Genomic DNA, 115,343 nt, shown 5'->3' on the forward strand with positions numbered 1-115,343 from the left:
CATAAACAAAAAACACCGGCCCTGCGGCAAGCCTGTCACACCCGCGATTACAAGCCCGTGCCGGATAGGCTCGGGCTTGTGCCCAATCAGCAATTGTCCGCGACGCAACGTTGATTCACCTTGGTCTCGGGCCAGGTAGCCACGAAGGCGCAGACCTTCCACCGCTGCCCGGTCGTTTTCACCCATAACAATGACTGCCATCGTGTCCACCAACTGCCTGTGCCCGGTGGACGGATCGATAATCGTGAAACGAACCCGGAAACCACCCATGAGTACAGCCTCGACCACTCTGCACGCGACCCCGGCCACTACCCGGCGCGGGCCATGGAAAGAGATCATTGCCGCCAGCTTCGGCAACGCCCTGGAATTCTATGACCTGCTGATCTACGGCTACTTCGCCGTGGTGATCGGCAAACTGTTCTTCCCGTCCGACAACGAGACCACCTCCCTGCTGCTCGCGGTGGGCTCGTTCGGCATCTCGTTCCTGATGCGTCCACTGGGCGCCATCGTGCTGGGGTCCTACGCCGACCGCGCGGGGCGCAAAGCATCGTTGACGATGTCGATCCTGATCATGCTGATTGGCACCGCCATGATCACCTTTACCCCCTCCTACCAACAGATCGGTATCGCCGCGCCGTTGTTGATCATCGTCGCGCGCATGCTCCAGGGCTTTTCCACCGGCGGAGAGTTCGGCGCCGCCACCGCTTTCATGGTCGAGCATGCCGACCCCAGCCGCCGAGGCTTCTTCGCCAGTTGGCAACTGGCGACCCAAGGCCTTGCCACCGTGCTGGCGGCAGGCGTCAGTGCCCTGCTCAGCTACCTGCTCAGCGATGTGCAACTCAACGATTGGGGCTGGCGCGTGGCATTCGGCGTCGGCTTGTTGATCGGCCCGGTCGGCTTTTACATTCGGAGCCAGATCGACGAAACCCCTGATTTTCAGAAAGTCGCCGCCAAGGGCGAAGCCAAGACCCCGCTGCGCGACGTACTGGTCAAGGGCCGTACCAGCCTCCTGCTGTCCATTGGCGTGGTGGCTGGCGCGACGGCGTTCAACTACGTACACAAGCTGTACATGCCCACCTACGCCCTGAAACAACTGCAGATTACTGCCACCTCCTCCTATCTGGGCGCGTTGGTCACTGGTGTGATGTTGATGTTCATGGCGCCGGTGTTCGGCAGCCTGTCGGACCGCTTTGGTCGCTTCCGCGTGCTCACTCTGGCGCTGTTGATCACCGGACTGTCGTCCTATCCGATGTTCGTCTGGCTGAATCTGTACCCCAGCGTCACGACCCTGCTGATGGTGCAAGCAGTGGTGGGGATCTTGATCGCCGCCTGCCTGGGGCCGATCCCGGCGATGCTCGCCGACATTTTCCCCACCAGCATCCGCGGCACCGGACTCGCGCTGAGCTACAACTTTTCCGTGACCCTGTTCGGTGGTTTCGCTCCGCTGATCGTGACGTGGATGATCGACGCTACCGGCAGCAAACTCGCGCCCAGCTTCTATGTGGTGGCCACCTCGCTGGTCAGCGTGATTGCGGTGATCGTTCTGGGTAGACGCATGCGTAATCATCGCCCCACCTGAGCCGTGTGCTTGCAAAAACTCAATACGCTGACATCCACGCTGCCCTTTATTGCCAAAACACCTTTTGTCCGCAGGAGACCTGCATGAAGACCTTGGAACAAGTACGCGCTACCCTGACCCCCTACCCCATCGAGGTGGAATTTCCCGACATTCGCCCATGGCAGGAAGGGAATTGCGGCGTCGATTACGTGCATTCTTTCGACAGCGGCCTGGCCGGCCCTCACGTCATGGTGATGGCGTTGACCCACGGCAACGAGGTCAGCGGCGCGATTGCCTTGGATAGGTTGCTCAAGGATGAAGTGCGCCCGGTGCGCGGTCGCCTGACATTGGCGTTTGGCAACGTCGCCGCCTATCACGCCTTCGACCCGGATGACATCGACGCCACTCGCTATCTCGATGAGGACATGAACCGGGTTTGGTTGCCGAGCAAACTCGATGGGTCAGAGGACTCCATCGAACTGCGCCGGGCACGGGAACTGCGCCCCATCGTCGATACGGTGGACCTGCTGCTGGATATCCATTCCATGCACGAGGAAGCGCCGCCGATCATGATGTGTGGCGCCCAGACCAAAGGGATGGATTTCGCCGCCACACTGGGTGTTCCGCGAACCGTGGCCGCCGATGCCGGCCACCTAAATGGCCGCCGCCTGCGCGACTACCAGGATTTCGCAGACCCGTTGAGCCAGAAAAATGCCTTGCTGATCGAGACCGGGCAGCACTTCTCCCAACGTAGCTGTGAGGTAGCCATGGACGTAACAGCACGCTTTCTAGTGACGACGGGGGTGGTGGAACCAGCAGACATGGTCAACTACATCAGCACGAGTGCGCCGCAAGCCCAGCGCTTCTTGCAGGTTACCGAGCCGGTGGTTGCCCGAAGCATGGAGTTCGCGTTCGTCGAGGACTTTCGTGGGTTGGAGTTGATTGGCGAGGCTGGGAGTGTGCTGGCTTGGGATGGCGACCAAGCAGTGGTCACGCCATACGATGATTGTGTGCTGGTGCAACCGTCGCTACGGCATTTGGGCAATGGCGTGACGGTGGTGAGATTGGCGCGCGTGGTCGAGCGGTAGTGGGATCACGCGCTCCCTTCCCGCGCCGACCCAAGGACCCTGTTGATCGCGGAAACCACCTGCATCGTCGCCTGTTCGAGGCTGCCGTCATTACGGCAGCAAACCCAGCCGTGATCTGCAATCGCCCGTTCGAACGCCTGGGTACAAGCGACATGTTCTTGCAGGGTATGGATCACCGTACTGCTGAGTCCGCGCCTTCGTGCTGCTGCCCTCGCCCATGAAATATCCGGGTCTGTAACAACCCCGACATGCAGGTCCGGCACTCGCACGTTTCGATCGATGTTCAGCTGCAGAATGTCTGCGAATGGGATCATCCGGCGAAACGCGGCCTCCGACGGGTACCAACGATCGATCAGGATGATGCTGTCGCGTGGCTGCCGGGTCAGTACTTGCTGGGAGATCCAGGCCCGGCTCTGGGCAAAACGCTCACAGATCTCCCACTCCAGGTCCTGACGGGGACTTCTCGCCAGTTGGTTTACCAGGATCATCGTTTCAGCCCTGAAGGGATCGCTCTTGCGCTCGCATAACCGGATCACTTTTTTGTCGTCGGCCCTCAATAATTTAGTTACGGCCTCCAACAGCGTGGTTTTTCCGGTGCCCTTGGGCCCGTCGAGAGAAACGAATAATGGAAGATTCATTGTTCACGTAACGATGGAGATACGGTTTAAATGCGGTGGCATGGGTAAAGCGCTGCCAGTAATGATACAGCAGCGCACCATGGCTAGCAGACGGCCAGAGGTGGCTGGAGTTCATCTGCGTGGAGTGGGCGTGGACGGCCGTCGCCTAACGCCCGCGCCGGTAATACCCCACCGCAACCATATAGCTCCCCACCTTGCGCACCAGTGCATGCTTTTCTTCTATATTTCCCGTCACCGGATTCTTCCAGCGGTAGTCATAACCGGCCTCGTCGTTGTTGCGCATCAGCGCGAGGATCGGGGTGCCGACAGGTTTGCCGGCAGGATCACGGACAGTGGTGAAGTCAACGCCCAGCAGGCGCAGGTTGTAGCCGTGTGCCACGTAACGATGGGTGTTCAGATCGACCACGAATACGTAGAGGTCATCTTCGCGAAACTCGGCAGACAAGTCGTTGATCGCCTGCAAGCTGCGCTGGGGGTCTTGCTCGATGGCCTGCACCGACTTGTCCAACAGTTGCCGCGCCTGCTTGGCCGTCGCCCGGGGAAGGTATTGACCGGCAGCAATGACCCGGTCGCCGACCGTTTGAAAGTACACGCGTTTGCGCTCTGCCCGGCCGTCCACCGGGTTCTTCCAGCGGTACTCTGCGCTTTGAATACCCGGGTTGCTTGGCGCATTCAAAGCGGTTTGAAAAGCACTGGTCAGTTCCGGCGCCAGTACGCTGGAGACGTCACGACCGATCAACACTGCCGAAGGACCGCCGCTGGCGAGCAGCGTGCCGCTTTTGTCGACCACGAACACATAACGGTCGGCGTCGATGAACTCGCCCTGACGGCTGAATGCGGGTAGCGCTGCGTCGCCCTGTAGCCAGTAGTAATCGACTGCCCGTTCCAGTAGCGTGCGGGCGTGCTGGTCCGGCGCCGCATCGCTGGCCAGCACTGCGGCGGGGGCCAACACCAGGCCAAGGGTCAATACGCCGTAGCGAATCATGTCGATGTCTCTTCGTTGAAGATCGCCACGGCGCGGACGAAGCCTGCCGACGCATGCCTGATCTTGTAGGGAAAGCACGACACCGTGAACCCGTTGGGCGGCAGTTGCTCAAGGTTGGCGAGCTTCTCCATCTGACCATAGCCGGTGTCACGCCCGGCCTTATGGCCCTCCCAGATAATCGAGGCATCGCCGCTGGCGGCGAAGCGCTCGCGGGTGTACTTGAACGGCGCGTCCCAGCTCCAGGCATCGGTGCCTACCACACGCACGCCGCGATCCAGCAGGTACAGCGTAGCCTCGCGGCCCATGCCGACACCGGCGTCCAGGTAGCCAGGTTGGCCGAACAGGGCTCCGGCGCGCGTGTTCACCAGGACGATGTCCAACGGTTGCAGTGTGTGACCGATGCGCACAAGTTCTGCCTCGACTTCTGCCGCAGTGACCACATGGCCGTCGGGCAGGTGGCGCAGATCCAGCTTCACGCCGGGTTGCAGGCACCATTCCAGGGGCATTTCGTCGATACCCCAAGCCGGCTTGCCGCCGTCGGTGGTGGACGCGTAATGCCAGGGTGCATCCATGTGGGTGCCGCTGTGAGTGGTGATGTGCAGTCGCTCAGCGGCCCAGGACTCATTGCCCGGCATTTGCTCGAGCGTCAGTCCCGGGAACATCGCGGCCATTTCTGGCCACCCTTGTTGGTGGTCCATATAGTCGATTTTCGGCAGTAAGGGCGGTGGGTCGGTGTAAGGGTTGTTGTCCAGAGTCACCGATAGATCCACAAGGCGGTGTTTGGCAGTTATCACAGATGTTTCCTCGCGGCAGGTAGATTGAGTGCCTTGCGTACCAAGCTTGCCGCGCTGCCGTCATGGCAGAAGCCGGCGGCCTTGGAACGAGGGGTTTTCATTGCAGGCAGTGCGCCGAACAACGCCTGCAGGTGCGGGTCCGGGGCAAAGCTGATCAATTCACGGCAAGACTCGCCAAATCGGCCGGCCAGCGCATCGAGCACCTGCGCCATTGACAGTTGCAACACCGGCAACTGCCACACTCGCTTGGTATTCCATGGCAAGTCCGACAGCTGCGCCGCGTGCAGCAAGTTGGCCACGGCGCACGGCGCCGACATCCACCAGGCCTTGGCCTGCGGGCTGACCGGGCAGATGTAGTTCTGCCCTGCTGCACAGGCGTGCAGCACGTCGCTCATGAAGGCCGTACGCAAGCCGTTGGAGCCTTGCGGGCGGGCAACGATGCCGGGCAATCGCAGCGCGCGGCCATCCACCTCGCCACGCCGGGCGAGGTCGCACAGAGCTGTTTCCATCATCAAATTGTGCGCGGCATACGATGACTGTGGGCACGCAACGGCGTCCTCATTCATGCGCGACGGCAGGTTGGCGCCATACACGGCGACGCTGCTGGCGTACACCACGACCGGCGGGCGTACCGGATTGCGCAGCTGGTCGAGCAATTCCAGGCCAGCCAACAGGTTGACGTGCAAGCCCAGGGCGTAATTCTGCTCGGCGGCGCCACCCGGTACGCTGACCAGGTGGAATACCACCTCGACACCGTCCGCCAGTACGCGCCGAAGCAAGGCAGCGTCGGTGATGCTACCGGGGTGCGCGCGTACGCGTGGGTCGTGCGGCAGCTCGTCGAAGCGAGTATCCAGCAGCAACAGGCGCTCCACTGCCCGGCCGCGGAGCGTGCCTGTGTTCAACACCTCGCGCGCCAGCTGGCGCCCCAGGAAACCGTTGGCTCCGGTGATCAACACCCGCATAGGCACCTCCTACACACTGGCCTGCACCACACGCTGGTCGATCGCACCGAACAGTGACTTCCCGTCTGCGCCGAAGACCTCCATGCGCACCCTGTCGCCGAACTGCATGAAACCGGTACGTGCCGCGCCATGCTCGATCATCTCGATGGCACGGCGCTCGGCAATGCAGGCCGAACCCGCGCTGCGGTCGGCATTGGACACGGTGCCCGAGCCCAGCAACGTGCCCGCGCCAAGCCGCCGGGTGAAGGCCGCGTGAGCGATCAGCTGAGCGAAACTGAAGTTCATTTGCCCACCGTGGGGCTGGCCGAACCACTCACCGTTCCACTGTATGTTGAGCGCCAGGTGCATACGCCCTTCCCGCCAGGCGTCGCCCAATTCGTCCGGGGTAACAGCCACCGGAGCGAACGCCGACGACGGCTTGGCCTGTAGAAACCCGAAGCCGGTTTTCATTTCGCGGGGTGCCAGTGCGCGTAGGCTGACATCGTTGACTTGCAGCAGCAGCTTGATGTGCCCCAGCGCCTGGTCGGCAGGGCATCCCAGGGGCACGTCATCCACCAACACCGCGAACTCGCCTTCGAAGTCGATGCCCTGGCTGACGCTTGGCAGGCAGATATCGGTCTGGGCGCCAAGGAAATCATCGCCGGCGCCCTGGTACATCAGGGGCGTTTGCTCAGCGCCATCGATAGGGTCCAGATTGAAAGCTTTCTGCATCAGAGTTGCGTGGTTGAGAAACGCCGAGGCGTCACACCACTGGTAAGCGCGCGGCAGCGGAGCCATGGCTTGGGCCGGATCGAAGTGAAAGGCATCGGCGTATGTGCCGGCGTTCAGCAGCCCGTACAGCGCCTGCAATTGCGGTTCGGTTTGCGGCCAGTCCTCGATCGCCAACTGCAACGTAGCGATGGGGGCCAGCGCCGCCCATTGCAGATCCCGCGATACCACCACCAGTTGACCGTCGCGGCAGGCGTTGCGCAAAGTCGCCAGCTTCATGGCCGCAGCTCCTTGGCACGTTTCCCTGCGCAGGCGGCGGCACAATGGCTCAGCGTAGCGTGGCCATCGGCAGTGAGGCCGGTGACGACGTGTTTGAAACCAGCTAATGGGTGCATGGGCAGTCCTTCATCAAATGTTGTCGCCGAGGGTGGGACCCACGTCGGCAGTCCGGTTTTGTGCAACGTTGGTGTTGATACGCAGACAGCCCAGCGCGACCAGCCACTGGAGCCCGCCAATCACAGCGAGCGCAGTTGGCAGTGCGTTGGCCACACCGGCTGTGAGCGCCAGCACCGCCAGGGGGCTGATGAATTCGCCGGCGAAAATGGCGGCAGTGAAAAACCCACTGGCACGGCCGCGCTGGCTGAAGGTGACCAACCCCATGATGTGAGTGATCAGCGTCGGTAACATAAGGCCAATGCCCAGGCCGTTGATGAACACCGCCGCCCAGACCGTGGTATGGCTGGCGGCACTCGCCATCAGCAGCCCGCCACCGCCGGCCAGGGCGAAGGCCAGCAGCAGGAGCGTTGAAGGCCGAATGCGCCCGATCAGCCGGAAACTCAGGGCACCCAGCACCACGCCGAGTTGATTGCCGCCCATGGTCATACCGATTTGCTGGGGTTTCTCGACACCCAGCAGATTGAGCAGATAGCCGGCCTGCACTGGCACGATGAACAAGCTCGAACCGGCCAGCAGAGCCAACCCCAGCAACGGCAGGAGCTTGCGCCACGGCATCGGCATGGTGCTGTGCAACGGGGAAGCAACGACCCCATTTTTCGGTTCCCACAGCCATAGCGCCATCAACGGCAGCAAAACCAGGCCTACCGCGTAGAGGCTGAAGGGCGTGCGCCAGCCGCCTTCCCCCAACAGCCCGCCCACGCCTATGAACACTGCTGCCGCCAGCGACGTGACGACCATCTGCAAGGCAAACAGCCGCTCGCGACGAGCGCCGTTGTAATAGTCGCCCATCAGTGTGGTGCAACAGGTCATGATCGCGGCCTCGGTCAGGCCGATCCCGGCGCGACTGAGCACAATGGCCAGCAGCGATTCAAGCCACAGCGGCAGGGTCCCGAACACCGAATACAGCAGCATCGAGACCAACAGCAGAGGTTTGCGCCCGATGCGATCGGCCAGTATTCCGGCAAAGGGTGCGACGAGGGCGATGACAAGCGCCGGCAAGGTCAGCGCTACCGGCACCAGCACTGCCACGCCCGGCGTGTCGGCAAAGTGCGTCTGCATCCGCGGCAGCACCGGCGCCAGCAGCACGGCACCCAGTACCGGCAGGCAGCTGCCGAGCAACAGCAGCAGCGACTGCGGCAGGCCGGCCTGGCGGTCAACCTTCATGGCGCACCTCCAGCACGGCCGAGCGATGCGCAGCCTTGAGCTTGCTGTGCGATTTGCCTGCAGCCTGCGGCTGTACCGCGTCGTCTTCGGCAGCGACAGGTTTGGCCTGGGGTGGCAACAGGAAGTACGCCAGTGCCGGCAACAGGACCAGCGCGCCGACCATGTTCCAGACGAACATGAACGCCAGCAGCACGCCCATGTCGGCCTGAAACTTGATGGGGGAAAATATCCAGGTACCCACACCGATGGCCAAGGTGACGCCGGTGAGCATCACCACTTTGCCGGTAAACTGCAGGGCTTGGTAATACGCCTGTGACAGGCTGGCGCCGCGACGCATCTCCGCCAGCACGATGCTCATGACGTACAGCGCGTAGTCCACGCCGATGCCGACGCCCAAAGCGATCACCGGCAGGGTCGCTACCTTCACCCCGATGCCAAGCCAGACCATCAGCGCCTCGCACAATATCGAGGTCAGCATCAGGGGCAGCACCGCGCAGAGCACGGCGCGCCAACTGCGGAAGGTCACCAGGCACAGCAGGCACACCGCGCCGTACACCCACCAGAGCATTTCATGACTCGCTTGCTTGACAACAATGTTGGTCGCCGCTTCGATGCCCGAGCTGCCAGCGGCCAGCAGGAACTGCGCCTGCTCGCTGTCATTCTCCCGGGCAAATCCCTGCACGCTGTCCACGACACGGTTGAGGGTGTCAGCCTTGTGGTCGGTGACAAAGGCATACAACGTCAACAGGCTGCAGTCTTCGTTGTACAGGCCGCGCGGTGCGCCGGCGGTGATCATGTTCAGCGTCGCCTGGTTGTCCAGAAGCTCGTACCACTTGGGGTTGCCTTCGGACAGCCCCACAAGTACACGCCGATTGAGCAAGGCCAGGGAATTGGTCGAGTCCACCCCCGGCAGGCTGCGCAGTTGCCAGTCCAGATTGTCCACGCGTTTGAGCGTGTCATAGCTGGAACAGCCACCGGCCGGGGTCTTGACCATGACCGCAAATACATCGCTACTGGCGCCGTAGTGACGAGTCAGGTACGCGTTGTCCTGGTTATAGCGCGAGTCGGCACGCAGCTCCGGTGCGCCGGCGTCCAGGTCGCCCACCTTGAGGTCGAGACTGACAATGTAGCCGCCTGCGGCCATCAGTGCTGCGACTGTCACACAGGCTGTCGCCCAGCGCTTGCGAGTGAACAGGTCGAGAAAGCGCCAGGCTGGGTGACGTAGGCCACCGTTGGCCTCAGCCGCTTCACTGCGCAAACTGCGCCGGGCGGCCCGCTCGCTCACGCCCAGGTAGGACAACAGCACAGGCAACAGAATCAGGTTGGTGAAAATCAGCACCGCAACGCCGATGCTGGCGATCAACGCCAGATCCTGGATCACCTGGATCTTGATGATCATCAGTACCGCGAAGCCTACGGCATCGCACAGCAAGGCTGTCAGGCCGGCGAGAAACAACCGGCGAAAGGTGAACCGGGCCGCCACTAGCCGGTGCATGCCGCGACCGATGTCCTGCATGATGCCGTTCATCTTCTGCGCACCGTGGCTCATGCCGATGGCGAACACCAGAAACGGCACCAGCACCGAATACGGATCCAGTTCAAACCCAAGCAGCGGTAACAACCCCAGCTGCCACACCACGGCCACCAGCGAACAGCTCATCACCAGTACCGTGCTGCGCAGGCAGCGGGTGTACCAATAGAGCACAGCGGCTGTGATGAAGATGGCCGCAGCAAAGAACAGCAGGATCTGCCGCAGCCCTTGGATAAGGTCACCGACTACTTTGGCGAAGCCGGTAATGCGCACCTCGATCCCGTCCTGTTGGTACTGGCCACGCAAGGTTTCAAGCTGCTGGGATAACGCGTTGTAGTCCAGTGGCTGACCATCGGGGGTGCTGGCCAGCAGTGGCACGTAGAGGATGCTCGACTGCTGGTCGAACGCCACCAGTTGCCCGATTTCGTTGGAGCGCTCGACGTTGCGCTTCAAGGCCTCCAGGCTGGCGCGCGAGCCGTCATAGCCGTCGGGAATCACCGGCCCGCCTTCCAGGCCTTCTTCGGTGACGCCCACCCAGCGCGTGCCGGGCGTCCAGAGTGACTTCATGAATGCGCGGTCGACGCCTGGCAGCAGGTACACCGCATCATTGAGTTTCTGCAGGGCCTTGAGGTAATCGGGCTCGTAGATGCTGCCCTGGGTATTGATGACGGCAATCCGCACGGCGTTGCCCAAGCCCGAAAGCTCGTGGCGGTGTTCGAGGTAATTGGCGATGAACGGGTGGCCCGTGGGGATCATCTTTTCAAAGCTGGCATTGAGCTGCAGCCGAGTGGCCTGCCAGCCCAGCAACACTGTCACCAGCAGGCACAGCAGCAACACAATGCGCCGATGATTGAACAATGCCCGTTCAAGCAGCGAGCCGGAGCTCTGGTCGAAGTCGGCCAAGCGGCCGCTGGTGGCGGTTGCACCAGGTGGAAGGGTGACATGCATGGCCTTACTCCGCAGCGTTCAAAGAGGTGGCGAGGCGCACTGGACCGGCAAAGCCGACGCCTACCAGCGCGCCATCGGCGGCCTCGGCGACCGCGGTCAAGGGTGGTCCGGGCGGCAATGCCAGCGGGGTCAGACGAGCGCGATCAGCCGACGATCGCAGCACCCCGCCCGCCTGGTTGACCAGGAACAAGCGATTGCCCAGCAGCTGCATGTCGTTGATCGAGATCGGTACGGGGTTTTGGACTGACTCGAAGCTGCTGCCCTGATCCGTCGATCGAAACACCCTGCCCCGCAAGCCACCCAGGTGCAGGGCGCCATCGGGTTGCACGGCAAGGCTGAAGTAGCTGCCCTGGTAAGGGGTACTCATGGCGTTGAAGTGCTCGCCAGCATCCTGCGAGCGCAGAAACAGCCCCTGCTCGCCGGCGATGTACACACCGTCAGGCGATTGCGCTACGGCGTACAGGTGCAGACCTTGTGGATTGGGCAGGCGTGCGGCCCAAGAGACCCAACTGGCGCCACCGTCCGAGGTGTGCAAAGCCAGGCCGTAGGCGCCGACGACCAGCCCATGGTTGGCGTCGCTGAAAGCCAACGCCAACAAAGGCTTGTCGGCGCCATCGGCCACACCTTGGCGGGCGGCCGCCAGATGCTGCTCGTCGCCACTTGCCTGAGCGGCATCGAGTTCAAGCTGCGCCAGACGCCGGCCGTCCAGCTGCAGCGTCCAGCGTTCACCACCGTCGCTGCTGTGCAGCACCACGCCAGCATGCCCGACGGCCCAGCCGTTGCGCGCATCGACAAACTGCACCGCGGTCAGCGAGCTACTGATCGGTACCGGCACCTGGCGCCAGCTGGTACCGTTGTCATCGGACAGCAGGACGGTGCCACGCTCGCCCACTGCCACCAATCGATCCCCCGCACGGGTGATATCTTGAAGGGCCGCGTGCAGAGCCAGCTGCGACTGCAGCGCCGGGCTGCTGAGCACGTCCACCGACGGCGCGGCCGCTGCCCACTGCGGCACCAGGGTCATCAGGCACAGGCCAAGCCAGGCGTTAGGCTTCATCTCAGCGCACGCCTTCGCCGGCCAGCGCGTCAGGGGTGAATACCGAGTCCTTGTAGGCTGGCATGAGTCGGTATTGCTCGTTTTTACCGGCGAAAATGTCGCCGGTAAACCAGGTGCCGGACAGCAGGTCGTAAAAGCCGTTGGTCAAGGTCACCACACCCGGCAGATCGGGCATCACCACGGGCGTGGTCCACAGCACTTTCGCCAATTGATTCTGGGCGTCGTACCGGTCACCCAGTACCGCGGCCCAGGTGTCTTCGTCCAAGTAGTAAGTGCTGCGAGGCATCACGTGGCGTTTGCCGCTTTTGAGGGTTGCCTCCACCACCCAGACCCGGTGCAGTTCCCAGCGCAGCAGGTCCGGGTTGAGGTGGTGATCGGCCAACAGATCCGTGGCGTTGGCAGCGGTCAAGACCTTGTTGGCGTTGTAGGGAATGTACATGTCTTTCTTGCCCACCAGCTTCCAATCGAAGCGGTCGACCCGGCCGTTGAACACGTACAGCTCGTCGAAGCTCATGACACCGGCGGTGGCAGGTGTCGGGGTGTCGCAACAGGCATTGGGCAGACGCCGCACCCGTCGCTGACCCGGCAGGTAGGTCCAGGCGCCGGTGTTTTCGGCGTTGACGTTCTCCCGCCCGGTAATGGCTTCACCTGCGCGCAGCGGCGGCCCGTCGTTGATCATGCGGATGGTCCAGAAGGTGCCGTCCTTCTTGCCGCCGTCTGGCAGGTACCAGGGCATCTGGTAATCACCCCGCGAATTGTTGGTCAGTACATGCTTGCCATCGGAGGTGGTCAGGTATTGCGTGAAGTCGGTGTGCCAGGACGTCCCGCGCCAGCGCATCAGGTGGTTCCAGATGGCCTCGACACCGTCCTTGGCCAGTGGAAACGGGATGCCGCCCTCACCGTCCTGAGGTATGAGCCCGGCCGCGCTGTCGACAAGCCTGGTCTTGCCGGCATTGGCGTAGGTGGCGTCGTACACCGACTGCGGCGCCGCGGCGGTGCGGTGGGTCGGGTACACGTCCAGACGATAGCTGTCAGGGTACTTTTTCAACATCGCCTGAATGCCTGGGGTGACCTTGTCGGCGTACTGGCCGATATTTTTCGAAGTAATGCTGAACAGCGGTTTTTCCGCCGCAAACGGGTCACCACGCTTGCCGCCGTCCTTGTAAGCCGGGTCTGGTTTTGTCAGCCCGCCGGTCCAGGCCGGGATACTGCCGTCCTGATTGCCTGCGCGCTCGGCGCCCAGAGGCGTGAGGGTGGTCTTCAGGTCGGCAGCATCGGCTGCCATAGCACCCTGGGCCAGCAGCATGGCAGCGGCCAGGGAGGTCATCAGAATACTGACGCGCTTGCGGAGGGTCGCGGTTTCACGTGGGTTCATGGCAGTAGGCCCCTGGCTCAAAAGGTTCGGCTGACGCTGAAGGCTACGAAATCTCGATCCTTGAGCGATTGTTCGAAGGTGTAGTTGTTGTTTGCATCCAGATAGGTGTTTGCCGGGCCGTAGTAATGCGTATAGGTCAGGCCCAGGTTCCAGGTGTTGAGGTAGTTGCCCTTGATACCGATGTTGATATCGCCGCCGCGATCGCTGCCGAAGGCTGTGCTCAGCGCCTTCGAGGCGCCCTGGGTGTAGCTCACGCCCAGCGGGACGCTGATGTCCATGCCGGCGAAGGCCTGGCGATACATGGGTTCGTACACGGTGCGCAAGCTCCACGCGTCACGGTCGGCGTTGGGGTCCACGGCAGCGGGGTTATGAGTGGTGCTGAGTACCCGGTTCCAAGCGAACTCGCCCAGAAAACTGGTCTCTTGGGCCAGGAAGTTCGGACCCAGGGTTGCCAACCAGGAAAGGTTGGCGTGCAGGGTCCGGCCCGTGGCATACAACGCATCGTCGGCCCGGTTGGACGAGCCCTCGCCTGGAAGCAGCGGGCGCTGGTTGGTCGAGGCGAGCGGCTGGTCCCAGCGTGTGGACACTTCACCAGCGATGTTGAAGGCGTCCACCGTAGTCGAGAAGCTGGCGCCCAAGGCTTTGATGCTTTCGGGGTAGACCCAGTTGTACTCGCCGGCATTACCGGTGAAGGGGTTGAGGTTGGCAAACTCCGGACGCACGTTGAGCTGCGGGCTTTTGTCGTGGAAACGGATCGCATAGAGGCCGAAATCATAGTTTTCGGTGCGCCATTTGAGCTGTACACCACCCTGCCCCGAGTCTTTGGCCTGTTTGTCTTTGCCGTGGTAGAACGCCAGGGGCTGAGCGCCGGGGAACAATGGCGCACCGACAAACAACCGCTCGTTGCCGTCGCCGAACGTGTCGGAGGTGGAGAAGTAGCTGCCGGCGCCCGGCAACCGGTTGGCCTCCCACTCAAACTGATAATAGGCCCCGATGGATACGTCAGGGGTGATCTGCAACTGCCCGGACATCTGCTGCACCGGGCGAATCAATTCCTTGAATTGTGTGTTGGGTACCGACAGCCCCTTGACCACATCGATCGGCGCCATGCCGCCGGCGATGCCGTTCATGCCATAGAAAAGACTTTCGCCCCACTGCATGGCGTACTGACCGACTCGGCCCGACACCGGCATCTCGCCCAGTTCGCCTTTGCCGTAGACGAAGGCGTCCAGCAATTCGCCCTGGCGGCCGTGCAGCTTGCGGGTGTCACGGGTGAAGTGGTCGTAGTCCACCGAGAAGCTGTTGACGGTGCCAGGCGAGTCGTTGTCGTTCTTCTTGTTGTAGACATCGTCATACCAGGCTGTGCCGCTGAGCCGGGCCCCGACGTTCTGATAGCTGATGTCGAACTCGGAGAGCAGATCGAGCCGGCTGGAGATCAGACCCTTGTCGAAGTTGCGGTCGCCGTCATCGTCGTTCAACGCCGCGCGGCCTTTGGTCAGCCGAGCCGACGGGCTTTGGGTGCGCCACGCCGAGCTGTACTTGAGGGTGTTGTCCCAGCGGGCGCGGAGGTCTGGGTTACCGGTTTCGACATCGAACGCCTGTGCTTGCGGCACACCTCCACATAACGCGGCGATAGCCAGGACCAACGGTCTGCGCGCAAATTGGGAGCGCAGGCATTCCTTCGCACGTGTGCTAGTTACCATCGAGTAATCCTCTTTCTTATTTTTATCCGCAGGATTTATGCATGTCTTATTGTTGTAACCGTCTGCCCTGGGGCAGCGGGTTTATGGCTACAGCTTCAGGCCAATGGCGTGCTTTGACTAATCGACTCTTCTGATGCGATGTATTTCATGGCGCGATACCTATGCAGCGGTGGATACAGCTACGACGATGGTTGCCATCATTGGCCTGCCAACCACACACCGCCCCGTTCATCCACTGACAGAACCTGACTGCGCAACGATTGGCCCAGGCACGGACCCAATACACAGAGCCCGCTGTCAGGCATGAACAGCGCGCCGTGGGCATGGCAGACGATGCGCTGGCGGTCCGCCGACATGAATCGATCCTTGCGGTAATGCAGCGGCACCTGCAGATGCGGGCAGCTATTGAGCCAGGCTTTCAATTCACCTTGCCAACGCAGCACGAAGACGGTGTCACGACCCTTCCTCCAGGGATCGAAGCCCCGTGCGCAGCCCTCGGCCAGTACGGCCTGCGGGCATAGATAAATGGCAGTCATGGAAATTCCGGGTCAGATCGGCTCAGCGGTCAGCTTGAGCATTTGTTTGGTCAAACCGATGCGATCGAACGTTTGGTCCCGGGCCATTTCCCGATCGCCGGCCAGCACGGACTTTTCGCTGATGAACTTGCAGCGCTCGAAACGTCGGGCCATGAAGCGTTCGAGCTTGTCCTGCAGGCTGCCTTCGCCGGCCAGCTCCATGCTCAGCACCAGCGCGTCCTCGATCGCCATACCGGCACCCTGGCCCAGGTGTGGCGTGGTGGCATGTGCCGCATCGCCAATCAGCAGTACGCGGCCCTTGAACCAAGGTTCGTCCACGAACACCACTTCCATGGGCTTGTAGACGACCTTCGTGCTGTCTGTGATCTGCTCGCGCAACCTGCCTACCAAACCGCCCATACTGGCGAGACGGTCACGCATGACATCGGCCAGTTGACTGGGTTCGTACCAAGGGTTTTCCGGTTCGTGTGAAGTCGAGAACATGTACATCAAGGTGTCGGAGAGCGGGACCAGGCCGGCATTGCCGGCAGGCCCCATGTAGCTGGCGAGGTGATCGATGGAAGGGTCGCGGGGAAAGTTGTAGCGCCACACGGCTTGGCCAGTGAAGCGTGGCGTGTAGATATCGCCGAACAGCATGCCGCGAATCTTCGAATAGACGCCGTCTGCACCCACCAGCAGTGCATAGCGCCCAGTGCTGGCGTCGGTGAAGGTGACGTCCACGCCGTCTGCATCCTGCGCGAAGCTGGCTACGCTGAGCCCCAGGCGAACCCCTGCCCCCAACTCGATGGCGGCGCTGCTCAATACCTGATGGAGTGCCAGTCGCGAGATGCCGACGTTGGCTGGGTACTGCGGCCCGGCCAGGCGCTGCCCGGGAATGCGCGCCAGTGGGTGACCTTGCAGGTCGTGGATACCGACATCCTCGAAGGCATAGCCGGCCGCCAGATAGCGGTCCAGCACACCGAGCCGGGCCATTTCACGTACCACATTGCTCTGCTGGATGATGCCCACGCCGTACACCGTCCAGTCGGACTTGATCTCCACCAGGTCTACGGCCACCCCCTGGCGCCGCAAGGCGATGGCGGCGCACAGGCCACCGATGCCACCACCCACCACCAGCACTTTGTTGACGTCGCTCATCATGCTTTCCCTTGTTCTTGTAGTTGTTCTTGTAGTTGTCCAGGTAGCCGGCATCGACATGCTCGGCTCCAGCCTTGTGCTTGACGATAGGGAGGAAAGGAGGCGTTGACTAATCGTGAGTTGGCATGGAAAGTATTTTGAAAATAACTACAAGAAGAGCCTGCCCTCATGCGATTCAACCATCTGGACCTCAACCTGCTCGTCGCGCTCGATGTCCTGCTCGAAGAACAGAACATCACCCGGGCGGCCGTGCGGCTGCACATGACCCAGTCGGCGCTGAGCGGCATCCTGCGCAGGCTGCGGGCGTATTTCGAGGACGAACTGCTGGTGCAGGTCGGGCGCAGCATGGCGCCCACATTGCTGGGCAAGGACTTGCAGATCCCGATTCGCGAAGTGTTGCTCAAGATCCAGACGTCGATTGCAGCCAAGCCAGTGTTCGACGTTGCCTTGAGCAAGCGTCATTTTCGGATCATGGCGTCCGACTACCTGATCAACGTACTGCTGGCCGATGTAATCCACCGCATCAACGGCGAGGCGCCGCATGTCACCTTCGAGTTGATGAGCCCGGGCGAAACCGCTCTGGAGATGCTGATGCGCGGCGAGATCGATTTGATGATTGCGCCCGAGCAACACATCAACGCCGCGCACCCCTCCCAGTTACTGTTCGAAGAGCAACACGTCTGCGTGGTCTGGACCGGCAATACCAGTTTGAAAGAGCCGTTCACACTGGAAAACTACCTTGAACTGGGCCACGTCGCCGCCGCGTTCGGACGCAGCCGCACACCGGCCATCGAGCAGTGGTTCATGAACCAGTATGGCTGCAAGCGCCGCCTGGAAGTCATCACACACGACTTCAACACCATCCCGCATCTGCTCATTGGCTCGCAACGCATCGCTACCATGCACAGTCGGCTCGCCTTGCTGTATGCACAGTTGCTGCCGCTGCGCCTGCTGCCTCCGCCGGTAAAGCTGCCCGTGATGCGAGAGTACATGGCATGGCACCGCAGCCTTGACGGCGATGCCATGCTCGGCTGGCTGCGCAGGCAGTTGCTGGACGCGGTGCAGAGGTCCGAGGCCGTCCCGCAGACCTGACCCCTCGCCACCCCGGCGCTGCCAGCGGTCGAACTATCACGAAGTACGATGGTTGGCATCCGCACTCGCAATTTGTCCCATGCATCAATGCATGCGAGTTTCGGCCTGCTGGCAACGCCTGCTCAGGCGTTTCCGGCTGCGGCATGGGCAGACCTGGCCGCGCCCTGGAACCGTTAAAAGGACAATAAAAATATGTTTCGCTACTTCCCCACCAATTATGTCTGGAACCTGTCGGTAGACCTGGCGATAGAGATGGGAGCCCGCATCGGTGAAATCGAGGAAATGTGCGCGCCGCTTCAGGAAAGCGCCAAGCACCCCGACGCCGAAGGCACTCAGGCTTTCCGTGAAACCTGGGCCAGAATGGCCGACAAGTTGTGCGACCTCGCCAGCGAAGACGAAAGTCGGGGCCGGCTGTTGTCCGCGGGTGAAAAATACAATCGCGCAGCCACCTACTACATCACCTGTGAACGCCTGCAGAGTCACGGTGCCCCAGCGCGCGAAGCCCTTTACCAACGTTTCCTGGAGACCTTCGCGCGAGGCATCGAACTGTCGTCCGAGAACTGCGAACGGGTGGAAATACCGTATGAGGGCACCCACCTCAGCGGCTTGTATACCCGCGCCGAAGGTGTGCAAGGCCCTGCACCGATCCTGGTGCAGGTCAACGGCCTGGACTCGACCAAGGAAATGAAATACCGCGTGGGGCTGCCAGCCTGGCTGGCGAAGCGCGGTGTGTCTTCGTTGGTGATCGACCAGCCGGGCACGGGCGAAGCGCTGCGCCTGCAAGGACTGACCGCCCGCTACGACAGTGAACACTGGGCCAGCCGCGTAGTGGACTGGCTGGAAACCCGCAGCGAGATCGACCCAGGTCGTATCGGCCTGGAAGGCGTCTCGCTGGGGGGCTACTACTGTCCGCGAGCAGTAGCCTTCGAGCCGCGATTCGCCTGTGGCGTGGTGTGGGGCGCCAACCATGATTGGCGCGATGTGCAGAAGCGCCGCCTGGCCAATGAAGGCAATCTTCCGGTGCCACATTACTGGGCGCATGTGTGCTGGGTTTGGGGCGCCAAAGACATCGACCAGTTCATGAGCATTGCCGAAAACGTGCACCTGGACGGCGTACTCGATCGCATCACGGTGCCCTTTTTGGTGACCCACGGTGAGAAAGACAGCCAGATCCCGCTCAAATGGGCGCAGCGAACCTACGAGCAGTTGGTGAACAGCCCGCAACGCGAGCTGAAAATCTTCACCACCCGTGAAGGCGGAGTGCAGCACTCCAGCTTCGACAACAGCATCAACGCCGGCCAGTACATCGCTGACTGGGTCGCCGAAACCTTGGGCGGCCGCACGGCCTGAGTCAGAACACGAGAGACACACCATGAATATTATCGGACCTGAATACCTGACGTTCGGCGTGGATGACGTCGCTGCCTGCGTGCAATACCTGATTGACTATGGGCTCAAACCCTTGGATGTCGATGAACAAGGAGGCTTTCTGGAAGCGCTGGACGGTACCGGCGTGCTGATCCGCCACCGTGATGCTGCCGGCCTGCCGGCGCCGATGGGTACCGCCAGCACGCTGCGCGAAACGGTCTATGGCGTAGCCGACGAGACAACCTTGCAAGCCATAGAAACCGAGTTGCGCAAGGACCGCGAAGTCCATCGCACCGATGACGGCGTACTGCATGCATTCGACGATATGGGTTTCGCCCTGGGTTTCTGCATCACCCGGCGCAGGACGCTGGCGATGCCTGGAGAAATCAGTAACGCACCAGGCTCGGCCACGCTGCGCGAAGTCAACAGTCTGGGCGCCAGCAACGAGATGCCAGCCCTCCCCCGCAGTCTGTCCCATGTGGTGTACTTCGTTCCGGACGCCGACCGGGCCGAAGCCTTCTACACCCGGCTGGGGTTCATCTGCACCGATCGCTTCATCGGCACAGGACCCTTCCTGCGACCTGCGGGGACCCTGGACCACCACACCTTGTTTTTCATCAACACGCCACCGTTCATGAAGGGTATCGAACACTTCACCTTCCACATGGCCGGGCCCACCGAGGTCATGCTGGCCGGCACTCGTTTCGTCGAAAAAGGCTATCAGTCGTTCTGGGGGCCCGGTCGCCATCAGTTGGGTTCCAACTGGTTCTGGTATTTCAACAGCCCGCTGGGCTGCCACGTCGAATACGACGCAGACATGGACCTGCATGACGAGAGTTGGGCGCCGCGCGTGGAACCGTCGACAGCCGATACATCCCAGTACTTCCTGTTCGAACGCCGGGAAAAATGGATGCCCGGTGGCAAGCCGGAATAGCGCCAATACGCCACAGACAGAGGCCGCTGGTGACAGCGGCCTCATCGGTTTGACGCTATCCGTTACCTGCAGCGCACGCGTGTATCACCACAGTTTCCAGGTGTAATCGACGTTGATGCGGGTTTCGTTGTCACTACGAAAGGTTGCTGCGGCGCTCAGATCGTTTCGATAGACGTTTTGCCTCAGGCGCACGCTCAGCCCTTTTACCGGGCCTGACTGCACCACATAGGACAGCTCGACGTCTTTGGACGACTCCGACAAATGGCTGCCGCCCAGGCGCGGCAGATTTATATGGCTGCCGTGCAGATAGCGCAGCATGCCCGTCAAACCAGGTAGTCCCACGGCTGCAAAATCATAGTCATATCGCAAGGCCCACGTGCGTTCATCGGGGTTGACGAAATCCGCGCTCATGGTGCCATCGCTGAGCACCACCGGCTCGCCGCCCGCCAGATAAACCATCGCGGTATCGCCGCTCTGCTGCATATAGCCGATACCCAGGCTATGGGCGCCCACCTGGTAGGTAAACATCCCGCCTGCGCTCAGGTTATCCACCCTGCCCGCTTCTGCCCGGCCATCTTCGCGACTGTTGAACAGGCGGATATCGGTCTTGAGCTTGCCCGGCCCCAGTGGCAACGTATGCAGCAAGCCGGCAAAATCCTGTTGGTAGATATTGCCCAACTCGGCGTGAAAGTAGCGCAAGGTCAAGCTTGGCGACCATCGATAGTCACCACCCACCAAGTCGAACCGGGTCGAGGTGGCACCCGGCGTGAACCGACCATTGGGCGAGGCGATGTAAATCGGCTGGTCGTCCGTGGAGTCGCGTTGATTGACCCTGTCCATGCGCCCCAGGTGCAGTGTCGTATCCGGCACATCCTCGGAAATCAGGTGCGCGCCCCTGAAGGATTGCGGCAGCAATCGCGCCGGACTGGCCGCTATGACCGGCAGGCTGGGAAATTGCGTACCTATCGACACGCGAGTTTTGGAGACCTTGGCTTTCAGGGCAGCCCCCAGCTCTGAATACTCGTCACGAGTCTTGCGCGTGACCGGGTTGAATTGGAGCAATTGCGTCCCGGTGCGATCAGGTGACGAATCCAGTTTCAGCCCGACGATCCCGGTCAGATCCAAGCCAAAACCCATCCAACCTTCGGTGTAACCGGAATGGGCACGGAGAATGAAACCTTGAGCCCACTCTCGCGCTGCCGCGTAAGGCGTCTCGCCTTTGTAGTCTCTGTCCAGATAGAAGTTACGGCTGGTCAACGCAACCGTTGCATCGGAAATCAGCGCGGCCTGGCTGATTCCAGACAACAACATCCCCACACTGCCCAGGCTCAACAGCCGTGGGCAATTGATCAACGCCTTCATAGCGATGTCCTTGTTATTGTTGTTTTTTGATCGAGTTATTGCGCAGTCAGACCGGTAGTGGTGGGCTGCGATTCGGGAGTCGAGCGCGCCTTCAGGCCCCAGATGGCACATGCCGCCAGCACGAAGGCCCCGGCAAAGAGCACATACAACTGCGCGGGCGCCCATTGCGCATCGATCAATTGCCCCGCTACCAGGGGCGATAGAATCGCGCCAGAGCGGCCGATGCCTATGCCCCAGCCCAGGCCGGTCACGCGTTGCGAGGCGGAGTAAAGCGTAGGCGTCAACGCGTAGAGCCCCGCCACGCAGCCATTGACGAACACGCCGATGGCCAAAGCCAGAGTGAACGCAAGGTTCAGGTTGGAAGTGAACTGAACGAACATAGCCAGCAGCATGCCGGTCAGGAGCAGGTAGCCAATCAAGACACGGGACAATCTGTACCGTGCGGCCAGCAGGCCCACGACAGCCGTACCGACGATTCCACCTACATTCAAAAGGACCCCGCCGGTGATCCCTTGCTGGTTGGACAGGCCTGCCGCCACCAGGAGCCTGGGCGTCCAGCTCATCACAAAATAGAAGCCGAACATCACCAGAAAGAATGCCAGCCAGATCAACAGCGTGGAACGCAGCAACGGCGGCGAGAACAGCTGGGCGAACGCCACACGAAGTGGCTGACGCGCCGACGCCGAGACTGGCGGTAGTTGCTCGATGGGTTCGAGCTGCACCCGGGCCAATAGCCGGTTGACCTTGTGCAGGGCGCCTTGTGGCTGGCGCGAGGCCAGAAATACTAGGGATTCAGGCAACCACACCAATAGCAGCGGCAGCGTCATCAGCGTGACGATCCCACCGTAGAGAAATACAGCGCGCCAACCCATGGACGGGATGATCTGCGCGGCGATCAAGCCGCCAATGGTGGCGCCCAGCGCGTAGGCGGTCGACTGCAGGCTGATCGCAAGTCCCCGCCATTTCTGGTTGGCGTACTCGCCGGCAATGACATAACTGCTGGCCAGCACGCCACCAATGCCAAGGCCTGTGAGCAGCCGCAGAGCGGCCAGCATTTCCGGCGACGACGCTTGAGATGAACACACCATCCCCACCCCCGCTACCGTCACACACACCAGGATCAAGGGACGCCTGCCAAAGCGGTCGGCCCACGGTGCGATGAACAACGACCCGACGGCCATGCCCACCAGCCCGGCACTGAGCAAGTAGCCGAGCCGAGTGCCGGTCAGCGCCCACTCACTGGACACCGATGCGGCGGTAAAGGCCATCACCAGCACATCGAAGCCATCCAGCATGTTGATCAGAAAACACAGGCCGATGACTCCCCACTGAAACCCCGACATGGGTTTTTGATCCATGAGTTGGCCGATCGACTTATCCATGTCCAATGACTCCCGTACTGGAGCAAGCGTGAGCGGTCAAACGCTGGGCAGCCGAAGTCGGCCCGGATTCACGGGTTGGTAAGACGTGCATAGGGGTACCCTCTTGTTTTTGTTGTTGAACGGACACTCGATGCGCCTTGGCCAGGCCAAGGCCTGAGGGTGAAATCAAAGGCTGATCTCACCACTGCCTTTCAGGCTGATGCGAGCGGTCGGGCTCGCATCCTGAGGTACAGGCTCAACGGTTGGCGTGACGCAACCGCTCGATGATCTTGCGCGCTCTGTTCGCCCCGACATCCACATGAATATCGATCATCGGGCCCGTGCCGAAGCGGCACATGTTCCGGTACTGGGCCTCTATCACCACTTTGTCTTCATCGAAGGTCAAGGCGGTTTGCTCGATGACCTTGGCCTTGATCGCCTCATGGTCGCTCTTGGGATTGGTGGCCATGGTCCAGAAGTAGTGGCTGGTGGTCTCGGTTTCCGGGGTGACGCCATGGAACCCGCGCATATGAAAGCCGCCGCGCTGCGGATCGTTCAAATCGTCGGTATTGGCGTCCACCGCGCCTGTCCAGATTCGCAGGTGGCTGACGTGAAACTCGATCTGCTGCCAACGGTCGATCCGATCCTTGAAAGGGTACGCAGCGATGTAGGTGGGCGGCGCAACGGAGCCCGGCATATGGCGAGTGACGGTGACCGACAGGTCATCGCTCTCGACCTTCATTTCGGCATTCATGTGGATGCTGGCGTTACCGCCGATGGTGCGCAGATGCACATAGCCCAGGTGGCTGAGGTCCATCAGGTTGTCATGGATCAGTTGGTAGGGCGCATCGTAGTGGTAGACATCGCCGTCGAAGAGATACGCGCCGCTGCTGTGCACGGCGTACGCTGGCGGTTCGCAGGTTGGCTCGGGGTGGTCGCTGCTGCCGAACCAGATCCATACGATCTGGTCCCGCTCCTGTACGTGATAGGCCGGGACCTTGGCCTTGCTGGGGATCTTGTCCTGGCCAGGAATTTCAATGCACTTGCCTGCGCCATCGAATAGCAGCCCGTGATAGCCGCAACGAAGCCCCTGGGCTTCCAGGGTGCCATTGGACAACGGCAGTGCACGGTGGCAGCAACGGTCTTCGAGCGCCGCGACCTTGCCATCCGACGTGCGAAACAGCACCACGGGTTTGTTCAACAGCGTGCGCGCTACGGGTTTGTCGGTGAGCTGCCAGCCCAAGCCGGCCACGTACCACTGATCAAGGGGAAAGCTGGGCAAAGACGGCGTGGCCGGTACTTCATAGGCGAGGGTTTGGCTACCAGGGGCGTTCATGGTGTTCTCCCATAAGTCGATAGGTGTCGGGCGTGGGTTCAAAGATCCAGGACCAGGCACGGTGTTTTCGCTCTCGAGCAACACGGCGTGAACTGGTCGTTGCTGGCATGCTCTGCGTCGGTCATGAACTGATCGCGGTGATCAGGGATGCCCTGGACCACCCGGGTGATGCAAGACCCGCAAATGCCTTGCTCACAGGAGGTCTCGATCTGGATGCCGGCTTCGTCGAGCACCTCGAACACAGAGCGATCAGCAGGGATTTGAAAGACTTTGCCCGAGCGTGCCAGCTGTACTTCGAAGGCCCGATCAGCGGCGTGGTCTACCGGCGGCGCCGCAAAGAACTCTCGATGCACCTGTGCTTGCGGCCAATCTGCCGCGGCGGCGCAACCCAGGATGTAATCCATGAAGCCGCCCGGACCACAGACGTAGACATGTCGGTCCGCCTCAGGGGTCCGGAGCAAGGCGCGGGCATCCAGATTGGAAGGGACCGCGCTACTGTCGTCATGCAGCACCACCCGATCGGTAAACGCCGCGTGGGCCAGCTCATCGAGAAACGCCGCGCGATCCGGTGAGCGGAAGCAGTAATGAAGTTCGAAATCCTCACCTTGGCGCTGCAGCTCGTGGGCCATGGCCAGCATGGGCGTGATGCCGATTCCGCCGGCAATGAGCAGATGCGTCGCCCCTGGACCCGCCAGTGGGAAAAGATTGCGCGGCTCGCTGATGTGCAACGTCTGACCCTCTTCTACCAACTCATGCATCGCTTGAGAGCCACCGCGCGACGACGGGTCCTTGAGCACACCGATCAGATAGCGATGACGCTCCTGCGGTGCATTGCACAGAGAGTATTGGCGAACGACACCGCTGGGCAGATGCACATCGACATGGGCGCCTGCGGTGAACGCAGGCAACTGGCTGCCGTTGGCAAGGCACAACTCGAAACTGCAAATACCCTCGGCGACGATGGATTTGCGATTGACTAAAACCTGGAGCATGAGACGGCCCTCCACCTCAAAAGTGGCTGCAAAAAGCGAACGGAGATTGAGTTAGCGAGCGGGGGTTATGGCGGACTTGTGGCTGCTGGAAGAAGGCGCAGACCAAGGGGGTTGACGGTACTGTTCATTGCAGGCTACCTGATAATTATTTTTGTTGGGGCGGCTGTCGCCTATGATGCGAGCAGCCCACGCAAGGTGCGTGGCTGGAGGTAGAATCCGGCTATTTAGTTGCGGTGTCAACCTTTCTTCTCGAACCGTTCATCCCTTTACGGCGGCTACCTATGGCGAAAACCAACAAGCTGAATCTGGATCGCTACGTTCCAGCCATGCTCACATTCCTTGCAAACAAATTGGCGACTGGCGCCTCTCTGAGTTACCGCAAGCATTTCGGTATCGGCGTTGTGGAGTGGCGATTGATCGCCCTGCTGGCGGTAGAAGACCAGATCACGGCCAATCGCATCTGTCAGGTGATCGGCCTGGATAAAAGCGCGGTCAGCCGCTCGCTGCAGGCGTTGGAGGCCGCTGGGCGAATCACCGGCAAGGTGGACAGCCAGGACGCGCGCCGCTACACCGTCAGCCTCACCCCCGAGGGCAAAGCGCTGCACGACCGAGTGCTGAAGGTCGCGCTTGAGCGGGAGCGGCGTCTGCTGGGCGGTTTATCGCCAGCAGAGGTCGACACCTTGGTTGACCTTCTGGGCCGGCTACAAACGAAAGTAGCCTATGTCAACGAATACGATCCGCCTGCGGAGGCGTAATCAGACCGCACTGCATTGGCGTGGCGATCAACACGTCCGGGTTCGGCGATGCAGCGCAGGTCGAGGGAGTGGGGACAAGCTAGAGGAAAGGACTGATTTCTTGATACCACCAAGGTAGTTTTTATAACCCGAAGTGTTGAATCGCTGTTGCCCGGTAAACAGTCACTAAATATATAGCCAAATCAAATCGCGTTATTCCACTCTGGAAGTTGCTGCAGATTTTATATTTCTATTAAATCTAAGCAGGCTTGGTTATCAGTAAGTGCCCCCTGAAGGGGCGGCACGCTTTTCATCAAAGCCCTCAGGTTATCTGTGTTGCCGATATTCAATTGGGCAGCCTGACCGATCTAGTCATCATCCGGATATTGGGTAACGACAATGGCAAAACACATTCAAATCCTCGACGGCGGCATGGGCCGAGAGCTGTCGCGAAACGGCGCGCCGTTTCGTCAACCGGAGTGGTCTGCACTGGCGCTGATCGAAGCCCCGGAATATGTGCGCCAGGCACATGATGCGTTCATCGCTGCCGGTGCGCAGGTCATTTCCACCAACAGCTATGCCGTGGTGCCTTTTCATATCGGCGAGGCGCGGTTCGAGATCGACGGCACTGCTTTGGCGCAACTCGCGGGCACCCTTGCCCGTGCTGCTGCCGATGCCAGTCCTCACGCCGTTCGCGTTGCCGGGTCGCTGCCTCCCCCGCTTGGCTCGTACCGCCCGGATCTGTTCGAGCCGGTGCAGGCTGGCAAGGTCCTGCGGGTGCTGATCGATGCGCTGAACGAGCATGTCGATCTATGGCTGGCAGAGACGCAGAGCTCCATTGCCGAAGTCAGGCTGGTGGCCGAGTTATTGAAAGATGACCCGCGACCACGCTGGTTTTCCTTCACGCTGGACGATGCGCTGGATGCTGAGGGCAAGGCTCGACTGCGATCCGGGGAAAGCATCACCGACGCCGTGTTGGCGGCGGTCGAACTGGGCGCGGCTTCCGTGCTGTTCAACTGCAGCCCGCCGGAAGTCATGAGCGCTGCGTTGCTCGAGGCTGGCCAACACAGCAGTTTACCGCTCGGCATCTACGCCAATGCCTTCGAACCGTCGGACCATAAACGCGGTGCCAACGTGGGCATCAGCGCACTGCGCCGCGACACCCAGCCGGACAACTATCTGCGCTGGGCGCGGGAGTGGGTCGATCAGGGCGCCAGTATCGTCGGCGGTTGCTGTGGCATCGGCCCGGAACACATTCGCGCACTGTCGACCGCCCTCGCCGGCTCTGAGTCCGTACCCGTTGCACAGGATGCCCTGCATGTTTGATCGTCGCTCGTTCATCAAAGGTACCGGGGCGGCCGCGATGACCGCCGCCATGACTTCCGCCTGGCCGTTGGCCAATGCCTTCGCACAGCAGCCGCTGGGCCCCAGAAAAGGTGGCCACCTGACGATCGGCCTGGACAACGCGTCGACCACAGACCGCCTGGATCCGGCCTTCTGGTTCGAAAGCTGGATGTATTTCACCGGCAGTCAGCTGTTCAATGCCTTGGTGGAAGTCGACGATAGCGGAGCAATCGTGCCTTCACTCGCCGAATCCTGGTCCAGCGATGACGGTGGCCGCAAGTGGGTCCTGAACATCCGCAAGGGCGTGCAATTTCATGATGGCCGCGGTTTGAGCGCGAAAGACGTGGTCTGGTCGCTCAATCACCACCGCAGCGAGAAATCTTCCTCCCCGGTCAAGGTCTATCTGGACCCGGTCACGGACTTGAGAGCCACTACGGATCACGAAGTCACTGTCACCCTGGCGGAGCCGAACGTCGAGTTCATCGCCTTGCTGTCAGCGGTGCATTTCGTGATCACAGCCGAAAACGAGGCCTTCGAGAAAGCCATCGGCACCGGCGCCTTCATTCTGGAAAGTTTCCAGCCGGGCGTGCGCATGCTGGTCAAGCGCAACCCCAACCATTGGAACCCTTCACGGGGCCATGTCGACTCCGTCGAAACCCTGGCCATGAACGACTCGACCGCCAGGGTCGCGGCGCTGGTCAGTGGTTCCGTGCAGATCATCAATCGGGTCAATCCGCGCATAGTCGGGCGCATCGAAAAGCTGCCCTCGATTCAGCTGGTGCGGGACAAGGACAGCCAGATATTCACCCTGCCCGGCCTGGCCCACGTGGCACCGTTCGATTCCCTCGACGGGCGCCTGGCACTCAAATACGCGATAGACCGGCAACAGTTGATCGACACGGTCCTGGGCGGGTATGGCTCGCTGGGCAACGACAATCCAGTCTTCCCATCGAACCGGTACTTCGCGCGGGATATTCCTCAGCGACCTTACGACCCTGATCTGGCGCGCTTCCACTGGCAAAAAGCAGGGTTCGCAGGCCCGCTCACGCTCTTCGCGGCAGACGCGGGCTTTCCAGGGGCGGTGGATGCGGCTCAGCTGTATCAACAGTCGGCGCAAAAGGCTGGCATTCCGCTGGGCATCGAACGGGTGCCAAACGACGCATTCTGGACCGATACCTGGTTGAAGAAACCGTTCTGTACCTCCAATTGGGGGGCACGCCCCACTGCCGATGCATTGCTGTCCATGGTATTCACCAGCCAGGCGCCCTGGAATGAATCCGCTTGGCGAGTCCCGGCTTTCGACCAGTTGGTGAAAGCGGCGCGTGGCGAAACCGATGAAGACAAACGCCGGCAGATCTACCACGACATCCAGGTGATGCTGGTCGAGCAGAGCAGTGAAATCATCCCGCTGTACGCCGACGCGCTGGCGGCCACGCGCAAGAACGTCAAGGGTTTCACGTCGGTGCCTGGGGTGCCGCTCAGTGGCAACCGAGCCGCCGAGAAAGTCTGGCTGGAAGGATAAGGTCGATGTCCGTGACACTTCCGGTTATCGCTCGCGCAGGGGGGCAAGGCGCGCTGGCAAGCATGATTGCGCGGCGCCTGGCGGTCGGCATGGTCATGCTGCTGGCGACCTCGCTGTTGATTTTCATCGGGCTGAACCTGCTGCCGGGCGATACGGCGACCGCAATTCTGGGGCAGTCCGCAACCCCTGCGGCCGTCCATGCCTTGAAGCTGCAACTGGGCCTGGATCAACCGGCAGGCTGGCGTTATTTGCACTGGCTGGGCGGAGTGTTGCAGGGTGAATTCGGCAGCAGCCTGACTTCCGGGGAAAACATTTCCGTGGCGCTTTCGCAGCGGCTGAACAACACCCTGTCCCTGGCGGGCATTACCGCGTTGGTAGCGGTACCGCTGGCGCTGCTCAATGCCCAGCGCAGCAGCTATGTCGATACCGCTGTGCTCAAGGGGCTTTCGCCCATGCGGGTACTGTGGCGCCACGTGTTGCCCAATGCCTGGGGGCCGATCATCAACGTCATCGTGTTGAACATGGCCTACCTGATGGTGGGCGTGGTGATCGTGGAAAACGTTTTCGTCTATCCCGGCCTGGGCCAGTACCTGGTCGACAGCATCGGCAAACGGGACGTGCCCGTGGTCCAGGGTTGTGCGCTGGTGCTGGCGGCCATCTACATCCTGCTGAATCTGTTCGCTGACGTGATCGCTTTGTTGACCAACCCCCGTCTACGCCACGGAAAATAATCCATGCCCGCACCGAAAATCGTTCACCTGCCCGGCATCGTCGGTCTGATTCTGTTCGTGGCTGTCGCCCTCTTCGCGCCATGGCTGGCTCCCCATGCTCCCGACCAGGTGATTGGCGCAGCCTGGGATGTCCCGTCGGCGCTGGCGCCGCTGGGCACCGACAATCTGGGCCGCGATCTGCTGTCGCGGCTGATCTGGGGCACACGCACATCGTTGTCGGTGACCGCCGCCGCAGCCTTGGTGGCGTTCGTCGGGGGGACGACGCTGGGCTTCATCGCCGGGGCTGCCGGGGGCTGGATCGACCAACTGATCTCGCGCGTCAACGACGTGCTGATGGCGATACCGACCATGATACTGGCGCTGGTCATTCTGGCCACGCTGCCCAAGACCGTGAGTGTGATCATCCTGGTGCTTGGGCTGCTGGAGGCCACTCGGATTCTGCGCGTGGCGCGTGCGTTGGCGGCGGATATTGCCGCCATGGAGTTCATCGACGTGGCGCGCATGCGCGGAGAAAGCATGGCCTGGATTCTGCTGCGGGAAATTCTCCCCAATGCCCTGCCCATCCTGATCGCTGAATTCGCCCTGCGCTTCGTTTTCATCCTGCTGTTTCTGTCCGCGTTGTCTTTTCTCGGGCTGGGCATTCAGCCCCCTACGGCAGACTGGGGCGGGTTGGCCCGGGATAACAAGGACGGCGTGTTGTTCGGCGTGTGGGCCGCTTTGATACCGGGCGCCGCGATTGCCGTGTTGGCGCTGTGCATCAATGCGCTGGCCGATTGGCTGCTGAACGGCAACACACGCCGGTGGGGAGCGCGCAACCATGACTGACTCGACCCACGCCTCTGCACCTCCACTGTTGTGCGTCGATCAGTTACGAATTGCCGCCAGAGGCGAGCCGCGGCGGATGTTGGTCGATAACGTGTCGTTCACGCTCAATGCCGGCGAGGTGCTGGGTCTGATCGGCGAGTCCGGAGCGGGAAAATCCACTGTCGGCCAGGCGATCCTGGGTCATCTGCGTGAAGGCATGACGCTGGCAGGCGGAGGTGTCCTGTTCCATGGGCAGGACCTGCTACGCCTTCCGGAACCTGGCCTGCGACGGATTCGCGGCCGGCGCATTGCATACGTTGCACAATCGGCCGGATCGGCCTTCAACCCGGCCCTGACCATCGGTGCGCAGGTGATCGAAGCTGCGCAATGGCACGGGCTCATGGATGCGGCCACGGCCAAGGCGCGGGCGCTGCAGCTGTTCGCCGAATTCAGTCTGCCGGAGCCCGAAACCTTCTATACACGCTACCCGCACCAGGTGTCGGGTGGGCAGTTGCAGCGGGCGATGATTGCCATGGCGCTGTGCAGCTCGCCCGAGCTGATCGTCTTCGACGAGCCGACGACCGCACTGGACGTCGTCACCCAACTGGGCATTCTTCAGGCCATCGCGCAGGTCATCCGCCGGGCGGGTGTAGCCGCCATCTACATCAGCCACGATCTGGCCGTGGTTGCACAACTGGCCGACCGCATCATGGTGTTGCGTCATGGCCAATGCGTGGAGCACGGCGCGACCCAGCAGATTCTGCAAAGGCCGACGCAGCGCTACACCCGGGATCTGCTCGATGCCGGATGCACTTCTCGCGGTCCAGGCGTTGTTCCATCGGTGCAGAAAGAAGTGCTGACCATCCGCTCCCTGAGCGCCAGGTATCACCATCGGCCGGTATTGGACGACGTTTCACTGCGTCTGTGGCAAGGCTGCACGCTGGCGCTCATCGGCGAATCGGGATCAGGTAAGTCGACCTTGGGTAGAGCCATTTGCGGATTGCTCACGGACGTTGGCGGTTCCATGACGCTGGGAGGCAAGGCGCTGCCGTTGACGCTCGGGAAGCGGGCCCACCATCACCTGCAGCAGGTCCAACTGGTGCATCAGATTCCCGATAGCGCGCTCAACCCCAGACTGTCGATCGGCGATCAGCTCGCTCGCGCCGTGCAGAAATTTACCGGGTCAAGCCGACAGCAGCGGCAACAGCGGGTGATCGCATTACTGGGCCAGGTGGGCCTGCCTGCAGACATCGCCAAGCGACTTCCGCACACGCTTTCCGGGGGGCAGAAACAGCGCGTGTGCATTGCACGCGCACTGGCTGCCGAGCCTGCACTGATCATTTGTGATGAGCCCACTTCGGCACTGGATCCGCTGGTTGCTCAGGAGGTACTGGCGTTGCTGCGGCAACTGCAGGCCGAAACGGGCGTATCGTACTTGTTCATTACCCACGATCTGCACGTCGCCAGGCAGATCGCCCATGAGGTTGCCGTGTTGCGCAACGGGCGTATCGTTCATCGGGGGGCCACTGCTGAAGCACTCAGCGCACCGTTCGATGACTACACGCAGAGCCTTGTCCAATCCGTACCGCAAATGAGGCAGGACTGGTTGGCGCAGATGACTGGCTGATAGCGCAACGTTGCTTCCAGAGTTCGCCAGGTGTTCAGTTGCGCCTGGCTTTGAACGTCAATGCGAAGCCCAGCAGAACCACCCCGGCAAACCCCGCCGGGAACAGCCAGATACTTTTCCAGTCATGTTGCATGCCCGTTGCATAGTGATCGGTCACCTGCCCCGCTACCCAGAAACCGATCAGCATGCCCAACCCATAGGTGGCCAGGGTGATCAGCCCCTGCGCCGAGCTGCGGAAGCGTTCGGGGGTCTTGGCGTCGGTGTAGATCTGCCCGCAGACGAAAAAGAAGTCGTAGCACACGCCATGCAAGGCAATGCCGATCATCAACAGGGCGATTTCTTCACCGCCGCTGCCATAGGCGAACAGCACGTAGCGCAACACCCAGGCGAACATGCCGACCAGCAGTGCGATCTTGATGCCGAAGCGGGCGATGAACAGCGGCAGCAACAGCATGAACAGCACTTCGGATACTTGCCCGATGGCCATCTTGGCGGTGGGGTTGGCAATGCCGATCTCGGCAAGGAACGGGTTGGCGTTCTGGTAGTAGAAAGCCAGTGGTATGCAGATCAGGATCGACGCAAGGAAGAATATCAAATAGCTGCGATCCTTCAGCAGCCCCAGCGCGTCCAGGCCCAGCACCTGCCGCAACCCCTGGCGCTCGCCGGTGGCCTGCAAAGGTGCCGTGCTGGGCAGGGTGAAGCTGTACAACCCCAAGAGCAGCGATGCAATGGCCGACATCAGGAAGGTGTTGCGCAGCGCGCCGCTGGCGATGCCTTCGGCGGAATCCCAGGCGAAGAGCATGCTGATCACCACGCCGGCAACGATCCAGCCGATGGTGCCCCATACCCGAATGCGCGAGAACTCACGGGCCGGATCTTGCATCTGGCGGAAGGCAACCGAGTTGACCAGGGCCAGGGTCGGCATGTACACCACCATGTAGGCCAGGACATAGGGATAGAAAGTGGCGAAGTCCGGCGCTTTGTACAGCTGGTACAACAGCACCGCGCCCAGCAGGTGCAGAGTGGCGAGGATGCGTTCGGCATTGAACCAGCGATCGGCGATCAGGCCGATGACGAAAGGAGCGATGATTGCTCCCCAGGACTGCGTCGAAAATGCCTGGCCGATCTGGCTGCCGCTGGCGCCCAGGCCCGTCGCCAGGAATGTTCCCAGGGTGACGAACCAGCCACCCCAGATGAAGAACTGCAGGAACATCATCACGCTCAGTCGGGCGTTCATCGTTTTCATTGCGCTCACCGTTTTATTGTTATGGCAGGTGTCGGTCGAAAGCTTGCGGTTCAGTCTTCGGGCAAACCCAATAATCTTCGGTTGGATTGCACGTCGGCGGACACGCCGGCGAAATCATCGAAAGCGCGTTGCGTGCGCTTGATCATGTGTCGCTCGATGAAGGCAGCACCCTCACCTGCGCCTTGCGCCGAGTCCTTCAGGCAGCACTCCCATTCGAGCACGGCCCAGCCGTTGAAGCCGTACTGGGTCAACTTGCTGAAGATCGATTTGAAGTCCACCTGGCCGTCGCCCAGCGAGCGGAAGCGGCCCGGCCGATCGACCCAGTCCTGGTAGCCGCCATACACGCCGGAACGGGCATCGGGACGGAACTCGGCGTCCTTGACGTGGAACATGCGGATGCGCGCGTGGTAACGGTCGATGAAACCCAGGTAGTCCATCTGCTGCAGCAGCAGGTGGCTGGGGTCATACAGGATGGCGGCGCGCGGATGGTGGTCGACTGCCTGCAGGAAGCGCTCGAACGAGGCGCCGTCGTGCAGATCCTCACCGGGGTGAATCTCGTAGCACAGATCGACACCGGCCTCTTCGAAACAGTCGAGAATCGGCAACCAGCGCCGGGCCAGCTCGGCAAAACCCTGCTCGACCAGACCACTGGGCCGCTGCGGCCACGGGTAGACATAGGGCCAGAGCAAGGCGCCGGAGAACGTGGCATGCGCCGTCAGGCCCAGGCGTTGGCTGGCCCGTGCGGCAAGCTTGAGTTGGTCGACGGCCCACTCGGTGCGGGCTTGTGGAGCATTGCGTAGGTGGGCTGGCGCGAACTCGTCGAACACCGCGTCGAAAGCAGGATGCACGGCGACCAGTTGACCTTGCAGGTGGGTCGACAGCTCGCTGATCTGCACGCCGGCTTTGGCGCACACCGCGTTCAGCTCATCGCAGTACGCCTGGCTTTGCGCTGCGCGCTCCAGGTCGATATATCGGGTGCCGAGCGTGGGCAGCTGGATCGATGTGTAACCTTGGGACGCAGCCCAGCCAGCGATGTTGGCCAGGTTGTCGAACGGCGCTTCGGACGACATGAACTGCGCCAGGAATATGCCCGGGCCACGCAGCCCCGTATCGGCGGGAAGATTCATTGCGAGGTGCTCCGTGAGGAAGAGGGACAGACCAGCTCGGTCCACTTGGCGTCGCCGCGGTGGTTGATGAGTGCGGCTTCGATGAAGGCCATCCCGCGCAAACCGATGTCCATACCGGGTACGCCCGGCACCTGGTTGCCGGCCACGCCCGCCTGGATGGCGTCGGCAAAATCCACGTACAGATTGGCCATCGCCTCCAGGTAGCCTTCGGGATGCCCTGCGGGCAAACGCATCCGGCGCGTGGCGGCGGCACTGAGCCAAGGTTGCCCAAGACCTGAGCGCAGGATGCGCATGGGTTGGTCCAGCGAACGGTGGATCAGGCTGGACGGCTCTTCCTGCCGCCATTCCAGCCCACCCAACTCGCCATAGACGCGAATCTTCAACGGATTTTCTTCGCCGGCGCAGACCTGGCTGGCGATCAGAACCCCGCTGGCCCCGCCGCTCATTTTGAACAGCACACTGGCGTCGTCGTCCAGTCGGCGACCGTCGACGTGCGACCCCAACTGGGCGCTGAGCGCGCATACCTGCTGGTCGGCGATGAATTCCGCCAGGCAAAACGCATGGGTGCCAATGTCGCCGATGCAGCCGCCAATGCCGGATTGTTCCGGGTTGTCGCGCCAGTCGGCCTGCTTGTTGCCCTGGCTGGCGATGTCCTGGCTGAGCCAGCCTTGCGGGTATTCGACGATGACCTTGCGCACGGCACCGATGAGGCCATTGCGTACCAGCTCGCGGGCTTCCCAGACCATGGGGTAGCCCAGGTACACGTGAGCCAAGCCATACAACTGGTCACTGCCGGCCAGGGTTTGGTCCAGCGCCTGCAGCTCGGCCAGATTCAAAGCGGCGGGCTTTTCGCTGAACACATGGAAGCCTGCCTGGATCGCGCGCTGTGCGACGGGCGCATGCAGATGATTGGGTGTGACGTTGACCAGCAACTGCATGCGCTGGTCCTCGGGGAGGCGCGATTCGGCGTCGATCATCTCCCGCCAGTCGCCATAGACACGCTGTGACGCGAGCCCCAAAGCGTTGCCAGTGCGCTGATTGTTCAGCGAATCGCGGCTGAAAGCACCGCACACCAGATCGAATCGCCCATCCAGCGCCGCCGCCTGCCGATGTGCCCGGGCAATGAACGACCCTTCCCCGCCACCGACGAAACCCATTCTGGTTTTTTGCATGACATCCAGCCTCTAGATGCTTGTCGGCTCAGCGCGGGTCAGATCAGCAATCAATGACCTAGCGATGTAACCGGTTACATTTGTTCAAGCAATCTAGGCGTCAACGCGTCCCCTGTCAAACACCATCGGGCGGATCATCGCGGTACGGGAAGCAGCGGCAAACTGAGGTAAGCTCTGCGTCGGGATTACCGGGAACGAGGTAGGCGTGTCGAATATTCGTGAAGTGGCGCGGCTGGCCGGCGTTTCCGTGGCGACGGTGTCGCGTGCATTGAAATCACCCGAACGGGTGCTGCCCGAGACGCGCGACCGGGTCAATGCTGCGGTGGAACAGGCCGGTTACCGGCCAAACCTGATGGCTGTGCAGTTCCGTTCGCGACGCACGTTCAACCTGGTCATCCTCGTGCCGCATATTGCCAACAGTTTTTTTGCCCGTGTGATCAGCGGCGCGCAGAAAGCCGCCCAGGCGGCGGGCTATCGCGTATTGCTGTGCGACACGTTGGGCTGCGAAGCGACCGAGCGCGAATATGCCGACCTGGTGCACGCCCATCAAGCCGACGGCGTCCTGCAGTTGCGCGCCTATGATCCATTCGCGTCGACTACCGACGCAGCCGACCTGCCCCCTATCGTCAACGCCTGCGAAATCCTCGCGAGCAGCCGTCACCCCACTGTCAGTCTGGATAACCATGGCGCCGCACAAACGGTAACAGAGCACCTGCTTGCCTTGGGCCACCGACGCATCGGTTTGATCAACGGGCCCGCTACCAGCCCATTGACCCATGATCGGCGTGCGGGCTATGAGGCAGCCTTGCGTGCAGCAGGCATCACACCCGACGCCAAGTTGATCTGCCCAGGGGATTTCAGCCTGAAAGCAGGCTATGACGGAGCACTGCAGTTGCTCGGCATGCCCGAACGCCCTACTGCATTGTTCTGTGAAAGCGATGAGATGGCCATTGGCGCCTTGAAGCGCATCAAGGAAATGGGCCTGCGAGTTCCCCAAGACGTTTCGCTGGCCGGCTTCGACGATATTGAACTGGCTGCCTATTGCGACCCACCGCTGACGACCATTGCCCAGCCAGCCGAGTGCTTCGGCCAGCACGCGGTGGACATGCTGATCGGTTTGATCGAGAAGCGCACCCTTGAAGTGCGCCACGTGACGCTGCCCTACAGCCTGATTGTTCGGCAGAGCACCGCTGGCGTGCCTGATGGTGATATCGCTGGCGGATGACAGCCACACGCTTTGGAATATTCAACCACCGGAAACCGGCTTCTTCTGCCGCCTGCAACGTTCCGAGCAGTAGCGGACCTCGTCCCAACAGCGCGCCCATTTCTTGCGCCAGGTGAAGGGAAGACCGCAGGTGACGCAATGTTTTATCGGTAGCTCACTTTTCTTCAAGACCCTCTCCACGGCAACGTTCACGGATTATCTGTGTAGCCAACCAGCGAAGAGCTGTATAAAGATACAGTACCCAGCTAGAATAGCCCACCTGCCCATCATCCGGACACACGCATGGATCTTCATCTCAGCCAAACCAGCGCTGCCATCGCCATGGTCAACAGGCTCCAGGCCGAATTGACCGATTTGGGCGAGGTATTGCGCGCTGCAGTTGACTACGTACGTGTCGATGCCATGTTTGGTCTGGATTTTCGGCCTGAGGACGCTGTGCGCAACGAACCAATAGAGGTGCGTGTATTACAGGGTGACGAGGCGGTACAGGCGGCGTTCGAGGCCTTGACCAGTATCTGGGTCAAGGTGGGTCAGCATCCGCGGGAAACATTGCGTGTGCCAGGTGCCATCGCCCTGCCCCGCACTGCCATCGACAAGATCCTCCAGACCAATGCGACGCGCGTCGAACTGGGCAAATTGATCGGCGCCATCGACAAAACCAACGACCGCCGCAACGTATGGAACCGATTCAAGGGCAGCGGCAACGGTATCGTTCCCAAGCAAGCGCTGCGGCTGACGAATGTACTTACTGCGCCGTCGAACATCAATTTCTACTGGGATGACACCGGCTCGTCCGGCGCCCGCAAGATGGCCGGTGATCTGCTGAAAGAGTGGCACGAACAGCTCGAGCAATACCATGACAAACAGGCGACGGTGCACCACTCCTCGGAAGCGGCTGCCGAGAACGCTCTGCTCTACGGCATCGACATGCTGGGCAAGCTGGACCCGCAGGAACAGGTCGCCATTCGCCGCCTGGTTCAGCCTCATATCCGCGCACGGGTCAGGAACGGCGACTCGAAGGTCAAACCGATCATCGCGCCAGTACCCTTCGTGTATGAAACGGATATTGCCGCACCGAAGATCAAGCCGCTTTCGAGTTACGAGCCCAAAGTTGTAATCCGCAAGAACACCCGCCTGGCGTTACTCGAGGATGAGCCCTATGTGGAGGCAATGAATCTCTATCGTTATAAAGAGAAGCATCGCGTTTATGGGGCCCTGCAAAAAAAATCGGTTGAAGATGCCTAGGTATTTTATGCGTATTGCCGATGGGCGAAGCAGTTGGATAGGGCATTGCAGGTAAATAACATCATGATACAGCCAATGCTGTGATGTATCCCCCTTCCAAATTTCCAAAATTAGGCTGAATTTTGTGCATAGCACCCTGCCCTGCTTGGTGATTACCAAGTTGGTAATACAGTAGTGGGAACATTTCAAGGTGCGCCTGTCATGATGTTACTTTTATGGTCAGCACGTCATGATGTTATTAATAGGTTAGGGACTGTTTCAGCGCGATTGCCGGCCCCTTCTGCTTCGCTTATAAAGCTGCTCTTCACTTTGATCAGGCTCTTCAATTGTCCGCCGCCCTCTCCGCTCGAGAAACCTGCCAGCTTCTTCGTGACGTCGCTCTAGGTATTCGCACCTTGCATCGTCTCGACGAAACGGATTGGGCCGTTGCCTACGGCGCAGCGATGACTGTCGGCACCGACGGCTGGATCATCACCTTCCACAACCAAGAAAACCGACGCTTTCATTGCGAACGTTGTGAAAGCCCGGACGGCCGCACCTACCTCTTCGATTCATCCCAGCGCTACGGTACCGACCCTATCGAGCTTCTAAGTACCTGGGAGCACAACAAGCTGGCGGAAATACTCGCGGGTGTCTGAAGCAAGGTTTCAATCTGCGCAACTGTCAATGCGAATCGTTTGCGGATAGAATCCGCTGCCATTTCGTTAGCCTCCCCTGCCTGGAACGATGAACCCATGCGTCGCACGTTACTTTCGCTGTGCCTGCTGCAAGCTGCCCCGGTGTCTGCCTGGTCCTCCGAACCCGTTGAAGCCAGCGGAAACCTTCAGCTCGAAGCGGTGAACATCGAGGCCGACAGTGACTACGAGCGCGCAGACGGTCCGGTCACGGGTTACAAAGCCACCCGCTCGATGAGTGCGACGCGCACCGACACAGCCCTGCACGAGACGCCTCAGTCGATCAGCGTCGTGCCCCGTGACGTATTGGAAGACACCGCCTCCACTCGCTTGCAGGACGCGCTGGATTACGCAGGGGGTGTCGGCCGCGCCAACAACTTCGGTGGTCAGGGCCTGACCACTTTCACCGTGCGCGGCTTCACCACGGGCGAGTTCTACCGCAACGGCTTTCCGATCAACCGCGGCTACCCTAATGCCCCGGACGCCAATACCGTGGAACGCCTGGAAGTGATCCGCGGTCCGGCGACGAGCCTGTATGGCCGTGGTGATCCGGGCGGCACTTTCAACGTCGTCAGCAAGCAGCCGCTGGCCGAGCGCAAGGTGACGATTGGCGGCCAGCTGAACGATCAGGGCATGCGCCGCGCCACGCTGGATGCCGGCGGGCCGCTCAGCGAGGATGGACGCCTGGCCTATCGGCTGAACGTGTTGGGCGAAGGCGGCAAGAGCTTTCGTGACCATGTGGAAAGCGAACGCTACGACATCGCGCCCGTGCTCAGCTGGCAAGCCAGCGACACTACCAAAATCGTTTTCGAAGGCGATTTCATGCGCAACAACCACCCGCTCGACCGCGGCTTGACGCGCTACGCCACTCAACGGGGCAGCGCTTCGCGCGACACCAATGTCTGGGAGCACGGGCGTGACAACCTGCTGCACAACGACAACGACATGGCCCAACTCAGGTTCGAGCATCGCCTCGATGACGACTGGACCCTGGCCGGCGGCATGCAGTGGCTCGACGGCAGCCTTGCGGGCAATGCGGTCGAAGCCAACGCAGCCCCGCTGGATGGACGCACCCTGCAGCGCAACTTCAACTACCGCAAACTGGAATGGACCGACCGCGACTATCAGCTGAACCTTACCGGCCATTTCGATGCCGCGGGGTTTTCCCACACCTTGCTGGCCGGCGTGGAGTATGAAGACTACGACTACCGCTCGATCATCCAGCGCTCGTCCGCGGCGACCGGTACCTACCCCATCGACCTCTACAACCCTGTGCTCGGTCAGCCACGCCCGGCCCTCACGCGCACCACCACCCACGACACGGAAAACCTGAAAACCTGGGCCGCGTTCATTCAAGACCAGGTCGCCTTGACCGAGCGCTTCAAAGTGCTCGCAGGCGTGCGTCTGGAACGCTTTGAACAGGACTACGACAACCGCTTGCCAGGCTCTGTGGACTGGAACGCCGCGCAGACCTCGGCAACACCACGGCTGGGTTTGATCTACGACCTCACCGATACACTGGCGCTGTATGCCAACACCGCGCGGTCGTTCAAGCCCAATAGCGGTGCAAGCCGTGATGGCAGCGGGTTTGAACCGGAAGAAGGTAAATCTTACGAGCTGGGCATGAAGTGGGAAGCCCTCGATCAGCAACTGAGCATCGACGGCGCCGTCTACCACATCGTCAAGGAAAACGTGCTCACCCGTGATCCGATCGACCCGACCTACAGCGTCGCGGCCGGCGAAGTCACCAGCCGTGGCCTGGACATCACCATCGCCGGCAACCTCACGCCACAATGGCGGATGATCGGTGGCTACGCCTACGTCGATGCGCGGGTGACCGACGACAACAACCTGCCCAACGGCACCCGCCTTGCCAACATTCCGCGCAACAGTTTCAGCCTGCTCAACACCTACGAGTTCCAGGACGGCGCAGCCAAAGGCCTGGGCCTGGGCGTAGGTTTGAAATACATCGACGACCGCGCCGGACAGACCGCAGCCCAGACCTACACCATGGACCGCTACAGCGTGGTCGATCTGTTGAGTTTCTATCAGGTGAACGATCACGTTCGCCTGAACCTGGAACTGCAGAATGCGTTCAACAAGGGCTACGACGAAGGCGCGTTCAACACGTACGCGTATCCTGGCGCGCCGCGTACGGTTCAGGCGGGCGTGGCGTATACCTTTTGAGGCACTGAATGCCGCTGTGGGTCCGGAACCTGGCAAGCGTGCGGCACTGATACTCGGCGACGGCGGGCCGGGTACTGTTCGCTTTTGGCCCCAGAGCAGCATGGGCCGAGGGCAAAAAAGTATCGGGGCGGTGTATCTGGCGGGCTATCGACCCGGACATTGTCCGGAGTAAGGTTGCTCTTACCGACCTGTAGACCAAACCATGAGTGCGCGATACACACCTATAGCGCGCCGGGGTTTTCGAACCCGTGGAATCGACAGGTCATTCCGGCCAACAAGCCCCTCAGAGGAGAACGCATGAACATGCAGTTGCCCACGGTTGTCGTGTTCGGTGAAGCACTCACTGATCTGGTCCAGACCACGCCTGGTCGCTGGCAAGGCTATCCGGGCGGCGCGCCGTGGAACGTGGCGCGGGCCATGAGCCGCCTCGGGGTGCCGACGGCGTTCGCGGGGTCGATCAGTACCGACTCACTGGGCAATGAGCTGTACCGACAGTCCGAAGCTGCCGGGCTGGACCTGCGCTACCTGCAGCGCGTCGACGCCGATCCACTGGTGGCGATCGTGCCTTCCAGCCACCCTCCCCGTTATTTTTTCGCTGGTGAGGCGGATTTGCATTTCGATGTGCAGCTGCTGCCCTCGGGGTGGCTGGCGGCTGCGCGATTGTGTCATTTCAGCTGCATCAGTCTGGCCCGGCAGCCGTTGGGTGACAGGCTGGTCGAGGTGGCGCGGGAGGCGAAGCGGCATGGCAAACTGATCAGCTATGACCCCAACTGGCGCAACCTGATGGATGATCGATACCGCGAGGTGACGTTCCCCGCCATGGTCGCACTGGCGGACATCATCAAGCTGTCAGATGAGGATCTGCGGCAGATCTATCCTGGCTTGAGCGAAGAGCAGGCCTTGCAGCAGTTGCGCGAGATGAATGAAGGGGCACAGGTTCTGTTTACCCGCGGTGCCGAGGGCATGGTGCTGTTTACGCTCGACGGCAAGGTCGAACAGGCGGCAATCGCCGTCGAAGTAGCCGACACCGTTGGCGCCGGCGACGCGAGCATGGCCGGCTGGCTGGCGTCGAGCCTGCTGGGTATCGAAGCCCCCCAAGCCCGGCTGGCGTTTTCTGCAGCCTGCGCATCGGTGTCCTGCGCGAATGCCGGGGCCTATGCGCCAAGCCGCGAAGAAGTTGAGCAGATGCTGTCGCGTTGAAGCGGTGTGTCAGGTAGACCGTGGTGCGCCCTTCGCGGCCACGGACCGCTCCCACAGAAGGTCGGCGCTGCGCCATTCGCGGCCACGGACCGCTCCTACAAGAGGGATGCCCACGGGGGCATGCGCGGTGTGCATGTGGGAGTGGTCTGTGGCCGCGAAAAGGACGGCGCGGTGCATCAGGCTGAAGGCGCTAATGGTGGTGAGGACAATGTGGTCAAGGTGATCGATCATCCAGGGCCCCTGGCGTTTACGGTATCCGCACTCAGCAACCGAGCGCGTCAGCAGCTTCAGTCAAGGAGCTGACGACGATATCCCAATCCCGAGCCGGGGCGAGGTCTTTGGTCTGTCCACTACCGTACTCGGTGGGCCGGCAGACGAACACCGTACGCATGCCATTTTCCCGTGCAGCAAGCAAATCATCGTTGTGCGCAGCGACCATGGCCGTCTCCTGCGGCAGGCGCCCCACGGCGGCGATGGTTCGCTGGTAGGTCGCTGCCTGCGGTTTGTACGAGCGGCTCAGTTCCGCACCGCCGATCACGTCCCATGGCAACCCGGCGTAGCGAGCCAGGTTGAGCATGCCCGCGATGTGACCATTGGATAGCGCGCCGATGGCAAAGCGGCGCTTGAGTCGGCTGAGCCCTTCTACCGAATCGGGCCAGGGATCGAGTCGCTCCCAAGCCCTGGTCAGTTCGTCGAGTTCCTGCGCGGGTATCCGGTCCGGGTCGGCACCGTAAGCAGCCAGCACGGTGACGAGGTTTTCGAGATTGAGCACATCGAGCGTTACGTATTCACGTTGACCCGACCTGATGGTTTCCATCGAAGGCTGATAGCACCCGCGCCAGTCGCTGGCGAACTGCAATGGATCGACCTGCACTGCATACCTGGCCAGAAACGGCTCGGCGATGCGCGCAACGCTGGTACGCCAATCGACAACCGTGCCGAACACGTCGAACCCCAGGAAACTCACTCGCTCCAATGCCCGACTCACGGCTTTTCTCCTGCGCGAGCGCAGAGGGCATCCCTGCACTTGATGTCTACGAATAGACCATCGCCCACCACAGCCGTTTGATCGACGTTCACCGTCGGCGCGGTGAACGTCCATGGGCAGCCTCAACCGATTGGCAACTGTCCGGTGACGATGGCCGTGACCAGGAAGATCCCGAACATCGGCAACGACCACTTGAAGAACTCCTTCTGGTATTCGCCAAAGGTCATTTCGGTGCGGTTCATCAGCAGGAACAGCCAGGCAACCGTAGGGCTGGCGTAACGCAGCGCCTGGCCCATGAACGAGGCGACGCCGATTTCAGTGGGCGTGATGCCGAAGCTGTAGGCAATGGGCGCGACCACCGGCAGGATACCGAAGTAATAGGCGTCCACCGGCAACGCATAGCAGGCCAGCGCGCCGAGGAACGCAAAGATCAGCGCCGTATGGCTGCCCATCGACTCGGGAATCAGGCTGGCCATGTGCTCGGCCACCGCACCCGCCATGCCACTGCCATTGAAGATCCCAAGAAAGCACCCTGCCGCCAGAATGATCGAGGCCACCGCCACCGCATCGCCGCCATTGGCAGTGATCCGCTCACGCTGTTCCACCGCGGTGTAGTTGACGGTCAGCGCCAGCGCCGTGCCCAGCATGAACACCACCGCGCCACTGGCCCAGCCGGCGATCAGGATCACCAGCATGCCCACTGTCAGCGCCAGGTTGAAGAGAAACAGCTTGGGCCGCTTGAGCTCTTTGTCGTGGTCTTCGATGACCGTGACCATGTCGGCAATCTGTTGCGGGGTAACGATGACCTTCTCGCCGGCGACGAAGCCCAGGCGCTTGCGCTCCTTGATGCCCATCAGGTACGCCATGCCGAAGACATAGATGAACGACACCCCGAGAATCGGCAGGATCGCCACGAACAGCGTGTTCACCTCAAGGTTGAGCACTGCGGCAGCACGCGCCAGCGGCCCACCCCACGGCAGGCAATTGCCCAGCCCGCAAGGCAGGATGATCAGCATGGCCAGGTTGGACAGTTTCATGCCCATCTGTTTGTACAACGGCAGAAAGGCGGTGGTAATGATCAGGATGGTGGTGGTGCCGTCGCCATCCAGGGTCACCACCGAGGAGGTGAACGCGGTTACCAGAATGATCTTAAGCGGGTCGCCGTTGGCCTTGCGGATCAGGTAGGTACACAACGGATCGAACAGCCCCACGTTCATCATCAGGCTGAAGTACAGCACCGCGAACAGAATCATCACTGTAGGGTTCACGGTCCCCAGGGAGATCTTGCCGTCCGCTCCCTGGGAATAGAAGAGGCCTTCCTTGATCCACTTGATGATCATGTCCAGCGGCACGCCGCTGAGCAGGCAGACCAGCACGCCGACCGCCAGCGAAACCACGATCAGGCCGGTAAAGGGCGAAAGTTTTTGCTTGATCACCAACAGCAGGAACGAGGTGATCAACGTATAGCCCAGAATGGTCAGCATCCGAACGTCTCCACATATTATTTTTATCGAGAGAGGCAGCGTCTGTTGCGCAGGCTCGGTCTTGGCCACCGAGCCTGCGCGGCCCTACTGGCCCTGCAGCAACCGGGTGACCCAGTCGGGGGCCAGCTCCGGCAGTGGCTCGCCGTTGTCGCGGCAGCGGACGTACTGGTCGATCACCTCGCGACGCTGCTCTTCATAGATGCTTTTCTTTTCCGACGCTTCCAGCACTTCCAGCAGCCGCGCGCGCGGTACCACGGTGACACCGTCGTAGTCACCGAACACCAGGTCACCTGCGGCCACCTCCACACCGGCGCAGGTAACGATGGTGTTGATCTTGCCTGGCCCCTGCTTGCCGGGGCTGCGCTGCATGAAGCCCTTGGCGTACACGGGAATGTCGAGCTCGGCAAGCGGCAGCTTGTCACGCACGCAACCATCGATGACCAGGCCGGCGAGGCCAACGGCCTGCGCCGCCCCCGCCATCAGGTCACCGATGTACGCGCGCCCGGGATAGCCCTTGCCGGCGACCACCAGGACATAGCCCGGCTGCCCCTGGTACACCGCCACGTGAATCGGAAAGTTGTCGCCATCTTCGGTGTCGACGGTGTAGGCGGTGCCAAGCATGATCTTGCGATCGTCCAGCGGCATCAGATCGGCGTCCATGGCACCGTTGCGGGCAATGCCGAGCTTGGCCATGCCGTCGCACAGCTGTGCGGGACTGAGCTTGCGAAATCGGTCGAGCAGGTCTTGGGGAATCAGCTCGGGCAGGGGCAGGTAGTGTTCGGTATTCATGGCGTCTTCCTCAGGAATGTTTGACCAACTGGCGGATGGCGTCGCGGTAATCGAGATCGCTGCCATCGGCGCCCAGCAGGGTTTGCCAGTCGGTGGCGGCGAGCTTTTCCAGCTGCTGGTGGCTGGCCCTGGACATGGTGGCGTCGACCCCGGCGTCTTCGAGGGTGGTGACCACGTCGTCCATTTCGGCGCTGCGCCGTTTGGCGTGGATCAGCGTGCGCGCAGTGAAGGTGTTGGCCAGTTGCTCGACGGTCTTGCCGTTGAGCGATTCGCCGAGGGAATCGACCAGAGTGTCGAGCACACCGAACTTCTCCCCTGCCTGGAAGGCTTCGAGCAGCAGTTGCGGCAGGCCTTTCATCACCACGCTTTTCAGCATCTTGATCGCCGAAGCGGCGCCGGCCTCGGCGTCGAGCACGGTCAGTTGCATGCCATAGGGGTTGAACGCGTCGGCGAACGCACGCGCACCGTCGCCGGCCAGCAGCATGGGTACACGGTGGTTGTTGCCAGGCACCGTGCCCATCACCGCAGCGTCGCAGAAGGCCACTCCGGGCGCTCTGGGCAGCGCAGCGATGGCTTGCTTGACGGTGGGCGCGGCCGAGTTCATGTCAACATAGGTCTGCCCGGCCACCAGCAGCGGCAGCACGCGCTCGGCCACGGCCAGTGCGCTGCTGGCACTGGTCAGGCAGGCCACGAAACGGGCGCCCTGGCAGGCGCTTTCCAGCGAATCGAAGAGTGTGACGCGAGTGTGCTCGGCGCGCTGGCGGATCGTCGCGCCGCGCTGGGGGTCATCTGCCTGGGCATCGAAAGCGCCGATCCGCAGATCGCCCTGGGTGCGCAGGCCGGTGGCAAGGTGGTAGGCGGCCTCGCCAAACCCGATGAAGAGCAGTTCCATCAGCGTGTTCCTTGTTTGTATTGTTATTGATGGGGCTGGAGCAAGGCCTGTGCCAATCTTCAAAAACGACCTTTTTACACTCTGCAATCAATGACTTGCAGCAAATACAAAGAGGGCTGCACATACCGCGCACATAGCAACTTCATTGCATTTCATTGCAAAACCTTTCACCAGCCACTAGCGTGCAATGAACGCCCCACTCCTCCAACAACCGCCCATCCACCAGGAGCGATTCCATGCTCGGCAAACTGGCTGTCATTTCTCCTTCCACAACACTCACCGCGGTGATGAATCAGGTACTGGAGAAACGTGGACTGGACGTGGCCGTGGTGGAAGCCGCGCAACATCAGGCGGTACTGATGGCGCAACGGGCGATCGACGAAGGTGCCAGCGTCTTGATCAGCCGTGGCAAGACCGCCAGCGTGCTGCGCGAGCACTTTCAGATACCGATCGTGGAGGTGCGCCACACGTTCTTCGACTGCATCAATGCCTACCACAAAGCCTTGGTGGTGTCGGACCGCATCGCCTTCCTGGCCACCTCCGACGGCTATGCCGCGATCCTTGCGAAGGCAAGGCCGTTCATGCCGGCGGTGACCATCTGCCCGATCGACCCGTTCGGCAGCGCGCAAAGCACCGACGCGCAACTCGACCGCTTGCAGGCGCAGGGCATCGAGGTGGCTATCGGTGGCCTGTCCCTGGAGCAGGCGGTCACAGGCCGCGGCCTGCACTACATCATGTCCGACGCCGATGCCGACGCCGCCTTCGATGCCATCGACGAAGCCCTGCACCTGTTGCGCATCGAGCAGGAGCGACTGCACAAGCGTCTGGAGCTGCAGGGCCGCTACGAGATGATCCGGTCCATTCTCGACTGTGTCTCCGAAGGCATCTTCAGCATCGACAGCCACGGCGTGATCACCAACATGAACAGCGTCGCCACCCACTACCTGGGCAGCGTGCGCTGTGGCGACAATGTGGCCGGCCTGCTGGCGCAGGACTACTTCGGCCGCGTGCTGGACAAGGGCGAGGCGGTGCGCGGTGCCTTGATCAACCTGGGGCGCCTGTCACTGACCCTGAGCATCGCGCCGATCACCCTCGGCGACCAGGTGATCGGCGCCGTCGCGACCCTGCAGAAGCAGACCGAAATCAAGGCCATCGAGCAGAAGATGCGCCGTCAGCTGGCGCGCCAGCACGTGGCCGAGAATACCTTCGCATCGATCATCGGCAGCAGCCCGGCACTGGCCAAGGCCAAGCGCCTGGCGCAGACCTTCGCTGCGGTGGACAGTACGGTGATGATCGAAGGCGAAACCGGTACCGGCAAGGAGTTGTTCGCCCAGAGTATCCACAACGCCTCGAAGCGGCGCCATGGCCCGTTCGTGGCGATCAACTGCGCCGCCTTCGCCCCCGGCGTGCTGGAGAGCGAACTGTTCGGCTACGTGAAGGGGGCGTTCACCGGTGCCTTGACCGAGGGCAAGGCCGGCGTGTTCGAGCTGGCCCACACCGGGACGATCTTTCTCGACGAGATCAGCGAAACTTCGGCGGAAATCCAGCTCAAGCTGTTGCGCACGCTGCAGGAGCGCAAGGTGGTGCGTATCGGCGACGACAAGGTCACGCCAGTGGACATTCGCATCATCACGGCCAGTAACAAACGCTTGCCGCAGTTGGTGGCGCAGGGGCTGTTCCGCGAGGATTTCTTCTACCGCATCTGCGTACTGAAGCTGCAACTGCCTGCCCTGCGCGAACGGCGCCAGGACATTCCCGAACTGGTCAGCCATTTGCTGGCCAGCTTCGGCATGCCAACCGCCGCCCCTGGCGCAGCCCTGCTGGCGCGGCTGAGCAACCATGAATGGCCAGGCAACATTCGCCAGCTGGGCAATATCGTCGAGCGCCTGGCCGTCATGGGCCAGGGCCGCGAGATGAGCGGAGCGTGGCTGGAAGAAGCGCTGGAAGACCTGCCCTCGCCCGCCCAGCCCCTACCTCAAGCGCCGCCAGCGCTGAACCGCAGCGAGCGGCAGGTCCTGCTCGATGCGTTGCACAGCGTGCGGGGCAACCGCGAACAGGCCGCCCGCTTGTTGCAGATCAGTACCACGACACTGTGGCGGCGCATGAAGAAGTACCAGGACGTGGACCCGGATGCATTCGCGGGGACCCGTGTGTGCGGGTCGCAGCAGGCATCTACCTGACGCCAGGATCCGGCGCCGGAAAAGCTCAGGAGTAGGCTTGGGAAACCTGCCCCACCGGCTGTTTGTGGCGCAGCGTCTGCTGTCGCGCCAGCTGCGCCTGGACCGCGGCGACCGCCTCCAGCACGCGGTGCGTCCAGCTCTGGTCATCCGGGCGCACCACGACCACGCGAAAACCATGTTCGTGGCCTTCGCTCTGCACGCCCTCGGAGTCATCGACGTGCAGGTCGATGTCGAAGGCCGGCGGAAACTTCGACGGCGAGAGGCTCATGCCATGGCTGGCCAGGGCGCGGCTATGGACTTCGCTGTTGACCACACCGTCCACGCGGATACCGTGCAGCAGCAGCCAGCGCTTGATATAGGCCGGTGTGCGCCCCGACGAGGTGTACACCCAGATACTGCAACCCTGACGACGCAGTTCCCGCGTCAGCGAGCGGGTACCTATCCGCAGCGGTTCGCCCAGCCAGCGGTGCACGAAGCCCGGCAGCCAGCTCTGTTCGGCTTCGCTGTGATGGGGCAGGCAGGCCAGGGTGTCGTCGATGTCGAATGAGATACGCACGCGCGGACGGTTGAACGGATTCATCGGAGTAAGACCTGTGATCGCTTGCCACATCGTTTTGGGCCACGGTTGAATTGAAGCGCTGTGCTCGCATCGGTCAGCGCGCTGTGTCTGGTTCATCGACCCCTGCCCTCGTGCAACGCCAGCTGCTTGTGGCTGAGGAAGAATTTCTTCGGGTCCGGTGCCTGCTCTTCGAGGAAGGCGGCGTATTTCTTCTTGATCTTGGGCAATTCGTAGAGCGCCTTGACGCCATGCTTGGCGGAGTTGCGGATCACCGACGAAGGGTTGAAATAACCCTGCGCATTATCCAACGACAGCACGAAAGGCGGTAGCCCGGCGCGGATCAGCAGATAGCTGACGATCAGCGAACCGGTGCGGTTGTTGCCTTCGATGAACAGCTGCGGTTTGCTGAGGATGCGTACATAGACGCCGGCGGCGCGCTTCCACACCGACTCGCTGCGGTACGTGCAGTACCAGTTGTACAGATCCTTGATGCCACCTTCGGTGTTGTTGAAGAAATGCTCTTCGGTGGCGGCCAGATGCTGGGCAAACTCCACACGCCGCGCCGGATCACGCCCGCACAGGACGGTGGCATTGATTTCCAGCATCAGGTTCACCTGTTGCAGGTCGAACAGGTCCACCCCTGCTGCCACGTATTCGTCGACCAGGGCATAGCCGGCCAGGACGTTTTCCACGACCTCGTCCGTCAAGGGATCACGCTGCTCGGTGAAGTGCTCGCTGAGCTCGGCAAAGCGGCCCTGCACTTCGCGCAGGGCTCCTTCGATGGCGGGCAGATCAAGACGACGCGTTGCAGACATGAATATTCCTGGACTCGATGGGTGAAACGGCATCCTGCCGCTGGCTAGCTGAACTTGCCGCTGATGTAGTCGCCAGTCATCTGTTCGCGCGGGTTCTCGAAGATCTGCGCGGTCGGGCCCATCTCCACCAGGTAACCGGTACGGGTCCCCTGGGAAATGTCCACCGAAAAGAACGCGGTGGTGTCGGCGACGCGTATGGCCTGCTGCATGTTATGGGTGACCAGCGCGATGGTGTAGTCCTTCTTGAGCTCCACCATCAGCTCTTCGACGCGGCGCGTGGCGATCGGATCGAGGGCCGAGCAGGGTTCGTCGAGCAGCAGCACTTCAGGCTCCGTGGCAATCGCGCGGGCAATGCACAGGCGTTGCTGCTGGCCGCCGGACAGCGACAGGCCGCTGACCTTCAGCTTGTCCTTGACCTCGTCCCACAGCGCCGCACCCTGCAGGGCATGCTTGACCCGGTCGCCAAGGTCCCCCTTGTAGCGGTTCAGACGCAGGCCGAAAGCAACGTTGTCGAAGATGCTCATGGAAAACGGGTTGGGCTGCTGGAAGACCATGCCGATGTAACGGCGCACCACCACCGGATCCACGCCCTTGCCATACACGTCCTGGCCGAGGAAATGCACGTGGCCTTCGAAACGGAAGCCCTTCACTAGGTCGTTCATGCGGTTCAGGCTGCGCAGCACGGTGCTCTTGCCGCAACCCGAGGGGCCGATGAAGCCGGTGATCTTGTTCTTCTCGATCGGTACGTGGCTGTCGCGCACGGCCATGAAGTTGCCGTAGAAGATCTTGTCGAGCTTGCAGTCCATGACCACAGGTGCCTGGGTCGCGAACGGGACGGCTTTTTGCACGGATAGTACACTCACAATATAGGTGCTCCCATTCTCAGAACTTGGGCTTGCCGAAAACACGACTGACAATGTTCACAAACAGCACGATCATCACCAACACGAGGGAGGCCGCCCAGGCGAGCTCCAACTGGTTGTCGAAGGGCATGCCGGAAAAGTTGTAGATCAGCACGGCCAGCGACGCGGTGGGGTTCATGACCGCCAGGCTGCCTTCGTGGTAGATCCAGTAGTTGCTGAACAGCGCGGTGAACAACAGCGGAGCGGTTTCACCCGCAGCCCGCGCCACGGCGAGCATGACCCCGGTGAGAATCGCCGGCATGCCTGTGGGCAGGATAATCTTCCAGATCACCTGCGAGCGCGTGCAACCCATTCCATAGGCCGCGTCCTTCATCACCTTGGGCACCATCTTCATGGACTCTTCGGCGGTCAGCACCACGATCGGCAGCATCAGCACGGCCAGGGCCACCCCGCCCGCCGGTGCGGAATAGGTGCCGGTGGTCATGACCACCAACGCATAGGCGAACACCCCGGCCAGGATCGACGGCAGGCCGGTGAGCATCTTCGCCGCGAAACGCGCGGCGTTGGCCAGCTTGCTGTCCGGCCCCAGTTCGGCGAGGAACACCGCTGCCATGATGCCTACAGGTACCGCGATTGCCGCCGCGATGCCGACCATCACGAAGGTGCCGGCCATGGCATTGCCGAAGCCGCCGCCGGTTTCGAAACCGGTCGGTGGCAGCTCGGTGAACACTTCCAGGCTCAGGCGCGCACCGCCGCGGGTGATCAGCATGTACAGCACCGACAGCAGGGGCACGCTGGCGATCAGCGCGCCGCTCCAGACCAGCGTGGTCAATACCAGGCTGCGCAGGGCGCGGCCTTCGAACTTGCGCTGCAGGCTGGGCAGCGCAGCGGTAGGCGTACTCAGGCTTGTCATTATTTGCTACCCCGTTGCGCGTAGACCATGAGCATCGAGCCGATGAGGTTGACGATCAGGGTGATCAGCATCAATACCAGTGCCGCGTACATCAGCACTTCGATCTCGTTGGGCCCCGCCTCCGGGAAGTTCAGTGCCAGCAGCGCCGCCAGGGTGTTGGCCGGTGCGAACAGCGACAGCGAGATGTTGTTGGCGTTGCCCACCAGCATGGCCAGGGCCATGGTCTCACCCAGGGCTCGCCCGAGGCCGAGCACCAGCGAACCGAAAATGCCGGTTGCAGCCGAGGGCACCATGACCTTCAGGATCGCTTCCCAGTGCGTGGTGCCCATGCCGTAGGCCGCTTGCTTGGTTTTCATCGGCACAGCGGTCAGTGCGTCCTGGGACACGGCGGCGATGGTCGGCAGAATCATGATGGCCAGCACCAGTGCGGCCGGCAGCAGCCCAGGCCCGCTCAGTGATGTGCCGAAAAAGGGAATCCAGCTCAGTTCGGTGTGCAGCCAGGTGGTCAGAGGGCGGATGGCCGGAATCACCACATAGATGCCCCACAGGCCGTAGACGACGCTTGGAATGGCCGCGAGCAGTTCGACGATGGTACGAAACACCGCTGCCAGCTTGGCGGGGAGAAAATCCTGGGTCAGGAAGATCGCCATGCTGATGCCGAAGAACCCGGCGATGATCAGGGCGATCAGGGCGCTGTACAGCGTGCCCCAGATGGCCGGGAGAATGCCGTACTTGCCCTGGTTGACATCCCACACGGTGCCGAACAGCACGTCGAACCCGTGTTTTTCCATGCCGGGCAGTGCCTTGCGCCCTACTTCGAATATCAGGGCAAATACCACGGCCAGAATCAGCACCACACCGACGCGCGCAAGCGCACGGAACGTGCGATCGACCAGGAAATCCTTCGTCGAAGGCGGCTGGCAGGCTGAGTCCGGGTTATCCGGTACAACGAAAGGGCTGTTCATTGATTAATTCCGGGGTGTGGAAGTAGACCTCGCCCGACCTGGCAGCGAAGCCTGGACGGGAGAGGTCTTGCGCATGTCACTGGATGTTGGCGCTGGCTTTGCGAACCTGCTCCACAACCGACGGCGGCAGCGGGATGTAGCCCATCGAATCGGCGATCTTCTGGCCTTCGGTCAGGCTGTACTCGATCATGTCGCGCATGGCCTTGGCCTTGGCAGGATCTTCGTTCTGCTTGCGGAAGATCATCCAGGTGTAGGTGGTGATCGGGTAGGACTTCTCACCCTCTGGATCCGGCAGCCAGGCCACCAGGTTTTCCGGCATCTTCACCGCGGCCAGGGCCTCGGCACCGCTTTCGGCATTCGGCACTACGTACTTGCCGGCCTTGTTCTGCAGTTCGGCGAAGTCGACCTTGGCCAGTTTGGCGAAGCCATACTCGATGTAGCCGATCGCGCCAGGGGTCTGGCGAACGGTGGCGGTCACGCCGTCGTTCTTGGGCGACTTGATGAACTTGTCACTGGCGGGCCAGTTGACGGTGTTGCCCTCGCCCAGAGTCTGCTTGAACGCCGGGTTGATGGTTGCCAGGTGCTTGGTGAACACTGCAGTGGTGCCACTGGAGTCGGCACGCACGACCACGGTGATGGGCATGTCGGTGAGTTTCAGATCCGGGTTGGCGGCGACGATCTGCGGATCGTTCCACTTGGTGATCTTGCCCAGGAAAATGTTGGAGTAGACTTCACGCGGCAGTTTCAGACCCTTGGGGCTGCCCGGCAGGTTGTAGGCCAGGACGATTTCGCCCGCGGTCATCGGCAGCAGTTGCGCGCCTTCGGCCACCTTGGCGATGTCTTCATCTTTCATGGCCGAGTCGCTGGCAGCGAAATCGACGGTCTTGTTCAAAAAGTCCTGTACGCCCGCACCGCTCCCCTTGGACTGGTAGTCGACGGTAACGCCAGCGGTTTTCTTGCTGAAGTCCTTGAACCAGGTGAGGTAGATCGGGGCCGGAAAGCTGGCGCCGGAGCCGGTCAGCCGCACGCTTTCGGCAGCGAAGGCCATGGAGCTGGCGCTGAGCGAAACGGCAACGGCGAGCGCGGCAGACTTCATCAAACTTTTCATCTAAGGAACTCACTGAGATAAAGGGCAACGGAACTGTGCACAGCTTTTGTTACGGTTTGATGAATCCGACGACCGGCAGTGACCCGTTCGCGGACGACGAGTGCGTAAATCTCATCGAGTTGTTGTAACCTCGCGCGGCGCCAGCGCGGGCAATGCCTGTCGTCCTGGCTCAGGCCTCCATCATTTCTACGCCTGGTTGCTCGCCGCAGCTGGCAACCGCTCAAAGAGAATCCGAACATGCGGCATTCCGTGATCAATCGTTGGTGCATGGGCTTGCTGGCCCTGTGCCTGTGGGCCACCCTGCCCGTCCATGCCGAACCCGCCCCGGCACCGCCGGTCAGCACCGCCAGCGCGCCGGTCGAAGTGCTTGCCACGCCCGCGCAGCTCAGCGATCAGCTCGACCAGATTCGCCAGAAGGTGTCGACTGCCGCCAACGACGACCTGCTGGCCAGCCTGCGCCAAGCAGCGTTGCAAGTGCAGCGTCAGGCCGATGCGTTGCTGGCTCGCCAGGGCGTGGACATGGGGCATCTGGATGACCAGCTCAACGTGCTCGGCGCTGCGCAGCCCGACGAGCCGCAGACCTTGACGGCCCAGCGCCGCACCCTGACCAACCAGAAGAAGGCCTTGACCACCGACCAGGCCGACACCACGGCGCTGAGTACCTCGGCCGGTGACCTGGCGATCCAGATTCTCAACCTGCGGCGCAACCTGCTGGACACCCAAATCAGCACCCGGTCCGCCAGCCCGTTGAGTTCCGCGTTCTGGTCCAGCCTGATCCAGCCCACCGACGACGACGTCAGAAAGCTGAGCAGCCTGTGGCAGGACGTCACTCAAGTCTTCGACAGCGCCCTGGCACCCGGCTCGCGCGGCACGTTCATCACGATCGTGCTGGGCGCCTTGCTGGTTTGGGTGGTGGCACGGCGGCTGATCGAGCGGCTGCTGGTGCGGGCCATGATCCGCTGGTTCCCCGAAGGTCGGTTGCGCCGCAGTACCCTGGCCATGGCCACCGGGCTGACCACGGTGCTGACCATCAGCGCGGCGACCTCGCTGCTGCAGTGGGGCATCGTCAGCCATTCGCAGCCCAGCGCCAATGTGTTGAACCTGATCGAACAGGTGCAGACACTGATCCTGTTCTGCGCCTTCATCGTCGGCATGGGCCGCGCCCTGCTGATGCTGCCCAACCCGTCCTGGCGCCTGCCCAACATTCCCGACCCGATTGCCAGCGCCATCGGCAACCTGCCAGCCGTGCTTGCCCTCGCACTGATGTTCACCGGCACCTTCGAACGGATCAACAGCGTGATCGCCAGCAGCCTGGCGCTGTCGGTCGCGGTCAACGGCCTGACCGCGCTGCTGGTGGCGTCGATCTTCGTCTACGGCCTGGTGCGTGTGCGCCAAACGCGTCGCCGCTTCGCCCTCGAGCGCACCGCAGGCTTCGTCGGCCTGATTCCGTTCATCCTGTCGGTGTGGATCGGCATCATCGTGCTCGGGCTGTTGAGCGGTTACCTGACGCTGGCCTATGTACTGACCGTCAAGTTGCTGTGGATCAGCCTGGTCACCTCGACCGCGTACCTGCTGACGGTGTTCTTCGTCGACATCTGCGAAACCCTGCTTTCGCCCAAGCAGTCCGGCGGCCAGGCCCTGGGCGCCATGCTCGGGCTGTCGCCACGGCATCAGGCCCAGGCCAGCACCCTGCTGGCCGGGGTGGGCCGAACCTTGCTGCTGTGCGTTGCGCTGATTCTGGCCTTCATGCCGTCGGGATCGAACCCCAGCGAACTGCTGGCCAGCTTCGCCCGGCTGGACGTGGGCAGCAAATCCCTCGGCGCCTTCAACATCGTGCCGGGCGATATCCTGATTGCGGTGCTGCTGCTGGTCGGCGGGCTGTTCAGTATCCGGGTCCTGAAGAACTGGCTGGGTGACCGCCTGCTGCCGGAAACCAACATGGACGCCGGCATGCGCGCCTCGCTGGTGACCCTGGTCGGCTACATCGGCTTCGTGCTGTTGGGCATCGCGGTGCTGTCGACGCTGCGCATCAGCCTGACCAACCTGACCTGGGTGGTCAGCGCGCTGTCGGTCGGTATCGGCTTTGGCTTGCAGGCGATCGTGCAGAACTTCATCTCCGGGCTGATCCTGCTCACCGAGCGGCCGGTCAAGGTCGGCGACTGGGTCAGCCTGGCTGGCGTGGAGGGGGATATCCGCCGCATCAACGTGCGCGCCACGGAAATCCAGATGGGCGACCGCTCGACGGTGATCGTGCCCAACTCGCAGTTCATTACCCAGAACGTGCGCAACGTGACCATGGGCAACGCGCTGGGCGTGGTGGGCATCACCCTCACCCTGCCACTGGACACCGACGTGCTGAAGATCCGCGAGCTGCTGATGACCGCCTATGCCGAGCATGAAGCGGTCCTGGCCGAGCCGGCCCCTTCGGTCACCTTCAAGGACCTGACCAGCGCCGGCCTGCTGATCAGCGTCAGCGGCTTCGTCAACAGCCCGCGTTCGGTGGGAACGGCTCGCAGCGATCTGCTGTTCACCATCCTCGACCGCCTGCGCACCATGGGCGTAGCGCTGTCGGCGCCACAGAGCATGTTGCTGATCAACGAAAAAGGCGAAGCCAGCCCCGCTCCGGAGAATGGCTCGATCAGTTGATTGTCACCCGGTAGTGGACAGTCAAACGCTGTCCACCCGATTTATCCTCCCCAAGGTCGAAGCTAGTCTAGCCTCAGTTCCAACACACCCCCAGCGAACCGAGAGGACCCGACCATGACCCACACGACCTACAACCGCCTGAACAAAGACGATGCCGTAGTTCTGCTCGTCGACCATCAAACCGGCTTGATTTCGTTGGTGCAGGACTTTACGCCGAACGAGTTCAAGAACAACGTTCTGGCCCTGGCCGACCTGGCCAAGTTCTTCGAGCTGCCGACCATCCTCACCACCAGCTTCGAACAGGGCCCGAACGGGCCGCTGGTGCCAGAGCTCAAGGAGATGTTCCCGGACGCGCCCTACATTGCGCGGCCCGGCCAGATCAACGCCTGGGACAACGAAGACTTCGTCGCTGCGATCAAGGCCACCGGCCGCCGGCAGATCATCATCGCAGGCGTGGTCACCGACGTTTGCGTCGCGTTCCCGACCCTGTCGGCACTGGCCGAAGGTTTCGAGGTGTTCGTGGTCACCGATGCTTCCGGTACCTTCAACCACACCGTGCAGCAGGCTTCCTGGGCACGTATGTCAGCGGCGGGCGCACAGTTGATGAACTGGTTCTCGGTAGCCTGCGAGCTGCATCGCGACTGGCGCAACGATATCGAAGGCCTGGGCAACCTGCTGTCCCAGCGCATTCCCAACTACCGCAACCTGATGAACAGCTACTCGGCGCTGGCCAACAAGTAAGGCAAAAAAAAGCTCCCCCCGGCGTGTGGCCGAGGGGGAGCTTTTGTATATCCGGGGTTGGGGTATCAGCTCGAATGCTGCACGAACAACGCGCTTACATCCGCAGTCAGCTGGTTGGTAGCGCCCAGGTAATCGATCAATTCCGCCGCACGGCTGCCCCGCAGGCCGGCCGTGGTGATCTTGCCGTCATGGACATACGTGTACACCCCCGACACGGCGAACGCCTTGAGCTGGGCAATGTGCCGAGCCTGCTCGGTCTGCGATTGCTGGAACTCGTCACTCTGGAAAAACTGGCGACGCGCCAGCGGGCTGAGGAACGCGATCTCCAGCACGGCCAGCTGTTCCCGCACCGGCGTCGCCTTGTGCGCCACATCCGGGGCAGGCGGATGCATGCCGTCGTTGTCGAACGGCGCACACAGGTGCAGGCGCACCTTGAGCACCGCATCACTGGCTGCGAGCAGCGGGCCCAGTTCGTCGCGCAGGTACTGATGCAGGCTCTCCAACGTACCGCGCGGACTCAGGTGCAAATGAATGCGGTCGGCCTGATCCAGGCCATTCATCACTTCATCGCCGGTGCGGTTGAGCAGATTGATCGAGCCCTCGGGCAGGTCATAGGCCAGGGTTTCCTCGAACATGTTCTGTTCATCGCTGAACAACAGCGAGCTGGCGTCCTGGAACTGCTTCTGGTCAGCCGCAGACAGGAAGCCGATTTCCACGCCGCCGTCGAGTTCGTAGTCGCTGATTTCCTGGATGCCTTCGGCCAGCGGCCAGAGGTGGGCATCCTGCTCGCGGGACAGATGGTGCTGGATGTACAGGCCCAACCCCGGTAGCCGCGCACACAGCGGACCGTGCACGTCGCGCCAGTAGTGGGCGAATATGTCGTGCGGCACCCGTGGTCGACGCTTGACGGTGGTATAGCTGTTGATCTGGATCATGCATCACCCGTGGGATTGAAAACAGTGTCTGTTCAGAGCCCGGTAGCTCAGCACGGGTTCAACTTGACTGGGCGCAAGACGGGCGAGCGGTAGACCGCTAGGGATTGGAGATCCGGTTGACGCTGGTAATCCCACCGTTCCAGATCATTTCGTAGTGCCCCGCCTGAATGATCGAGGCAACAGGCCTGGGCGTCATTAACGCCCAGCAATGGTTGCCCGGCGAGCGTACCGAATGGTAGAGCAGGCCCATCGCGCCCAGTTGCCGAACTTGCGCACCCAGCGCATTGGCGGCGCTGTAGTCGTCCGGTTCATAGATCGCATCTTGCAACGACAGTCCGGTGGCATCCCGGCAGGCGGCATCATTGAAGTCGCAGACCAGGCTGCGGAAGACGAAACGCTCGTAGTTCAAGCCGGCTACCTTCGCCCAGTAGCGGTTTTGATGGTGGTGCACCTCGACAATCGCCGTCTCCACCGTATCGGCCAGGTACAGCACCCCATAGCTGCCATCACTGAAGCGCGAGCCATCGGCATTCACATGGGTGAACGGCGCCGTGGCGTAGGAGCAACCCACGATACCGAACGGAATCTGATCCAGGGCAATCAACTGCAGCGCGCCGACCTCGTTCTGCAGCCTGGGGTTGGTCAGTGCCTGAAGCCGATAGAGCATGTCGAACTCGTCGGCATCGGCGACATCGTCGAACAGCGCGATGGGCGGAAACCGCGAGTTCACCAGGCGATAGGCCTGCACGGGTGCACCGGCCACGATAGGCAATCGAGCCGCCGTCACCATTGCGCGCCACGCAACGCGTCCACGCGGCGAAAGGTTTCGTAGAGCGAGATGAAATCGCCCTGGGCCATCACCTCAAGCGGTTTACGGCCGTTGAAGAAGGCGTTGGCGTTCTCCATGCTGGCAAAGCCATAGACGTTTTCCGGGTTGTCGAAAATCGTGCGCAGGGCCGCGTGGATATTGAGCACGAAGCTGATGCGATGCATCTGGTCCATGTCCAGGCTCACGGACCATTGCGCATCGCCCTGCCGGCCGCGGCTGTAGGTGCTGCGCGAGATACGCAGGATCTTGCAGGCCTGCTCGCTCGACGCGTGCCATTTGTCCAGAATGCGCAAGGCGGTGCGCAGACCGGCCACGCATTGGTCGCGGGTGAACTCGGCGGTTTGCAGCGAGGCAGTCATGGTCAAGCCCTTTTTTGATCTACAGAGCCAATGTTAGCACTTACAGGTCTGCAGAATCAATTCGCGAGCACCAGGTTCGGACAAGCTCAGGGCGATGGCAGCTTCTCGACGTCCTCCAGTGCCCGGTACACCTTATCCACCCAAGGCTGCCAGTCGTCGCGCGGCGGCGGCGTCATCTCCAGGCGCTGCCGCAGGTGCTCTGCGGCTTCGGCCAGCGGCAGTGCGCCGGCCATGCGCGCAGCCCCTTCCATGCGATGGGCCAGGCCCACGGCCACCTGCCGGCGCTGCTCGTGCAACGCCTGGGTCAGCTCGCGCAAATCGTCTCGACAGGTCGTTACCAGAAGCTGCTCGAGCGTTCGCCGGGTGGCTGCATCGAGTGCCGGCGCAAGCGGCGCCACCGATCGCTCGGCGACCCTCAGGAATTGGCTGCAGACCCGCGCAAGCTCCGCCAACTGCAAAGGCTTGAGCAGTACATCGTTCATGCCACTGGCATAGCAGCGTTGCACGTGTTCGGGATCGCTGGCGGCGGAAATCGCAACGATGGGGACGTGCCCATGGCTGCCCGGCATTTGCCGGATCTTTCGGGCCAATTCGTAGCCATCGAGGTCCGGCAGCTGGCAATCCAGCAATACCAGCCCCAGGCCGTCATGCACACTGATTGCGCGCAAAGCCTGGGTTGCGCTCCCGACCACCTCGCAGCGGTAGCCCAGCATATCCAGTTGCTGGACGATGACGCGCTGGTTGAGCACATGGTCTTCGACCACCAGCACCGTCTTGCGCAGCGCCACCGATGTTTCCGCCGAAGCGGGAGGCGAGGCTGCAGCCAGTGTCGGCGACAGCGCTTGCAGCGCCACCGGCAAACGGCAGCTGATTACGGTGCCGCTGCCCACTTCGCTGCGCAGGGCGATGCTGCCACCCATGAGCTGGATCAGCTCGCGGCAGATGGCCAGACCCAGCCCACTGCCACCGTAGCGCTCTGCAGTGCTGCCATTGGCCTGGGTGAATGCTTCGAACACATCGTTCTGGCGATCCGGCGCGATGCCGACACCACTGTCGCTGACGCGGATCTCGAGCCATCCGCTTGCGCCATCGGCCGTGGAGCGGCATTCGAGGGCCAGGCTGACCTGGCCGCGGTGAGTGAACTTGACCGCATTGGAGAGCAGGTTGGTGAGAATCTGCCGCACCCGCAGGCGGTCGATCCTGAGCAACCTGTGATCGAACCCCACCGCGCGGTAATCCAGGATCAAGCCTTTACGCTCGGCCTCGAGGCGGTACAGCTCGGCAACGCTGCGGCCCAGTGCGGCCACGTCGGTAGGCTGCAGGTGCAACTGCACCGCGCCGGCATCCAGGCGGGTGATCTCCAGAATGTCGTCGAGCAGCTCCAACAGATTCACGGCCGAATCGTTGGCCAGGCCAACCCACTGCTGTTCACGGACACCCAGATGGCTGCGCGACAACAGTTCGATGGCCGACAGCACTGCATTCATCGGCGTGCGAATCTCGTGGCCGAGCATGGCCAGGAAACGCGCCATGCGCCGCTCGCTGCGTTGCGCGCGCCGCTGCGCCACGCGGGCGCGGCGGGCCAAGGTGGCGAGCAGCAGCAACAGCCCGACCCCGGCGACGATTTCCAGCCAGTAATACTGCGCCAAGGTCTGCCAAGTGGGTGCGCCGAAATCGGTCTGCGCCAGCCAACGGTCATAGATATCATCGGTGGCCTTGGAGGTAAGGCTGCCCAGCGCCTTGTCGACGATGGCGCGCAACAGCGGCTCGCTGGGTGTCACGCCCATGGCCAGCACCACCGGCATGTCGGCCACCACGCCAGCCAGGTGCAGGCGACCGGCGTACTTGCGGCGCAATACCGGTTGCAGCACGACGTCCAGACCGATTGCCACGTCGGCGCGTTGTTCGGCCACTGCGGCCAAGGCCTGTTCGGCATCACCGAGCAACAGCAGGCGAACGTCGGGATGGTGCTGGCGAAGGTAGTGTTCATAGCCACCACCGCCTTTCACCGCGACAGTCTGCCCCGCCAGCCGGCTGGCAGTGAAGAGCATGGGCTTGCCGGCGCGGGTGATCGCCACCGTCGCGCCAAAGAAATACGGCTGGCTCAACAACAGCTGGCTGCGTGGCTGGGCGCTGAGCAAACGCTCGGACACTGCCGAGGCCAGCATCAGCCGGCCGCTGGCCAGGGATTGCTGCGTCGTCTGCCAGTCGGGGCTGGGCACGCGGACCAGGCGCAGGCCGGTGGTGCGCTGGATATGATCGATGTAGTCGCGGGTCAGCCCCTGGTGCTGGCCATTTTCCACGTACTCGATGGGCCAGTAGGGGTCCACCGCATACTCCACCACCGGGTGGTCACGAATCCAGGCGCGCTCGCCCTCGGTCAACGCCAGCGTCCGAGCGTCGAGCGAAGCGCTGCAGCACAGCGCGATCAGGGGAACGACCCAAGCCTTCATGGTGCAGCTGTCCGTGAGGTGCTTACGGGCAGACTAACAGGGCCTGGAGGTGACAGGTTTTTAACGTTTCAGCGGTATTTGAACGATTATTTTCAGCGTCCGCCCCTCCTTCCAACAACCGACGGCGACTGCTACTGGCGTTGCACCACCGCCACCTCCGCGACCGGTGCCAGGTGCGCTGCAAGGTCGACGGACAGCGTCTGCGCCGCGCTCCAGCGCAGGTGGATAGCATCGACGAAGGCCGCTTCGCTGACCCGGTATTCGGTATCGGCGTTCCACAAGCGTGCGCCACTGCGCTCCAGGGTCTGGCGCAGTGCGCTGTCGAACGCGGCCAGCAGGCGACCGTCGCCATCGTGTTCGGCCTTCCACTGCGGATGCAATGGGGTTGCTACCACGGTCAGCGGGCGCCCCTCGCGCTGGAGGCGCTGCGCCAGGCTGTCGAGCGCTGCAAAGCAAGTCGGGTCGAGCGCGTCGGGCTGGCCGTACAGCAGCGCGCGCGAGTTGCGGGTGTCCAGCGGCCCGTCGCCGTAACGGTTGAACACCAACGGGTCGAACTCGACCTGCCCGGCCCGCTGCGCCTTGACCGTACGCGCGTTGCGCAGCAGCGAGCCGGGGGTGAAATAGCGCATGTAGGGCAGCCAGGCGGAGCCGTGTCCATACACGTAGGCATCGGCATCGCGGCGGTCGAACACAGCCGCGGCGACCGTGCTGCAACCAGCGAAATCCAACGGGTCGACGATCATCAGCACTTGCTCGACGGTGGTTTCGCGGTCCAGCAGCCAGTTGGCGACGTACACCGCCTGATTGGCGCGCAGTCCGCAGAACGCACCGTTGAGCGGCCTTACCCCAGGTGCCTTGTCGGCAACGGTCTGGCCGTCGAAATGCCGCCATGCGACCGACGAGCCTACCACCAGCAGGTTTGGCGTCTGCGCGGGATGCTCACGCATGAATGAAAGCTTTTCGTCCGCACACAGGCTGTTGGAAAACGCCGGCGGCGGTAGGTTGCCAGTGGCGCGCAGCCCCAGAATCAAGCCGGCAAACAGCGCCAGACTGCCGAACAGCCCGACACCCACCCAGATCAGGTAGGCAGGGCCCATCGCGGCGCCCGCAGGCGGCGATGCGTGTGGCTGTGCGGTCGGTTGCATCGGTCAACTCCCGGAAAGTTTGCTTTCGATCAATTGGGTGAATTGGCCGACGTTGCGCAACGACTCCAGCTCCGCCGTGCGGAACTTGATGCCGAAGCGCTGCTCGGCGGCAACGATCAGCGTCACGTGCATCTGGCTGTCCCAACCCTCGACCTGATCGGCCGTGGTGTCGCTGCTCAGCAGCAGACTTTCGTCATCGAACAGGTCACGGAACAGGTCGGTCAGTTCGTGCAACACGGTGGTGGTTTCAGTCATGGCGGATCTCGATATGATGGTTGAAGGTGGAAGACGCGGTCAGTGGGTAACGCCACAGCGTGGCAGGCGAACCGACATCGGGATTCGGTGCGTGGACGAAACCCAGTTGCGGATAATGGTCGGCGACCATTGCGTTGCGCTCGCTGGGGCGGTATTCGCCGATCAATGCGCTGTAGCCGGCGGTGGCGGCGTGTTGGGCAAGTACCTGCAGGGCCGCCTGTTCGGCCTGGCGCCCCAGCACGCGGCAGCTCATCAGCCAGGTGTCGATGAACAGCTCGTCGTCGGCGCAGCTCGTGTCGGGGCGCGCCAGAACCACGCTGATCAGACCGTTGTCGCCGAATTTGTCGGTCAGGCGCAGGCTCAAGGCGACCGCGCCCGGGGTGTCGGCCATCTGCTGCACCTGCACCTCGCTGTAGCGCCGCGTGCTGAGGTTGAACTGGTTGGTCTTGTTGATCAGTTGCGTCGCCCGAGCAAGCTCCGCAGCACCTATGGGCCGGGCCTGCATGACCATTTCCAGGCCCTTGAGGTAACCGGCCATGTCGGTGGCCTGGCCCATCGCCGCGTGGCGCTCGTCGTTGGCCCGGTAGGTCTGGGCACGGGCGCTGTCATCGGCGGTGAAGGCAATGGCCTCGAAGTAACCCGCCGCGGCCACTCGCGCCGGGTAGTCGGCAACGTCATCGGGCAGCTCCGGCACTGCCACCTGGGGCAGTTCGCGGCGCACGATGTCGCGTTCGGCAGGGTTGTCGTCGACGAACACCAGGCTGTCCAGGCCGATGTTCAACTGCTCGGCGATGCGCCGCAGGTTGCTCGCCTTGTCGTCCCAGTTGGCCACGAAGGCGGCGATGTCGCTGCGCTTCAGAGCCATTTCCGGATGGTCGAATGCGGCTTCGGCCACGCGCATGTCGTTTTTGCTGCACACCGCCAGGATCACACCGCGGCGCGCCAGCTGTGCCGCGTAGTGCTGAAAGGCAAGGAAGGCTTCACCGGTAGCACTGCCCTGCCCCAGGTACAGGCCGTCGACGCCGTCGTCACCCACCACGCCGCCCCACAGGGTGTTGTCCAGGTCCAGCACCAGGCACTTGCGCGAGCGACCGACCACCGCCGCAGCGATGCGCGCCAGTTGGTCGCCGTACAGCGGAGCCCAGATCGGACTCACCAGTTGCTTGGCCTGATGCCAGCGAACCGGGTTGGCCAGGCCGTCGCCGTACTGGCCACCGGCCGCGCTCCAGGCCAGGTCCAAGAGCAGCACGCCGTCTTCGCGGGCGGCACGGCGAATCTCGTTATTGAGCCGTTCGAGCAAGGCGCGCGGCGAACCGGGTACCAATGCGTCGAAGTGACCGAACAACGCCGGGGCGGCGGGCACCAGGGTTTGCTGGATGACCTGCGCAGCGTAGCGCGCACGGGCCTGGCGCCACAGCAGGCGCAGTTCTTCCACCCGCGCCTGCACAGCGTTTTCGGCCTCTTCGGCACTGGCACGCAGGGCGCAGCTGGGTGGCGAATCCATGCCGTCCAGGGCGAGCAGAATGACCTGCGGGGCAAATGCCTTCAAGGCGGGGTCATCCGCGAGCAGGGCCTGGCGATACTGGCCGTAGGGGGCCAGGTACACCGACACGCCCACCTCACGCTGCAGCGCGGCGACGCGGATAGCCGGCAGCAGATGGTCGACGGTATGCGACGCCAGCACGGCCATGCGCAACGCAGTGAAGCCCGGTACCGCCTGTTCACCTTCGCCGGCAAGCACCTCGATACCCCGCTGCGCCAGGCGATCCAGACGCAGCGTCTGGGTGAAATCGCGGCGGTAGGCGGCCAGCCTCGCCGTTTCGCGCAGACGTTCCAGAGGATCGCTCAGCGACTTGGCGTGAGAGATCGCCGCACCCAGGTCGGGGTGTTGGGCAAGCCAGGCTAGCTGTTCCATGGTCGACACCTTTTGGTTGATCAGAACGGGTTGATTGATCAGAACTGGAAGTAGAGGAATTCGCTGGGAGCAACCGAGAACGCCGTGGCCAGCGCGAAGAAGCCCAGCACGCCGATGCCCATGCCCACGGCGGCGCTGGGTTGCCAGGCACTGGCCGGCACCCGACGCTGCAGCCAGTGAAGCTCGGGCCTGGCGTTGAGGGCGGTGCGGAAATGGCCCATCCACTGCTGGATGTTCGGCAGCGTCCAGACGAACGCCAGCAGCGCCGCGATCATGATCAAGCTGCGCAGGTGGTTGGCCGCCAACTGCGTCGGCAGCTCGCTCAAGCCCAGCATGCCGGCGAGTATGGCCAGGGCACTGGCCAGGGTCGGCGCGCGGAAGAACACCATGGCCACCACGACGCAGGTGAAGGTCAGCAGCACCGCCGGTATCCGGTGCAGCCAGCGGTCACTGTCCACCGCCCAGCCCCGGCGAGCCTTCCAGGCGCGCCAGCCGTGCGCCACCACCAGGTAGAAGCCGTGCACTAGGCCAAAGGCTACGAACTGCCAGCCTGCGCCGTGCCACACGCCGGAAATGAACATGGTCAGCACGGTCGGATAGGCCACCACCATGCAGAACGTACCCAGGCTCATCTTGCCGCGCTTGGGCATCGGCAATCCTGCCGCCATGCGTCGACGGGCCATGCGCAGCACGATCGGGTTGTAGATGTAGCTGGTGAGAAAGCGGGTCAGGGTCATGTGCCAGCGCGACCAGTAGTCGATGACGTTGCGTGCCTTGAACGGGCTGTTGAAGTTGGCGGGCAGGCTGATGCCGAACAGCAGGCCCAGGCCGATGGCCATGTCGGTGTAGCCGGAAAAGTCGAAGTAGATCTGCAGGGTGTAACTCAGTGCGCCGATCCAGGCCTCGTGCAGGGCCGGGACGGTTCCATCTGCGGCCAGGGCGAATACCGGAGCGGCCTTTTCACCCATGGGGTCGGCCATGATGACTTTCTTGAACAGCCCCATCAGAAAGATACTGGCGCCAATGGACAGGTTGACCAACTGCGGGCGGAAGTTGTCGCCATGGCGAAACTGCTCGAGCATTTCCCGGTGATGCGTGATGGGGCCGGCAATCAGATGCGGGAAAAAAGTGATGAACAGGCAGTAATTGACGAAGTCATGTTCAACCACTTCGCCGTCATGGGTATCGACCAGATAGGCAATCTGCTGAAAGGTAAAGAACGAGATGGCCAGCGGCAGGGTGATGTTCTGCAGTGTCCAGCCCAGACCGAACGCTTCGTTGATGTTGCCAAACAGAAAACCGGTGTATTTGAAATACAGCAGCAACCCCAGGTTGACGGAGACACCGATGATCAACAGTGTCTTGGAACGCGTACGCAGCAGTTGCCCGGCCAGCACGTAGTTGAAGGCAATGCTGCCCAGCAGCAAAGGCACGTTGGCGGGGTTCCACCAGCCGTAGAACACCAGGGACGCCAAGGTCAGCCATATGGCTGCGAGGCGTTTGCGCCCCGTTCCGGCAAGCAGAAAGAAACACAGCAAGACCACCGGCAGAAATCCGGCGATGAATACCATCGAGTTGAACAACATCGGTAATACCCCACGCGTGGCGCGACATTGAAAAGTCTTTTCGAAACAAGCGGTCGTCCAGATGCGCACACGGCCAGACGCCCCACATTCATGTCTGGCCAATGGCAGAGTGATGAAAAGGGACGGTAAGAAAACGATACTATTAACAGGGCGTGAAGAAAGTTCACTGCCCCTGACGAACGGAATGAAGAATGTCGCAAACTTATGCGCCACGCAAGTCTTACCCCAAGAAGATAGTTCTTCTTGCAAGCCGCCCTGTTAAAGCCGTTGAAATACAGCCAATTAGTTTTTTGACGCGCCTGATTTGGCGCACGGATTCTTGACATATGGCGGCGACAGAACATTGACTACCATATAAATCAATGACTTACGTAAAACAACGGGCAAATGTAAAATTTTTGTCAAAAATCATGATTCGTTGCATTGACTTACATGCCAGCACCCCCTTAAATTCGCTTCAACGCCCATGAAACCTCGTTCCAGAGACTTTCCGAAGGCAAGAAGAGCGTCTAGCCGGTTCTGGTGAAAGCGCCGTTCTTACAAATGAAAAACCAAGCCCACTGCGATGCATGGACCGGCGGTAGCTTTAACTTCTGATTGACGGATTCTGATTGACGGATCCGAATTGAAAAAGTTGAACTCGAAATGGAATGGGGCACAAGAATGTCGAGCACAAGTACAGAACATGCAGAGTTTTCGCCTCGTTTGAAATTCGTTCCAATGCGCTCCGCTGCAGCATGCGGAAAACAGCATTAACCAATAGGCGGTGCAAACCCCCTCCTCTTTTCAAGCGAAGGCAGCCACATGGTCGATACTCGGCAACAACACTCGACAATCCTGATTGACGGCTACTCCTACCTCGAAGTGTTCTCGGGTGCGCAAAAGAGCCCCAAAGAGGGGACGACCATCGTCACCGTCACCTATGGCGATCGCCTGGGTTACCTCGAACAATTGGTCGGCGATGCCTTGAGCTTTGCCGAAATCGACGAAGTGCTGATCGTCAGCAACGCCGCGACCGCGCCGGTGGACGAGCTCGCCGAACGCTGGCCGGGACGCGTGCGGGTCATACAGCTGGCGGAAAACAGCGGTTCGGCCAACGGTTACGCAGTGGGCATAGAAGCCGCGCTGGCCAATGGCGCCGAATACATCTGGATGATGGACGACGACAACACGCCGACGCCGGCCGCTGTGGAGTTGCTGCATGCAGAACTCAAGCGCCTGGAAGGCGTGCACGGCAGCAGTCAGGTTGCGGTGCTGGGTTTTCGTCCAGGCCAACAGGAGGACATCGCCCAGGGCGTGCCCCTGCGTTTCGCCACGCAAAGGCCTTCGAGCTACTTCGGTTTCCACGTTGCGCAGATACCCTACAAACTGTGGCGTCGTCGGCCCTGGGGCAAGCGTCGCAGCAAGCCGGCGGCCATGCTCAGCCTGCCCTTCGCGCCCTATGGCGGCATGCTCGGCCATCGCAGCCTGTACGAAAGCATCGGCGTGCCGCGCCGCGAACTGGTCCTGTACGTGGACGATACCGAATACACCCGGCGTATCACGGCCAACGGCGGGCACCTCTATCTGCTCACCGAGGCGGTCATCGACGAGCTCGAGGACTCCTGGAACAACAAGGCCAACACTCGCAACATCTATGAATCGTTCCTGCTGGGCAACTCGGACTTCCGCGCCTACTACTCGGCGCGCAACCAGGCCTGGTTCGACAAACACGTGTGGCTGGCATCGCCGCTGATGTACCGCCTGAACCGCAAGATTTTCAATTCGCTGCTGACTTACTTCGCTCGTCGCCGCAACGCCCAGGATCGCCTGGCGCTGCTGCAGCGGGCCATTCATGACGGCGAGAACTCGAAGCTGGGCATGAGTTCGACGTTCCCGCTGCGCTGATGATGTTCCACCCCGATTTTGCTTTGCCCTGATGGACCTGCACAACCCAGGCGCCGTCCCTGACCAAGGATCGCGGACGGCCTGCTGTGCCTAGCTGTTTCCTGCTGTTCAACTTTTCGAGAGTGCGCCCCATGGACAAAACGACTGTTACCAGAATTGGTGTTAGCGGTACCGGCATGATTGCACGCGCGCTGGTTCTGCTTCTGGCCAAACATTACAAGGACGTACAGGTGACGCGGGTCCTGACCCGTCGCCCGGTGCGTGAGCTGGCGAATTTTCCGTTGGACGGCGTACTCACCAACTCGCTCGACGACTTGATCGACCACAGTGATCTGATCATCGAATGCAGCGGCGATGTGTGCCACGGCACCGTGGTGATCGAGCGCGCTTTCAGTGCCGGTCTGCGGGTCATCACCGTCAACGCCGAGCTGCAGGTGACCACCGGTTCGTACCTGGCAGGCAAGGGTTTCATCACCGAAGCCGAAGGCGATCAACCAGGCTCGCTGGCGGCACTGCGTGAAGAGGCCATCATGATGGGCTTCGAACCGCTGGTGTACGGCAACATGAAGGGTTACCTGAACCACAACCCGAGCCACGAGGACATGGCCTACTGGTCGTCCCGCCAGGGCATCAGCATCGAGCAGACCACCTCGTTCACCGATGGCACCAAGGTGCAGATCGAACAGGCGCTGGTGGCCAACGGTTTCGGCGCGACCATTACCCGTCAGGGCATGGAAGGCCTGCCTTCGACCAACCTCGACGAAAGCTCGGCCATACTGGGCGCCCTCGCCGACGGTCTGGGCCAGTCGATCGTCGACTACGTGATCCCCAGCGGCTACGCGGCCGGCGGCGTGTTCCTGGTCGGTCGGCATGACCGCGTGCAAAGCCAGGCGCTGCAGTACCTGAAACTGGGTGCGGGCCCCTACTATGCCCTGCTGCGTCCTTTCCACCTGTGTTCGCTGGAAGTCGGCAAGACGCTGCGTCGCGTACTCAACGGCGGCGGCATTCTGCTGAACAACTCGACCAACCCTACCGTTGGCGTCGCCGCCATCGCCAAGCATGCCATGCCGGCAGGCGAGCTGATCAGCCGTGGCATCGGCGGTTTCCAGCTGCGCGGCGAGAGCGTGATCATCGACCGTCACGAAGACCACGTACCGATCGGCCTGATGAGCCACGCTGTCATGAAACGCGCCGTCGAACCGGGCCAGATGATCACCTTCGACGACGTCGATCTGCAGCCTAGCCGCGCGCTGGACATCGTGCTGCAACAACGCCGGGGCACACGCATCCTGGTTGAGGACCTGTCCCTGGTGACTGGCCGCTCGGCCGCACAGCCGCTGTTCACGGGCGCCGAAGCCGTCCTGGGCTGACACGCTCAACGCTGCAACCACAAGAACCCGCCTCGGCGGGTTTTTGCGTTTCCGGGTCGTGCGAATCCGTCGATACGAAGCTGCATGAACGACCGTGATTTCGCCGTCCTGGCGCATGATTCATGCACCGAGGCCAGCACCACGCCTGGTTTTCAGCAAAATTTCGCCCGCTCCGGGCCGTAGCATAAGTTCCGAGCCGCCGATGAAGGCCGACTAGACTCAACCCTGACGCTGCACCCACAACAACAAGATCAAGGGTAGTGACGACGTGAACGACTATCTTCCCCTCAGGCTTCATGTGCCTGAACCCAGCGGCCGTCCCGGCTGCAAGACCGACTTCTCCTACCTGCAGCTGAGCGCCGCAGGCACCGTACGCAAGCCCGCCGTCGACGTCGACCCGCAGGCGACCGCCGACCTGGCCGCAAGCCTGGTCCGGGTGCTCGACGAACACGGCCAGGCGCAGGGACCGTGGGCCGAGGACATTCCCGAACAGGTGCTGCACGACGGCTTGCGCGCCATGCTGACCACGCGCATCTACGACACGCGGATGGTGGTTGCCCAGCGCCAGAAGAAAATGTCCTTCTATATACAGAGCCTGGGCGAAGAAGCGATTGGCAGCGCCCATGCGCTGGCGCTGCGCGCCGATGACATGTGCTTTCCCACCTACCGCCAGCAGAGCATCCTGATGGCGCGCAAGCTGCCGCTGGTGGACATGATCTGCCAGCTGTTCTCCAACGAGAAAGACCCGCTCAAGGGCCGCCAGTTGCCGGTCATGTACTCGTACAAGGACGAAGGCTTCTTCAGCATCTCCGGCAACCTGGCCACCCAGTTCGTTCAGGCGGTGGGTTGGGCCATGGCCTCGGCCATCCAGGGCGACACGCGGATTGCATCGGCGTGGATCGGCGACGGCTCCACTGCCGAGGCCGACTTCCACACGGCCTTGACGTTCGCCCACGTCTACCGCGCGCCGGTCATTCTCAACGTGGTCAACAACCAGTGGGCGATCTCCTCGTTCCAAGGGATTGCCGGCGGTGAGGCCACGACCTTCGCCGGACGTGGCGTGGGCTGCGGGATTGCCTCGCTGCGCGTGGACGGCAACGATTTCCTCGCGGTGTTCGCCGCCTCGCGCTGGGCCGCCGAGCGCGCCCGACGCAACCACGGTCCGACCTTGATCGAATGGGTCACCTACCGCTCCGGCCCCCACTCGACCTCCGACGACCCCTCCAAATACCGCCCTGCCGACGATTGGCAGCACTTTCCGCTGGGCGATCCGATCGCCCGCCTCAAGCAGCACCTGATCGTCACTGGCGTCTGGAGCGAAGAACGCCACGCCGCGCTGGAAAGCGAGATCGAGGCGCAGGTCATTGCCGCACTGAAGGCGGCCGAACAATTCGGCACGCTGGTCAGTGGCCGGGTCGCCAGCGCGGCGACCATTTTCGAAGACGTGTACAAGGACATGCCCGAGCATCTGCGCCGGCAACGTCAGCAGATGGGAGCCTGACATCATGAACATGCCTACAGAAACACGGGTCGAGAAAACAAACAGCACTGCCATCATGAGCATGGTCCAGGCCATCCGGTCGGCCATGGACGTCATGCTCGACCGCGACCCCAACGTGGTCGCGTTCGGCCAGGACATCGGCTACTTCGGTGGCGTATTCCGCTGCACCGAAGGGTTGCAAGCCAAGTACGGGCGCTCGCGGGTGTTCGACACGCCGATTTCCGAGAGCGGCATCGTCGGCATCGCGGTCGGCATGGGCGCCTATGGCCTGCGTCCGGTGGCCGAGATCCAGTTCGCCGACTACGTCTACCCGGCCTACGATCAACTGGCGTCGGAGGCTGCGCGCCTGCGTTTTCGCTCGGCCGGCCAGTTCAGTGCGCCGATGACCGTGCGCATGCCCTGCGGCGGCGGTATCTACGGCGGCCAGACGCACAGCCAGAGTCCGGAAGCGATCTTCACCCAGGTCTGCGGCCTGCGCACGGTCATGCCGTCCAACCCCTACGATGCCAAGGGACTGCTGATTGCCGCGATCGAGAACGACGATCCGGTGATCTTCCTGGAGCCCAAGCGACTCTACAACGGCCCCTTCGACGGTCACCACGACCGGCCCGTGACGCCGTGGTCCAAGCACGCCGCCAGCGCGGTGCCCGAAGGCTATTACACCGTGCCGCTGGACAGCGCCGCCATCGTCCGACCGGGCAGCGACGTCACGGTGCTGACCTACGGCACCACCGTCTACGTGGCGGTCACCGCTGCCGAGGAAACCGGGATCGACGCCGAGGTGATCGACCTGCGCAGCCTGTGGCCGCTGGACCTGGACACCATCGTTGCTTCGGTGCAGAAAACCGGACGCTGCGTGGTGGTCCACGAAGCCACGCGCACCTGCGGCTTCGGCGCCGAGCTGGTGGCGCTGGTGCAGGAGCATTGCTTCCACCATCTGGAGGCGCCCATCGAGCGCGTCACCGGGTGGGACACGCCGTACCCGCACGCCCAGGAATGGGCCTATTTCCCAGGCCCCGCGCGTGTCGGCGCTGCCTTGCAACGTGTGATGGAGGTCTGAATGGGCACGCATGTAATCCGTATGCCGGACATCGGCGAAGGCATTGCTCAGGTCGAGTTGGTGGAATGGTTCGTCAAGGTCGGCGATATCGTCAGTGAAGACCAGGTGTTGGCCGACGTGATGACCGACAAGGCGACCGTGGAAATTCCCAGCTCGGTGGCCGGCACCGTGGTCGCCCTGGGCGGCGTGCCGGGCGAAGTCATGGCGGTAGGCGCGGAGCTGATCCGCATCGAAGTCCAGGGCACCGGCAATCATCACGAGGCCCAGACCCCGGTAGCCGTGGACGAAAGCGACGACGTCGTGGTAGCTCCTGCGACGGTTTCGCCCAGCGCGCCCCTGACAGCCGCGCCCGTGGCCACGGCCGCGCCCGACAGACCCGCCGCCGAAGCGAGCGCGCGCCCCTTGGCCTCGCCGGCCGTGCGCCAACGTGCGCGCGACGAAGGCGTCGACCTGGCAGGGTTGCGTGGCACTGGCCCCGCCGGGCGCATTCGCCACGCAGACCTGGACGCGTTCCTGAGCGGCAGCCGCACCGCGCAACAGGCCGCAACCGGCACGCCGAGAATCGACGAAGAACGCATCCCGGTCATCGGGCTGCGTCGCAAGATCGCTCAGCGCATGCAGGAAGCCACGCGGCAGGTGGCGCATTTCAGCTATGTCGAGGAGATCGACGTCACCGCGCTGCTGTCGCTGCGCGCCGACCTCAACGCGCAGTTCGGTGAAAGCCGCGGCAAGCTGACCCTGCTGCCGTTGTTGATTCGGGCGCTGGTCGTGGCGTTGCGCGAGTTCCCGCAGATCAACGCACACTACGACGACCAACAGCAGGTCATCACTCGCCACGGCGCCGTGCACATGGGCATTGCCACCCAGAGCGAGAATGGCTTGATGGTGCCGGTGCTGCGCCATGCCGAGGCTGCCGACCTGTGGTTCACGGCGGGGGAAATCAACCGCCTGGCCCATGCTGCGCGCAGTGGCAAGGCCGCGCGCAACGAGCTGTCCGGCTCGACCATCACCCTGACCAGCCTGGGTGCCCTGGGCGGCATCGCGTCGACACCGGTGATCAACCGGCCCGAGGTGGCCATCGTCGGCGTCAACCGCGTGGTGGAACGGCCCATGGTCGTCAATGGGCAGATCGCGATCCGACAGATGATGAACCTCTCCAGCTCCTTCGATCACCGCGTGGTCGACGGCATGGACGCGGCACGCTTCATCCAGGCGGTCAAGCGCCTGCTGGAACAGCCGGCGATGCTTTTCGTCTAGCGCCATTGTCGTGAACTATGCCGGGTAGCGGCGGGTCGACATCCCCATCGACTCACCGCTATCAGGAGCAACTTCCCATGCCACACGCACCCTTGATCACCCTCAACGACGGCATCCAGATCCCGCAACTGGGTCTGGGCGTCTGGCAGCTCGATGACGATCAGGCCTACACGTCGAGCGTGGCCGCCCTCAAGGCCGGCTACCGGCACATCGACACCGCCATGATCTACGGCAACGAGGCCGGCGTCGGCCGCGCCGTGGCCGAAAGCGGACTGGCGCGCGACGAGATCTTCATCACCACCAAACTGTGGAACACCGACCAGGGCTACGACAGCACCCTGCGCGCGTTCGATGCCAGCCTGAAAAAACTGGGTCTGGACCAGCTCGACCTGTACCTCATCCACTGGGCGCTGCCCAAGAAGGCCGCCTACCGCGACACCTGGAAGGCCTTCGTGCGGCTCCAGGAAGAAGGCCGCGTGCGCTCCATCGGCGTGTCCAACTTTCATCCCGAACACCTGCAGCACATCATTGCCGATACCGGTGTGACGCCATCGGTGAACCAGATCGAACTGCACCCCGATTTCTCGCAGGTCGAACTGGTCGAATTCTGCAAGGGCCTGAACATCGTCACCGAGTCGTGGAGCCCCCTGGGCCAGGGCGGCGCCCTGCTCTCCCAACCAGTGCTGTCGCAGATCGCCGAGAAGCATGGCAAGAGCGCTGCCCAAGTCATCCTGCGCTGGCATATCCAGAACCAGCACGTGGTCATTCCGCGCTCGAGCAACCCGGAGCGCATCGCGCAGAACCTCGACGTGTTCGATTTCGAGTTGGACCTGCAGGATTTGCAGGCCATCGCCCACATTCCGCAGACCGGCCGCCTGGGCCCCAACCCCGACACCTTCGACATGGGCGCCTGACGCGGGCGCTTGACAGACACACCCCGCCACACCTGTTAAACTGATCGTCTCCCAAAACAACGCTAGACACACCCCACGGCTACCAAGCCGCGGGGTGTTTGTGCTGATAGGTATTGCATGTCCTTGACCGATATACGCCGTAACGTACTGGCTGGCCTGACGTCCTCCTTCGCGCTGGTGCCCGAATGCATCGCCTTTGCCCTGGTGGCCCAGGTCAACCCCTTGATGGGTTTATATGGCGCCTTCATCATCTGTACCCTCACCGCGTTGCTGGGCGGCCGACCGGCGATGATCTCCGGCGCTGCCGGGTCGATGGCCGTGGTCATCGTGGCGCTGGTGGTGCAGCACGGCGTGCAATATCTGTTGGCCACGGTGGTACTCAGTGGCCTGATCATGGCGATCTTCGGCGTGCTGCGGCTCGGCAAGCTGGTGCGCATGGTGCCGCACCCGGTCATGCTGGGCTTCGTCAACGGGCTGGCGATCGTCATTGCCATGTCGCAGCTCGAACACTTCAAGACCCATGACGGTCAGTGGCTGCCGTTCGCTGAACTGGGCATCATGACCGGGCTGGTGGCACTGACCATGGCCGTGGTCTACCTGCTGCCGCGCCTGACCAAGGCCGTACCCGGTGCGCTGGTGGCGATCATCGGCGTCAGTGTGCTGGTGCAATGGCTGCATCTGCCCACGCGCACCCTCGCCGACATGGCAACCATCGCCGGCGGCCTGCCCAGCTTCCAGTGGCCCAGCGTTGCGCTGGACCTGGCGACCTTGAAGATCATCGCCCCCTATGCCTTGCTGATGGCCATGGTCGGATTACTGGAAACCTTGCTGACCTTCAACCTCACCGATGAGATCACCGAGACCCGCGGTCAGCCCAATCGCGAATGCGTGGCGCTGGGTGTGGCCAACATCACCTCGGGTCTGTTCGGCGGCATGGGCGGTTGCGCGATGATCGGGCAGACCGTGATCAATCTCAGCTCGGGGGGCCGCGGGCGCCTGTCCGGGATCGTCAGTGGGGTGATGATCCTGCTGTTCATCCTGTTCCTGTCGCCGCTGATCGAGCGCATCCCGCTGGCCGCACTGGCCGGGGTGATGTTCGTGGTCGCGCAGCAGACCTTCGCCTGGGGTTCGGTGCGGGTACTGGGCAAGGTGCCCGCCAACGATGCCGTGGTAATCATCGCGGTGACCATCATCACCGTGTTCACCGACCTGGCCACTGCCGTGCTCTGCGGCATTCTGATCGCGGCGCTGGCCTTCGCCTGGCAGCATTCGCGCGACATGCGCAGCGATGTCCACGACAGCGACGAGGCACGCGTCTACACCCCTCACGGCACCTTGTTCTTCGCCTCGACCACGCATTTCCAGGCGCTGTTCGATCCGCAGAACGACCCGGATCAGGTCTACATCGATTGCCGTCATCTGCACCTGGTGGATCACTCGGCCATCGCCGCCATGGAAAACCTGGCCGCCCGCTACAGCAAGTTCGGCAAGCAACTGCAGTTGCGCCAACTTTCCTCGCGCAACCAGCGCCTGCTGGAAAAGGCTCACGCCGCCGTCACCCTCGGCTGAGTTCATCTGTGCTGTTCAGGCAGGGTACCTCTGTCCGGCTTTCCTACAAGGCTGCGTCCTTGAGCCTTGAGAGTCGCCGGGCGAGGATGGGTCCAGTGCCGCTGGTTGCGGCTCCAGACCCGAGGCGAGGTGCCAAGTGCTTGAACAATACGGATCGTGCCATTGCGACGGGTCACCGGCCTCAGGGGCCGGATCATGAACCAGGACACGCTGACCGCTGGTGTCGCCGGGGTATCGGCTTTGGCACTGGGAGCGTCCGCTTCCTGGCCAGCCTTCGATAACCTGCTCGGCGCCGTATTGGGCGCCTGCCTGGTGATCAGTCGACAGCAGGTCGCGAGCTGCGCACGCAAGTTGACCAACCTGCTGCTGTCTGCCGGCGTCGGTCTGCTCTTCGCACCCATGGCGCAGGACCAGATACCGCAACTTACCGGAGGCATCGCTGCATTCGGCTGCGCACTGCTGGTCATTCCGCTGAGCGTGAAGTTGCGAGACTGGGTTCGGCGGCTGGACATCGAGGACATTCTGCGCCGTTTCAGAGGTTCTTGAGTTCGTCAGTTAGAGCGCCGCAGGCTGGCAACTTCCTGCTCCAGTTCGCGCAGCCGTTTGCGCTCGCGCGCAACTTGGTGAACGTGCTCCAGATCCTTGGCGCACAGGCCTTGCAGAGTAGCCAGCACAGCAACCACTGCATCATCGGCGAGCAGCGTCTGCGGTTCGACAAGCATGGCACCGCGACCCAACAGCAACCAGTCGAGGGAAATGCCATCGGTGCGCGCCAGGTCCATGCACAACGCGTACGGAATGCTGCAGCGAGCACGCCAGCTGGCCAGGGTTTGCGGGCTGATACCCAGGGCCTTGGCAAGCGCTGCGTCGTTGGAAGCCGCCAGCAGATGCTTGAGCCGATTCAGCACTTCGGTTGTTTCAGAGGTACACACGTTGGGAACTTCCGCTTGACCCACTCAATTTGAGTATATTAATTTATTCGAATTGCAGTTAAATATTAACCCTAGTTCATAAATCAAGGATATCCATGATGCAGCCCTACAACTTACATACATCATAAAGAAATTTCCTACATGGCGCGGCTACTCAGACCCAATGCATTTCGCCGCCCATCGTGCAAAGGCAAGACGCAGGTAGCGCCAGCAGTTCACTCACGGAAGACTTACTTAAAATTTTGTAGTTGATCCCGGCGTCTCGGCGGTACGAGCGCGGTGCGGATCATAAGGTTTGAAGAATGAGCACTTACAAGATGGTTTGCCCTCACTGCAAGAACAGAATGCGCATCCGCACCAGCGAAGGCACGCATGTATTCCTGCGCGTGGCCTACCTGCAGTGTACGAACGAGATCTGCGGCTGGTCGGTGCGCGCGGAGTTCGAGATGACCCATGAGTTGTCGCCCAGCGGCGTGGCGAACCCCGACATCCACCTGCCCAGCGCGCCCATCGCGCTGCGCCGCGCGGCCAGCAAGCCGGCCGAGACGGCCGGCGCCGCCTGAGCGGATGGCCTGCGCCGGGCACTTGTTGAGGGTGACCGGCGCCCGCTCTACGGAGCCACCCTCACAATGCCCGCATTGCGCGGGCAGCATTCACCTCGGTATCAGCCAACGGGCGTCAGTACTTTGCGCTCGTCGTGAAAATAACCCTGAATATTGCTCCACACCAGGTCGCCCATGGCCTGGCGGGTCTCGTGGGTGCCGCTGGCCAGGTGTGGCAGCAGGACAACGTTGTTCAGGTCGATGAGCGCCTGCGGAACGTTAGGCTCGTCCTCATAGACATCCAGGCCCGCGCCTGCGATATGGCCCTCGCGCAGCGCCTCGATCAGCGCCGGTTGGTCGACCACGCTGCCGCGGGCGATATTGACCAGGAACCCCTTGCTGCCCAGCAGGCCGATGCGCTTGGCATCGATCAGGCCTTCGGTGGACTTGCCGCCGGGCACTGCCAGCACCAGCACGTCGCAATCGGTGATCATCGCGTCCAGATCGGCGTAGTACTGGTAGGCGACGCCTGCCTTGGGTTTACGATTGTGGTAGAGCACCTGCATGTCGAACGCAGCGGCGCGCCTGGCGATGGACTCGCCGATGTTGCCCAGGCCGACGATGCCGATTTTCTTGCCGCCGATCTTGCTGGCGAGCGGAAACTTGCCCTGGGTCCACTTGCCCGCCCGCACGAAGCGATCGGCCTCGCTGTAGCGGCGCATCACATCGAGGGTCAGCGCCATCGCCGTATCGGCGACGCAATCGTCCAGCACCGCCGGGGTATTAGTGACCACGATGCCGCGGTCACGGGCCGCATCGACGGCGATCGAATCGTAGCCGACGCCGAAGCTGAAGATGGCTTCGAGCTTGGGCAGCCTGGCGATCACCTCGCTGCTCGCGCCCAGGGCACCCGAGGTGACGATCGCCTTGATTCGGTCGCCGTGCTGCGCCAGCCAGGCGTCCTGATCGGGCAGTTCCCAGAAGCGGGTGGCGTCGAAGTGGGTTTCCACGGCCTCCTGCAGGCTGGGCAGCAGTGCGCCGATGATCAAGACGGGAACGTCGCGGGTCGATGGCTGTGTCATGAAACCTCCTGTTTGCATCGTTGGATTTATTATCGAAGCAAGGCATGGCGCAACGACGCCACGCAGCCCGTATGATGGACGACCAAGGTCATCGTACAACCTGCCCCAATGTGATTACAACCACGCATGCCTGCATCGCAGACGGCGGTTGTATGCTGGGCGTAACCCACTAGACTGCACCTACCTGCCGACCAAGAAGCCCCTGATGCCAGACAACGCACAGTATCGACCCGCCCTGAAGTCCGACAGTTCGGCTCAGCGCATGGCTATTCTCTTCGTGGCGCTGGTGGTCGTCTCGCTGATCGTGCTGGATGTATGGCAGACCCTCACCGCACGGGCCCAGGCCATGCGTGTCAGCGAGATCACCACGTCCAACCTGGCCCGCTCGCTGGCCCAGCATGCCGAAGACACCATCAAGCAATCGGACACGGTACTGCTGGGCCTGATCGAGCGCATTCAGGTCGACGGCACGGCGCCTGCCGAGGTGCAGCGCCTGCGCAACCTGATGCAAGGCTGGACGCGTTCAATGGAGCAGTTGCAGGGGTTGTTCATCTATGACAGCCAAGGGCGCTGGGTGGCCAGCTCCAACGCCGCGGATCCGCCGGGGCTGAACAACGCCGACCGTGAATACTTCCGCCACCACCTGGACAATCCCGACCCCGGGGTGCACGTCGGGCCCGTCATTCGCAGTCGTTCCACCAATGCCTTGGTGATTCCAGTATCCCGGCGCCTTAGCGGCGCCGACGGCAAGTTTGCCGGCGTGGTGCTGGCCACCCTGAAAGTGGAGTATTTCAACCAGTTCTACGCCGGCTTCGACCTGGACGAGCGCGGGGTCATCGCCCTGCTGCTCAACGACGGCACCATCCTGCTGCGCCGCCCATTCGATGAGAACGTGATCGGCAGCAGCATGGCCAAGGGCAAGATCTTCAGCGAGATGTTGCCCCAGGCCAGCCACGGCACCTTGATGCAGCGCTCACTGGTGGACGATGTCGAGCGTATGTACAGCTATCAGGCTCTGCGCAATTACCCGTTGGTGCTGGAAACCGCCGAGTCCAAGGCATCGCTGCTGGCCAACTGGTACGAGAACCTGCTGCGTTCGGCAGTCTTCGTGCTGGTGGTCGGGATAGCCCTGGGTCTGTGCGCGATGACACTGATCCGGCAGATTCGCCATGGCCTGCGCACCGAGGCGGAACTGCGCAATGCCCACGCCGCGCTGCAGAAGCTGGCGATGCAGGACGGCTTGACCGGCCTGGCCAACCGCCGCCAGCTGGACGCGGCGCTGCCCGACGAGATCGGTCGGGCGCGGCGCAACGCCCGGCCGCTGGGCGTGATCATGCTCGACATCGACCATTTCAAGCGCTTCAACGACCTGTACGGTCATCCCGCAGGAGATGAGTGCATCAAGGCCGTGGGCCAGGCGGTGCTGAGCTGTGTGGGCCGCTCGGGAGACCTGGTGGTGCGCTACGGCGGCGAGGAAATTCTGGTGCTGCTGCCCGAGAGTGACGAGGCCGGTGCCTGGCAGGTCGCGGAGAAGGTGCTGCTGGCGGTGCGCGCGCTGGCGATTGCCCACGCGGGCAGCGACCTGGGGATCGTGACCATCAGCGCCGGTGTTCACGTGTGGCGCAACAGCGACCCGGACGTGCGCGCGCAAAGCCTAGTGGAGGCCGCGGACCAGGCGCTTTATCGAGCCAAGAGCTCGGGCCGCAACAGGGTCTATCCGCTGCAACCGCTGGTGGTCTAGTGCAAGGCAGGTTCAGAGCATCTGCTGGTTGGCGGCCATGGACTCGATGACCATGCTCTTCTGATCTTCGGACAACGCGTCCCAGATATGCACCTTGGCGTAGAAGCCCAGGCTGCCGAGGATATAGAAGCTGAGTACGGCGATGGTCAGCAGCGTCAGCCATGACCAGCGGCCACCCTCCTCGGTGTCATCATAGGTCGAGTAGGCGTTGTCGATGCGCTGATCGCGCATGGAGGCCAGGCTGGTGGCGACGCGTTTGTAGCAATAGGACAGCAACAGCAAAAACAGGCGCAACATGGAAAAAAAGCCTCGGTGGGTGGCGGTGTGCGGGCGGCGGCCTGGAAAATGGCGAACCGGAAACGCAAAAAGCCCGTCTTGGACGGGCTTTTTTTATGGGTAGCGTGCTGTCGACTGGTTGAGTCCCGACGCTTGGGGTGAATTTTAGGCAGCTGCTTGAGCGCTGTAAACCGCACTGAGGCGCAGATGTATGCCAACCAGGCCCGTTCGTATGCGCAATCGCGCGGCCCAGAGCGGTGCGCGCCAGCACTGCGGCACGCTGTCACACCGTCTGCAACAGACCTCCCGTGGGAGCGGTCCGTGGCCGCGAAACAGACGCCGCGATGCATCAGCCCATCGGCAGCGCCCTTTTCGCGGCCGCTGACCGCTCCTACGGGAAACGCATCTTTGGCAACCATGGACAACCTCTGTAGGAGCGGTCCGTGGCCGCGAACCGGGCGCCGCGGTGTATCAGCCCATCGGCGGCGCCTTTTCGCGGCCGATGACCGCTCCTACGGGAAACGCATCTTTGGCAACCATGGACAACCTCTGTGGGAGCGGTCCGTGGCCGCGAACCAGGCGCCGCGGTGTATCAGCCCATTGGTGGCGCCCTTTTCGCGGCCGCTGACCGCTCCCACGGGAAACGCACCCTTGGCAACAATGGACAACCTCTGTAGGAGCGGTCCGTGGCCGCGAACCGGGCGCCGCGGTGTGTCAGCCCATCGGCGGCGCCCTTTTCGCGGCCGCTGACCGCTCTCACGGGAAATGTGCGAGCACTGATTCCCCGCGCGGCGCTTCTTGCTAGGCTTTTTGCGAAGGCAGCCTTTATCATGGCCACAGTTCCACACCAGAGCCGACCATGAAGTTTGCCATCGCTGTCTATTCGCCTGCCCACTCGCCGGCCTCGCGGCGCGCGCTGCTGTTCGCCCAAGCGGTCTTGGCTCAAGGCCACCAACTGCTGCGGGTGTTCTTCTACCAGGACGGCGTGCACACGGCGTCCAGCAACATCGTCACCGCGCAGGATGAAACCGACACGGCCGCACAGTGGCGCGCCTTCATCGTCGAACATCAGATAGACGCGGTGGTGTGCATCGCCGCCGCGCTGCGGCGCGGTGTGCTCGACGACGAGGAAGCACGTCGCTATCAGCGCCCGGCCGCCAACCTGAGCGAACCCTGGCAGCTGTCCGGGTTGGGGCAGTTGCACGAAGCCGCCCAGCAGGCCGATCGACTCGTCAGCTTCGGAGGCCACTGACATGGCCAAGTCCATGCTGATCATCAGCCGCCAAGCCCCTTGGGCAGGCCCCGCCGCACGCGAGGCGCTGGACATCGCCCTGGCCGGCGGTGCCTACGACCTGCCGATAGCCATGCTGTTTCTCGACGACGGCGTCTACCAGTTGCTGGATGACCAGGCGCCGGATGCCGTGCAACAAAAGAATCTTGCGGCCAACCTGCAGGCGCTGCCGCTGTTCGGTGTCGAGGAGGTGTTCGTCTGCAGCGCCAGCCTGGCACGACGTGGCCTGGCCCAGTCAGGGCTGGCCTTGCCCGCGCAGGCGCTTACAGACGCGCAACTGCGCGAGCTGCTGGCGCGCTTCGACCTTGTGGTGACATTGTAATGAGTACCCTTCACGTACTGGCACACTCGCCGTTCAGCGACCAGCGCCTGCACAGCTGCCTGCGTCTGCTGGGCAACGGCGACGCCATTCTGCTCAGCGGCGATGCGGTCTACGCCCTGGCGCCCGGCAGCGAGCCCTGGGCAGCGCTGGCGAGCGCCGGCGTTGCCGTCTTTGCCCTGGCCGAAGATGCGCAGGCACGCGCTTTGCCGAACAACCCCGGGGTCGAGCTGCTCGACTACCCAGCGTTCGTCGAGCTGACCCTGGCCTATGAAAAGGTCAATAGCTGGCTATGACCACACTCATCGTCGAGGGGCGCAGCATCGCGCTGGATCCGGACGGCTACCTGCAGTCGCTGGCCGACTGGAATCCGCAGGTCGCTCAGGCTCTGGCTGCCGCCGAGGATCTGCAGCTGACGCCCGACCACTGGCAGATCATCGAACTGCTGCGCCGCTTTCATGCCCAGTACCAGCTGTCGCCCGCGACGCGGCCGCTGATCAAGTACGTCGCGCAGCAGCTGGGCGCCGACAAAGGCAACAGCCTGCACCTCAATCGCCTGTTCAATGGCACTCCTGCCAAACTCGCTGCGAAGCTGGCGGGTCTGCCCAAACCGACCAATTGCATATGACCGACTACCCTGCACTGATGCTGGAAACCCCTGAAGAACACCCGTTCGCCCAATTCGTGCGAGCCCTGGGCAAGGGCAAGCGCGGCGCACGCAACCTCACCGGTGAAGAGGCCCGCGAGGCCATGGGCATGCTGCTCGATGGGCGGGTGGAAGACGCGCAGCTGGGCGCCTTCCTCATGCTGCTGCGGCACAAGGAAGAAAGCGCCGAGGAACTCGCCGGTTTCACCCTCGCCTTGCGCGAACGCTTGCAGGCGCCGGCGTTGGCGGTCGATCTGGACTGGCCGACCTACGCCGGCAAGAAGCGCCATCTGCCATGGTACCTGCTGGCAGCCAAATGCCTGGGCGGTAGCGGCCGGCGCATATTCATGCACGGCGCGGGCGCCCACACCGCCGGGCGGCTGTACAGCGAACAGTTGCTCGGCACCTTGAACATTGCGCTGTGTCGGGACTGGGACGCCGTCGGCCAGGCGCTCGATCAACAGGGCCTGGCGTTTTCCCCGCTGATGGACTGGGCGGCGCCCCTGCAACGCATGATCGACCTGCGCAATACCTTGGGCCTGCGCTCGCCTATCCATTCGCTGGCGCGGATTCTCAACCCGCTTGGGGCCCGTTGTGGCCTGCAGAGCATCTTCCACCCGGGCTACCAGGCGGTGCATCGCGATGCCAGCGGCCTGCTCGGCGACACGGCGATCGTGGTCAAGGGCGACGGTGGCGAAATCGAGATCAACCCGGACAGCGCCAGCCATCTCTATGGCACCCGCGACCACCTGCCCTGGGATGAGGAATGGCCTGCCCTGGCCGCCCAGCGCCATGTGAAGCCGCCGAGCCTTGAAGTTGGCCACCTGGTCGAGTTCTGGCAGGGCGAACGCCAGGACAGCTATGGCGAACTGGCTTTGATCTCCACCATGGCACTCTCCCTGCGCGGGCTGGGCAGCTCTCGCGAGCAGGCCTTCGACGAAGCCCGCGCGCTATGGGCGGCACGCGACCTGGCGGCGTGTACGAAGAAGAGCTGACAGCGCCCTCTGTGGGAGCGGTCAGTGGCCGCTCCCACGGGGGACTGCAGTTTGACTGATGCTGCGCGGCGTCTGGTTCGCGGCCACTGACCGCTCCTACGGGGGACTGCGGTTTGACTGATGCTGCGCGGCGCCTGGTTCGCGGCCAATGACCGCTCCTACGGGGGACTGCGCTTTGACTGATGCTGCGCGGCGCCTGGTTCGCGGCCACTGACCGCCCCCACGGGGCACTGCGGGGCGCATGTAGAAGCGGCGCAAGCCGCGTCGGCGGTCCACACGGTGCGCCCGGAATACGCGTGTAGCAGCGGCGCGAGCCGCGTCGGCGGTACACGCGGTGTGCGCCGCAGCAACGGAACAGCGTGATACAGTTTGCCGATACGCACTCGGGAGACGAACATGGGTTTGCTGATCGAAGGACGCTGGCACGACCAGTGGTACGAAAGCAGCGAAGACGGCGCGTTCCAGCGCGAGGCCTCGCAGCGCCGCCATTGGGTCACGGCCGACGGTCAACCCGGCCCCAGTGGCCAGGGCGGCTTCAAGGCCGAAGCAGGTCGCTATCATCTGTACGTCTCGCTGGCATGCCCATGGGCCCACCGCACCCTGATCGTGCGCAGCCTCAAAGGGCTGGAACACTTGATCGACGTGTCGGTGGTGAGTTGGCACATGGGCGAGCACGGCTGGACGTTCGACAGCCAGACAGGTTCGAGCGGTGACCACCTGGAGCCGTTGCGCTACCTGCACGAACGCTACACCCGCGACGATCCGCACTACACCGGCCGGGTGACGGTACCGGTGCTGTGGGACAAACAGCAGAGCCGCATCGTCAGCAACGAGTCGGCCGAGATCATTCGCATGTTCAACAGCGCCTTCGATGCCCTCACCGGCAATCGCCTGGACCTCTATCCCGAGCCCCTGCGCACAGCCATCGAGCGCGTCAACGACGCGGTTTACCCGAACGTGAACAACGGTGTCTACCGCGCCGGCTTCGCTACTTCGCAACAGGCTTACGCCAGCGCTTTCGACGATGTGTTCGCCGAACTCGACCGTCTCGAAACGATTCTGGATACCCAGCGCTACGTGACTGGGGAATACCTCACCGAAGCCGACTGGCGCCTGTTCACCAGCCTGATCCGCTTCGACGCGGTGTACCACGGGCACTTCAAATGCAACTTGCGGCGCATCGCCGACTACCCGAACCTGTCGAACTGGCTGCGCGAACTGTACCAGTGGCCAGGCATCGCCCAGACGGTGGACTTCGAACACATCAAGGGCCATTACTACACCAGCCATCCGACCATCAACCCGACCGGTATCGTGCCCAAGGGGCCTGCGCAGGATTTCAACGCTGCCCATGACCGTGAGCGCCTGGACGGCCGCGGCATCTGGCAACGCGCGCAAGGCTGATTCCAGTGCAGTCCTTACTGTTCGATGAACCACAACAACCCAGTCGCCGCGAAGCTCTGGGCGAGCAGACCTTCGTCCTGCGTGGCTTCGCCCTGCCCTCGCTGGACGACATCCTGCCGGCCCTGCGCGAAGTGCTCAAGGCAGCCCCCTTCCGGCGCATGGAAACGCCCGGTGGGCACACCATGTCGGTGGCGTTGAGCAACTGCGGGCAGTTCGGTTGGAGCACGGATGCGCGAGGATATCGCTACGTCAGCGACGATCCTCTCACCGGCCGCCCTTGGCCGGTGCTGCCCGAGGTGCTGCGCACGCTGGCTCGGGAAGCAGCGGCAGCGGCCGGTTTCGAGGATTTCATACCAGATGCCTGCCTGCTCAACCGCTACGTGCCCGGCGCCAGGATGTCCCTGCATCAGGACCGCAACGAGCGCGATTACACCGCGCCCATCGTCTCGGTGTCCCTGGGCCTCGCGGCGATGTTCCAGGTCGGTGGCCTGCAGCGCAGCGATCGTCCGCTGCGCGTGCCCCTGCTGCACGGCGATGTAATGGTATGGGGCGGTGTCGACCGCCTGCGCTTTCACGGCGTGCTGCCGCTCAAGGAAGGCGTGCACCCGGTGATGGGCCCACAACGGATCAACTTCACCCTGCGCAAGGCTGGCTGAGCGCAAGCAGCGGAGTGTCAGCGCCCGCAGCAACGGCTAACATGGCCGCTTCGACGCTCCACGGAATCGCGCCATGCCCACCCCCACCGCTCACCACAGCCAACTGGTTGCCGCCGCCTGCCGCCAGATCGAGGCCAGCGACGCTCTGCCCGAGTTGAGCGCGCTGGCCGAACGGGCCGGCTTGAGCCCATGGCACTTCCACCGGGTGTTCAAGGCCGTGACCGGGCTGACGCCGCGCAGCTACGCCAGTGCCCGACGGGCGCAGAAAGTCCGCGAGCAGCTTCAGCAGGGCAAATCCGTCACCGAAACCCTGTACGCCAGCGGTTTCAATTCATCCGGGCGGTTCTACGAGGCCGCCAACGGCATGCTCGGCATGACGCCGGCGGCCTTCCGCCAAGGGGGCAGCAAGGCTTCGATCCATTTCGCCCTTGCCCAATGCAGCCTGGGCGCTGTGCTGGTGGCCTGCAGCGAACGCGGTGTGTGCGCGATCCTGCTCGGTGACGAGCCTCAAGCCTTGCTCGATGATCTGCAACGGCGCTTTCCCAAGGCAGCACTGATAGGCGCCGACTCAGACTTCGAAGCGATCGTGGCCAAGGTGCTGGGCTTCATCGAGGCGCCGAGGACAGGTCTGGACTTGCCCCTGGACATCCGCGGTACGGCTTTTCAGCAACGGGTATGGCAGGCACTGGCCAGGATCGAGCCTGGAACCACGGCCAGCTACGCTGAGGTCGCGGCGAGTATCGGCGCGCCGAACGCAGTGCGCGCCGTGGCCGGGGCCTGCGCAGCGAACGCCCTGGCCGTGGCGGTGCCCTGTCATCGGGTTGTACGCACCGACGGTGGGCTTTCGGGATACCGCTGGGGTATCGAGCGCAAGCGCGAACTGCTTGCGCGCGAGCGCCAGCCTGGCATGCCATGACGCTGACCGCGTTACCGAGCTCCGCGCAGATTCGGGAAACAGCGTGCAGGACTGGCAAAGCGCTATATATTTTGCTATATGACGGTAGTCTTTTTTCCACAGAGCGCCGTCCAATGAAGTTCACCACCAGCCTGCTTGCCCTCGGCGCCGCCATGGCCCTCAACAGTGCGTACGCCGATGAGGTACAGGTGGCTGTTGCCGCCAACTTCACCGCCCCCATACAGGCCATCGCCAAAGCCTTCGAGGCCGACACCGGGCACAAGCTCGTCGCCGCCTATGGCTCGACCGGCCAGTTCTATACCCAGATCAAGAACGGTGCGCCGTTCGAAGTGTTCCTGGCCGCCGACGACAGCACGCCGGCCAAACTGGAAAGCGAGCAGGAAACCGTTCCCGGCTCACGCTTCACCTACGCCACGGGCACCCTGGCGCTGTGGTCGGCCAAGCCTGGCTACGTCGACGCCGAGGGCGCCGTGCTCAAGGGCAACAGCTATCAGCACCTGTCCATCGCCAACCCCAAGGCGGCACCCTATGGGCTGGCGGCGACCCAGGTGCTGGCGAAGATGAACCTGACCCAGGTCACCCAGCCCAAACTGGTCGAAGGCCAGAACATCACCCAGGCTTTCCAGTTCGTCTCTACCGGCAATGCCGAATTGGGTTTCGTGGCACTGTCGCAGATCTTCAAGGATGGCAAAGTCGAACAAGGGTCGGCCTGGATCGTGCCGGCGGCCTTGCATGATCCGATCAAGCAGGATGCGGTGATTCTCAACAAGGGTCGTGACAGCGACGCCGCCAAGGCGCTGATGCAATACCTGAAAGGCCCGGCCGCCGCCGCCATCATCAAGTCGTACGGCTACCAGATCTGATGCCGCTGGACGCCAGCGACCTGAGCGCAATCTGGCTGACGGTCAAGCTGGCCAGCTTGACCACGGTGATTCTGCTGCTGATCGGCACGCCCATCGCATGGTGGCTGGCGCGTACCGCGTCGCCTTGGCGGGGCGCCGTGGGCGCGGTGGTTGCCCTGCCCCTGGTATTACCGCCGACGGTCATTGGTTTCTACCTGTTGCTGGTGCTGGGGCCCCACGGCTTCATCGGTCAGACCACTCAAGCACTGGGTCTGGGCTCGGTGGTATTCAGTTTTACCGGGCTGGTGATCGGTTCGGTGATCTATTCCATGCCTTTCGTGGTCCAGCCCCTGCAGAACGCTTTCAAGGCCATCGGCGAGCGCCCTCTGGAAGTGGCGGCGACCTTGCGCGCCAGCCCTTGGGACTGCTTCTTCAGCGTGGTGCTGCCGCAGGCCAAGCCGGGTTTCGTCACCGCCAGCATTCTGGGCTTTGCCCATACCGTGGGTGAATTCGGCGTGGTACTGATGATTGGCGGCAACATACCGGACAAGACGCGGGTGGTGTCGGTGCAGATTTTCGATCATGTCGAAGCCATGGAATACGCCCAGGCGCACTGGCTTGCCGGGGCCATGCTGGTGTTTTCCTTCGCCGTGCTGCTGTTGTTGCACCGCGGGCGCCTACCGCGTTCGTCGTGGAGTTGATGGAATGATCCGTGCCCGTATCGACATGACGTATGAGGCGTTCTCGCTGGACGTCGACCTGCAACTGCCCGGGCGCGGGGTCAGCGCGCTGTTCGGCGATTCCGGTTCCGGCAAGACCACCTGCCTGCGCTGCCTGGCCGGATTGGTGAAAGCGCCCAATGCCTGCATCGAAGTCAATGGCGAGGTCTGGCAGGACAGCGCCAGGGGCATTTTTCTCGCGCCGCACAAGCGGGCGCTCGGCTATGTGTTCCAGGAGGCCAGCCTGTTCGAGCACCTCTCGGTGCGCGGCAATCTTGAGTACGGCTGGCGGCGGATCAAACCCGGCCAACGCAAGGTCGCGCTCGATCAGGCGTGCAACCTGCTGGGCATCGAGCATTTGCTGGAACGCCAGCCGGCCAACCTGTCCGGGGGCGAACGGCAGCGCGTCGGCATCGCCCGCGCACTGCTGACCAGCCCTGGACTGCTGCTGATGGACGAACCACTGGCGGCGCTGGACAGCCGCCGCAAGGCCGAGATCCTGCCCTATCTGGAACGGTTGCATGACGAGCTGGACATTCCCGTGGTGTATGTCAGCCATGCCCAGGACGAGGTCGCGCGGCTGGCCGACCACCTGGTGGTGCTGCAGCACGGCCGCGTGCTGGGCAGCGGGCCGCTGGGGCCGACGCTGGAGCGCCTCGATCTGCCCATGGCGCGCGAAGCCGACGCGGGTGTGGTGGTGCAGGCCAGGGTGCGGGACTACGATCCGATCTATCAACTGCTGTCCCTGCAATTGCCGGGCGTCATCGAACCTCTGCGCGTCGCCCATGCCCCGCGGGCTGCCGGCGACCGCTTGCGGATCAAGATACAGGCCCGCGATGTCAGCCTCAGCCTGAGCCTGGACGACGCCAGCAGCATTCTCAATCGTTTCGCCGTCACCGTCGAGCAGGTGTCGGCAGCGCACAATCCGGCCCATGTGCAGGTAAGCCTGCGCGCCGGCGAGACATTGATCCTGGCACGAATCACCCGCTATTCCGCGGACCAGTTGGGCGTGGTGGCCGGTTTGCGAGCCTGGGCGCAGATCAAGGCCGTGGCGGTATTGGCCTGAACACCGCAGCGCCCCGGACGCGGCTTGCACCGCTGCTACAGACCGCGATCCCCTGTAGCAGCGGCGCAAGCCGCGTCATTGGCGCATGCAATCCTCCTGACACCCCGCAGCGCACCCGGACGCGGCTTGCACCGCTGCTACAGACCGCGATCCCCTGTAGCAGCGGCGCAAGCCGCGTCATTGGCGCATGCAATCCTCCTGACACCTCGCAGCGCCCCCGGACGCGGCTTGCGCCGCTGCTACAGACCGCGATCCCCTGTAGCAGCGGCGCGAGCCGCGTCATCGGCGCATGCAATCCTCCTGACACCTCGCAGCGCCCCCGGACGCGGCTTGCACCGCTGCTACAAACCGCGATCCCCTGTAGCAGCGGCGCGAGCCGCGTCATCGGCGCATGCAATCCTCCTGACACTCCGCAGCGCCCCCGGACGCCGCTTGCACCGCTGCTACAGACCGCGATTCCCTGTAGCAGCGGCGCGAGCCGCGTCATCGGCGCAGGCAATCCTCCTGACACTCCGCAGCGCCCCCGGACGCGGCTTGCGCCGCTGCTACAGACCGCGATCCCCTGTAGCAGCGGCGCGAGCCGCGTCATCGGCGCATGCAATCCTCCTGACACCTCGCAGCGCCCCCGGACGCGGCTTGCGCCGCTGCTACAGGTCGCGGGCACGCGGACGGGGCTACTCCCGGCGGATCGGTTGGAGCGTTTTCGGTTGCTGAAGGCGTTCGCGCAGCGCGTCGGCGCTCAGCGGCTTGGCAAAGTAGTCGCCTTGTCCGCGCAGGCAACCCAGATCGAAAAGCAGCAGGTGATGCACCGCGCTCTGCACCCCGGTCACCGTCAGTTCGATGCCCAGGGTGCGCGCGGCCACCGACATGTGCTGGACCACCGCCAAGTGCCGCGACTGGTGCGGGGCTTCGAGCAGAAAGGGTGAAGCCAGACGCAGCTGGTTGATCGGCCACTGACACAGGCGCTGCAGCGAGGCACCGCCGAAACCGAACCCCTGCATGCCCAGATCACAGCCCATCAACCGAACGCGTAGCAGGGTTTCCAGGTATTGAGCCTTGGGCCGGGCCAGACCGACATGGCTGAGTTCCAGTGCCACGCGGTGCTTGCCGGTCAGGTGCCCACGCAGTATGCCCAGCAACTCGTTCATCAGCGGTGGGTGACCGAGCTGCTCGAGCCGCACCCCCAGGCTCAAGCCCACCTGCAAACCGGCACGCGCAAGTCGCTGCTGAACTTCGACCGCCTGCTCGGCCATGTACAGCAGCAAAGAATTGCCCAGCCCGGCCCGCTCAACGGCCGCGCAGAACTGCGGCATGGCCAGTTGGCCATGCCGTGGATGCTGCCAGCGCAACTGCGCATCGACGCTGCGGATGCGCCCATCGGCCACCGTGCAGCGCGGTAGAAAGCACACCTCGAACTGACCGGCAGCGATTCCCGCCTGCACCTCGACGCGCCCGATACGCGCCTTGGCAAGTGTCGGCACGAGCGCATCGCGCGGCTTGTTCAGCGCCTCGAAGAATCGTTGCAAGCGGTCGAAATCCAACGGGCTGCCTGCGTCCACCAGATATTCCAGGCCCAGCATCGACACCCACTGGTACAGCCCGGTGCGCACCTCCGGCTCTATCCCGCCACCGATCAGCACGGCGCGCACCCGCTTGCGGGTGACCGCTTCCTCGATGATGCGCAACGCCCCCACGCCCAGCACGTCGACATTGCACACCAGCACATCAATGGGTTGGTGCTCGCGCAGCAGCTGCACTGCCTGCTCGCTGGTCTGCGCCTGATACACGCACGAGCACCCCAACTGGCTGAGCATCTGCACCGCGATCGCACGCTGGAACCCATGACTTTCGACGAGTAACACCGTTGGTTTGATGTCTGACACGATCACTTCCCCTGTTTCTTGATGCCTATGTTCAACTCCGTGCAATGCCCGGGATGCAGGCAATTTCCTAACAAGCATGGGAAAATTCCTACGGTTTGCCGGATCTATCGTGCCGTGCCAGGTACTCGTCAAGGCCCACCATGGCAGCGGCCAGATCGTCGACGCCACGCCGCATTCGTTCGGCCGACGGGCTTGCCGTGCAGGCCTGCTCCAGTGCTTCGCAGGCGGCCAGCAGGCGCCGCGCACGAACGATCCGGGCCCCGCCCTTGATCCTGTGCACCAGGTCGGCGACCTCGCCAGTCAGGTAGGGCTGAGACAGCGAATGCAGACGCTCGAGGTCATGCAGGTTGCTGTCGGCCAGATCATCGAGCAGGCGCTGCATCAGGCTCGCGTCGCCGCCGGTAAGCTGATCGAGACTGCCCAGATCGACGTCGTCCTGAATAGCGAGTCCACAGCGGGCGCGATGCGGATCCAGGTGCAGCGACAGGGTTTCCAGACTCAATGGCTTGAACAGACAGTCATCCATGCCTTGCTGCAGGCACCGGCGGCGCTCGCTGATCTGGGCATTCGCCGTACAGCCGAGGAACAGACACGGCTCCCGATGCTTGCGCCGCTCGTGCTCGCGCACGGCCTTGACCAGCTGATAACCATTGATGCCAGGCATGTTGCAGTCACTGATGACCACGTCGTAGGCGCCGCGCAGCCAGGCCCGCAGCCCGGCGGCACCGTGCTCGGCGACCGTTACGCGGTGGCCGAGGAACGTCAGTTGGCGCTCCAGCAGCACGCGATTGGCCGGGTAGTCGTCGACCACCAGCACCTGCAGCGCCGGCAGGTCGCTGCGCACAGGCTCGCGAGCGGCTTTCTGCGGTGCACTCGCGCCAGGCACGGCGTCGAACTGCACCTGCACCCGAGTGCCGCATCCCAGCACGCTGTGCAGTTCCAGCCTGCCACCCATCAGGTCGGCCAGGCTGCGGCAGATACTCAAGCCAAGGCCGGCACCCACGCGGCTGCCGCGCCCTCCGGCCGCCTGTCGATACGGCGCGCCCAGACGCGCCAGATCGGCCTGGGCAATGCCCTGACCGCTGTCCTCGACACTGAGTTCGACCCGCGCGCCCCGCGCTTGCGGCCAGACTCCGAGGACCACCGAGACCTGGCCCTCGCGGGTGAACTTGATGGCATTGCTCAGCAGGTTGGCAATGATCTGCTTGAAGCGCACCGGGTCGACGCTGAGCCAGGTGTCCGGCGCGCCCAGCACCTCCAGCTTGAGCCGCAGATATTTCTCCCGCGCCTGTGCCTGGAACAGACCGACGGTTTCACCTGCCAGCTGCCCCAGCTGGCACGGCGCCGGCAGCAGCTCCAGGCGACCGGCCTCGATGCGCGTGACATCGAGGATATCGCCGATCAGTGCCAGCAGGCCGTTGGCGGACTGCGAGGCCACCTCCAGCGCAGGCTTGTCGAGCATGCCTTGCTCGGCTTTCTTCAGGGCCAGCTCGAGCATGCCCAGCACGGCGTTCATCGGCGTACGGATTTCATGACTCATGGTCGCCAGAAAGGTGGTCTTGGCCTGATTGGCCGCTTCGGCCTGCGCCTGTGCGTCACGGTACGCCTGGCACAGACGCTGGCGCTCGGTGATGTCGACCCAGCCGGCGATCAGACCCTGGATCCGCCCGTCGTCGCCGCGGTAGGGCAGCATCCAGTGGTGAATGGTCAGCACCTCGCCCGACGGCAAGGTCAGCGTGCGGTCATCGACCACCGGCTCGCCGTGCTCCATGGCCTGCAGATACGCGTCCTGGGCCATCCGGGCGTGCTGCTCTTCGAGCAGGCCATAACCGGTCAGCGGCTTGTTCAGGATGGCCTCGCGGGTAACACCCAGGGCTTGCAGGTAGCTGGTGTTACAGTTGATCAGGCGTGCCTGGCGATCACGGATGTAGATCGGATGGGGTGTACCGTCGATCATTACCCGCATGAACTCCAGCTGTGTGGTCAGAGCACGCTCGGCGTCGACCCGCTGGCGGACCAGACGCTTGAGATAGCTGACCCAACCCAGTGCCAGCAGCAGCAAGAGGGAAGCCGCCGCGAACCCTTGCATGATGGCCGAGCGGTAGCGCTGCCAAAGACCATCGGCAACGATCAGTTCAGTGCGCCAATGGCGCGTCAGCTCGCTCATGTGCGGCGGCGGAATGTCCTGCAGGGCGCTGTCGAGGATCGACTGCAGCACCTGGGCACGGGGCGAGACGGCGAATGCGAAATGCATCGGGGCCAGCGGCAGCGCTGCGCTGACGCGCAGCCGACCGCGGTACTGTCGCGCGATCATGTAACGTGCAGCGATCAACGGCAGCACCGCCGCGTCGGCCTGACCGCGGTCGAGCATGGCCAGGGCCTGGGCGGAGCTTGCCGCGTGCAACCGGTTGATCGAGGGGTAGTGTTCCTGCAGCCACGCCTGCAGCCGGCTGCCCTCGACCAGCACCAAGCGCTTGCCCATCGACTGCTCCAGCGAGCGAGGCTCGCGCCCGCCCTCGCGCGTGACCAGTACCGCTGAACTGCTCAGGTAGCCACGGCTGAAGGCCAGGCGGGTCTGGCGCTCCGGGCTTGGGATCATCGCGGCGATCAGATCGGCCTCGCCGCGCTCGATCATTTCGCTCATGCGCGTGAGCGAGGTGCTCTCGATCACCTCGATGGCGAGCCCGGTGCGCCGAGCGATCTGTTGCAGCACATCGGCGGCCACACCGGCGAAGCGGCCCTGATCGTCACGGTAGCTGACCGGCACGAAGCGCGGATCAATCAGCACCCGCAGCTCGGTGCGCCCGGCCAGCCATTGACGCTGTATGGCCGTCAACGGCAGTGCAGCGGGTTCTGCCACGTCCGGACGCTCGACGCTCCAGCGCCGCGCGATGGCCGCCCGGGCCTCGTCGGGCACCACCGCCAGGGCCCTGTCGAGCAGCCGCAGCAGACGCGCATTGCGCGAATCGACGGCGAAGCCGAAAGCATTGCCCTCGATGCCCTCGGCCGGTTGCAGGCGCAGGCCGGGCAACTGGCTGCCGTCGGCCTGATGGAACGCCGCGAGCGCCCCGCCGACGAACAGGTCAGCCTGGTGATAGGCCACCGCTGCCATGGCGTTCGAGGGTGTCGGATGCAACTGCAGCTGAGCCTCGGGGAAGCGCTCGCGGACCTCGCTGGCCGCGACGTGATCGCGCACCAGGGCAATACGCATCGGTGGATCTGCGTCGAGCGACTGGCCGGGACGCATCACCAGCACGGGTCGATCCTGTATATAGGCGTCGGACAGCAGCAGACCGTGGCGCAATGCCTCACGGCGGCTGGTGGTGCCCAGCACCTGAACCTCGCCCGCCTTGAGCGCGGCAACCGCAAGCTCGCGGGAAGGATAGGCCTGCACCTCGACATCCAGTTCGAGCAGCCGAGCCACCAGCGCCAGGTAGTCGGCGCTGATTCCCTCATAGCTGCCACCGTTGGCGGAAAGATCGAAAGGCCCGTAGTCCGGACGGCTCACGGCGACACGCAATACGCGCCGCGCGCAGCCACTGCCGGTCACGGTCAGCCAGCTGCATCTGCAACCGCTCGAACCAGGCGGGTTCAGGCTGCGACCTGCCGTGCAGGGGCAGCACCTGGGCGTGGGCCAGCGCCGTGCCGGCCAGCCACACGAGTACCCAGCGAACGCTGCGGCCGAGCCTCCCTATCAGGTTCATCACACCAGGAAGTTACGCTTGGCGAGCTCGGCCAGCTCCACCAGCGAGCTCATCTGCAGCTTGTCCATCAACCGGAACTTGTAGGTGCTCACGGTCTTGTTGCTCAGCAGCATCAATTCGCCGATGGCTTTGTTGCTGAGTCCACGAGCCAGGTGCTGGAGGATGGTCAGCTCGCGATTGGTCAGGCGTGCGATGCACTCCGTTTCGCTGCCCAGGCCATCACTGCTGCGCACCGAGCTGAAGGCCACTACCGGAAAATAGGTAAACCCTGAGCCTATTGCCGTCACTGCCTTGCGCAGTTCGTTGAGGTCGTCACGCTTGGAGACATAGCCCATGGCGCCCAGCTTCATGCAGCGCAGGGAAAAGTGCTCGGCGGCCTGGGACGTGAGGATCACGATCCGGCTGTTGGTCCCCAGTTCCTTGATCCTCGCAATGGCCTCCATGCCGTCCAGCCCTGGCAGGGAGATGTCCAGAACGATCAGATCAGGGTGATGGGTCTTTGCCATCAAGACCCCATCGACGCCATCCTGTGCCTCGGCCACCACGCTGAACCGTTCCTGTTTGAGCAAAAGCTTGACGCTGGAACGGATGAACGGGTGATCGTCGATTATCAGTGCTGTACGCATGTCTTTCTCCTGAGTGCGCGAGCGCCGGACGGCGCCTGCAGGCCCGGCACGGGCTTCCTTTGCAGCGTTCTGCATCGACTCTGTTGGTTTTGGATCAGGGGACAGTTGTCAAGCGCAGACGAGACCATCTGCCGTAGGAGTATTCGGTGAATTCCGTCCGGCGTCGGTCGGCGCATTCCGAGTTCGCTATAGGAAGATTCCTGAACCCTTGAATGAAATTTTCCCTTGCTTTGGAGGATGCAGATGCTCACGAAGCCCCCGTAGTCTGGCGGCGGCAGTATCGCCGTACCGAACCGACCTGGAAGTCGGACAATTCCCAAGCTTTAGGCGAAATGTCCTACCGACGCGCCTGCGAACCTCAGCGTTCGGCCTCAGATCAATGCGTGGCGCCTGGCCAAGTCCGTCATCTCCATCAAGGAGCTGATCCGCAGTTTGCGCATCATGCGCATTTTGTAGGTGCTGACGGTCTTGTGGCTGAGCAACATCGCACGCGCAATGTCCTGATTGCACAGGCCCTTGGCGAGGTTGACCAGAACCAGGATCTCTCGCTCGGTGAGGACGGAAATGCGTGCCGCTTCGGTGATGTCACTGTCGCCACGGGCCGTCGACACGTCAGTGCAGTCCGGGAAATAGGTGTACCCGCACTGCACGGCACTGATCGCCTTGCGCAGTTGGTCGAGTGCATCGGACTTGGACACGAAGGCAGCCGCACCGGCCTTCATGCTGCGCATCGAGTAGTAGCTGGGGGGCATGGAGGTGAGGACGATGATCTTGCCGGGCGAAGCCGACGCCTTCATGCGCTTGAGCACATCGAAACCGTCGAGGCCAGGCATCGACAGGTCGAGGATGACCAGGTCGGGCTGCTCGCTGCGATGCAGCAGCACCGCTTCGGTGCTGCTGCCGCTTTCGATCACCTCGTATTGGAGCTCATGGGCCAGCAGCGTCCTGACACTGGCGCGAAGAAACGGATGGTCGTCCACGATCAACGCCTTGCGCATGATTCACCTCCTTGGTCTGAACGAAGGTTATATAGCGCACCGGCCAACGGCGCATACTCAACCTTTTCCGCTATGGATGTAGGCGTGCTCACCCAGGCGAGTAGGACATTTCTGATACTACAAGCGCTGCCCTTCGCTGATCACTTTGCGCCGCGCCTGACCCTCTATCAGCTCGAAGCTGTAGGTGCGCCCCGGTTTTTTCTCGAAGTGCCTTTCCAGGCCTGGCAGTACATGATGCACCGTGGCGGTTGCACAGCTTTTGCCATAGCGGTCGCAGTCGTTGTAATGATCCATCACGACCGTGGCGTTACCGTCGTTGCGCACGGTAATGCCGCCAGACGTTTCGCCGACTTGGGTGGCATAGCGGGTGTCCCGGGGCTGGACGAAGAGCAACGCGCCGTAGCCGGAGAGCACCTGCACACCGGCCTGCAGAGATTCGCGATAGTGCTCGGCTTCCTGCTCGGTGATGGCGAATTCGTCGTTGCTGCTGGGCATGACCGGCATGAAGCGCACGCGGAAGTAGCGTTCCTTGCTGCGATCACCGCGGTACAGCAGGCGTACGTTCTGCATGCCTTTGGCGGGCACGATCAGACGAGCGGGACTGGCGATGAGCGGGCGGTCCGCCACCGGCAGGCCGTCCAGTGCACGCTCCAGCGCAGGCTGGCCGGGACGATGAACCTCCTCGACCACCTCGACCTTGACGAATGCGGTAGCGTCGCCGCCATTGCGCAGGCGCTTGACGAAGGTACTGCGAGGGCCTTCGAGGTAATCGTAGAAGGCGCCGATATTGAGCTCGGGCCCAGCCTGTGTGGTGTTGCTGGCGAGCATCAGGGCAATTGCGCCCAGGGTCTTGAACATAAGGTGAGGCTCCTTTCTACAGTTGGGCATCGAACACGATTCGAACCCAGCCTTCGTAGCGCGCACCAGCGCGCTGCATCATTTGCGAGACGTAGGGCTGCACCACCTGGTAGTGCAACATGCCGGGGCGGTTGAGCACCGGGGTGTGGCTGTCGAATGTCAGTGCATTGGCCGAGTCCACGGGCAGCGGTACTCGCAGCGCGGCGGCGCCCGCATGCTCCGCGCCGCTGGGCAGGGACAGAGCGACCTCGACCGGCACCTGATGGCCGTCACCTGGATTGCGGATCGCGCAGTGGCCACCGTCGGGAAACTCGCACTGGGTGTGCACCTTGAACGGCCCGGCGGACCAGAGCCGCAACGGATGATCGCGATACAGGCGCGGCGGCGGGTATGAACGATTGGCCCACTCCAGCCAGCCACCCTGGGGTTCCAGCACGGCGAGTTCGGAGCCTGGCGGCGTTTCCACGATAAAGGGGTGCTGCACGTCCAGTTGGAACTTGAGCGTGAGCGTGTCGTCATTGAGTTCGCTGACCTGATTGCCCAGATCGATCTGCCCGCCACTGCCCACCGTGAACATCACGTCGCCGGTATAGCGCCCGTTCTTCATTCTCCAGGGCGAGGGCGTGTCCAGTGTGTACAGCACGCCGAACTGGCTGACCTGGCTGCTGCGCAGGTCGCCCGCGCCGCCCCGGTGACTGCTCGAATGGCAAGGCGCCCCGCTGGCGGGGTTACGCAGCCACCACAGTACACTTGCGTATGTGAGGCCTGTCCTGGCGGCCGACTGGGTACAGGCCCCACTCTGCGGTGTCGTGTTCGGGGGGCTGTCCGGCAGGGTATCGGTGCGGTGAGTAACGTAGGTGATCTTGAACACCACGTTGTGGGTATCACCCGCTTGGTTGCGAACCTGCACGGTCACGGGAGACGGCATGCCCACGTAGAACTGGTCACGCGGGTCCGCGGCAGAGTGTTCGGTGCCCTTGCGGTAGCTGATGGGCAGATCGGCCGAGCCCACGCCTTTCATGTTGCAGAACATCGCGAAATCCGCGCAGATGGAGAGATTGGCGGTGGTGTGCACGAAGCCCTGCGAGGTGGGCGTGAATTCGGCGGAAAGCAACACCTCGGCAGCCACTGCAGGGCCGGCCATAGCCGCCGCGATCAACATCGACAGTGGACGTTTCCATCCTTTTGCAACGATATAGCTCATCCGGCCTGCCCTATCGGTTCGTTCGCCTGAACGGCGGCCACGCCGTCTTCGGCACATGAAAGATCACCGAGCAGCATGACGTCCTGCTCGCGTGTGCCGGCCTGGGGGTCCAGGGTCAGCAGACAGCGTTGAATGCCGCCCTGACGGACCTCCAGGGTGGGGTTGCTTTCGCTCATTTCCAGGGCAAAGAAACCGTCGGCTTCGGTCACGCTGCGGCTGGCGTGATTGATCACCTGCGCGCCCTTGAGGGCCAGGCCATGGCGGTCGATGACCCGCCCCAGTACGGTGACGGTGCGCACGACCTTGAGCTGGCGGTATTGCACCGACCCTCGGTTGAGGTGGTAATCCAGGGTGGCCGGCTGGATGCTGGCCGCCAGATGCTCCTGCTTCTCGAAACCCAGCTGTACCTGGCCGGCGCGATAGGCGCCCACAGGCAGCACATTGCGTCCCGGGCGCAGCAGCACTGCGTTGCCAAGTTCATCATCGGCACGCAGTTGCAGCGCTGGAATGTCGGAATCCAGATCGACGATCAGGCTGGCATCATGGGGCATGCCTTGGCCGCTGAAGGCCATCCGGCCACCCCCCAACGCAAGTGTGCTCTCCAGGTTCAGGCCGGCGGACAGCTCGCCGTTGTAGGATGAGCTCAGCGCGAAAGCGTCACCGTACAGGGCCCGATTCTGGAAGCCTGCATTGACGCCCAGGCCGGAGCCGTAGCGGTCGGCGTTGAGGGTACCGCCCAGCGTGCGCAAAGTGCCCTGCCCCATGTCCTGCTGATAGCTGAGCGAAGCGTTCCGGTCACGCTGGCCGTCGCGCCCCGTGCGGCTGCCCAGGCTGGCGGACAGTCGCTTGCCAGGTCCTCCCAGCGCCATGCCAAGGCTCAGGCTGATGCCGCGATTGCGCCGCTCATCGGTACTTCGGGTACCGGGACGGTCGAACAGCGAAACCCGCCAGTTCACGGCCGTCCCCATGAGCTGACCATAACGAGCCCAGCCCAGGTCCAGCGCGTTGCCCGCAGCAACGCCCTCGGTTCGGCTGAACCGGGCGGTAACGGTGCTGTTCTGCGTGAGTCGATGGCTCACCGACAACGAGGCTTGCGTGGTCAGCCTGCTCGGCTCGCGGCGATCGACGGCGTCGCGGGCGCCGCGCTCGCGTTGCGGATACAGCCAGGCCCGATTGTGATTGAGCACGACATTGCCCGACGCGTGACTCCATACGCCCTGCAGGTCGTAGCCGTTGCCGCGCTCGTTGGTGTGATGGAGATTGCCATACAGCTTGAGCCGGTCGGAGGCATCCCAGTCCAGGGACGTGGCATATTGCATCTGCGCGTCGACCCGCTGGGCGGACAGCCCGGCGATGGCACGTGGGTGCAGCAGATAGTTGCTCATGACCCCGCCCGCCAGCCCCCTGCTGCGGTCATCTTCCCAGTTGCTCAGCAGTCTTGCCTGCTGGCCCACATAGGCGTTGTAGCGCCAGCGCTGTTCGGGGTTGCGCCAGGCGCTGGGCTTGTAGACGAATTCGTTGCTACGGGACGTCACCTGGCCATCCTCGAGCAGGCGTACTTCCACCTCGTAGATGCCGCCGGGCAACACGCGCGTGTCCAGCGTCTGCAGGCCAGGCTGCACCGCCTGGGTGTTGATCAACTGGCCGTTGCGGTAGATTTCCACCGTACCGGGCCGGCTGGGCGTTACATAGATGGGCGTGGTACTGGTAGCCCCGGTGTCGATCGACAGGGTGTCGCTGCTGCCGAGCATGACTCCCAGGGCAGTTTGCGCAGCGCTGCCCATCGACCTGGGTTGGCGTACCAGGCCTTGGGCGACCGGGTCGAAATAGCCCAGACGCAGAAACCGGTCACGCTCGATTCGTTCGGCATAGAGCTGGTCCACGCGGTGGCGCAAACCATAAACACTGGTCTTGTCCATCTGCACGTTGGTCTGAGTGTTCCACTCGCCCACACTGCCAACCCCCTGCACCGCGTACCGGCCCACCGTTTCGGAGCCGGTCTGGCTGAGGTTGAGCTGGTTGCGCAGGATCAGACCGTGGGCGGCCTGCTCGGGCAAGGCGTGGTAGCGCTGCGCCTCGTCAGCCTGTTCGACGGCACGGGTCAGCAACGAAACCTGCGAGTTGACCAGGCTGTAATGCACGGCCACCAGACCCTCCGTACACGCTGCCGTGCAATTGCCCAGGTTCACACCTTCGCTCAGCCGTTGAGCCCAGCGCTGGCGTACGGCCGGCGTCTCCCGGCTCTCGCTGGTGTCGGTGTATTCGAGCCACTGCAGCGTTTCGTCACGTCCCAGCACCACCAATGCCTCGCCCAGCAAACGGCCGTCCAGGTCGACCCGCACGGCCAGGGGCACATCGAAAAAGTGCTCGACGAAATCCTCCGGCAGGCCTTGGGCCTGGCTGAGGATGGCCATGACGGGAGGTGTATTCGCTGCGTGCGCCGACACAGGTCCGAGCAGAACGCAGCCCACGCCTAGCGCCAGGCCGATGGCGTTGGCCAGTGAAGGAGTCTTGAACATGCAGGTCTATTCATTGACGCGCGGCCCGAACCAGGCCAGGTGCAGGATCGGGAGCGCGTGGGTGAAGGGGCTGGTCCTGATCAGCGAGCGACGATGGGACCGGGCTCGAACATCATGTTCACCTCGCCCTGGTAGTTGCCTGGTTTGGGCGCGGTGCCTGCCACCAGCGCCGAGGCGATCTGAAAGTCCACCACGGCACCGTTGCCGGACTGGGCATCGGCCTGATTGACAACCAACTGCGCGGTGGTGTGATTGAGGTCCTTGCCGCCTACCGACACGGTGAGCGGTATCTGATCGGCGCCGCTGACGATCACCGCCGGGCGCATCAGTTTGGCGCTGATACCACCAGCGGCGGTGTTCTTGGCTTGCAGCTGCTTGCGGATCGGGGCAAAGGTCTTGGTGAACGAGTTGTAGGCCATGTCCTGCGGGTCGTTCATCCAGTTACCGCCGATGGGCTCGACGAAGAAGGCGGCGGTCGGCACCGTCGCGGTCACTGTGACCTGCTTTTCGATCAGATCGGCAGCCCAGACCGGGCTGGCCAGACAACAGGCCAATGGGAACGCGGCGTAGATTTTCTTCATGGGTACTTCTCCAGCTTGGACAGTCGGACGGTGGATCGGATTGAACGCTCGGGGATGACTGAGGGCATTCAACGCGATGGGCCGTATTGTCCTGAAACCCTGCAGGCTTGGCTGTCGGACCGGTCTGACCTGAAGCGCGATCAGTCTGACCGATCGAGCGATCTGTCAGACTGCACGGTAGAGAATTCCCACGGTCTACAAGGCTATGCACCTCACCGAGCCAAACCATGCCTGACATCGAAGATGACCTTCAGACTGTTGTACTGCCGCCAGACCTGCATTATGTGGACGACAACCAGCCAGGGTTGCGGCGCAAGACCCTGCGCGGCAAATTTGCCTACTTCGATAGCCGTGGCGAGCGCATTCGCGACGAGGCTGAAATCAAGCGCATCAATGCCCTGGTGATTCCACCGGCCTACACCGACGTGTGGATCTGCGCCGACCCACAGGGTCACTTGCAGGCGACAGGCCGTGATGCCCGTGGCCGCAAGCAGTACCGCTATCACCCACGCTGGCGCGAAGTACGCGACGAAGACAAGTATTCGCGCATGATCGAGTTCGGCAAGATGCTGCCCAAGGTGCGTCGGCAGCTGGAAGCCCATCTCGCCGCGCCGGGGCTGGACCGCAACAAGGTGATGGCCGCAGTGGTTTCGCTGCTCGACAACACATTGATTCGAGTGGGCAACAGTCAGTACGCCCGGGACAACAAGTCCTATGGGCTGACCACGCTGCGCAACAAGCACGTGGAGGTCAAGGGGCATACCATTGCGTTCCAGTTTCGCGGCAAAAGTGGTGTCGAACATGCGGTGACGGTGAAGGACCGTCGCCTGGCCACCATCGTCAAGCGCTGCATGGAGCTGCCTGGGCAGAACCTGTTCCAGTACCTGGACGAGAACGGTGAACGCCACAGCGTCAGCTCCCATGACGTGAACGCCTACCTGCACCAGATCACCGGCGCCCATTTCACGGCCAAGGATTACCGCACCTGGGCCGGCAGTGCGCTGGCGCTGGCCATGCTGCGCGAGCTGCACTGGCAGCCCGAACCCGATGCCAAGCAGCACATCGTCGACATGGTCAAGGCCGTGGCGAGGCAGCTGGGCAATACCCCCACGGTGTGCCGCAAGTGCTACATCCACCCCAAGGTGCTGGAGCATTTCGTCATGGGCGAGCTGGCCAAGTTGCCCAAGCCGCGGCAGCGCAAGGGGCTGCGCCTGGAAGAAGTGGCATTGGCGACGTTTCTGGAACGACTGGTGGCGGCGGCCTGAGCCGACGCTGCGAGGCCTGCTGGAATTGTGCGTGCCCACTGCGGTCGGTTATAGCAACGCTCATACATTTCAAGGCTTTTCATGAAACCTACCGCTCCCAGCGGCTACGTCCAGGTGCGCGGCGCGCGCGAACACAACCTCAAGAACGTCGATGTCGATATCCCCCGCGATGCCCTGGTGGTGTTCACCGGTGTGTCGGGCTCGGGCAAGTCGTCTCTAGCCTTCGGCACCCTGTACGCCGAAGCCCAGCGGCGCTATTTCGAATCGGTCGCGCCCTACGCCCGGCGCTTGATCGATCAGGTGGGCGTACCCGACGTCGACAGTATCGAGGGGCTGCCGCCGGCAGTGGCCCTGCAGCAGCAACGCGGCACGCCAAGCACGCGCTCCTCGGTAGGCAGCGTCACCACCCTGGGCAGCCTGGTGCGGATGCTCTATTCGCGGGCCGGCGCCTACCCGCCTGGCCAGGCCATGCTCTACGCCGAAGATTTCTCGGCCAATACCCCACAGGGGGCCTGCCCGCATTGCCACGGCCTGGGTCGGGTCTATGAGGTCACCGAGAAAACCATGGTGCCCGATGACAGCCTGACCATTCGCCAGCGTGCGGTCGCGTCCTGGCCGCCAGCCTGGCAAGGGCAGAATCAGCGCGACATCCTCGTGACGCTGGGGTACGACGTCGACGTGCCATGGCGTGACCTGCCGAAAAAGCAGCGCGATTGGATTCTCTTTACCGAGGAAACACCGACGGTGCCGGTGTACGGTGGCATGACCCCGGCGCAGACCCGCGATGCGCTCAAGCGCAAGCTCGAACCCAGCTATCAAGGCACGTTCACCGGCGCACGGCGCTATGTGCTGCACACCTTCACCCACTCGCAAAGCGCACTGATGAAGAAGCGCGTCAGTCAGTTCATGATCGGTGCCGCGTGCGAGGTCTGCGCCGGCAAGCGGCTCAAGCCTGAAGCGCTAAGCGTGACGTTTGCCGGGCTGGACATCGGTGAGTTTTCGCGACTACCACTCACCCAGTTGGCGCAGAAACTCAAACCGGTGGCCGAGGGCAAGCAGGTCGGCAAAAAGCTCAGTGAAGAAAAACGCCTGGCCGCCGAACAGCTTGCGCAGAACCTGCTGGGTCGCCTGAATACCCTGATCGACCTTGGCCTGGGCTACCTGGCACTGGAGCGGAGCACGCCGACCCTGTCCTCGGGCGAGCTGCAACGCCTGCGCCTGGCCACCCAACTGGGCTCGCAGCTGTTCGGCGTGGTCTATGTGCTGGACGAACCGACCGCAGGGCTGCACCCGGCCGATGGCGAATCGTTGCACGCCGCCCTGCAAGGGCTGAAAGCCGCCGGCAATTCGCTGTTCGTGGTCGAACACGACCTGGACACCATGAGCCGTGCCGACTGGGTAGTAGATGTCGGACCACTGGCCGGCGAGCAAGGTGGCCAGGTGCTGTACAGCGGGCCGCCCAACGGATTGGCCCAGGTCGAAGGGTCGCAGACCCGTGCATACCTGTACGGCAGCGCCGTACCGCTGCCGCGCCCGCGTCGACCGACTGCAAGCTGGCTGAAGCTGGCCGATGTCAGTCGCAACAATCTGCACAAGGTTGCCGCTGCTTTCCCTTTGCAGTGCTTCACGGCCGTCACCGGTATCTCCGGTTCGGGTAAATCGAGCCTGGTCAGCCAGGTGCTGCTGGAACTGGTAGGCGAGCATCTGGGCCAGGCCCGTGAAGACGTCGAGGACGTGCTCGAAGACGCCGTGCCGCAGACCGAATCGGGGCATATCGTCGAAGGCATGCACAGCATCAAGCGCTTGGTGCAGGTCGATCAGAAACCGATCGGCCGCACGCCGCGTTCCAACCTGGCGACCTATACCGGGCTGTTCGACGCGGTGCGCAAGCTGTTCGCGGCCACGGCCGATGCGCGGCAACACGGTTTCGACGCCGGGCAGTTTTCTTTCAACGTGGCCAAGGGGCGCTGCCCGGAATGCGAAGGCGAAGGCTTCGTCAGCGTCGAGCTGCTGTTCATGCCCAGCGTGTTCAGCCCCTGCCCGACTTGCCACGGCGCACGCTACAGCCCCAAGACCCTGGCGGTGAAATGGCAAGGCCGCAGTATCGCCGATGTGCTGCAGCTCACAGTCCATCAGGCATGCGAGGTGTTCGCCGAACAGCCGGCAGTGCTGCGCCCACTGATCGTGCTGCGCGATATCGGCCTGGGGTATCTGCGCCTGGGCCAGCCGGCCACCGAACTCTCCGGTGGTGAAGCACAGCGCATCAAACTGGCCACCGAGCTGCAGCGCAATCAACGCGGCGCCACCCTGTACGTGCTGGATGAGCCGACTACGGGCCTGCACCCCAGCGACGTCGACCGGCTGATGCAGCAACTCAATCATCTGGTAGACGCCGGCAACAGCGTGATCGTGGTGGAACACGACATGCGCGTGGTGGCGCAGGCGGACTGGGTGATCGACATCGGGCCGAAGGCCGGTGATCAAGGCGGCAAAGTGGTGGCGGCCGGACGCCCGGAAGACGTGGCGAAGGTCAGCGCCAGCCGCACTGCAGCCTATTTGCAAAGCGCCTTGGCGGAACCGGTATAGCGGCCGTTCATAGCGCAGCCATGGCAGCAGCCCCAGCGCGCGGGGCTGCCCAGCGGTTACATCAACCGACCGGCTTGCTCTGGCCTTCGTCGGACGGGCTTCGGGCCTTTTCGCCCTGTTGGTTGGCGCGCTTGTGTTCCTCGCCGACCTTGCCGGCATTTTCCGGCTTGTGATCGAGGTCTTCACGCTTGGATTCTTTGTCCACGGTGTCTCTCCTGGCAGGGGCTGGACGGCTCAGCGAGCCGGTACTTGATTTAGGCAGCCGCCTTCGGGATTCGTGCCCAAACGTTTCCGCGCTGAACTCCCGCACCGCATCGTCAGTCAGCATTGAAACGCCATTATTGGAGGATCATCCCGGATGCAGATTTCATTGGACAAACAGGTTGCCCTGGTCACCGGCGCCAGCTCCGGCTTGGGTGCCGCTGCCGCCAAGGCACTGGCCGCCGCCGGGGCCGCTGTGGTCGTCAATTACAATTCCCACGCCGAGCCTGCCGAACGACTGGTTGCAGAGATCCGCGAGGCGGGTGGCAAAGCCATCGCGGTGGGCGCGGACGTGTCGAAGGAAGACGACGTCGAGCGACTGTTCGCCGCCACCATCGACACCTACGGCGCGCTGGACATTCTGGTCGCCAATTCGGGCCTGCAGCGCGACGCCGCCACGGTCGACATGACCTTGGCCGACTGGAACAAGGTGATCGAGGTCAACCTCACCGGCCAATTCCTCTGCGCCCGCGCTGCGCTGCGACAATTCCAGAAGCAAGGCCCGCGCTCATGGCTGTCGCGAGCGGCCGGCAAGATCATCCACATGAGCTCGGTGCATCAGCTGATTCCCTGGGCCGGCCACGTCAACTACGCCGCCTCCAAAGGCGGTATCGATCTGCTGATGCGCAGCATTGCCCAGGAAGTCGGCGAGCAGCGCATTCGCGTCAACTCGATCGCCCCTGGCGCGATCCGCACTGCCATCAACGAAGAAAACACCCAGGGCGATGCCGAGAAGAAACTGCTCGAACTGATTCCCTACGGTCGGGTTGGCGAGGTAGACGACGTTGCCAACGCAGTCGTCTGGCTGGCGTCCGATCTGAGTGACTACGTGCACGGCACCACGCTGTTCATCGACGGTGGCATGAGCTTGTATCCGGGGTTCCGAAACAATGGCTGAAGACGTCTGCAGCACCCTGCAAAGCCCGATCGAGGCCCACGGCATCATCGGCGACATGCGCAGCGCCGCGTTGGTCGCGGACAACGGCAGTATCGATTTCTGCTGCTGGCCCGAATTCGACAGCCCTTCCATATTCACAGCCCTGCTGGACTGCGACCGTGCGGGCGTGTTCGAACTCGCCCCGGACCTGCCCGGCGCGCGCCGCCAGCAGATCTACCTGCCCGACAGCAACGTGTTGCAAACCCGCTGGATCGACCATGACGCGGTGGTCGAAGTCACTGATCTGATGCCGGTCGCCGCAGAGGCCGACGCCCTGCCCCGGCTGATACGTCGCGTAGAGGTTCGCAACGGTACTGCTACCATCCGTTTGCGCTGCCGGGTTCGGCATGACTACAGCCGCGCCGACACCCAGGCTCAGGCCAGTGGCGAGGACATCTGCTTCAGCGCCGAAGGCCAGCCCACCTTGCGGCTCTCGGCGACCCAGGCTTTGCGCATCGAGGCACACAGCGCCATCGCCGTGTTCGAACTCAAGGAAGGCGAATGCGCTGAGTTTATCCTGGGTGCCGAAGAAGATCCCATGGTGCGCGCCGGCGCCGGCCAGGCCTGCCTGGACGAAACCCTGGCGTTCTGGCGCAACTGGATCGGCCATTCCAACTACAAAGGTCGCTGGCGTGAAATGGTCGAGCGCTCCGCACTGGCCTTGAAACTGCTGACGTCGCGCCGTCATGGCGGGATCATCGCCGCCGCCACGTTCGGCCTTCCCGAAGCGCCCGGCGGCGTACGCAACTGGGACTATCGCTACACCTGGATCCGCGATGCATCGTTCACTGTGTACGCCTTCATGCGCCTGGGTTTCACCACCGAGGCCAACGACTACATGCGCTGGGTGCGGGATCGCGTCGGCGAGTGCTGCGACGAGCCAGCCCGGTTGGGCGTAGTGTATGGGCTGGACGGACGCGAAGAGCTGCCTGAGTCCGAGCTCGATCACTTGAGCGGGCACGGCGGTGCCAAGCCGGTGCTGGTGGGCAACGGCGCCCACGATCAGGTTCAGCTGGATATCTACGGCGAGCTGCTGGACGCGGTGTACCTGGCCAACAAGTACGGCGAGGCGATCTCCCACCAGGGCTGGAAGCACGTCACCCATATCGTCGACAAAGTGTGCAGCAACTGGCAGCAAAAGGACGTCGGCATTTGGGAAATGCGCAACCCGCCCGAGCATTACCTGCACTCACGCCTGATGTGCTGGGTTGCCCTCGATCGGGCCCTGCGTCTGGCCGAGAAACGTTCGCTGCCAGCTCCATTCGAGCGCTGGGACAAGGAACGCCAGGCCATCCACGATGACATCTGGAACAATTTCTGGAACGCCGATGCTGGGCATTTCGTGCAGAAGCTGGGCAGCGTCGAGCTCGACGGTTCCATGCTGTTGATGCCACTGGTGCGTTTCGTGGGTGCCAGCGACCCGCAATGGCTGAGCACACTCGAGGCAATCGAGCGCACGCTGGTGCGTGACGGCATGGTCTACCGCTACCGCCAGGATGATGGCCTGCCGGGCGACGAAGGTGCGTTCACCGCCTGCTCGTTCTGGTATGTGGAGTGCCTGGCGCGGGCTGGCCAGGTGGAAAAGGCGCATCTGGAGTTCGAGCAGTTGCTGCGCTATGCCAACCCGCTGGGTCTGTTCGCCGAAGAGTTCGATCGGCATGGCCATCATCTCGGCAATACCCCCCAGGGATTGAGCCATCTGGCACTGATCAGCGCCGCCAGCTTTCTCGACAGGAAGCTGAGTGGCCAGCGTACCCAGTGGCAACCCTAGGGTTTCGTTTCAGCAATGATGGCAAGAGTGCCACTATCGCCCCGATAAACCAAACGTAATGCCAATCTGCTAGGCGCCTGTACAGAACCACGCCATACTGGCGCCTAGTACCACTCGTTGTGCCATGACTGCCGCGTATCCACAAACAGGGCGCTTCGAGGGAATTAAATTTGTCACGTTGCGTCCGTATCCAGGTAGCAATCGACACACTTCAAACACCGGATAAATTCTAAGCAAAGGAATCAAGGAGCCGTTCATGCTGATACTCACCCGCAAGGTAGGCGAAAGCATCGTCATTCATGACGACATCAAGATCACTATCCTTGGCGTGAAAGGGATGCAGGTGCGAATCGGCATCGATGCGCCGAAGGATGTACAGGTACATCGCGAAGAAATCTTCAAACGTATCCAGGCAGGCAGCCCTGCACCGGAAAAGGGAGATGGCCAGGCCTGATCGGCCACTTGCCGCGGTCCTTCGAACGCCGCCATGCAGCTGGCTTCAGCCAGGCTGCACAGCGGCGCGAAGTCACCGCTTACACGATCAGACAGGTGTTGCCTGGTGATGATTGTCGTCTGGAGCCCCTGCCCCACCGCCCGCATGCCGCTTCGCCTTGTCCGTGGCGAACGCCAGTGCATCCTTGGCACATGTCAATCCATCGCGTATTTCGGTCTGTTCCTTGATCACCCGGCCATCCACGCCGTAGGTGCCGAAGAACACCGAGATTTTGTCTTCGCCGATCTTGCGCGCACGTACCACGATACGGCAGCCGTTCTTGAGCGTTTCCTCATGGCGAACCTGCTCGTCCAGATAATTCGCTGACGAGTCTTCCCATTCCATGAACTGCTTGGTGGTTTCCAATTCTACGTCTGTCATATGCCTACCTCTTGTGGGTAATCAAGGCGATGCCTTATGTAACCGACCTTCTACAGGCGCCGTGGTTCAGTACAACCCACCGGTAGGAAAAGTCGCAGACGACAAATTCGCATCGAAGGGAATTATTCCTCCACGCCACACGTCACTAAGCAAAGGTGCCTTGAACGAAAGCCCTCGATTGCAAGGATTTCATCATGCTGATATTGACGCGCAACACCGACGAAAGCATCGTTATCGAAGACAATATTCGTATCACCATCATCGACGTCAAGGGCGGCCAGGTTCGCCTGGGCATTGATGCGCCACGGGATGTGGCCGTGCATCGCCAGGAGATCTACGAGCGGATCAAGGCAGGCGTGCCGATGGTACCCAAAACGGCCGGCCGCTGATTCGCCCGGCATCTATTGCTAGGCGCGGAAAGCAGCGTTGAGCTTGTTCGCCAGGTCCTGCTCGCGAAAGGGTTTCTGCACCAAAGGATAATGCTCGGCGTCGAGACCTTCTAGCTCGGCGTAGCCGGTTACGAACACGATCGGCAACCGCGGATGACGACGACGGATCATGTGAGCCAGCTCGCCGCCATTAGTGCCTGGCATGGCGAAGTCGGTCAGGACCAGGTCTACACTGGGGTCGAGCTTGTTCAGCGCCTGCTCGGCACTGTCGGCCTCGATCACACTGTAGCCGAGGCCCTGCAACATGGTCGCCGTCACTTCGCGCACGTCGTGGTCATCGTCCACCAGCAGGATGGTCTGGCGCTCGTTTTCGTCATGCGCGGCAGCGACATAGGCGGGCTCGTCTGCGTGCGCCACAGGCTGATCCGGAACGCCCGGCAAGTAGACCTTTACCGTGGTGCCGTAGCCTGGTGAGGTCATGATGGCCACGCCACCGCCCGACTGTTTGGCAAAGCCGAATACCTGGGCCAGGCCCAAGCCTGAGCCTTTGCCCACTTCCTTGGTGGTAAAGAACGGCTCGAAGGCCTTGGCCACCACCTGCTGGCTCATGCCAGTACCCGAATCCTGGATCGACAGCACCACGTAGTTGCCTGGCTCCGGGTCTTCCGGACGCTGCGCAGCCATGCTTACCGTTTCGTTGGCTGTGGACAGGCGCAAGGTGCCGCCGCCGGGCATGGCATCGCGTGAGTTGATCGCCAGGTTGAGAATGATCATCTCGGTCTGGGTCGGATCCACCAGCGCATTCCACAGGTCGGGCGCGGTGTCGGTTTCGATCCAGATGCTGCCACCCAAGGTGCGCTGCAACAGCTCGATCATGCCTTCGACGGTACCGTTGAGGTTCACCGCAACCGGTTCCAGGCGCTGACGGCGCGAGAAAGACAGCAGCTGACCGGTGAGCTTGGCACCGCGTTCGCCCGCCTCCTTGATGTTCTGCAGGCGGCCTTGAATGCGTTCGGTCCTGCCCTTTTCGAAATCGCGGGCAATGAAGGTGGTACTGGCCAGGATCACCGTCAGCAGGTTGTTGAAGTCGTGCGCCACACCCGCCGTCAGCTGGCCGACCGCTTCCAGGCGCTGCAGCTGGTGCAGCGTGGCCTCGATGCGTTGGCGCTCGTCGATCTGCTCGCGGAGCTGATGGTTGGCACCGGCCAGCTCATCCAGCACTTCACGCTCACCGGTGATGTCGCGCACGGCGGTGTACATCAGCCCCTCGTCCGGAACGATGGTCCAGGACAACCAACGGTAGTTTCCGTCGGCGTGGCGCATGCGGTTGACGAAGCGAGTCGAGACATTGCCGTTGGCGATGTTCTCGGTCTCGCGACGGGTCGCGGCGAGATCGTCGGGATGAATGATCTCCCACAGCTGGATGCTGCCCAGATGCTCACGGGTCCAGCCCAGTGTGGATTCCCATGCGGGGTTGAGCGACACCGGCGACATGTCGAAGCGCATCACCCCCAGCAACTCGCGGGACAGCTCCCAGGTGCGGTCGCGCTCGCGGGTACGCTTGACCACCCGCTCCCCGAGCATCTCGTTGAGCTGCTCAAGGGCCTGGGTCGCTTGCTTCTGCTCGGTGATATCCTGGATGACGCCGGTGAAACGCACGCACATGCCGTCTTCGAAGAAGGCCTGCCCATGGCTGGCAATCCAGCGCAGGGTACCGCTGGCCAGACGCACGCGATACTCGATGTGAAACAACCGCCCATCGTCGACCGTCAAGGCTGCAGTCATGCGCTCCTGAACCACGGGCAGGTCTTCGCCGTGGCAGTAGTCGAGAAACAGCGCCAAGTTGACTTCGGCAGCGGGGTCAAGCTCGTACAGTGCCCGGCAGCGTTCATCCCAGAGCAGTGTGTCGCTGGGCGGCGCATAGTCCCAGACACCCATGCGTGCCGCGTTGGTGGCGATGTGCGCACGCACCTCGGCGTGCTGCAGGGAACGTTCCGCGTCGCGCCGACGATGACGCTCGTGGACTTCGTCCATGGCGCGCTGGATGGCACGGGGCAACAGGCTCAGATTCTGCTTGAGCACATAGTCGATAGCGCCCTGGCGCATCATCTCGACCGCATGCTCTTCGCCGTAGACCCCGGACAGGAAGATGAACGGCGTCATCGGCGCCAGGCGCTGCGCTGCCTGCAGCACCAGAGGGCCGGATGAGCCGGGCAGCATGTAGTCACACAGAATCAAGTCGAACTCGCCGCCCGCCAACGCCTGCTCCACCGCCTGATGATTGAACACCAAGGTTGACTCGACCGGGACGCCCGCGCGCTCCAGGGCCATCAGCGCCAGTTCGGCATCGAGGGGGCTGTCTTCCACGAACAGCAGTTGCAAAGGCTTGGGCGGCATAGAGATCCGAATACGTGGCTGGAGTGTGGCGCGCTTAGCGCCATCCGTGCGCCATTGGGTGGGGCACGCTGGGTGTGGTTGGGTTTCGACCGTCACACAGCGCGAGCAGGACTCAGGAGCCGGGACGACGAACGATTCGTGACGAGCCAGGTGGCGGCTCGTTCAAGACCGCCCAGAAAATACCCAGGTCGGAAATGGCTGACACGAATTCCTTGAATTCGACCGGCTTGACCACGTAAGCGTTCACTCCAAGTGAGTAGGCCCGTTCAAGATCCGGTTCTTCCCTGGATGAGGTCAGCATGACCGTCGGAATACTGCGCAACTGCTCGGTTTCGCGGACCACCTTGAGCACTTCCAGCCCGTCGACCTTGGGCAGCTTAAGATCCAGCAGCAGCACCGCCGGGTTGCCCGCGTCACGCGCCGCATGACTGCCACGGCGCAGCAGATAGTCGAGCGCTTCGGCACCGTCACGCATGACGATGACTTCGTTCGCCAGTTGGCTGCGCTCCAGCGCCACCAGTGTCAGCTCCAGGTCTTTGGGATTGTCCTCGACCAGAAGAATAGGTTTGAGCATCGCTTACCTCGGTAGATTCGTGCCGGCGGAATGTGTACGTCGCGGCAACGCCATGTAGAAAGTGGCGCCCTGATCCAGGGCGCCTTCGGCCCACACCCGGCCGTCGTGTCGTTCGATGATGCGGCGCACACTGGCCAGGCCAATGCCGGTGCCTTCGAACTCTTCCATGCGGTGCAGGCGCTGGAACACCCCGAACAGCTTGCCGGCGTAGGCCATGTCGAAGCCCACGCCATTGTCACGCACGAAAATGATCGTCTCGGCGTCCTGCTGGTAGGCACCGACTTCGATCACCGCATGCTCGCGGGTGCGGCTGTACTTGATGGCATTGGACAACAGGTTGCGCAGCGCCAGGTGCACGAACGCGGCGTCGGCCACCAGGCGCGGCAGTGCTGCCACCTGCCATTGCAGATCGCGACCTTCGTAATCGGGCTGCATCTCCAGGCGGATGGACTCGACCAGCGCGTTGAGGTCGACGTCGGTGAAACGCAGGGCCGAACGCCCCATCTGGGAAAAGCTCAGCAGGTTGTCGACCAGGGTGCCGGCAAACCGCGCGGACTCGCCGATGTGTTCGAGAAAACGCAAGCCTCGCTCGGACAGCTTGGGGCCTTCGAAGTCGGTCAGCAACTCGGCGTACCCGGCAATGTGGCGCAATGGTGCACGCAGGTCATGGGACACGCTGTACGAGAATGCCTCGAGTTCCTTGTTGGATTTCTTCAGTTCGCCGGCCAACTGCGCCAGTTCTTCGGCCTTGCGCAGGACGATGCCCAGCACAGCGGTGCGCAGTTCGTGTACGCCTTCGATCTCGAGTGCGTCCCAAGGGCTTGAGAAGCCGCTGACTTCCTGCTTCCAGCTATCGAAGCTGGCGCGTGGATTGAGCACACCGGCACTGTCCAGGCTTTTTTCTGCCCGCCCTGCCCAAGTCACCGTGTGCGATTGCTCCGGCTTGAACCAGATCAAATAGTGGGAATGAATCTCGGAAATCGCCACGGCCAGCACACCGCCGCAGTAACGCGCCAGTTCGGGCAGCTCGGGCAGGTCTCGACCGACGTTGTCGCTGTGGAATATTTCCTGCCCGCCGCGCTCGGCCAGCCACACTGCCAGCGCATCGACCAACGCCTGCGGGGGTGTGTCACCCAGCAACTCGCAGCGAGCCTCGGCGATGATCGCCGCACCGCTGGCGCGGACGAAGCCCAGAAAGGTCTCGGGCAGCGTCAGCAGGCCGGCACGCACGCTGTCGCTGTCGGCCATGGCGGAGAGCAACTGGACGATCTGCCGACGCAGTTCGAGCATGCGCTCGTTCTGCGCATGGACGGCTTTGGTTTCGATCTGCAGCGACAAGACGCTGCCCAGCAGCTCACAAGCAGTGCGGGTCTGAAAACCGACCGCATGAGGCTGGTCGTGGTGACAGGAGATCAGCCCCCAGAGCCGGCCGTCGACCACGATGGAAATCGACATCGACGCCATCGTCTGCATGTTGCGCATGTACTGCACATGCACGGGTGAAACGCTGCGCAGTGCTGCATGACTGAGGTCCAACGGCTCGCCGTTCAGGGGGTTGTTGGCCGGAATCAGCGGCGATGCCTGGTAGTTGGCATCTTCGATCACCCGGATGCGGTTGATGCAGTACAAATCCCTGGCCTGACGCGGAATATCGGACGCCGGGAAGCACAGCCCCAGGTAGCTGGGGTAACCCTCGTCCCGTGCCTCGGCCAGCACGGTGCCGTTGCCCGTCTCGTCGAAACTGTAGGCCTTGACCCTACCGAAGCCGGTCACGCGCTTCACCTCGACCACCGAACGCTCGCACAACTCGAGAATGTCCTGGGCATTGTGCAACTGGCCAATGAACGTCCGCACCATTGGGTACAAGGCGCCATAGGCATGGGCCTCATCGGCAGCGGGCTCGAACTCGGCGACGATCACCCCGTCGACGCGGTGCACCATCATCGCCGTGGCGATCTGGCGACGGCTGCCCTGGGCGAAGCGCACATCGGCGAAATGAAATGGCTGCTGTTCTTCACCGGACCAGGCGGCCAGGCGCGCCGACAGCGCCGCACCTCGCTCGATCAGGTCGGCGACCGGCGTTTCCAGCAGGTGCGCAGGCTCGAGCTGCAGCCAATGGCGGACGTTGTCGCTGACCTGCAGCACACGCTGGGCGTCGGCGTCGAGCACCAGCATGAAACCTTGGGGCTGGATGCTGCCCGGCGTACGGATGGGCTCGCGCGCGCACTGCTCGATGGCAGCGGCGAGCGCGACCGAAGTCTCGCGTGATGTCACAGTGAATCTCCTGGCGGCCTATCAGCGCGGCGCTGCAAGCCATTGCATGGTCGCCAACCGTGGCATATGAAAAACTTACAATCGGCTACCACCTTAGCAAATTAAGACGCGCCATGTAGGCTTTACGTTCAATAATGGCAAATTGATTTTAGCCACCGCGAGTGCATGTTTGACAGGCCGCGCCGTTGAACCATTAGCGCATGACATTTCCGAGCCTAATCAGTATGATGCGCGACTGTGCGAGGTTGGCGAAATTGGTAGACGCATCAGACTTAAAATCTGACGACCTTTGGTTGTGCGGGTTCGATTCCCGC

The 115,343-nt window shown here is 62.7% G+C and carries 100 protein-coding genes and 1 tRNA gene (1 of these 101 cut by a window edge); 47 read left to right on the forward strand and 54 right to left on the reverse strand.

The genetic code is table 11. The features are described from left to right. Positions 1-268 precede the first annotated feature (268 nt). Both IFT57_RS12180 and IFT57_RS12185 read left to right on the forward strand, forming a co-directional pair. Positions 269-1,579 (forward strand): MFS transporter, encoded by a 1,311-nt coding sequence (locus tag IFT57_RS12180; protein WP_185793317.1) that lies wholly within the window; start codon positions 269-271, stop codon positions 1,577-1,579. Positions 1,580-1,662: 83 nt separating this feature from the next. Continuing rightward, positions 1,663-2,646 carry a M14 family metallopeptidase gene (locus IFT57_RS12185; RefSeq protein WP_192151544.1) on the forward strand — a complete coding sequence of 328 codons (984 nt, stop codon included), beginning with the start codon at positions 1,663-1,665 and terminating at the stop codon, positions 2,644-2,646. A 5-nt stretch (positions 2,647-2,651) separates the two neighbouring features. Here IFT57_RS12185 and IFT57_RS12190 read toward each other — a convergent pair whose 3' ends face one another. The 12 genes from IFT57_RS12190 to IFT57_RS12245 all read right to left on the reverse strand — a co-directional run bounded on the left by IFT57_RS12190 (position 2,652) and on the right by IFT57_RS12245 (position 16,640). Then, a complete protein-coding gene (locus IFT57_RS12190) occupies positions 2,652-3,284 on the reverse strand; it encodes a dTMP kinase (RefSeq protein ID WP_192151545.1) in 633 nt (210 codons plus the stop codon). Between the two features lie 145 nt (positions 3,285-3,429). Beyond that, positions 3,430-4,269: a cache domain-containing protein gene (locus tag IFT57_RS12195; protein WP_192151546.1), complete on the reverse strand. Its 840-nt coding sequence runs from the start codon at positions 4,267-4,269 to the stop codon at positions 3,430-3,432. Continuing rightward, positions 4,266-5,060, reverse strand: coding sequence for a cyclase family protein (locus IFT57_RS12200; protein ID WP_446731198.1), 795 nt, complete (start codon positions 5,058-5,060; stop codon positions 4,266-4,268). The genes IFT57_RS12195 and IFT57_RS12200 overlap by 4 nt, the downstream gene beginning before the upstream one ends. Further along, complete coding sequence (locus IFT57_RS12205; protein ID WP_192151548.1) at positions 5,060-6,025, reverse strand: NAD-dependent epimerase/dehydratase family protein; 966 nt, start codon at positions 6,023-6,025, stop codon at positions 5,060-5,062. The genes IFT57_RS12200 and IFT57_RS12205 overlap by 1 nt, the downstream gene beginning before the upstream one ends. 9 nt (positions 6,026-6,034) lie before the next feature. Further along, positions 6,035-7,012 (reverse strand): fumarylacetoacetate hydrolase family protein, encoded by a 978-nt coding sequence (locus IFT57_RS12210; RefSeq protein ID WP_192151549.1) that lies wholly within the window; start codon positions 7,010-7,012, stop codon positions 6,035-6,037. Between the two features lie 129 nt (positions 7,013-7,141). Then, entirely contained in the window at positions 7,142-8,353 is a 1,212-nt protein-coding gene (locus IFT57_RS12215; RefSeq protein WP_192151550.1) for an MFS transporter, read from the reverse strand. After that, entirely contained in the window at positions 8,343-10,832 is a 2,490-nt protein-coding gene (locus IFT57_RS12220) for an efflux RND transporter permease subunit (RefSeq protein WP_192151551.1), read from the reverse strand. Before IFT57_RS12220 ends, IFT57_RS12215 begins: the two co-directional genes overlap by 11 nt. Positions 10,833-10,836: 4 nt before the next feature. Then, a complete protein-coding gene (locus IFT57_RS12225) occupies positions 10,837-11,889 on the reverse strand; it encodes a YCF48-related protein (RefSeq protein WP_192151552.1) in 1,053 nt (350 codons plus the stop codon). Position 11,890: 1 nt separating this feature from the next. Next, a complete protein-coding gene (locus IFT57_RS12230) occupies positions 11,891-13,264 on the reverse strand; it encodes a DUF1329 domain-containing protein (protein WP_192151553.1) in 1,374 nt (457 codons plus the stop codon). A 17-nt stretch (positions 13,265-13,281) separates the two neighbouring features. Further along, on the reverse strand, positions 13,282-14,967 hold the full coding sequence (locus tag IFT57_RS12235; RefSeq protein ID WP_192151554.1) for a DUF1302 domain-containing protein: 1,686 nt from the start codon (positions 14,965-14,967) through the stop codon (positions 13,282-13,284). Positions 14,968-15,164: 197 nt separating this feature from the next. Further along, positions 15,165-15,509: a Rieske (2Fe-2S) protein gene (locus IFT57_RS12240; protein WP_446731199.1), complete on the reverse strand. Its 345-nt coding sequence runs from the start codon at positions 15,507-15,509 to the stop codon at positions 15,165-15,167. A gap of 6 nt (positions 15,510-15,515) precedes the next feature. Further along, positions 15,516-16,640 carry an FAD-dependent oxidoreductase gene (locus tag IFT57_RS12245; protein ID WP_192151556.1) on the reverse strand — a complete coding sequence of 375 codons (1,125 nt, stop codon included), beginning with the start codon at positions 16,638-16,640 and terminating at the stop codon, positions 15,516-15,518. A 168-nt stretch (positions 16,641-16,808) separates the two neighbouring features. On the opposite strand from IFT57_RS12245, the gene IFT57_RS12250 reads away from it, so the two are divergent. From IFT57_RS12250 to IFT57_RS12260, 3 genes are all read left to right on the forward strand, one after another. Next, complete coding sequence (locus tag IFT57_RS12250; protein WP_192151557.1) at positions 16,809-17,732, forward strand: LysR family transcriptional regulator; 924 nt, start codon at positions 16,809-16,811, stop codon at positions 17,730-17,732. Between the two features lie 192 nt (positions 17,733-17,924). Then, entirely contained in the window at positions 17,925-19,082 is a 1,158-nt protein-coding gene (locus IFT57_RS12255; RefSeq protein WP_192151558.1) for an alpha/beta hydrolase family protein, read from the forward strand. A gap of 22 nt (positions 19,083-19,104) precedes the next feature. Further along, entirely contained in the window at positions 19,105-20,034 is a 930-nt protein-coding gene (locus IFT57_RS12260) for a VOC family protein (protein ID WP_192151559.1), read from the forward strand. Positions 20,035-20,118: 84 nt separating this feature from the next. Here IFT57_RS12260 and IFT57_RS12265 read toward each other — a convergent pair whose 3' ends face one another. The 4 genes from IFT57_RS12265 to IFT57_RS12280 all read right to left on the reverse strand — a co-directional run bounded on the left by IFT57_RS12265 (position 20,119) and on the right by IFT57_RS12280 (position 25,085). Beyond that, the gene (locus IFT57_RS12265; protein WP_192151560.1) at positions 20,119-21,396 is read right to left on the reverse strand and encodes an OprD family porin; all 1,278 of its coding nucleotides are present in this window, start codon (positions 21,394-21,396) and stop codon (positions 20,119-20,121) included. Between the two features lie 35 nt (positions 21,397-21,431). After that, positions 21,432-22,778: an MFS transporter gene (locus IFT57_RS12270; protein ID WP_192151561.1), complete on the reverse strand. Its 1,347-nt coding sequence runs from the start codon at positions 22,776-22,778 to the stop codon at positions 21,432-21,434. 235 nt (positions 22,779-23,013) lie between these two features. Then, positions 23,014-24,093 (reverse strand): aromatic ring-hydroxylating dioxygenase subunit alpha, encoded by a 1,080-nt coding sequence (locus tag IFT57_RS12275; RefSeq protein WP_192151562.1) that lies wholly within the window; start codon positions 24,091-24,093, stop codon positions 23,014-23,016. Positions 24,094-24,131: 38 nt separating this feature from the next. Beyond that, positions 24,132-25,085: a PDR/VanB family oxidoreductase gene (locus IFT57_RS12280; RefSeq protein WP_192151563.1), complete on the reverse strand. Its 954-nt coding sequence runs from the start codon at positions 25,083-25,085 to the stop codon at positions 24,132-24,134. A gap of 281 nt (positions 25,086-25,366) precedes the next feature. Between IFT57_RS12280 and IFT57_RS12285 the strand changes: the two genes are divergently transcribed. The 6 genes from IFT57_RS12285 to IFT57_RS12310 all read left to right on the forward strand — a co-directional run bounded on the left by IFT57_RS12285 (position 25,367) and on the right by IFT57_RS12310 (position 31,847). After that, complete coding sequence (locus tag IFT57_RS12285) at positions 25,367-25,840, forward strand: MarR family winged helix-turn-helix transcriptional regulator (RefSeq protein WP_192151564.1); 474 nt, start codon at positions 25,367-25,369, stop codon at positions 25,838-25,840. A 378-nt stretch (positions 25,841-26,218) separates the two neighbouring features. After that, positions 26,219-27,145 carry a homocysteine S-methyltransferase family protein gene (locus IFT57_RS12290; protein WP_192151565.1) on the forward strand — a complete coding sequence of 309 codons (927 nt, stop codon included), beginning with the start codon at positions 26,219-26,221 and terminating at the stop codon, positions 27,143-27,145. Continuing rightward, positions 27,138-28,685, forward strand: coding sequence for an ABC transporter substrate-binding protein (locus tag IFT57_RS12295; protein WP_192151566.1), 1,548 nt, complete (start codon positions 27,138-27,140; stop codon positions 28,683-28,685). Before IFT57_RS12290 ends, IFT57_RS12295 begins: the two co-directional genes overlap by 8 nt. A 5-nt stretch (positions 28,686-28,690) precedes the next feature. Then, positions 28,691-29,416 (forward strand): ABC transporter permease, encoded by a 726-nt coding sequence (locus IFT57_RS12300; RefSeq protein ID WP_199868841.1) that lies wholly within the window; start codon positions 28,691-28,693, stop codon positions 29,414-29,416. Between the two features lie 3 nt (positions 29,417-29,419). Continuing rightward, positions 29,420-30,241 carry an ABC transporter permease gene (locus tag IFT57_RS12305; protein WP_192151567.1) on the forward strand — a complete coding sequence of 274 codons (822 nt, stop codon included), beginning with the start codon at positions 29,420-29,422 and terminating at the stop codon, positions 30,239-30,241. After that, complete coding sequence (locus IFT57_RS12310) at positions 30,234-31,847, forward strand: ABC transporter ATP-binding protein (protein ID WP_192151568.1); 1,614 nt, start codon at positions 30,234-30,236, stop codon at positions 31,845-31,847. The genes IFT57_RS12305 and IFT57_RS12310 overlap by 8 nt, the downstream gene beginning before the upstream one ends. A gap of 34 nt (positions 31,848-31,881) precedes the next feature. Here IFT57_RS12310 and IFT57_RS12315 read toward each other — a convergent pair whose 3' ends face one another. The 3 genes from IFT57_RS12315 to IFT57_RS12325 are packed head-to-tail and all read right to left on the reverse strand — an operon-like array spanning position 31,882 to position 35,392. Next, positions 31,882-33,093 (reverse strand): nucleoside permease, encoded by a 1,212-nt coding sequence (locus tag IFT57_RS12315; RefSeq protein ID WP_192151569.1) that lies wholly within the window; start codon positions 33,091-33,093, stop codon positions 31,882-31,884. 50 nt (positions 33,094-33,143) lie between these two features. Next, positions 33,144-34,220 (reverse strand): sugar phosphate isomerase/epimerase family protein, encoded by a 1,077-nt coding sequence (locus IFT57_RS12320; RefSeq protein WP_192151570.1) that lies wholly within the window; start codon positions 34,218-34,220, stop codon positions 33,144-33,146. Beyond that, positions 34,217-35,392, reverse strand: coding sequence for a Gfo/Idh/MocA family protein (locus IFT57_RS12325; RefSeq protein ID WP_244657303.1), 1,176 nt, complete (start codon positions 35,390-35,392; stop codon positions 34,217-34,219). The genes IFT57_RS12320 and IFT57_RS12325 overlap by 4 nt, the downstream gene beginning before the upstream one ends. 205 nt (positions 35,393-35,597) lie before the next feature. Here IFT57_RS12325 and IFT57_RS12330 point away from each other — a divergent pair, with 205 nt between their 5' ends. After that, the gene (locus IFT57_RS12330; RefSeq protein WP_192151571.1) at positions 35,598-36,617 is read left to right on the forward strand and encodes a substrate-binding domain-containing protein; all 1,020 of its coding nucleotides are present in this window, start codon (positions 35,598-35,600) and stop codon (positions 36,615-36,617) included. Positions 36,618-36,638: 21 nt separating this feature from the next. Here the strand turns inward: IFT57_RS12330 and IFT57_RS12335 are convergent, their stop codons facing one another. After that, positions 36,639-36,785, reverse strand: a complete 147-nt coding sequence (locus tag IFT57_RS12335; RefSeq protein WP_122800923.1) for a DUF2256 domain-containing protein — start codon at positions 36,783-36,785, stop codon at positions 36,639-36,641. A 177-nt stretch (positions 36,786-36,962) separates the two neighbouring features. Between IFT57_RS12335 and IFT57_RS12340 the strand changes: the two genes are divergently transcribed. The 4 genes from IFT57_RS12340 (at position 36,963) to IFT57_RS12355 (ending at position 41,923) form a co-directional block, all read left to right on the forward strand. Beyond that, positions 36,963-37,862, forward strand: coding sequence for a DNA replication terminus site-binding protein (locus IFT57_RS12340; RefSeq protein ID WP_192151572.1), 900 nt, complete (start codon positions 36,963-36,965; stop codon positions 37,860-37,862). 326 nt (positions 37,863-38,188) lie between these two features. Next, positions 38,189-38,500 carry a DUF7693 family protein gene (locus IFT57_RS12345; RefSeq protein ID WP_192151573.1) on the forward strand — a complete coding sequence of 104 codons (312 nt, stop codon included), beginning with the start codon at positions 38,189-38,191 and terminating at the stop codon, positions 38,498-38,500. A gap of 96 nt (positions 38,501-38,596) precedes the next feature. Continuing rightward, a complete protein-coding gene (locus tag IFT57_RS12350; RefSeq protein ID WP_192151574.1) occupies positions 38,597-40,723 on the forward strand; it encodes a TonB-dependent siderophore receptor in 2,127 nt (708 codons plus the stop codon). Positions 40,724-41,026: 303 nt separating this feature from the next. Beyond that, on the forward strand, positions 41,027-41,923 hold the full coding sequence (locus IFT57_RS12355; RefSeq protein WP_192151856.1) for a carbohydrate kinase family protein: 897 nt from the start codon (positions 41,027-41,029) through the stop codon (positions 41,921-41,923). A 262-nt stretch (positions 41,924-42,185) separates the two neighbouring features. Here the strand turns inward: IFT57_RS12355 and IFT57_RS12360 are convergent, their stop codons facing one another. The 4 genes from IFT57_RS12360 to IFT57_RS12375 form a co-directional block, all read right to left on the reverse strand. After that, positions 42,186-42,911, reverse strand: a complete 726-nt coding sequence (locus tag IFT57_RS12360) for a haloacid dehalogenase type II (RefSeq protein ID WP_342030349.1) — start codon at positions 42,909-42,911, stop codon at positions 42,186-42,188. A gap of 122 nt (positions 42,912-43,033) precedes the next feature. Further along, entirely contained in the window at positions 43,034-44,395 is a 1,362-nt protein-coding gene (locus IFT57_RS12365) for a CitMHS family transporter (RefSeq protein ID WP_122797520.1), read from the reverse strand. An 84-nt stretch (positions 44,396-44,479) separates the two neighbouring features. Next, positions 44,480-45,184, reverse strand: a complete 705-nt coding sequence (locus IFT57_RS12370) for an RraA family protein (RefSeq protein WP_192151576.1) — start codon at positions 45,182-45,184, stop codon at positions 44,480-44,482. Between the two features lie 10 nt (positions 45,185-45,194). Next, entirely contained in the window at positions 45,195-46,076 is an 882-nt protein-coding gene (locus IFT57_RS12375; protein ID WP_192151577.1) for a DUF1932 domain-containing protein, read from the reverse strand. A 236-nt stretch (positions 46,077-46,312) separates the two neighbouring features. On the opposite strand from IFT57_RS12375, the gene IFT57_RS12380 reads away from it, so the two are divergent. Then, positions 46,313-48,256, forward strand: coding sequence for a sigma 54-interacting transcriptional regulator (locus IFT57_RS12380; RefSeq protein ID WP_192151578.1), 1,944 nt, complete (start codon positions 46,313-46,315; stop codon positions 48,254-48,256). A gap of 25 nt (positions 48,257-48,281) precedes the next feature. Here IFT57_RS12380 and IFT57_RS12385 read toward each other — a convergent pair whose 3' ends face one another. From IFT57_RS12385 to pstS, 6 genes are all read right to left on the reverse strand, one after another. Continuing rightward, a complete protein-coding gene (locus tag IFT57_RS12385) occupies positions 48,282-48,836 on the reverse strand; it encodes a hypothetical protein (RefSeq protein WP_244650958.1) in 555 nt (184 codons plus the stop codon). A 92-nt stretch (positions 48,837-48,928) separates the two neighbouring features. Continuing rightward, entirely contained in the window at positions 48,929-49,630 is a 702-nt protein-coding gene (locus IFT57_RS12390; protein ID WP_122715427.1) for a hypothetical protein, read from the reverse strand. A gap of 44 nt (positions 49,631-49,674) precedes the next feature. Further along, positions 49,675-50,436 (reverse strand): phosphate ABC transporter ATP-binding protein PstB, encoded by a 762-nt coding sequence (gene pstB / locus IFT57_RS12395; protein WP_010210300.1) that lies wholly within the window; start codon positions 50,434-50,436, stop codon positions 49,675-49,677. A 76-nt stretch (positions 50,437-50,512) separates the two neighbouring features. Then, positions 50,513-51,406: a phosphate ABC transporter permease PstA gene (gene pstA, locus IFT57_RS12400; protein ID WP_122797515.1), complete on the reverse strand. Its 894-nt coding sequence runs from the start codon at positions 51,404-51,406 to the stop codon at positions 50,513-50,515. Then, positions 51,406-52,371: a phosphate ABC transporter permease subunit PstC gene (pstC, locus tag IFT57_RS12405; RefSeq protein ID WP_122715428.1), complete on the reverse strand. Its 966-nt coding sequence runs from the start codon at positions 52,369-52,371 to the stop codon at positions 51,406-51,408. The genes pstA and pstC overlap by 1 nt, the downstream gene beginning before the upstream one ends. 76 nt (positions 52,372-52,447) lie before the next feature. Beyond that, the gene (gene pstS / locus IFT57_RS12410; RefSeq protein WP_122477972.1) at positions 52,448-53,479 is read right to left on the reverse strand and encodes a phosphate ABC transporter substrate-binding protein PstS; all 1,032 of its coding nucleotides are present in this window, start codon (positions 53,477-53,479) and stop codon (positions 52,448-52,450) included. 237 nt (positions 53,480-53,716) lie between these two features. Here pstS and IFT57_RS12415 point away from each other — a divergent pair, with 237 nt between their 5' ends. Next, positions 53,717-56,125 (forward strand): DUF3772 domain-containing protein, encoded by a 2,409-nt coding sequence (locus IFT57_RS12415; protein ID WP_122797514.1) that lies wholly within the window; start codon positions 53,717-53,719, stop codon positions 56,123-56,125. Positions 56,126-56,239: 114 nt separating this feature from the next. Next, on the forward strand, positions 56,240-56,866 hold the full coding sequence (gene ycaC, locus IFT57_RS12420; RefSeq protein ID WP_122477968.1) for an isochorismate family cysteine hydrolase YcaC: 627 nt from the start codon (positions 56,240-56,242) through the stop codon (positions 56,864-56,866). Between the two features lie 65 nt (positions 56,867-56,931). Here the strand turns inward: ycaC and IFT57_RS12425 are convergent, their stop codons facing one another. The 8 genes from IFT57_RS12425 to IFT57_RS12460 form a co-directional block, all read right to left on the reverse strand. Further along, complete coding sequence (locus tag IFT57_RS12425) at positions 56,932-57,801, reverse strand: EthD domain-containing protein (RefSeq protein ID WP_192151579.1); 870 nt, start codon at positions 57,799-57,801, stop codon at positions 56,932-56,934. 97 nt (positions 57,802-57,898) lie between these two features. Then, positions 57,899-58,591, reverse strand: coding sequence for an RES family NAD+ phosphorylase (locus tag IFT57_RS12430; protein WP_192151580.1), 693 nt, complete (start codon positions 58,589-58,591; stop codon positions 57,899-57,901). Next, positions 58,585-58,989, reverse strand: a complete 405-nt coding sequence (locus IFT57_RS12435) for an antitoxin Xre-like helix-turn-helix domain-containing protein (protein ID WP_192151581.1) — start codon at positions 58,987-58,989, stop codon at positions 58,585-58,587. Before IFT57_RS12435 ends, IFT57_RS12430 begins: the two co-directional genes overlap by 7 nt. A gap of 86 nt (positions 58,990-59,075) precedes the next feature. Continuing rightward, positions 59,076-61,442, reverse strand: coding sequence for an ATP-binding protein (locus tag IFT57_RS12440; RefSeq protein WP_192151582.1), 2,367 nt, complete (start codon positions 61,440-61,442; stop codon positions 59,076-59,078). A gap of 131 nt (positions 61,443-61,573) precedes the next feature. Then, positions 61,574-62,587 carry a hypothetical protein gene (locus tag IFT57_RS12445; protein ID WP_192151583.1) on the reverse strand — a complete coding sequence of 338 codons (1,014 nt, stop codon included), beginning with the start codon at positions 62,585-62,587 and terminating at the stop codon, positions 61,574-61,576. A gap of 3 nt (positions 62,588-62,590) precedes the next feature. After that, entirely contained in the window at positions 62,591-62,842 is a 252-nt protein-coding gene (locus tag IFT57_RS12450; protein WP_192151584.1) for an acyl carrier protein, read from the reverse strand. Next, positions 62,835-64,757 carry an HAD-IIIC family phosphatase gene (locus IFT57_RS12455; RefSeq protein ID WP_192151585.1) on the reverse strand — a complete coding sequence of 641 codons (1,923 nt, stop codon included), beginning with the start codon at positions 64,755-64,757 and terminating at the stop codon, positions 62,835-62,837. Before IFT57_RS12455 ends, IFT57_RS12450 begins: the two co-directional genes overlap by 8 nt. Before the next feature lie 38 nt (positions 64,758-64,795). Next, the gene (locus IFT57_RS12460; RefSeq protein WP_192151586.1) at positions 64,796-66,343 is read right to left on the reverse strand and encodes an MBOAT family O-acyltransferase; all 1,548 of its coding nucleotides are present in this window, start codon (positions 66,341-66,343) and stop codon (positions 64,796-64,798) included. 804 nt (positions 66,344-67,147) lie between these two features. Between IFT57_RS12460 and IFT57_RS12465 the strand changes: the two genes are divergently transcribed. The 8 genes from IFT57_RS12465 (at position 67,148) to IFT57_RS12500 (ending at position 76,447) form a co-directional block, all read left to right on the forward strand. Beyond that, complete coding sequence (locus IFT57_RS12465) at positions 67,148-68,230, forward strand: glycosyltransferase (RefSeq protein WP_122797505.1); 1,083 nt, start codon at positions 67,148-67,150, stop codon at positions 68,228-68,230. 176 nt (positions 68,231-68,406) lie between these two features. Further along, entirely contained in the window at positions 68,407-69,600 is a 1,194-nt protein-coding gene (locus IFT57_RS12470; protein WP_244650957.1) for an NAD(P)-dependent oxidoreductase, read from the forward strand. A gap of 268 nt (positions 69,601-69,868) precedes the next feature. After that, positions 69,869-71,101: a thiamine pyrophosphate-dependent enzyme gene (locus IFT57_RS12475; protein WP_192151587.1), complete on the forward strand. Its 1,233-nt coding sequence runs from the start codon at positions 69,869-69,871 to the stop codon at positions 71,099-71,101. Between the two features lie 10 nt (positions 71,102-71,111). Then, positions 71,112-72,161: an alpha-ketoacid dehydrogenase subunit beta gene (locus tag IFT57_RS12480; protein WP_192151857.1), complete on the forward strand. Its 1,050-nt coding sequence runs from the start codon at positions 71,112-71,114 to the stop codon at positions 72,159-72,161. Beyond that, complete coding sequence (locus IFT57_RS12485; protein WP_192151588.1) at positions 72,162-73,418, forward strand: dihydrolipoamide acetyltransferase family protein; 1,257 nt, start codon at positions 72,162-72,164, stop codon at positions 73,416-73,418. A gap of 77 nt (positions 73,419-73,495) precedes the next feature. Next, the gene (locus tag IFT57_RS12490; RefSeq protein ID WP_192151589.1) at positions 73,496-74,332 is read left to right on the forward strand and encodes an aldo/keto reductase; all 837 of its coding nucleotides are present in this window, start codon (positions 73,496-73,498) and stop codon (positions 74,330-74,332) included. Between the two features lie 117 nt (positions 74,333-74,449). Further along, positions 74,450-75,901 carry a SulP family inorganic anion transporter gene (locus IFT57_RS12495; protein WP_192151590.1) on the forward strand — a complete coding sequence of 484 codons (1,452 nt, stop codon included), beginning with the start codon at positions 74,450-74,452 and terminating at the stop codon, positions 75,899-75,901. Positions 75,902-76,096: 195 nt separating this feature from the next. After that, entirely contained in the window at positions 76,097-76,447 is a 351-nt protein-coding gene (locus IFT57_RS12500; RefSeq protein ID WP_192049354.1) for a putative holin, read from the forward strand. A gap of 5 nt (positions 76,448-76,452) precedes the next feature. Here the strand turns inward: IFT57_RS12500 and IFT57_RS12505 are convergent, their stop codons facing one another. Beyond that, the gene (locus IFT57_RS12505) at positions 76,453-76,833 is read right to left on the reverse strand and encodes a helix-turn-helix domain-containing protein (protein WP_192151591.1); all 381 of its coding nucleotides are present in this window, start codon (positions 76,831-76,833) and stop codon (positions 76,453-76,455) included. A 302-nt stretch (positions 76,834-77,135) separates the two neighbouring features. On the opposite strand from IFT57_RS12505, the gene IFT57_RS12510 reads away from it, so the two are divergent. Beyond that, a complete protein-coding gene (locus IFT57_RS12510) occupies positions 77,136-77,396 on the forward strand; it encodes an ogr/Delta-like zinc finger family protein (protein WP_122477941.1) in 261 nt (86 codons plus the stop codon). Positions 77,397-77,497: 101 nt separating this feature from the next. On the opposite strand, the gene IFT57_RS12515 is transcribed toward IFT57_RS12510, so the two are convergent. Further along, positions 77,498-78,457 (reverse strand): 2-hydroxyacid dehydrogenase, encoded by a 960-nt coding sequence (locus IFT57_RS12515; RefSeq protein ID WP_122715445.1) that lies wholly within the window; start codon positions 78,455-78,457, stop codon positions 77,498-77,500. A 205-nt stretch (positions 78,458-78,662) separates the two neighbouring features. On the opposite strand from IFT57_RS12515, the gene IFT57_RS12520 reads away from it, so the two are divergent. Beyond that, positions 78,663-80,198: a sensor domain-containing diguanylate cyclase gene (locus IFT57_RS12520; protein WP_192151592.1), complete on the forward strand. Its 1,536-nt coding sequence runs from the start codon at positions 78,663-78,665 to the stop codon at positions 80,196-80,198. Between the two features lie 12 nt (positions 80,199-80,210). Here the strand turns inward: IFT57_RS12520 and IFT57_RS12525 are convergent, their stop codons facing one another. After that, entirely contained in the window at positions 80,211-80,495 is a 285-nt protein-coding gene (locus IFT57_RS12525) for a hypothetical protein (RefSeq protein ID WP_192151593.1), read from the reverse strand. An 838-nt stretch (positions 80,496-81,333) separates the two neighbouring features. Here IFT57_RS12525 and tusD point away from each other — a divergent pair. The 11 genes from tusD (at position 81,334) to modC (ending at position 89,328) form a co-directional block, all read left to right on the forward strand. Continuing rightward, positions 81,334-81,726, forward strand: a complete 393-nt coding sequence (gene tusD, locus IFT57_RS12530) for a sulfurtransferase complex subunit TusD (RefSeq protein ID WP_192151594.1) — start codon at positions 81,334-81,336, stop codon at positions 81,724-81,726. A 1-nt stretch (position 81,727) separates the two neighbouring features. Next, positions 81,728-82,087, forward strand: coding sequence for a sulfurtransferase complex subunit TusC (tusC, locus tag IFT57_RS12535; RefSeq protein ID WP_192151595.1), 360 nt, complete (start codon positions 81,728-81,730; stop codon positions 82,085-82,087). After that, on the forward strand, positions 82,087-82,380 hold the full coding sequence (gene tusB / locus IFT57_RS12540) for a sulfurtransferase complex subunit TusB (protein ID WP_192151596.1): 294 nt from the start codon (positions 82,087-82,089) through the stop codon (positions 82,378-82,380). The genes tusC and tusB overlap by 1 nt, the downstream gene beginning before the upstream one ends. Continuing rightward, positions 82,377-82,712, forward strand: a complete 336-nt coding sequence (locus IFT57_RS12545; RefSeq protein WP_122797493.1) for a TusE/DsrC/DsvC family sulfur relay protein — start codon at positions 82,377-82,379, stop codon at positions 82,710-82,712. Before tusB ends, IFT57_RS12545 begins: the two co-directional genes overlap by 4 nt. Further along, on the forward strand, positions 82,709-83,725 hold the full coding sequence (locus tag IFT57_RS12550) for a glycosyl transferase family protein (protein WP_192151597.1): 1,017 nt from the start codon (positions 82,709-82,711) through the stop codon (positions 83,723-83,725). The genes IFT57_RS12545 and IFT57_RS12550 overlap by 4 nt, the downstream gene beginning before the upstream one ends. A 396-nt stretch (positions 83,726-84,121) precedes the next feature. Further along, positions 84,122-85,129 carry a glutathione S-transferase family protein gene (locus IFT57_RS12555; RefSeq protein WP_192151598.1) on the forward strand — a complete coding sequence of 336 codons (1,008 nt, stop codon included), beginning with the start codon at positions 84,122-84,124 and terminating at the stop codon, positions 85,127-85,129. Then, a complete protein-coding gene (alkB, locus tag IFT57_RS12560) occupies positions 85,129-85,785 on the forward strand; it encodes a DNA oxidative demethylase AlkB (RefSeq protein ID WP_446731200.1) in 657 nt (218 codons plus the stop codon). The genes IFT57_RS12555 and alkB overlap by 1 nt, the downstream gene beginning before the upstream one ends. Positions 85,786-85,858: 73 nt before the next feature. Then, positions 85,859-86,701: a bifunctional DNA-binding transcriptional regulator/O6-methylguanine-DNA methyltransferase Ada gene (ada, locus tag IFT57_RS12565; protein ID WP_192151600.1), complete on the forward strand. Its 843-nt coding sequence runs from the start codon at positions 85,859-85,861 to the stop codon at positions 86,699-86,701. A gap of 113 nt (positions 86,702-86,814) precedes the next feature. Next, positions 86,815-87,564, forward strand: coding sequence for a molybdate ABC transporter substrate-binding protein (gene modA, locus IFT57_RS12570; RefSeq protein WP_192151601.1), 750 nt, complete (start codon positions 86,815-86,817; stop codon positions 87,562-87,564). After that, positions 87,564-88,244: a molybdate ABC transporter permease subunit gene (gene modB, locus IFT57_RS12575; RefSeq protein WP_192151602.1), complete on the forward strand. Its 681-nt coding sequence runs from the start codon at positions 87,564-87,566 to the stop codon at positions 88,242-88,244. The genes modA and modB overlap by 1 nt, the downstream gene beginning before the upstream one ends. Positions 88,245-88,248: 4 nt before the next feature. Beyond that, positions 88,249-89,328 (forward strand): molybdenum ABC transporter ATP-binding protein, encoded by a 1,080-nt coding sequence (modC, locus tag IFT57_RS12580; RefSeq protein ID WP_192151603.1) that lies wholly within the window; start codon positions 88,249-88,251, stop codon positions 89,326-89,328. A 674-nt stretch (positions 89,329-90,002) separates the two neighbouring features. On the opposite strand, the gene IFT57_RS12585 is transcribed toward modC, so the two are convergent. From IFT57_RS12585 to IFT57_RS12620, 8 genes are all read right to left on the reverse strand, one after another. Beyond that, positions 90,003-91,211, reverse strand: a complete 1,209-nt coding sequence (locus IFT57_RS12585) for an EAL domain-containing protein (protein WP_192151604.1) — start codon at positions 91,209-91,211, stop codon at positions 90,003-90,005. 88 nt (positions 91,212-91,299) lie between these two features. Continuing rightward, a complete protein-coding gene (locus IFT57_RS12590) occupies positions 91,300-94,761 on the reverse strand; it encodes a transporter substrate-binding domain-containing protein (protein ID WP_192151605.1) in 3,462 nt (1,153 codons plus the stop codon). A gap of 153 nt (positions 94,762-94,914) precedes the next feature. Beyond that, positions 94,915-95,541: a response regulator transcription factor gene (locus tag IFT57_RS12595; protein WP_192151606.1), complete on the reverse strand. Its 627-nt coding sequence runs from the start codon at positions 95,539-95,541 to the stop codon at positions 94,915-94,917. Between the two features lie 371 nt (positions 95,542-95,912). Next, positions 95,913-96,539, reverse strand: coding sequence for a response regulator transcription factor (locus IFT57_RS12600; protein WP_192151607.1), 627 nt, complete (start codon positions 96,537-96,539; stop codon positions 95,913-95,915). A 117-nt stretch (positions 96,540-96,656) separates the two neighbouring features. Further along, complete coding sequence (locus tag IFT57_RS12605; RefSeq protein WP_192151608.1) at positions 96,657-97,397, reverse strand: molecular chaperone; 741 nt, start codon at positions 97,395-97,397, stop codon at positions 96,657-96,659. Positions 97,398-97,413: 16 nt separating this feature from the next. Then, entirely contained in the window at positions 97,414-98,601 is a 1,188-nt protein-coding gene (locus IFT57_RS12610) for a hypothetical protein (RefSeq protein ID WP_192151609.1), read from the reverse strand. After that, a complete protein-coding gene (locus tag IFT57_RS12615; protein ID WP_244657304.1) occupies positions 98,598-101,120 on the reverse strand; it encodes a TcfC E-set like domain-containing protein in 2,523 nt (840 codons plus the stop codon). Before IFT57_RS12615 ends, IFT57_RS12610 begins: the two co-directional genes overlap by 4 nt. Positions 101,121-101,200: 80 nt before the next feature. Continuing rightward, positions 101,201-101,701: a CS1 type fimbrial major subunit gene (locus tag IFT57_RS12620; protein WP_192151610.1), complete on the reverse strand. Its 501-nt coding sequence runs from the start codon at positions 101,699-101,701 to the stop codon at positions 101,201-101,203. 227 nt (positions 101,702-101,928) lie between these two features. Between IFT57_RS12620 and IFT57_RS12625 the strand changes: the two genes are divergently transcribed. Both IFT57_RS12625 and IFT57_RS12630 read left to right on the forward strand, forming a co-directional pair. Next, entirely contained in the window at positions 101,929-102,966 is a 1,038-nt protein-coding gene (locus IFT57_RS12625) for a DNA topoisomerase IB (RefSeq protein WP_192151611.1), read from the forward strand. 81 nt (positions 102,967-103,047) lie between these two features. After that, the gene (locus tag IFT57_RS12630; protein ID WP_192151612.1) at positions 103,048-105,552 is read left to right on the forward strand and encodes an excinuclease ABC subunit UvrA; all 2,505 of its coding nucleotides are present in this window, start codon (positions 103,048-103,050) and stop codon (positions 105,550-105,552) included. 61 nt (positions 105,553-105,613) lie between these two features. Here IFT57_RS12630 and IFT57_RS12635 read toward each other — a convergent pair whose 3' ends face one another. Beyond that, complete coding sequence (locus IFT57_RS12635; RefSeq protein WP_192137232.1) at positions 105,614-105,757, reverse strand: hypothetical protein; 144 nt, start codon at positions 105,755-105,757, stop codon at positions 105,614-105,616. Positions 105,758-105,910: 153 nt separating this feature from the next. On the opposite strand from IFT57_RS12635, the gene IFT57_RS12640 reads away from it, so the two are divergent. From IFT57_RS12640 to csrA (IFT57_RS12650), 3 genes are all read left to right on the forward strand, one after another. Further along, positions 105,911-106,711, forward strand: coding sequence for a glucose 1-dehydrogenase (locus IFT57_RS12640; RefSeq protein ID WP_122477903.1), 801 nt, complete (start codon positions 105,911-105,913; stop codon positions 106,709-106,711). Next, the gene (locus IFT57_RS12645; RefSeq protein ID WP_192151613.1) at positions 106,704-108,521 is read left to right on the forward strand and encodes a glycoside hydrolase family 15 protein; all 1,818 of its coding nucleotides are present in this window, start codon (positions 106,704-106,706) and stop codon (positions 108,519-108,521) included. Before IFT57_RS12640 ends, IFT57_RS12645 begins: the two co-directional genes overlap by 8 nt. Before the next feature lie 256 nt (positions 108,522-108,777). Further along, the gene (gene csrA, locus IFT57_RS12650; protein WP_122477900.1) at positions 108,778-108,975 is read left to right on the forward strand and encodes a carbon storage regulator CsrA; all 198 of its coding nucleotides are present in this window, start codon (positions 108,778-108,780) and stop codon (positions 108,973-108,975) included. Positions 108,976-109,062: 87 nt separating this feature from the next. Here csrA (IFT57_RS12650) and IFT57_RS12655 read toward each other — a convergent pair whose 3' ends face one another. After that, positions 109,063-109,395, reverse strand: coding sequence for a hypothetical protein (locus IFT57_RS12655; RefSeq protein ID WP_122477898.1), 333 nt, complete (start codon positions 109,393-109,395; stop codon positions 109,063-109,065). A 194-nt stretch (positions 109,396-109,589) separates the two neighbouring features. Here IFT57_RS12655 and csrA (IFT57_RS12660) point away from each other — a divergent pair, with 194 nt between their 5' ends. Further along, the gene (gene csrA / locus IFT57_RS12660) at positions 109,590-109,784 is read left to right on the forward strand and encodes a carbon storage regulator CsrA (protein WP_192049304.1); all 195 of its coding nucleotides are present in this window, start codon (positions 109,590-109,592) and stop codon (positions 109,782-109,784) included. An 18-nt stretch (positions 109,785-109,802) separates the two neighbouring features. Here the strand turns inward: csrA (IFT57_RS12660) and IFT57_RS12665 are convergent, their stop codons facing one another. The 3 genes from IFT57_RS12665 to IFT57_RS12675 form a co-directional block, all read right to left on the reverse strand. Next, complete coding sequence (locus IFT57_RS12665) at positions 109,803-112,181, reverse strand: hybrid sensor histidine kinase/response regulator (protein WP_192151614.1); 2,379 nt, start codon at positions 112,179-112,181, stop codon at positions 109,803-109,805. A 112-nt stretch (positions 112,182-112,293) separates the two neighbouring features. After that, positions 112,294-112,755: a response regulator gene (locus IFT57_RS12670; protein ID WP_122477893.1), complete on the reverse strand. Its 462-nt coding sequence runs from the start codon at positions 112,753-112,755 to the stop codon at positions 112,294-112,296. 3 nt (positions 112,756-112,758) lie between these two features. Then, complete coding sequence (locus tag IFT57_RS12675) at positions 112,759-115,029, reverse strand: ATP-binding protein (RefSeq protein WP_192151615.1); 2,271 nt, start codon at positions 115,027-115,029, stop codon at positions 112,759-112,761. A 239-nt stretch (positions 115,030-115,268) separates the two neighbouring features. Here IFT57_RS12675 and IFT57_RS12680 point away from each other — a divergent pair. Then, a tRNA-Leu gene (locus tag IFT57_RS12680) sits at positions 115,269-115,343 on the forward strand (it continues 11 nt past the right edge of the window).

Source organism: Pseudomonas sp. CFBP 13719 (genome assembly GCF_014842095.1).
Classification (GTDB): Bacteria; Pseudomonadota; Gammaproteobacteria; order Pseudomonadales; family Pseudomonadaceae; genus Aquipseudomonas.

What these genes read in the sequence shown, in the direction of transcription:
- IFT57_RS12180 (WP_185793317.1), top strand. Translation starts at nt 269, where the DNA reads ATGAGTACAGCCTCGACCACTCTGCACGCGACCCCGGCCACTACCCGG.
- IFT57_RS12185 (WP_192151544.1), top strand. Translation starts at nt 1,663, where the DNA reads ATGAAGACCTTGGAACAAGTACGCGCTACCCTGACCCCCTACCCCATC.
- IFT57_RS12190 (WP_192151545.1), bottom strand. Translation starts at nt 3,284, where the DNA reads ATGAATCTTCCATTATTCGTTTCTCTCGACGGGCCCAAGGGCACCGGA.
- IFT57_RS12195 (WP_192151546.1), bottom strand. Translation starts at nt 4,269, where the DNA reads ATGATTCGCTACGGCGTATTGACCCTTGGCCTGGTGTTGGCCCCCGCC.
- IFT57_RS12205 (WP_192151548.1), bottom strand. Translation starts at nt 6,025, where the DNA reads ATGCGGGTGTTGATCACCGGAGCCAACGGTTTCCTGGGGCGCCAGCTG.
- IFT57_RS12210 (WP_192151549.1), bottom strand. Translation starts at nt 7,012, where the DNA reads ATGAAGCTGGCGACTTTGCGCAACGCCTGCCGCGACGGTCAACTGGTG.
- IFT57_RS12215 (WP_192151550.1), bottom strand. Translation starts at nt 8,353, where the DNA reads ATGAAGGTTGACCGCCAGGCCGGCCTGCCGCAGTCGCTGCTGCTGTTG.
- IFT57_RS12220 (WP_192151551.1), bottom strand. Translation starts at nt 10,832, where the DNA reads ATGCATGTCACCCTTCCACCTGGTGCAACCGCCACCAGCGGCCGCTTG.
- IFT57_RS12225 (WP_192151552.1), bottom strand. Translation starts at nt 11,889, where the DNA reads ATGAAGCCTAACGCCTGGCTTGGCCTGTGCCTGATGACCCTGGTGCCG.
- IFT57_RS12230 (WP_192151553.1), bottom strand. Translation starts at nt 13,264, where the DNA reads ATGAACCCACGTGAAACCGCGACCCTCCGCAAGCGCGTCAGTATTCTG.
- IFT57_RS12235 (WP_192151554.1), bottom strand. Translation starts at nt 14,967, where the DNA reads ATGGTAACTAGCACACGTGCGAAGGAATGCCTGCGCTCCCAATTTGCG.
- IFT57_RS12245 (WP_192151556.1), bottom strand. Translation starts at nt 16,640, where the DNA reads ATGAGCGACGTCAACAAAGTGCTGGTGGTGGGTGGTGGCATCGGTGGC.
- IFT57_RS12250 (WP_192151557.1), top strand. Translation starts at nt 16,809, where the DNA reads ATGCGATTCAACCATCTGGACCTCAACCTGCTCGTCGCGCTCGATGTC.
- IFT57_RS12255 (WP_192151558.1), top strand. Translation starts at nt 17,925, where the DNA reads ATGTTTCGCTACTTCCCCACCAATTATGTCTGGAACCTGTCGGTAGAC.
- IFT57_RS12260 (WP_192151559.1), top strand. Translation starts at nt 19,105, where the DNA reads ATGAATATTATCGGACCTGAATACCTGACGTTCGGCGTGGATGACGTC.
- IFT57_RS12265 (WP_192151560.1), bottom strand. Translation starts at nt 21,396, where the DNA reads ATGAAGGCGTTGATCAATTGCCCACGGCTGTTGAGCCTGGGCAGTGTG.
- IFT57_RS12270 (WP_192151561.1), bottom strand. Translation starts at nt 22,778, where the DNA reads ATGGATAAGTCGATCGGCCAACTCATGGATCAAAAACCCATGTCGGGG.
- IFT57_RS12275 (WP_192151562.1), bottom strand. Translation starts at nt 24,093, where the DNA reads ATGAACGCCCCTGGTAGCCAAACCCTCGCCTATGAAGTACCGGCCACG.
- IFT57_RS12280 (WP_192151563.1), bottom strand. Translation starts at nt 25,085, where the DNA reads ATGCTCCAGGTTTTAGTCAATCGCAAATCCATCGTCGCCGAGGGTATT.
- IFT57_RS12285 (WP_192151564.1), top strand. Translation starts at nt 25,367, where the DNA reads ATGGCGAAAACCAACAAGCTGAATCTGGATCGCTACGTTCCAGCCATG.
- IFT57_RS12290 (WP_192151565.1), top strand. Translation starts at nt 26,219, where the DNA reads ATGGCAAAACACATTCAAATCCTCGACGGCGGCATGGGCCGAGAGCTG.
- IFT57_RS12295 (WP_192151566.1), top strand. Translation starts at nt 27,138, where the DNA reads ATGTTTGATCGTCGCTCGTTCATCAAAGGTACCGGGGCGGCCGCGATG.
- IFT57_RS12300 (WP_199868841.1), top strand. Translation starts at nt 28,691, where the DNA reads ATGTCCGTGACACTTCCGGTTATCGCTCGCGCAGGGGGGCAAGGCGCG.
- IFT57_RS12305 (WP_192151567.1), top strand. Translation starts at nt 29,420, where the DNA reads ATGCCCGCACCGAAAATCGTTCACCTGCCCGGCATCGTCGGTCTGATT.
- IFT57_RS12310 (WP_192151568.1), top strand. Translation starts at nt 30,234, where the DNA reads ATGACTGACTCGACCCACGCCTCTGCACCTCCACTGTTGTGCGTCGAT.
- IFT57_RS12315 (WP_192151569.1), bottom strand. Translation starts at nt 33,093, where the DNA reads ATGAAAACGATGAACGCCCGACTGAGCGTGATGATGTTCCTGCAGTTC.
- IFT57_RS12320 (WP_192151570.1), bottom strand. Translation starts at nt 34,220, where the DNA reads ATGAATCTTCCCGCCGATACGGGGCTGCGTGGCCCGGGCATATTCCTG.
- IFT57_RS12325 (WP_244657303.1), bottom strand. Translation starts at nt 35,392, where the DNA reads ATGCAAAAAACCAGAATGGGTTTCGTCGGTGGCGGGGAAGGGTCGTTC.
- IFT57_RS12350 (WP_192151574.1), top strand. Translation starts at nt 38,597, where the DNA reads ATGCGTCGCACGTTACTTTCGCTGTGCCTGCTGCAAGCTGCCCCGGTG.
- IFT57_RS12355 (WP_192151856.1), top strand. Translation starts at nt 41,027, where the DNA reads ATGCAGTTGCCCACGGTTGTCGTGTTCGGTGAAGCACTCACTGATCTG.
- IFT57_RS12365 (WP_122797520.1), bottom strand. Translation starts at nt 44,395, where the DNA reads ATGCTGACCATTCTGGGCTATACGTTGATCACCTCGTTCCTGCTGTTG.
- IFT57_RS12370 (WP_192151576.1), bottom strand. Translation starts at nt 45,184, where the DNA reads ATGAATACCGAACACTACCTGCCCCTGCCCGAGCTGATTCCCCAAGAC.
- IFT57_RS12375 (WP_192151577.1), bottom strand. Translation starts at nt 46,076, where the DNA reads ATGGAACTGCTCTTCATCGGGTTTGGCGAGGCCGCCTACCACCTTGCC.
- IFT57_RS12380 (WP_192151578.1), top strand. Translation starts at nt 46,313, where the DNA reads ATGCTCGGCAAACTGGCTGTCATTTCTCCTTCCACAACACTCACCGCG.
- IFT57_RS12385 (WP_244650958.1), bottom strand. Translation starts at nt 48,836, where the DNA reads ATGAATCCGTTCAACCGTCCGCGCGTGCGTATCTCATTCGACATCGAC.
- IFT57_RS12390 (WP_122715427.1), bottom strand. Translation starts at nt 49,630, where the DNA reads ATGTCTGCAACGCGTCGTCTTGATCTGCCCGCCATCGAAGGAGCCCTG.
- pstB (WP_010210300.1), bottom strand. Translation starts at nt 50,436, where the DNA reads ATGGACTGCAAGCTCGACAAGATCTTCTACGGCAACTTCATGGCCGTG.
- pstA (WP_122797515.1), bottom strand. Translation starts at nt 51,406, where the DNA reads ATGACAAGCCTGAGTACGCCTACCGCTGCGCTGCCCAGCCTGCAGCGC.
- pstC (WP_122715428.1), bottom strand. Translation starts at nt 52,371, where the DNA reads ATGAACAGCCCTTTCGTTGTACCGGATAACCCGGACTCAGCCTGCCAG.
- pstS (WP_122477972.1), bottom strand. Translation starts at nt 53,479, where the DNA reads ATGAAAAGTTTGATGAAGTCTGCCGCGCTCGCCGTTGCCGTTTCGCTC.
- IFT57_RS12415 (WP_122797514.1), top strand. Translation starts at nt 53,717, where the DNA reads ATGCGGCATTCCGTGATCAATCGTTGGTGCATGGGCTTGCTGGCCCTG.
- ycaC (WP_122477968.1), top strand. Translation starts at nt 56,240, where the DNA reads ATGACCCACACGACCTACAACCGCCTGAACAAAGACGATGCCGTAGTT.
- IFT57_RS12425 (WP_192151579.1), bottom strand. Translation starts at nt 57,801, where the DNA reads ATGATCCAGATCAACAGCTATACCACCGTCAAGCGTCGACCACGGGTG.
- IFT57_RS12430 (WP_192151580.1), bottom strand. Translation starts at nt 58,591, where the DNA reads ATGGTGACGGCGGCTCGATTGCCTATCGTGGCCGGTGCACCCGTGCAG.
- IFT57_RS12435 (WP_192151581.1), bottom strand. Translation starts at nt 58,989, where the DNA reads ATGACTGCCTCGCTGCAAACCGCCGAGTTCACCCGCGACCAATGCGTG.
- IFT57_RS12440 (WP_192151582.1), bottom strand. Translation starts at nt 61,442, where the DNA reads ATGAAGGCTTGGGTCGTTCCCCTGATCGCGCTGTGCTGCAGCGCTTCG.
- IFT57_RS12445 (WP_192151583.1), bottom strand. Translation starts at nt 62,587, where the DNA reads ATGCAACCGACCGCACAGCCACACGCATCGCCGCCTGCGGGCGCCGCG.
- IFT57_RS12450 (WP_192151584.1), bottom strand. Translation starts at nt 62,842, where the DNA reads ATGACTGAAACCACCACCGTGTTGCACGAACTGACCGACCTGTTCCGT.
- IFT57_RS12455 (WP_192151585.1), bottom strand. Translation starts at nt 64,757, where the DNA reads ATGGAACAGCTAGCCTGGCTTGCCCAACACCCCGACCTGGGTGCGGCG.
- IFT57_RS12460 (WP_192151586.1), bottom strand. Translation starts at nt 66,343, where the DNA reads ATGTTGTTCAACTCGATGGTATTCATCGCCGGATTTCTGCCGGTGGTC.
- IFT57_RS12465 (WP_122797505.1), top strand. Translation starts at nt 67,148, where the DNA reads ATGGTCGATACTCGGCAACAACACTCGACAATCCTGATTGACGGCTAC.
- IFT57_RS12470 (WP_244650957.1), top strand. Translation starts at nt 68,407, where the DNA reads ATGATTGCACGCGCGCTGGTTCTGCTTCTGGCCAAACATTACAAGGAC.
- IFT57_RS12480 (WP_192151857.1), top strand. Translation starts at nt 71,112, where the DNA reads ATGCCTACAGAAACACGGGTCGAGAAAACAAACAGCACTGCCATCATG.
- IFT57_RS12485 (WP_192151588.1), top strand. Translation starts at nt 72,162, where the DNA reads ATGGGCACGCATGTAATCCGTATGCCGGACATCGGCGAAGGCATTGCT.
- IFT57_RS12490 (WP_192151589.1), top strand. Translation starts at nt 73,496, where the DNA reads ATGCCACACGCACCCTTGATCACCCTCAACGACGGCATCCAGATCCCG.
- IFT57_RS12495 (WP_192151590.1), top strand. Translation starts at nt 74,450, where the DNA reads ATGTCCTTGACCGATATACGCCGTAACGTACTGGCTGGCCTGACGTCC.
- IFT57_RS12500 (WP_192049354.1), top strand. Translation starts at nt 76,097, where the DNA reads ATGAACCAGGACACGCTGACCGCTGGTGTCGCCGGGGTATCGGCTTTG.
- IFT57_RS12510 (WP_122477941.1), top strand. Translation starts at nt 77,136, where the DNA reads ATGAGCACTTACAAGATGGTTTGCCCTCACTGCAAGAACAGAATGCGC.
- IFT57_RS12515 (WP_122715445.1), bottom strand. Translation starts at nt 78,457, where the DNA reads ATGACACAGCCATCGACCCGCGACGTTCCCGTCTTGATCATCGGCGCA.
- IFT57_RS12520 (WP_192151592.1), top strand. Translation starts at nt 78,663, where the DNA reads ATGCCAGACAACGCACAGTATCGACCCGCCCTGAAGTCCGACAGTTCG.
- IFT57_RS12525 (WP_192151593.1), bottom strand. Translation starts at nt 80,495, where the DNA reads ATGTTGCGCCTGTTTTTGCTGTTGCTGTCCTATTGCTACAAACGCGTC.
- tusD (WP_192151594.1), top strand. Translation starts at nt 81,334, where the DNA reads ATGAAGTTTGCCATCGCTGTCTATTCGCCTGCCCACTCGCCGGCCTCG.
- tusC (WP_192151595.1), top strand. Translation starts at nt 81,728, where the DNA reads ATGGCCAAGTCCATGCTGATCATCAGCCGCCAAGCCCCTTGGGCAGGC.
- tusB (WP_192151596.1), top strand. Translation starts at nt 82,087, where the DNA reads ATGAGTACCCTTCACGTACTGGCACACTCGCCGTTCAGCGACCAGCGC.
- IFT57_RS12545 (WP_122797493.1), top strand. Translation starts at nt 82,377, where the DNA reads ATGACCACACTCATCGTCGAGGGGCGCAGCATCGCGCTGGATCCGGAC.
- IFT57_RS12550 (WP_192151597.1), top strand. Translation starts at nt 82,709, where the DNA reads ATGACCGACTACCCTGCACTGATGCTGGAAACCCCTGAAGAACACCCG.
- IFT57_RS12555 (WP_192151598.1), top strand. Translation starts at nt 84,122, where the DNA reads ATGGGTTTGCTGATCGAAGGACGCTGGCACGACCAGTGGTACGAAAGC.
- ada (WP_192151600.1), top strand. Translation starts at nt 85,859, where the DNA reads ATGCCCACCCCCACCGCTCACCACAGCCAACTGGTTGCCGCCGCCTGC.
- modA (WP_192151601.1), top strand. Translation starts at nt 86,815, where the DNA reads ATGAAGTTCACCACCAGCCTGCTTGCCCTCGGCGCCGCCATGGCCCTC.
- modB (WP_192151602.1), top strand. Translation starts at nt 87,564, where the DNA reads ATGCCGCTGGACGCCAGCGACCTGAGCGCAATCTGGCTGACGGTCAAG.
- modC (WP_192151603.1), top strand. Translation starts at nt 88,249, where the DNA reads ATGATCCGTGCCCGTATCGACATGACGTATGAGGCGTTCTCGCTGGAC.
- IFT57_RS12595 (WP_192151606.1), bottom strand. Translation starts at nt 95,541, where the DNA reads ATGCGTACAGCACTGATAATCGACGATCACCCGTTCATCCGTTCCAGC.
- IFT57_RS12600 (WP_192151607.1), bottom strand. Translation starts at nt 96,539, where the DNA reads ATGCGCAAGGCGTTGATCGTGGACGACCATCCGTTTCTTCGCGCCAGT.
- IFT57_RS12605 (WP_192151608.1), bottom strand. Translation starts at nt 97,397, where the DNA reads ATGTTCAAGACCCTGGGCGCAATTGCCCTGATGCTCGCCAGCAACACC.
- IFT57_RS12610 (WP_192151609.1), bottom strand. Translation starts at nt 98,601, where the DNA reads ATGAGCTATATCGTTGCAAAAGGATGGAAACGTCCACTGTCGATGTTG.
- IFT57_RS12615 (WP_244657304.1), bottom strand. Translation starts at nt 101,120, where the DNA reads ATGTTCAAGACTCCTTCACTGGCCAACGCCATCGGCCTGGCGCTAGGC.
- IFT57_RS12620 (WP_192151610.1), bottom strand. Translation starts at nt 101,701, where the DNA reads ATGAAGAAAATCTACGCCGCGTTCCCATTGGCCTGTTGTCTGGCCAGC.
- IFT57_RS12625 (WP_192151611.1), top strand. Translation starts at nt 101,929, where the DNA reads ATGCCTGACATCGAAGATGACCTTCAGACTGTTGTACTGCCGCCAGAC.
- IFT57_RS12630 (WP_192151612.1), top strand. Translation starts at nt 103,048, where the DNA reads ATGAAACCTACCGCTCCCAGCGGCTACGTCCAGGTGCGCGGCGCGCGC.
- IFT57_RS12640 (WP_122477903.1), top strand. Translation starts at nt 105,911, where the DNA reads ATGCAGATTTCATTGGACAAACAGGTTGCCCTGGTCACCGGCGCCAGC.
- IFT57_RS12645 (WP_192151613.1), top strand. Translation starts at nt 106,704, where the DNA reads ATGGCTGAAGACGTCTGCAGCACCCTGCAAAGCCCGATCGAGGCCCAC.
- csrA (WP_122477900.1), top strand. Translation starts at nt 108,778, where the DNA reads ATGCTGATACTCACCCGCAAGGTAGGCGAAAGCATCGTCATTCATGAC.
- IFT57_RS12655 (WP_122477898.1), bottom strand. Translation starts at nt 109,395, where the DNA reads ATGACAGACGTAGAATTGGAAACCACCAAGCAGTTCATGGAATGGGAA.
- csrA (WP_192049304.1), top strand. Translation starts at nt 109,590, where the DNA reads ATGCTGATATTGACGCGCAACACCGACGAAAGCATCGTTATCGAAGAC.
- IFT57_RS12665 (WP_192151614.1), bottom strand. Translation starts at nt 112,181, where the DNA reads ATGCCGCCCAAGCCTTTGCAACTGCTGTTCGTGGAAGACAGCCCCCTC.
- IFT57_RS12670 (WP_122477893.1), bottom strand. Translation starts at nt 112,755, where the DNA reads ATGCTCAAACCTATTCTTCTGGTCGAGGACAATCCCAAAGACCTGGAG.